Genomic DNA, 104,910 nt, shown 5'->3' on the forward strand with positions numbered 1-104,910 from the left:
TGTGTTAGGCGCGCCGCCAGCGTTCGTCCTGAGCCAGGATCAAACTCTTTATAAATGATATTTATCACTTAAAAGTGTTAAATCTTGTTCGCTCAGCACGCAATCGCTTGCGTCCTGTGTGAATTACTTTTGGAATTGTTTTTAGTGTTTTTCCAAACACTTAAAGGTTCCTTACAAGTTTTTCGATATTGTTCAATTTTCAAGGTCCTGTAGCGCCTCAGCCTTGCGGCTGAAAGCTCATTTATTTTATCACTTTCGTGATAAGCTGTCAAGCACTTTTTTGAATTATTTTTGAGTTTCATGTCGAAGCTCATCGATTCTTCACGTTAGGACGTTCCTTCTGGAGTGTTTCATTCTGTCGGATGTCCGCCTGACAGTAATGTATTTTAGCACAGCCTTTTACAAAAAGCAAGCATTTTCTTCATATTTTTCGCAAAAATCCGGCTTTTGGCTTTTTGCCCAGTTTTTTCCTTTTAATCTGGAAAGTATGACATCTAATCTTCTAAAAGTCGGCGGCGCAGCTGTACCAGTATCTTGCGTTCCCGCCGGGAGATCTGCACCTGTGTGGTATGCAGCACCTTTGCAGTTTCACTCTGGGTCTTGTTTCCATAAAACCGCAGGCGGATCAATTGCCTGTCCTGTTCCGGCAAAGCGTGAAGCACCTCTTCCAGACTGATACGTTCTGCCAATGCTTCTTCCGGGGATTCTACTGGAATATCCATCTGCCGGTCCTCTTCTTCATTTTCCGGGGTCAGGCTCATGGCAGGCTGTGCCGCCTGAATGGCAAGTGTGATGTTCTCTGTAGGTTCATTCAATTCTTCCGCCAGCTGAGAAAGGGTCGGCTCCGTACCGCACACTTTCATGTGATGCTCCCGTGCCGCCTGTACGCGCATCCCCAATTCTTTTAAGGAGCGGCTCACCTTGACTGTGCCGCTGTCCCGGAACAGCTTTTTGATCTCGCCTAAAATTACCGGCACTGCATAGGTAGAAAAGCATACGCCGCGGCTCTCATCAAAATTATCGCAGGCTTTTACAAGTCCCATGCATCCGGCACTGTACAGGTCATCGTACTCTATGCCTCGCCCGCGGAAGCGCCCGGCGCAGGCGTGCACCAGCCCCAGATTCTGCTCAATGAATGCGTCCCGCCGGGTCTTATCCGATACCATGCTCCTGCCTGCCTTTCCTGTTATGTATCATTCTCTCTGGGTCAGACGCTTGATGAGCAGCACCTTTGTACCCTTGCCGGGCTTTGAGATGACCTTGACCTTATCCATAAAGCTCTGCATCACCGCAAAGCCCAGCCCGGAGCGTTCCTCCGGGTTTCCGGTGGTGAACAGCGGTTCCATGGCCTGCGGGATATCCGGGATGCCGATGCCCTTATCTGCCACCGTGATGTGCACCTCCCGCCCGGGATAGACTGCAATGCTCATGGCCACCGGCCCGATGTGGTCCGGGTAGGCATGGACGATGCAGTTGGTCACCGCCTCAGACACTGCCGTTTTGATATCGGCCAGCTGCGGCACGGTGGGGTCGTACCGGGCAAGAAAGGCCGCCGCTGCGCCCCGGGCATAGCTTTCGTTCACACTGAGGGAATCGAACTGGATCTTTGTTGTGTTTTCCGCTTTCATGGTTTATTCCTCCTTCTGTCCTGCATCCGTGCAGGGGATGCGCGCCAGCTGCAGCACCTTTGCCAGCTGGGACGGTGTGTGCTGCACCCGCAGTGCCGTGCCCAGTGTGCGGGCAATGCGCTGCCGCCCCAGGATCAGCCCTACACCGGATGAATCCATAAATCCGACCCCGCCAAAATCCAGGATCATGGTCTGCGGGGCACGGCTGACCAGTGCATCATCCAGCTGGATGCGCAGGCTTTGCGCCGCATCGTGATCGATCTCGCCCGCAAGGTAGGCATAAAGCACATCGCCCGCCGGGCTGAAGCTTACCGTTGCCATGGTTTGTCCATCTCCTTTGCCAAAAATAAAAAGATCCCGTACACATGGTTTCAGTGTACGGGATCTTTCGTTTATTTTTTAGGGAAGCGTGTCGGCTCAGCTGTTCACCAGCAGTTCGGCCGCTTCCAGCGCGGCAGCTTCACCGCCGCAGACCAGCAGGCCGCGGCGGGTGTTGGCATGAGCCAACTCCACTGCTTCGGCAATGCTGGTGCACATCTCGGCATCAAAATGATACTTTGCCTTTTCGGTCAAACGGGCCGTCATCTCGTCATCGCCGCCTGCCGGGGTGACAAGATACACCTTATCAAAGGGGTTCTCACTCATGCCGGGCATGGTGGACTTATCCTTTTTCTGCTCTTCAGGGGTCAGGCCGGTCTCCAGTGCGGAGAAGAACGCTTCGGCTCCCTCCTCCTCTGCCAGACCGATGATGGCGCTCATATGGCGCACCTTGGCCATGTTGAGCACACGCAGCAAGGCTGCTGCCTGCTGCGGGGTGCGGCAGGCATCCAGAATGATGAGTGGGCGCTGCGAGATGACCCGGATGCTGCTGCGGTTTTCCACCGCAGCCAGACCTTCCAGAATGGCATCGTCGGTAACATCAAAGCCCTTGCGGCACAGCGCCAGCGAAAGCTCCACAGCCATGGCAGCGCTGCCCGCCGCATGACGGCCCAGAAAAGCCAGCGGCACGGTATATCCGCCGTAGTCCACCTTGCTGGCAAACTTTTCTGCCTCCAGAAAGGTGATATCCTCCGGGTCCGGCACCACCAGCTCGCAGCCGCACTTGCCTGCGGCCACGATCAGCTCGCTGAGTACAGACTTGGGCTGCTCCGGCGCGGTGACGCAGATGCTTTCCTTGCGCATGACACCTGCTGCCAGAGCCGCAAGGCGCTCCACCGAGCGGCTCACACCGTCCGGGCCGACCGAGGTGACGGCGCACACCGGCATGCCGGGCAGCGCTTCCGCAAGGCCCGCATCCGGCAGTTCCACCACGGCCAGCGTGCAGCCCGCTGCGCCAAAGCAGTTGGCCGCAGCAGCCAGCTCCGCTGCATCCTGCGGCAGGGCTTCGGCTGCGGAAAGGGCATCCGCAGTCAGAGCCAGCAGGCCCTCGTCCACCGGGGCATCATCGATGCAGATGCGCTCCGACAGCGGGCGGCACCCGGCATGGTACAGGCCGGCATGGATCCCCTGTGCGTGCAGGATGGCCGCAAGCAGACGGGCCGTCACGGTCTTGCCTGCCGTGCCTGCCACGCCCACGAACTGCACCTTCTGCACCGGCGCGGTGAACGCGGCGCGCAGCTGTTCGGTGGAGGCAAAACCGTCCGGCAGGGCGGCAAAATACTGATTTGCCTGTTCGATGGTCATTGGTTACTCCTTATTACGATGGTTGAACAACAATCTGCACAGCGCCATGAGCACCAGCGCCGTAAGGATGCCCGCCAGAACACCGGCTGAATCCAGCCACACATCGGTGACCTGACTACTGCGTCCGGGCGAAAAGATCTGGATAGTCTCATCGGTCAGCGCAGTGAGCACGCCGCCCAGCATGGGCACGCTGATGTGCCAGATATACTGCCGGGTATACACCCGCATACACAGCATGAGCAGAAAGCCCTCCAGCATATACTCGCAGAAGTGTGCCAGCTTGCGCACGATGTGGTCGGTCAGGCGCTGGGCAAGGGCCGGATGGCCCAGACGGCGCAGAGCCGCCTGCAGCAGAGTGAGCACCCGGCTGCTGGACACAGTAGACACCGAGGCGATCTTCATGGAATTGGAAAAGATGAACGCGATGCAGCTGATGAGAGCAAGGGTAAAGATCACCCGCCCTGCGGTCACCCACGGCGAAGTGCGCTGTGCGCTGCTGTTATATTCCCCGCTCAAATCAGCCCAGAGCCTTGATGCTCTGCTCGATGTTGGCCAGCTTATCCTGGCTCTTGGCGTACTTATTGCGGATATCCTCCACCAGTGCCGCCGGGGCGCGCTCCACGAACTTGGGGTTGTTCAGCTGGTTCGCGAACATGGCCATTTCCTTTTCGGCCTTGGCCTTTTCCTTGTTCAGGCGGGCCAGTTCCTTGTCGCGGTCGATCAGCTCCATCATGGGGATGAAGCCGCGGGCGGCGTGGGTGGACACCTGCACCATGCCGTCGGTGCTGCCCTCGTACTTCTCGGTAAAGGTCACGTCGGTGGCAAAGGCGAACTTTGCCAGATAGACCTGTGCCTTCTGGAAGGGTGCAGCGTCGGCGGTCTCGATGATCATGCTGGTCTTTTTGGCGGGGTGGACATTCATCTCGGTGCGCATGGTACGCACGGCCTTGATGTAGTCCATGACCTTTTCAAAAGCTTCCTCTTCGTCGGCCCAGTTGTGAGCTTCGTCAAAGGTGGGCCAGCTCTGAGTCATGATGGTCTCGGCAGAGCCGGGCAGAGCCTGATACAGCTCCTCGGTGATGAAGGGCATGAAGGGATGCAGCAGCTTGAGGGCCTTGTCCAGCACATACACCAGCACACGGCGGGCGGTGTCGGCCTGCTCGGCATCACCGGAGTTCAGGCGGGGCTTTGCGATCTCGATGAACCAGTCACAGTAGACATCCCAGATAAAGCTGTTGATCTTGGCGGCGGCCAGACCCATCTCGTAGTGGTCGAGGTTGTCGGTCATGGCACCGGCCACCTGATTCAGCTTGGTGAGCACCCACTTGTCGCTCATGTCCAGCTTGTCCTCACTGGGCAGGCCCGGGGTAAAGTCCTCGGGCAGGTTCATCAGCACAAAGCGGGTAGCATTCCACAGCTTATTGGCAAAGTTGCGGGCAGCCTCCACCTTCTTTTCGATATAGCGCATGTCGTTGCCCGGGGTGGAGCCATCCACCAGCATAAAGCGCAGGGCATCTGCGCCGTACTGGGCAATGACTTCCAGCGGGTCGATGCCGTTGCCCAGACTCTTGGACATCTTGCGGCCCTGACTGTCGCGCACGATACCGTGGATGCAGACCGTGCTGAAGGGTGCCTTGCCGGTGTAGGCCAGACCGGAGAAGATCATGCGGCTGACCCAGAAGCCGATGATGTCGTAGCCGGTAACGAGGGTGTTAGTGGGGTAGAAATACTTGAGGTCTTCGCTCTCTTCATTGGGCCAGCCCAGCGTGCTGAAGGGCCACAGAGCGGAGGAGAACCAGGTATCCAGCGTATCGGGGTCCTGCGTGAGCTTTGCGCTGCCGCACTTGGGGCAGGCACAGGGAGCAGACTTTGCCACCACGGTCTCGCCGCAGTCGTCGCAGTACCATGCCGGGATCTGATGGCCCCACCACAGCTGACGGCTGATGCACCAGTCGCGGGTGTTCTTCATCCAGTTCATATAGTTCTTGGTGAAGCGCTCGGGCACGAACTTGATCTCGCCCTTTTCCACGCTCTCGATGGCGGGCTTTGCCAGCGGCTCCATCTTGACGAACCACTGCTTGGACACCATGGGCTCGATGGTGGAGTGGCAGCGGTAGCAGGTGCCCACCTCGTGCTTGAGGGGCTCGATCTCCTTCAGGAAGCCGCCTGCTTCCAGATCGGCCAGAATGGCCTTGCGGGCCTCGAGGGTAGTCATGCCGGCGTACTTGCCGCAGTCCAGCACCTCCGGCTCATTGATGGCGTTCTTGCCGGCGGCGAACAGGGCATCGGCAGCAGCCTTGTCGGCAGCACCGGTCATGTGGCCGTCGTAGGTGAACACACGCACGATGGGCAGGTCGTGGCGCAGACCCACTTCAAAGTCGTTAGGGTCGTGAGCGGGGGTGATCTTGACCACACCGGTGCCCTTGGTCATGTCGGCGTGCTCGTCGCACACAATGGGGATCTCCTTGTTCAGCAGGGGCAGCACCACATGGCAGCCGTGCAGATGGGCATAGCGGGGGTCATCGCCGTTGATGGCAACAGCGGTATCGCCCAGCATGGTCTCGGGACGGGTAGTAGCCAGCTCCAGCATCTCGCCGGTCTCCTTGACCGGGTACAGCAGGTGCCAGAAGCTGCCGTCCTTCTCCTCGTACTCCACCTCGGCATCAGAAATGGAGGTGTTGCAGTGGGGGCACCAGTTGACCATGCGGTTGCCGCGGTAGATCAGGCCCTTGTCGTACAGGCGCACGAACACTTCCTTGACAGCCTCGGAGCAGCCCTCGTCCATAGTAAAGCGCTCACGATCCCAGTCGCAGCTGCTGCCCAGCTTCTTCAGCTGGCTGACGATGCGGTTGCCGTACTTGGTCTTCCATGCCCATGCACGGTCCAGAAAACCATCGCGGCCCACCATCTCCTTGGTCAGGCCCTCGGCACGCATGGCCTCCACCACCTTGGCTTCGGTAGCGATGGATGCATGGTCGGTACCGGGCACCCACAGGGCGGCATAGCCCTGCATCCGCTTGGTGCGGATGAGGATGTCCTGCATGGTGTTATCCACCGCGTGGCCCATGTGCAGCTGACCGGTGACGTTCGGGGGCGGCATGACGATGGTGTAGGGTTTCTTGTCGGGGTCTGCCTTCGTGTGGAAGTAGCCGCCGTCCAGCCAGAACTGGTAGATGCGGTCTTCCACCTGGCTGGGATCATACTGTTTTGCAAGTTCTTTCATAGGGTCCTCCCAGTAAAAAATGATGAAGTGGGACGAAAAAAGCCGTCCCACGGAACGTTCCATGGGACGGCTGTAATAACCGCGGTACCACCCAAATTGCGCAGAGCATCCTGCGCCCCTTGATGCCCCGGTAACGTGGGACAGCTCCGAAAGCGGCTTGCTCTTCAGCTCACCGCTCCTGCTCCAAAGTGACAGCACACCGCCCGACCGTACCGGTTTCGCAGCATTCTCCGGCTCTCTGAACGGCAAATGCAGTGCACACTCTTCTTCAACGCATTTATAAAAAGAATATAGCGTTTTTTGTGCGATTTGTCAATTACTTTTTCTTCAAAAGAATTTATCCCGATGCATCTTACGGTTTGGGCCTTATTCGTGAAAGCGCGTTCGGAGTGGCCCGCAGGCCACGACAAACGCAAATATAAAAAATTTTTTTCCGCTATCAATGGCCAGAGCAAACGCATCGGCCATTTTCAATCCGCGATTCCTTCATCCTTCAGCCTTGCAATGAGCCGCTCCATCAGGGCGATGCGGTTGAAGGGGGTCATCAGGTAAAAGCCGTCTGCATAGGGCGCTGCAGCCTGCGCGGCCTTCACCGAGACTTCCAACCCCAGCTCTTCGCCCTGCGCACGGTCCAGCCCGGCAAAGCGCTCGATGATCTCAGCGTCCACATGGATGCCGTTGACCTCGTTCTCCATAAAGATGGCGTTGCGCTGGCTCACCACCGGCATGATGCCGGCCAGAATTTTCGCCTTTTCGCCCAGCGTTTCGCGGGTCTTTTTCAGGTTCACCACCGCCTGTGCGGAGAGCACCGGCTGGGTAAGGAAGCCGCTCATGCCATTTTGCAGCTTTTCCTGTGCGCGGCGCAGCTCCACATCAAAGTTGCGGGCGTTCAGGTTCAGCGCACCGAACACGGTGAGGGGCGAGGGCATCTCCCGGCCCTCCCCTGCCAGCGAGACGATGTACTGCGCCAGCTTGCGGGAGTTGAACTGGTACACGTTTTTCACCTCGTCCCGCTCCGCGGTGGGGATGGGGTCGCCGGTGATGGCCAGCACCTCCCGCACGCCCTCGGCGTACAGGCCCAGCAGCAGGGCCTTTGTGGCGTTCAGATTGCGGTCGCGGCAGGTCATGTGGGGCAGCACGTTCAGCCCCAGCTCCCGGTGCACCCGGCAGGCCACCAGCGAAGAATCCATCCGTGCCCGGGCAATGGGACAGTCCGCAATGGTCAAAAGGTCTGCACCAGCAGCCTGCAGGCGGCGTGCACCGTCCAGATAGCCGGTCAGGTCGGCATCCTTGGGGCTGTCCAGCTCAATGGCGATCACCTTTTTGCCCGTGTTCAGCTTGCGCAGAAAGGCATCGTCTTTTTCCACCTCCGGCTTTGCGGCAGTGGAGACTGCTGCTGCCGGGGCTGCAGGCAGTGTTTCCGGCAAGGCATCCAGTGCCGCACGCAGGGCCGCAATATGGGCAGGCGTAGTGCCGCAGCAGCCGCCCAGAATGCGCACACCCTCGGCAGCAAGGCGGGCCAGCTCCCGTGCAAAATATTCCGGCCTGCCCTGATACTGCACCCGGGTGCGTGTGACCACCGGGTAGCCCGCGTTGGGCATCACTGCAAGCGGCAGCTTTGTCTCGCCAAGCTGCTGCACCAGCGCACGCATGGCACCGGGAGCAGAAACGCAGTTCAGGCCCACAGCATCCACTGCACCGCAAGCAGTCATGCTGCGCACAAGCTCTGCGCAGTGACGGCCCTCGCGGGTGTAGCCGTCCGGCAGCACTGCAAAGGACACCAGCACAAAGGCATCCGGCACTGCTTCTTTGATCTGCCGCGCGGCTTCGGCCACACCGGCATCGCTGCTCAGCGTCTCAAACAAAAAGTTCTTTGCACCCAATGCGGCAAACCGCTCGGCAAGGGCCGTATAGATCTGTGCCGCCGGGAGTGCCTCGGTGTCCGGGGCCGGGCCAAGATCGGCAAACACGGCAGCGCTGGTCTTTGCAGCGGCCTGTGTAGCCAGTTTCCAGCCTTCGTCCGCCATGGCCTCCCACATGGGGTTCTGCGCTGCTGCCATGCGCGGCAGGCCGAAGGTGTTGGTCTTGATAGCATCGGCACCCGCTTCCAGATACGCGCGGTGCACGGTCAAAATGCCATCCGGGTCCAGCAGGTTTGCCTGCTCACATTCCTGCCCGGGCTTTGCCTTATAATATGTACCCATGCCGCCATCGAACAGCAGCGGGCGCTTTTTTAAAATTTCACGCACATCCTTCATGAGGGAGTTCTCCTTTTTCCTACAAAAACGCTTGGCTTTCAGTTTAATGCACAAATGCCGTCCGGTCAAGCGTTTTTTCACGGCGGCGCTTGCAGGAACGCAAAATTTGTGCTATCCTATGCATACTTTATAAAGTGGGGAGGTGTGTGCCATGCGCCATGCCGGAACGCAAACGCTTGAGACCGACCGGCTTTTCCTGCGCCAGCTTCTGCCCGAGGATGCCGAGCAGATGTATACGAACTGGGCATCCGACCCGGAAGTGACCCGCTTTCTGCGGTGGGAGCCGCACAAAAACGCGCTGGAGACCGTAGGTCTGCTGGCGGCATGGGCCACCCTTTACCCGAACCCGGACTACTACCAGTGGGCCATTGTGGAAAAGGCTTCCGGGCAGGTGTTTGGCAGCATCAGCATCTTCAATGCTCTGCTCGGTGACCCGGCACAGAAAGCGCTCTGGCCGCAGCAGGACTGCACAGACGGCATCTGGGAAGCAGGCTACTGCATCGGGAAGCACTGGTGGAACCATGGTTTTGCAACCGAAGCTTTAAAAGCAGCAGTAAACTACTGGTTTGAGAATACAGACGGCGGCTGGCTCACCTGCTGCCACGCAAAAGAGAACCCTGCCAGCGGCCGGGTGATGGAAAAAGCAGGCTTTCTCTACCACCACGATGCCATTGATCATAAATTTGACGGCACACCGGTGGAGTGCAGAAGCTATCTGCTGACAAGAGAACGATATAACAGAAAGGACTTACCTTGAGCGAACTTTACGATATTTTGGTAGAAACACCCCCGACGAAGGTCATTCTGCTGGCGCTGGATCAGGGCCTGTGGGACTGCGAGCGCAGCCTTGCAGAGCTTTCCGCCCTGTGCGAAGCAAACCACATGGAAGCCGTGGCACAGGTGACCCAGAAGCGCCAGACCCCGGAGACCGGCATCGTGCTGGGCAGCGGCAAGCTGGAGGAAGCATCCCTTGCCGCCGAAACGCTGGGCGCGGAATGCGCCGTATTTGACGGTGAACTGACCGGCAGCCAGATCCGCAACATCTCCAATGCGCTGGGCGGACTGGAAGTGATCGACCGCACCATGCTGATCCTTGAAATTTTCCGCAGCCGCGCCGTCACCAACGAGGGCAAGCTGCAGACCGAACTGGCCCTTCTGCGCTACCGCCTGCCCCGTCTGCAGGGCATGGGCGAAGCGCTCAGTCGTCAGGGCGGCGGTGGCGGCGGCGGCGGTGGTGCCCGCCGCGGTGCCGGTGAGACCAAGCTGGAACTGGACCGCCGCCATGTGCATGCCCGCATCGATGCGCTGGCTGAAAAGCTGGCCGAAATGGAAAAGCGCCGGGGCGAGAGCCGCAAGGCCCGTGCCAAGACCGGGATGCCGGTGGTCAGCCTTGTAGGCTATACCAACGTGGGCAAATCCAGCCTGATGAATGCTCTGTGCGGCCCCAGCGTAGCGGAAGCGGACATGCTGTTCGCCACACTGGACCCCACCAGCCGCAAGCTGATACTGCCCAGCGGCATGGCGGTGCTGCTGGTGGACACGGTGGGCTTTGTGTCCCGCCTGCCCCACAATCTGGTGGAAGCCTTCAAGTCCACGCTGGAAGAAGCGGCATGGTCGGACGTGATCATCCGTGTGGCAGACGCAGGCGATGAGCAACGGGAAGAGCAGCTGGCCGTCACGGACGAGGTTCTGGACGGGCTGGACTGTGCGGACATCCCCCGCCTGACCGTCTACAACAAGTGCGATAAGCCGGGTGCCATGAGCTTTGACCCGGACATCCTGCTCACCAGTGCCAAGACCGGCTACGGTCTGGACACCCTGCTGGCAAAGCTGGACGAGGTGCTCAGCGACCGGGTGCACACCTTAAAGGTGCTGCTGCCCTACGATAAACTGGGCCTTGCCGCCCCCATGCGGGAGCGCGGCAGCGTGCAGGTGGAGGAATACCGGGAGGACGGGCTGTATCTGGAGGGCATCGTCAAGACGGAAGACCTGCACTGCTTTGAAGGGTATCTGGTCTGATAGGCGTACACGATCTAAATCGCCTCCGCTGTGCTCCGGCTATCATCAGCGGAATAATATTTTGAGATAGAACAAGCCCGGAAAGTCTGCGGACTTTCCGGGCTTGCATTTTCACGGGCGGGGTCGCAGCCGAAAGCAGCTGCTCTATGGGTCGAGTACATTGTCTGCCACTGCTTTTTTCAAAAAGAAAAAATCCCCAACAAACACAAAAACCCGCCTGGCAGCGGGCTTTTGTGTATAGAGGGGTGGGAAAGTATATAAAGTGGTGAATCTCAAATTCAAAGCGGCAGGCGCTTTCTGTTCTGCGCTGCCTTGCATGATGTATTATACCCCTTTTTGTTTTCTTGTCAAACAAAATTTTCCGGTTTTGCTTTAAATTAAGTCTTTACTTTTTCGATAAAACTTTATATAATTAACGCAAAGCAAAGCAAAAGCAAAATTTTTTGGCTTTTGTATGTTTGTACCAACAATAAAACTTTACTTTCAAAAAATTTTATACAATCCAACATATTTTCAAAAAGGAGTATTCCCCATGGATGATCTGGATCGTAAGATTCTCTCCCTGCTGGCAAAGAACGCACGGATGCCGGTCAAGGAGATCGCCGAGCAGGTATCGCTGACCAGTCCTGCTGTTTCCAGCCGCATTCACAAGCTTGAAACGGATGGCATCATCAGCGGCTACACCGTCACCCTGAACCGTCCCGCTGACCGGATGTATGTGGATGCCCTCATCAGCCTTTCGGTAGCACCTTCCAAGCAGGATGCCTTTCTGGAGCTGCTGCAAAGCAGCAAGGAAGTGCTGCAGTGCTACCACGTCACGGGTGCATACACCTTCCTTGTCAAGGTGAGCTGCGGCAGCATGCCCCAGCTGGAACACCTGATCCTGCAGTTCCAGAAGCTGGGCACCACCAGCACCCAGATCATCCTTTCCACGCCGGTGAACCACGGCGAGCTGGATGCCCTTATGCTGTAACGCTGTTCATAAAATGGTTACGTTTGCGGTGCAATTCCGCCGGGGTGTTCTTTCGTATTATGGATAGCAGGCACAAAACAGCACACAATAGCTTCAAAACCGCTGCGCCCGCTTTCACACGAAGATTTTCACACACGAAAGGATTTCACTTATGAAACGTATCATTGCTTCCCTGCTTGCCGGTCTGTGCCTGCTTGCTCTGGTGGGCTGCTCTGCCGGCAGCAAGGCCGACTCTGCCACCCCGAAGGACTACTCCCAGATCATCCACGATGCCCGCACCGACGAGGACAACGAATACGATATGATCTTTACCAAAGGTGAGGACGGCAAATTCACCGCCATCGACGGCTACAGCGCCGAGTATGAGGCCGACCAGCTGAATGACGAGCTGAAAGACATCGTGTTCCCCCTGCTGGGCCTTGAGGACGGCAGCTACGAGAGCTTTGCCGCCTCTGTTTCCTCCATGATGGTGCGTAGCTACGCCGTTGCCATCGTAAAGCCAGCCGAGGGCAAGACCGATGCCGTGAAAGCCGCACTGGAAGCCTATGTGCAGAGTGAGCAGCAGTCCATGGAGCACTACCTTGAGGATCAATATCTGGTCGCCAAGGCGGCCACCGTCACCGTAGCTCCCACCGGTGAGGTGGTTCTGGTGTGCGCCGAGGATCACGACACCATTCTTTCCAACATCGAGAAAGCCCTTGCCGCATAATTTTTGCCCTGCCGAAGCCGCATCCTGCCGGGATGCGGTTTCTTTTTGTGTGCAGATATGCTATACTGTTCCCGTGAACTTGCACTGAAATACAGGAGTATTTATGTATAAAGCGACTATCGTGATCCCGAATATCAACGGCAAGGGCTGGCTGAAGGATTCTATCGAGTCGGTCTATGCCCAGACCGAACAGAACTTCCGGCTCATTGTGGTGGACAACGGTTCCACCGACGAAAGCCTTGAGCAGGCCCGCAGCTATTGCAGCCGCGAAAATTTCACCCTCATCGAAAACGGCACCAATACCGGCTTTTCCCATGCAGTGAATCAGGGCATTGCGCTGGCGGACAGTGAATATGTGGTGCTGTTCAACAACGATGCCTTTGCCGAACCCCAGTGGCTGGAAGAGCTGATCCGCACCGCTGAGACCGACCCGAAAATCTTTGCAGTGCAGAGCCTGATGATCCGACACTTCGACCGGGAGCTGGCCGACGATGCCGGCGATTACGTCACCTGGATGGGCTTTGCCTGCAAGACCGGCGATGGCCGCCGCGCCAGCCGCTATACCCGGCAAAAGCGCATCTTCTCGGCCTGCGGCGGTGCGGCGCTCTACCGCAAGAGCATTCTGGACGAGATCGGCAATTTTGACGAGAACTTCTTTGCCTACTTTGAGGATGTGGACCTGAGCTGGCGCGCCAACAATGCAGGCTATAAAAACCTGCTCTGCCCCACCGCCAAGTGCTATCACATCTGCGGTGCCAGCACCGGCGCGGTGAAGTACAACGCCTTCAAAAGCCAGCAGAGCGGCCGCAACAGCATCCTGCTGCCCCTCAAGAACGAACCGCTGCTGATGCTGATTTTAAACTTCATCCCGCTGGCCGTGGGCTACCTGCTCAAGTGCTACAAGTTCCACAAACAGGGCTTTGGCGAGGCATGGGACAAGGGGATGCACGAAGCCTTTGCCCTGCTGAAAAGCGGCAGGCTGGGCAAGCGGCCTTTCCGCCTGAAGGATCTGCCCAACTACATCCTGATGGAGCTGTGGATGATCTGGAACATGGTGCCGTACCTGTGGTACCGGCTGGTGATCGTAAAATTTGACCTCAAATAAAAAATACCGGATACGAAGCATCTGCCTTGTATCCGGTATTTTTGTTTTGTATTATGCCGCCGGGCTGGCTGTGCTTTCGTCCGCCTGTGCCTCGGTGCTGTCGGCGGGCTGTTCCTCCGCCTGTGTATCCACGCCCTCGTCTGCAGCGGTGCTGTCTGCCTCAGCCGAAGCAGAATCCGAACCGGCTGCTGCAAGAATGGCATCCTGCACATCGCTTTCTGCCATGGGTTCCGGCACATTCGCGGCCGGTGTGCTTTCCGTGCTCTCGGCCTTGGTCTCGCTCTCGGTCAGGCCGGTGAGATACCAGCTGCCGCTCTGGCGCTCGAACAGATAATCCATGTACTTGGTGGGCGTATCCGAAGAAACATTGATGATGCTGTCGTCCGTGCTGGTGGTGGGGATATAGCCCACGGTCACATGCAGCTTGCCGCTGCGCTTGAACAGCTTGGTGACAACAGCGCGGTAGTAGCCCACCGTGCCGGTGACCGGAATCTTATAGCACTGGGTGGCATCGTCAAACTCGATGGTCATATCCTCCATCTCAAAGCTGCGGTGGGTCAGCTTGAAGCCGGGGCCAAGCAGCTTTGCAAGGTAGGCATCCACATCCAGCGAGGGCAGCAGCAGCTGTTCGGTGTCGGGGTCGGTATTGTAGTTGTCAAAGCCGCCCTGCGTTTCCTGAATGCTGTAGATGCACCCCCACACCGCAGCTTCGCGCAGAGTCAGGTCGTCGATGTTCTCAATGCCGTCAAATGGCATGGGGTCAAACAGCACAAGCCCTTCCAGCTTATCTTCATATTCCTGCTTTTGGGCGGTATCATCGAACAGGTTCGCCACCGCGCCCACACCGGCCCGCAGCACGGTAACAAAGCCCACGATCACCAGAATGGCAACCAGAAGGCCCAGTGCCTGCCGCCCGCGGCGGCGCTGCATCCGGGCATGTTCTTCAGGGGTAATATAATGTTTCATAGTTGTTTTATCTCCCAGGGTTCTCAAATGCTACAGTGTCCAGTATACCACATACCGGCCCATTGTGCAAAACTATGCCCGTGGTTTTTTTGTGAAAAGCGCATTCCTTATTCCCATGTCTTCCACACATCGGGCTGGTAGCCCACGGTGGCCTTGCGGCCATTGCGTACAATGGGCGTTAAAAACAGCTGCTGGTTCTCAAACAGCTTGTCCTCCTTCTGCCAGTCCACCAGTGCGTCCAGAAGTGCAAGGGTCTGCTTGTCCTTCGCATTGGGGTCCACCAGCTTTTCCCAGCCGCCAAGAGCGCGGGCCACGTTCTCGAACTCGCCGCGGCTCATCTCTTTTTCCTTGAGGTCGATCATCTGGAACTTGATGCCGCGCTCCTTGAAATAGCGCTGGGCCTTTTTGGTATCAAAGCACTTGCTTGTGCCAAAGATCTGAATATTCATGGTCTGTACCCTCCTGAATTTTTATTGTACCACATCCTGTGCCCTCTGCATAGGCATAATTCGCAGCCGGATGGGCCATACTGCCCGCAGGGCATTATCAGAAGGAGGTTTTTCTATGAACGCATACGTTGACCCTGATCTGTGCATTGGCTGCACCCAGTGCGCCGGGCTTTGCCCCGCCGTATTCCAGATGGAAGGCACGCTGGCCGTGGCCCAGCCCGGGCCGATCCCACCGGAGGAGGTGCCGCAGGCTGTGGACGCAGCCAACGCCTGCCCGGTAAGCGCGATCCGCATCGAGGAGTAAGAGGGAAGGCCGTCAACCATGTTGGCGGCTTTCTCTCTTTTTTACGCAAAAATCCCCCGCTGGGCACGGTTTTGTGGTATAATGCAGAATGTGTAATAATGCAATGGAGGAACACGACTATGCGTTTACTGGTCATTGACGGCAACAGCATTGCCAACCGTGCTTTTTTTGGCATCAAGCTGCTGACCACCAAGGACGGACGATACACCAACGCCATCTATGGCTTTCTGAATATCCTGCTCTCCCTGCTTAAGGAGTGCGAACCCGACGAGGTGGCGGTTGCCTTTGACCTGAAGGCTCCCACCTTCCGCCACAAAATGTACGATGGCTACAAGGCCACCCGCCATGGCATGCCCGAAGAGCTGGCCCAGCAGATGCCGGTGCTCAAGGAACTTCTGGCAGACCTCGGCTACCGCACCGTCACCGCCGAAGGCTGGGAAGCGGATGATATCCTTGGCACGCTGGCCGCTGCCTGCGCCGCCCGGAAGGACGACTGCTTCCTTGCTACGGGAGACCGGGACAGCCTGCAGCTGGTCAGTGACACCACCACTGTGCTGCTTGCCGCCACTGTCATGGGACGCAGCAAGACGGTGACGATGGACGTGGACGCCATTCAGGAAAAATACGGCATCCAGCCCAAACAGCTCATTGAGGTGAAGAGCCTGATGGGCGATGCTTCGGATAATATTCCGGGCGTGAAAGGCATTGGTGAAAAGACCGCCCTGACCCTTGTGCAGAACTTTGGCACGCTGGAAGGCGTATACGAGCACATCGACGATAAGCTCATCAAGCCCAAACAGCGGGAACATTTGCTGGAATGCCGCGAGATGGCCCAGCTGAGCCACACCCTTGGCACCATCCGCACCGATGCACCCATCGACACGGCCGAGGGTACCTATGCCGTGGGCGAGGGCAACAAAGCCGAGGCCGTGCGCCTTTTGCAGGAATTGGAGATCCACTCTCTGATCCCTCGCTTTGGGCTGGACGGCATTGCACCTGCCGCCCCGGAAGAAGAGGACGGCATCGAGCTGGCTGAAGCAGAGCTGGATGCTCTGCCGCTGACCCCTTCCGGCACCTATCTGGTGGCATCGCGCCCGGCCGTGATGGGCAAGCAGGGCACCCGCAACGTGGTGCTGCAGCCGGAGAGCTGGTACGCCGTGCAGGACTGCACCGTTTACCCGCTGGAGGATGCAGACCTTGTGCGCCTGCTGGACAACGCAGACGTAACGCTGGAAGTGTTCAATGCAGCACCCCTCTATGCCAAAGCCATGGCCGCAGGCGGCTGGGGCAGCAGCATCGTGTGGGATGGCAAGCTTGCCGCCTACCTGCTGGACGCTTCTGCTTCCAAGTATCAAATCAGCGAGCTGACCGCCAGCTACCGCGCCGCTGCTGCCTTTACCTGTGCCGATTACCCGGATGCAGGCCGCCTTGCAGACCTGTTCTGCAAGATGAAGGCCGAGATCACCGCCTGCGGTGAGGACAGCCTTTACAACGAGATCGAGTTTCCGCTGGCACAGGTGCTGGCCGATATGACCCGCACCGGTGTGCTGGTGGACAAAGACGGCATCGAGCAGTTCGGCGTAAAGCTGCGCACCGAGCTGGAGCAGGTGCTCACCCGCATCCACATGGAGACCGGCAGCGCCAGCTTCAACCCCAACAGCCCCAAGCAGTTGGGCGAAATGCTGTTTGACACCATGGGCCTGCCCCACGGCAAAAAGACCCAGCGCGGCTGGTCCACGGATGCCGAAACACTGGAAAGCCTGCGGGATTACCCGCTGGTGGAGGACATTCTGCAGTACCGCGCCTACCAGAAGCTGAACTCCACCTACGTGGAGGGCCTTTTGAAGGTGATCGGCGAGGATGGCCGCATCCACTCCACCTTCAACCAGACCGAGGCCCGCACCGGACGGCTCTCGTCCGATAACCCCAACCTGCAGAACATCCCCATCCGCACCGAGCTGGGCAGCCAGCTGCGCGCCTACTTTATTGCAAAGCCGGGCTGTGTGCTGGTGGATGCCGACTACAGCCAGATCGAGCTGCGCATTCTGGCCCACATTACCGGCGATGAGCACATGCAGCAGGCGTTTTTGAACGGCGAGGACATCCACCGCAGCACCGCCGCAAAAATTTACGGCATCCCGCAGGAAGAAGTCACCTCCCGGCTGCGCTCTTCTGCCAAGGCCATCAACTTTGGCATCATGTACGGCAAGGGCGCTTACAGCCTTGCCAAGGACATCGGCGTGAGTGTGAAGGAGGCAGATGCCTTCCTCAAGAACTATCTGGCCGCGTTCCCCAAGGTGAGCGGCTACATGGATAAGACCATTGCCGATGCCAAGGCCGTGGGCTATGTATCCACCCTGTTCGGCCGCCGCCGTGCTCTGCCGGAGCTGGCAAGCAGCAACTTCAATGTGCGTTCCAGCGGCGAACGCATGGCCCGCAACACCCCCATTCAGGGCACTGCGGCCGACGTGATCAAGCTGGCCATGGTGCGGGTATGGAAGCGGCTGCGGGACGAAAAGATGGAAAGCCGCCTGATCCTGACCGTCCACGATGAACTGATCGTGGAAGCACCGCAGGCTGAAGCCGAAAAGGCTGCGCAGATCCTGCGGGAGGAAATGGAAGGCTGCGTGCAGTATGCCGTGCCCCTGAGCACCGATGTGCACGCAGGCAAAAACTGGCTGGAGGCCCACTAAAACATGATTATTTTGGGAATTGAATCCACCTGCGACGAGACCGCCGCAGCTCTGGTGGAGGACGGCCGGCACCTGCTGAGCAACATCATTTCCACCAGCGTAAAAGAACAGGCTCTTTACGGCGGCGTTGTGCCGGAGATCGCCAGCCGCCGCCACTGCGAATTTATCAGTGCTACGGTCAAAAAAGCCCTGCTGGATGCAGGCAAGACCATCGACGATGTGGATGCCGTGGCCGTCACCTTTGCGCCGGGCCTGATCGGTGCAGTGCTGGTGGGCGTGAATTTTGCCAAGGGTCTGGCCTACTCGGCCAATAAGCCTTTGGTGCCGGTGCACCACCTGCGCGGACACATTGCCGCACTGTACCTCACCCACCCGGAGCTGAAGCCGCCCTTCCTCTGCCTTGTGGCCTCCGGCGGCCACAGCCACATTGTGGAGGTGCAGGACTACACCCATTACCACATCCTTGGTCACACGGTGGACGATGCCGCCGGTGAAGCCTTTGACAAAGTGGCCCGCACGCTTGGTCTGCCCTATCCCGGCGGCCCCAGCGTGGCCAATGCCGCCAAGACCGGCAACCCCAAGGCCTACCGCCTGCCGGTGCCCCATGTGGACGGCAAGTACAACGTGAGCTTTTCCGGCCTGAAAACCGCCGTGCTCAATGAGGTGAACAAGGCCCAGATGAAGGGCGAAGAAGTGAATGTGCCCGACCTTGCCGCCAGCTTTCAGGACCGCATTGCGGGCATTCTGGCCGAAAAGCTGCTGCTGGCCGCAGCGGACACCGGCGCAAAGCAGGTGTGTCTGGCAGGCGGCGTTGCCGCCAACGGACGGCTGCGTCAGCTGGTGAACGACGGTGCCCAGAAGCTGGGTGCAAAAGTTTATCTGCCGGAGCTGAAATTCTGCGGTGACAACGGCGCTATGATCGCGGCGCAGGGGTATTACCAGTACATTGCAGGCCACACAGCGGGCCTTGAACTGAACGGTCTGCCCACTTTACCCATCGACTACGAATAAGCAGTAAAAAAAGACCTGCCTTTCCGGGATCTCCGGAAGGACAGGTCTTTTTCTTATGCAAAATATTCCTGTGCACGCTTTGCAGCGTTGTTGATGCAGGCCCGCAGCTCGTCCAGCGTATCAAACTTTTTGCTGGGGCTGAGGTAGGCGTGGAACTCCACCACCGGGTCGGTGCCGTAGAGGTCGCCGGAAAAGCCCGGGATAAAGGTCTCGCAGGTCACCTTGGTGGCATCATCATTGACGGTAGGGCGGCTGCCAAGGCCGGTGGCCGAAGGATACCACACCCCGCCAATGTGGGTGCAGGTGATATAAATGCCGCTGCGGGGCAGCTGAAAGCCCTCGGGATACAGCTGGTTGATGGTGGGCACCCCCAGCGTGTGGCCCAGACCTGCACCGTGCTGCACCTCGAACCGGATGGCGTAGGGCATCCCCAGCATGGCGTTTGCTGCCGGGATGTCGCCGCCTTCCAGCGCGGTGCGGATGCGGGTGGAAGACACCGGCTTTTCCTCAAACTGCGCCATGGGCACCACGATCACCTCCACACCCAACGGAGCGCAGAGGGTGCGCAGCAGCTCCGGGTTGCCGGCCGCTTTGGCACCAAAGGTAAAGTTTTCGCCGCAGACCAGCGCACGGGCATTGCAGTCCCGCACGATGCCCAGCACGAACTGCTCCGGGGTCAGGCCCTTGATCTCCTCAAAGTCCGGCGTGAGGTAATACTCCACGCCAAGGCTTGCGATCAGAGCATGCTTATCCGCTGTGGAAAGCAGGCGCTTGCCCTTCATCTTATTCACCACCGGCAGCTTGAAGGTAAACACCGCCGGGGCGGCATCGTGTTCTTTGGCCCACTGCACGGCGCTTTCGATCACCGCACGGTGGCCGATGTGGATGCCGTCAAAAAAGCCCATTGCCACTGCGGTGCCTTTTTCCGGCTGCGCCAGCGGCAGCGGTGCAAATTGTGAAATGATCTGCATGGGTTTTGTTTCCTTTTTCAATTACGTTCTACGAACAGTTTTTCCACCCGCAGCACACCCTGTACGATATTGGCAAGGCCCAAAAACTGTCCGGCGGCATTGCGCACCCGGTAGCGGCCATCTGCTGCCGGATACCGGCTGGTGGGGCAGCCGTTGTACAAATGCTGTTCCACCCAAGGCTCCACCACCAGCAGCGGCAGGCTTTCAAACACGCTTTCCACCGGCAGCATCAGCGCTTCCAGTGCGTCCATGCCCTGCTCTTTTGCGGCAAGAATTTCCTCCAGCGTGTGAGCATCGGCTTCGGTGTACACGCCCGCCGAGGTGCGGCGCAGTGCGCTCATGGTGCCCTTCTGGCCCATGGCGGCGGCAATGTCTTCCAGCAATGTGCGGATATAGGTGCCCTTGGAGCACGTTACATCCAGCACATACTCATTTTCGGCAGGGCTGCCGCCGTAGGTGATGCTGTAAATTTCAATGGGGCGCGCCTTGCGCTCCACGGTCACGCCCTCACGGGCCAGCTTATACAGCGGCTGACCGTTCAGCTTGATGGCCGAGTACATGGGCGGCACCTGCATCTGCGGGCCGATGAATTGTGGCAGCACGGCCAGCAGTTCCCCTTCGCCCGCCGTGACCGGAGCCGTTTCCAGCACAGTGCCGGTCACATCGCCGGTGTCGGTGCGCGCGCCCAGTTTTAAAACTGCACGGTAGCTTTTATTGTGGTTCAGCTGCAGGTCCACTGCCTTGCTGGCACCGCCGCAGAACACCGGCAGCACGCCGGTGGCCATGGGGTCCAGCGTGCCGCTGTGGCCCAGCTTGCGGGTGCCCAGCACGCCGCGCAGCTTTGCCACCACATCAAAGCTGGTCCAGTCCATGGGCTTGTCAACGATCAGGATGCCCTGCATTTATGCTTCCTCCTGCGGTGCGTCCAGCTCGGCTTCCACCTCTGCCAGAATTGCATTTTTTGCGTTTTCCAGATTGCCCAGCAGCTCACAGCCTGCAGCGCGGCTGTGACCGCCTCCACCCAGACGCCGGGCGATGGCGCAGGCGTCCACGCCCTTTGCGGTGCGCACACTGATACGGTAGCTGCCGCCGGGCTGCTGCCGCAGAGTCAGGCCCACCTTTACGCCCTCAATGCTCACAGGCAGGCTGGTCAGTTCTTCCAGATCGGCCGGGTCCACCCCGCTCTGCTCGATCTCGTCCCGGGTGAGGTAGATGAGCGCGCACCGGCCATCCAGATAGTATTCCAGATGGTTGCGGGCAATGCGCTCGGCCTCCATGCGCTCACGGGGCTTGGTATCGAACAGCAGGGTGTTCAGCTCCTCCACATGGCAACCCGCCTCAATGAGCTTTGCCGCCACGATGTGGGTGTTTGCCGTGGTGGAAGAGAACCGGAAGCAGCCGGTGTCGGTTGCAAGGCCGGTGTAAAGGCAGTCTGCAATGTGCGGCGTAATGGCAACGTCCATGGCGTTGATCACCTCGTACAGCAGCTCTGCCGCCGCTGCGGCGCTGCCATTGAGCAGGGTGAAGTCGGCATAGCCGCTGTTGCCTGCATGGTGGTCGATGCACAGGTCCACATGGCGTGAGAACTGCGTCATACCGTTGTTTTCTCCAAACAGCTGCACGCTGGCGACATCCACCGCTACCACCGTCTGCGGCTCAAACTCACCTTTGAACATATGTGCGTTGGTAAACGCATACCGGTTGGGAATGGCATCGGAGCAGAGCACTGCCACGTTTTTATCCAGTGCTTTCAGTGCACAATACAGCGCGCTGCCGCAGCCAATGGTATCGCCATCCGGGTTTTTGTGACACAGAATCAAAATGTTGTCCGCCGTCATCAGGCGCTGGGCCATCTGCTGCACATTCAACTGTTCTGTCATTCCATGATCCATCCTTTCCGCAGGCGGAATTATTCTTCGGTCTCCTCCGGTGCGCTGGCTTCGGTGTCAGCATCGCCGTTCACGTTCAGCGTGCGGAGCAGCTCGTTGATGTGGGCTGCATAGGCGGCACCGTCATCCTCTACGAAGATGAAGCGGGGAGCCTTGCGGATGTGCATTTTCTTGCTCACTTCAGTGCGCACATGGCCTGCCGCGCGGTTCAGTGCCTCGATGGCGGGCTTTGGGCCGTCCTCGCGGCCCATCACGCTCACATACACCTTGGCCACATCCAGATCAGGGGTCACATCCAAACGGGTGACGGTGAGCAGGCCGCCCTCCAGACGCGGGTCCTTCAGCCTGCCGATGATGGCAATGATCTCGCGCTTCATATCCTGCGCCAGACGGCCCATATTCTTCTGAGACATAGTATTTCTCCCTATAAAAGAAAACCCTCTCAGCCTCGCTTCGCTCGGCAGCTCTCCCGAGGGGCGAGCTTTTTGCGTGGATACGGCAAACGTTCCGTTTCTCTGCAAACCTCCCACCTCGGGGGAGGTGGCATTGCGCCAGCAATGACGGAGAGGGTTATTTCAGATCTTAATCGCGGTACTCTTCCATCTTGAAGGCTTCGTACACGTCGCCTTCCTTAACGTCGGCAAACTTTGCCAGAGTAACGCCGCACTCGTAGCCCTCGGCCACTTCCTTGGCATCATCCTTGAAGCGCTTCAGGGATGCGATCTCGTCCTCGGCAATGACGATGCCGTCACGGACCACACGGACCTGGCTGTCGCGGGTGATCTTGCCGCTGGTCACGCGGCAGCCTGCAACGGTGCCCACATTGGAGATCTTGTACACCTGACGGACCTGCAGCTCGCCCAGAGACACCTCGCGGAACTTGGGAGCCAGCATGCCCTTCATAGCGTCGGTGACATCGTTGATGGCATCATAGATGACGCGGTACATACGCATTTCCACCTTGGTGGCAGCAGCTTCTTCCTTGGCCACATTGTCCGGGCGGACGTTGAAGCCGATGATGATGGCGTTGGAGGCATCGGCCAGATCCACGTCGGACTTGCTGATGGCACCGACACCGGCATGGATGACGCGCACGCGCACCTCTTCGTTGGAGATCTTCTCCAGACTCTGCTTCACAGCCTCGGCAGAGCCCTGCACATCGGCCTTGACCACGATGGCCAGTTCCTTCATGTCGTTCTGTGCCATCTGGCTGAACAGGTTATCCAGAGTGACCTTCTGGAAGGAGGAGAACTGCTTTTCCTTGGCGGCAGCAACGCGCTGTTCGGCCAGCTCACGGGCCAGACGTTCGTCCTCAACAGCCTCGAACAGATCGCCTGCTTCGGGCACAGCGGTCAGGCCGGTGATCTCCACAGGGGTAGAGGGGCCGGCATCGCTCAGCAGCTGGCCCTTGTCGCTGCGCATAGTGCGCACGCGGCCCACAGCGGTACCGGCAATGATCACATCGCCGGAGTGCAGGGTGCCGTTCTGCACCAGAATGGTGGCAATGGGGCCCTGGCCCTTGTCCAGACGGGCCTCGACGACCGCACCCTTGGCGCGGCGGTTGGGGTTTGCCTTCAGCTCCATGACCTCAGCTTCCAGAGCAATGCGCTCCAGCAGGTCGTTGATGCCCATGCCGGTCAGGGCAGACACCGGGATGCAGGCCACATCGCCGCCCCAGTCCTCGGTGATGATGCCGTACTTGGTCAGGCCTTCCATCACGCGCTCGGGGTTTGCGGTGGGCTTATCCATCTTGTTCATTGCCACGATAATCTTGACATTTGCAGCCTTGGCGTGGTTGATGGACTCGATGGTCTGGGGCATGATGCCGTCGTCGGCAGCAACCACCAGAACGGCGATATCGGTCATGTTGGCACCGCGGGCACGCATGGAGGTGAATGCCTCATGGCCCGGGGTATCCAGGAAGGTGATGAGGCTGTCGTTGACCTTGACCTGATATGCACCGATGGCCTGCGTGATGCCGCCGGCCTCGCCTGCGGTAACGTTGGTCTTGCGGATGGCATCCAGAATACTGGTCTTGCCGTGGTCAACGTGGCCCATAACGCAGACCACCGGGGGACGCTCCACCAGATCCTCCTGCGAATCCTCTTCCTGCGTGAACAGGCGCTCCTCGATGGTCACATGCACCTCGTGCTCGACCTTTGCGTGGAACTCCTCTGCCAGCAGAGAAGCGGTATCAAAATCGATCACATCGTTGATGGCGTGCATCTCGCCCATCTGCATGAACTTGGCAATGACCTTGCCGGCCTGCTGCTTCAGGCGGGCAGCCAGCTCGCCCACGGTGATCTCGTCGGGGATCATCACCTTCAGCTGTGCGCTGCGGGCCTTTTCCAGCTGGATGCGCTGCAGACGCTCGAACTCGGTCTCGCGCTTGCCCTTCTGGAACTGCTGGCGCTGGCGCTGGCCGCGCTGGGTGAACTTTTGCTTGTTGCCCTGCGGGGTGGGCTTGCGGCGATTCTCGGTGTTCTTGGTGGAAGCCAGATCATCGTAACGGGCATCGAAGCGGTCCACGTTCATATCCACAGTGCGGGTATCCACGGTGACCTGATTGTCCTCGCGGCGCACGGACACAGCCTGTGCCGGAGCAGCGGATGCCTTGGCACCGGTCTCACGAGCCAGTTCGCTGAGAGAAACGGTCTTTTCCTCGCGCTTCTTGTGCTGCTCGTTCTTCTTTTCGTTATGCTTATTGCCGTTCTTATCCTGCTGGGCAGGCTCTGCCTTTTTGGCGGCAGGCTGCTCCGGCTTCTTTTCCGCCTTGGGAGCTTCGGGCTTTTTCTCGGCCTTCTTCTCGGCCTTCTTCTCGGCCTTCTTCTCAGTGGGCTTCGGCTCTTCCTTTGCGGCCTTGGCGCTGTTCAGGAATTCGTCCAGATTTGCCACGCTGTTATCCTTGCTGAACTTTTCCAGCAGGTAGTTCAGCTCGTTCTCTTCCAGATTGGAGCTGTTCTTCTTGCCGGTGCTGCCCATGGCGTTCAGCTCATCCAGGACCTTCTTGGCGGAAAGGTTCAGGTCCTTTGCAAAATCACTCACTTTATATTTTACGATCATTCGGTCATATCCTCCTCATTTTTGATTGCTCCGCAGTCCGACAGGCGGTCAAAGCAGAGCTTTGCGAGGTTGCGGTCAGTCACCGCGTAAACAGCCACAGGCTTGCGGCTGATATCGGCCAGTTTATCCTGCGTAAGCGGCATGGTGATCACATCCACCAGATCGCCCACAGAATAGTCGAGGCGCTGCACGGTCTTGGCGCTGGCATCGCTTGCCACCATCACCAGCCATGCCTTGCTCTTGACGCAGGCATCTTCCACGGCATCAAAGCCCATGGTCAGTGCGCCCGCCTTGCGGCACAGGCTCAGCGCCTGAAACAGCGCTTCCTCCGGCGGCAGCTTGGGCTTTGCGGGGGTGTTATTCTTCTTTGCCATTTGCTGCTGCCTCCTTTGCGGCTTCGGCCAGCTGTGCGGCCAGAGCCTCGTAAACTTCGGCGGGAACCGGCTGCTCAAAGCAGCGCTCCAGCGCCTTTTTCTTTTTTGCCTTGGTCAGGCAGTCGGGGTTCGGGCAGAGATACGCGCCGCGGCCCGGCTTTTTGCCGACCAGATCAATGCTGATCTCTCCGCTGGGTGCACGCACCACACGCACCAGCTCCTTTTTGGGGCGGCTGGTCATGCAGCCGATGCACTGGCGGGAAGGGATCTTTTTCTGTGCCATCCGGTTTCCCTCCTTTGGCCATCTGCGCCGGAATTACTCGGCGTCGGTCTCGGCTTCCTTCTTGGGCTCTTCCTCACCATAATAGCCGCTCTCGGGGCGGATATCAATGTTGTAGCCGGTCAGGCGTGCGCACAGGCGTGCGTTCTGGCCCTTGTTGCCAATGGCAAGGCTCAGCTGCTGGTCGGGCACGGTCACACGGCAGGAACGGGTCTCGCCGGGCAGCAGTTCCACCTTGACCACCTTGGCCGGGCTGAGTGCTGCGGAGATGAACTCGGAGATATCCTCGCTCCACTTCACAATGTCGATCTTTTCGCCGCCCAGCTTTTCCACAACAGCAGCTACACGGGCACCGTGCTCGCCGATGCAGGCGGAAACAGGGTTCACGTTGGGGTCCTTGCTCCAAACAGCCATCTTGGTGCGTGCACCGGCCTCGCGGCTGATGGCCTTGACCTCCACAGTACCGTCAAAAATTTCGGGCACTTCCAGCTCAAACAGGCGCTTGACAAGGCCGGGATGGGTGCGGCTGATCATAACGCGGGGGCCGCGCTCAGTGCTGACCACGTCCACAACGTAGACCTGCAGGGTCTGGCCCTCGGTGTACACCTCGCCGGGCACCTGCTCGTTGTGGGGCAGGATAGCCTCGCCGCCCTTGCCCAGATCCAGAGCAACGATGCCCTTCTCCGGGTCCACGCGGGTAACGGTGGCCTGCACGATGTCGTGTGCACGGGACTGGATCTCGCTCAGCTGCTGGCTGCGCTCAGCCTCGCGGATGCCCTGACGGATCACGTGCTTTGCGGTCTGGGCTGCAATGCGGCCGAAGTCCTTGGTCTTGAGGGGGGTCACGATGCGGTCGCCCACTTCGTAGCTCTTGCGGATCTTCTGTGCCTCGGTAATGCCGATCTCAGAGTGCTCGTCGTACCAGTCCTCGTCGGCCACAACGTCCTGGATCAGGGCCACATCAAAGCGGCCTGCGGCGGGGTCGATATCCACCTTCACGTGGTCCTCTTCCACCTCATAGTTCTTCTTGACGGCAATGATGATCGCAGCCTTGATCTTTTCGATCAGGTATTCTGCGGTGATGCCGCGCTCGTGCTCCAGCATGGAGAGAGCTTCAAAAAATTCATTGTTCGCTGCTGCCATTTTTCGGGTTCCTCCTGTAATTTACTCTCTATCTATGTTAGTCAAACAGGTCTTCATCGTCGCACAGGTTCACGCTGGATGCGGCGTTCACCTCAAAGGTGACAGCGCCCGCATCGGTGTTCACCGTAACGGTGCTGCCCTCGCGGCCTGTCAGAATACCGGAAAACTCACGCACGCCGTCTGCATTCGGGCGGATGAGCTTTACCCGGATCTTCTGGCCCTTGAGGGCTTCATAGTGCTCCGGGCGGGTCAGCTTACGGCCAAGGCCGGGGCTGCCCACTTCCAGATAATAGCTCTGGTCGATGGGGTCTGCCTCGTCAAGGATGGGATCCAGCGCATGGGAAACATCCGCGCAGGTGTCGGTATCCATGGTGCCGTCCTTGTCGATGAGCACGCGAAGATACCAGTCTGGACCTTCCTTTTCAAAAACCACATCCCACAGGCGCAGGCCCATGCCCTCCACGGTGGGGCGGACAAGCGCTTCGACTCTCTGGGCGGTGTTGCCGCCAGACTGCTTCGCCATAAAAAACCTCCAAACAAACAAGAAACGCGGACCTTGCGGCCCACGTTTCAGGTTAAACTATATCGTACTACTAGAATATACCATACATCCCGCGATTATGCAAGCATTTTCGCAGATTTTTTTCGCCGCAGGGTCTTTTACAGCACCCACACGCCGTCCCGGAACAGCTCCACGGTGCGGCCATCGCGGCATTTGCCGGTGATATGGCTGTCCTCTGCACCGATCATCACATCCTCATGCAGGCGGGACTGGTTCATGCCGCGGGCCAGCAGCTCTTCCTTCGTCAGCGCCGTGCCGCCCTTCGTGGTGCCGGGGTAGCTGGCACCAAAAGCGATGTGGCAGGCGGCATTTTCGTCAAACAACGTGCTGTAGAACAGCTTGCCGCTGCGGTTGATGGGGCTGCTTGCCGGCACCAGTGCCACTTCGCCAATGCTGCGGGAGCCTTCGTCGCCGTCCAGCAGACGGCCCAGCAGCACCTGCCCCTGCTCGGCGTGGTAGTCCACAACCTGGCCCTTCTCAAAGGTGACACGGAAGTTCTTGATGAGCTGGCCGTTGAACACATAGGGCTTTGTGCCGTAGACGATGCCCTCTACCCTGTCCTTGTGGGGCGCAGTGAACACTTCCTCCGTGGGGATGTTGGGCAGGAACACCACGCCCTTTTCGCTCTTGCTGGCGGCGCTTTCCCACACAGCCTGATCCGCAAGACCCACGGTCAGGTCCGTGCCATTGCTGCTCTCAAAATGCACGCTTTCCAAGTCCAGCGCGTTCATTTTATCCCGCAGAGTGCTGAGCCGCTCCATATGGGCCTGCCACTCGTTCACCGGGTCGCCACCAGTGACCCGGCACACGTCAAAGATCAGCTTCCACAAAGCCTCCATTGCGGCATCCGCGTCCAGCTCCGGGAAGACCTTCTTTGCCCACGGCACACTGGGCAGGGCCGCAATGGACCACTGCACCCGGTCGTTCATGGTGTACTCCTGCCACTCCTCCATAAAGGCGCGGCGGGCGGCATTCACCCGGCTGATCTTATTGCCGTCAATGCCCGCATACAGCTCCGGGTCGTCCGCAATGAGATGCAGTACACACACGCCGCCCTCGCTTTCAGCATAGTCAAGATAGCGGCGCAGCTGCCATGGCTTGAGGTCGGTCAGGGCCTCCTCGCTGCCCAGCTCCATGCGGGCACGGGCCACAGCGTCATCGCTCCAGTTCACCTGCACATCCCGGGCACCGGCTTCGTAGGCACTGCGCACGCACAGCCGCGCCAGCGGCGCGCCCTCCAGCGGGCAGTTGATGATGAGGGTCTGTCCGGGCTGTGGGTTCACCCCCACCCGGACGATGAAATCGGCATATTTTTTCAGCAGTTCGTCAAAGTTTTCCACGGTAGAACCTCCTGCGGTGTAAAAATCATGTTTTTCTGTTTTTCAGTATACCCGGTACAAGCCGTTCTGTCCAGTAAAAAGAAAACAGACACCTCCCGCTGTTGAAAAAGCAGGAAACGTCTGTTATACTGTCTTTTGAAAGTGCTGTCTACATACGGCAGGCGGTCTATGCCTTTTCGGCCCTGCGTCGGGAAGACGAACATTTTTGTCGTACCCCAGACGCTTTGCAGCGAAGGGGGTGATGCTTCATGACGCTTTTAGAAACTCTGGCTCTGCTCACATTGCTTGCAACCGTGAGCTTTGGCATTTTCGATATCGCGTGGAAGATCTTCAACAACAAAAAATGACCGCCCTCAGCGTCCAAACCTGAGCGGTCATCTTTTGATTATCGCGCCGGAAAGGTACTGACCGTTTGCCAGACAGCACTTTCTTTATTTGTATTATAGCACAGCCCCGCCGAAATTGCAACGGCGGGGCTGTTTTTATCGCCTGAAAGCGAAATTTTCTCAGAACTCGATCTTGCTCTCGATATAAGCTTTCAGCTCGGAGATGGGCATACGAACCTGCTCCATGGTATCGCGGTCACGGACGGTGACGCAGTTGTCGGCGGCAATGCCCTTGGCCTCGTCGCCCACGGTGTCAAAGTCCACGGTGATGCAGTACGGGGTGCCGATCTCGTCCTCGCGGCGGTAACGCTTGCCGATGGAACCGGTATCGTCGTAATCCACCATGAAGTACTTGCTCAGCTCGTTGCGGATCTCCATGGCCTTCTCGCCCAGCTTCTTGCTCAAGGGCAGCACAGCGCACTTGTAGGGAGCCAGAGCCGGATGCAGATGCAGCACGGTGCGGATATCCTCCTTGCCCTTGCTGTCGGTCAGGTGCTCCTCGTCGTATGCTTCGCACAGGAAAGCCAGAGCCACACGGTCACAGCCCAGAGACGGCTCAATGACGTAGGGGATGTAGTGCTCGTTGGTCTCGCTGTCGAAGTACTCCAGGCTCTTGCCGGAAGCTTCCTGATGGCGGGTCAGGTCGTAGTTGGTACGATCCGCAATGCCCCACAGCTCACCCCAGTCGGTGAACGGGAAGGCGTACTCGATATCGGTGGTAGCGCGGCTGTAGAAGGCCAGCTCTGCAGGCTCGTGGTCACGCAGGCGCAGGTGCTCCTTCTTGATGCCAAGGCTCAGCAGCCAGTTCTCGCAATAGTCCTTCCAGTAAGCGAACCATTTCAGATCGGTGCCGGGCTTGCAGAAGAACTCGCACTCCATCTGCTCGAACTCACGGGTGCGGAAGGTGAAGTTGCCCGGGGTGATCTCGTTGCGGAAAGCCTTGCCCACCTGGCACACGCCGAAGGGCAGCTTGCGGCGGGTGGTGCGCTGGATGTTGGCAAAGTTGACAAAGATGCCCTGTGCGGTCTCAGGACGCAGATAGCAGGTGGAAGAGCTATCCTCAGTAACGCCGATGGCAGTCTTGAACATCAGGTTGAACTTGCGGATGGGGGTGAAGTCATGCTTGCCGCACACCGGGCACACGATGTCCTCATGCTCTGCGATGAAAGCATCCATCTCGTCAAAGCTCATGGCATCCACATTCACCTCGGGGTGCTCCTCACCGATCAGCTTGTCGGCGCGGTGGCGTGCCTTGCAGGCGCGGCAGTCCAGCAGGGGGTCCGAGAAGCTGGAGACATGGCCGGTGGTCACCCAGGTCTGAGGGTTCATGATGATGGCTGCATCCAGACCCACATTATAGGGGCTCTCCTGCACGAATTTCTTCAGCCATGCCTTTTTGACATTGTTCTTGAACTCGACGCCCAGCGGGCCGTAGTCCCAGCTGTTGGCCAGACCGCCGTAGATCTCGGAACCGGGGAACACATAACCACGGTTCTTGCAGAGATTGACGATCATATCAAGGGTCTTTTCGCTCTGTTCCATTGTAGTACATCCTTTCCGTCCGCGGCTGGTTTGCCGTGTCGTTGTTGTATCGTTCCGGCAGCTTTCCCCACTGCCGGGCGTGCTTTTCAAAGGGAAAGCACAGTATCTTTACTGTACCATGTTTTGCGCCGCTTGTAAAGCCGAAAACCGGCCTGCTTTGGGGAACAGACCGGTTTTTGCACTTATTTATGGTATTTCATTCCTGCATTGATGGTGCAGGCACGGTAGATCTGTTCCGTGAGCACAAGGCGGGCCAGCTGGTGGGGCATGGTGATGCGTCCCATGCTGAACTTGAGGGCGGCGGCCTTTTTCACCTCATCGGACAGGCCGTGGGACGAGCCGATCACAAAGGCCACATCCCCTGCCCCGCTGTTTGCGCGGTCGGCAAGGAACTGCGCCAGCTCGTCGGAGGAGATCTGCCTGCCTTCAATGCACATGGCCACGATGGCAGCACCCTTGCGTACATTGGACAGGATGGCCTTGCCCTCCTTGTCCAGTGCCTTTTTTACCACGGCATCCGAGGCGTTCTTCTCCTCGATCTTTTCCTCCGGCAGCTCGATGATGCGGAAGGACGCGAAGGCGGCAAGGCGCTTCTGGTACTCGGCCACGCCCTCGGCGAAATATTTTGCATTCAGCTTGCCCACACAGATCAGGTCGATGTTTTGCATTGCAGTTTCCTCTTTTATATAGAAACGATTTAAAATTGTCTCCGCTTCGCTCTGACAATAATAGCGGAAATTCCATTTTTATTTTCGTGTTTGTCGCGGCCTGCGGGCCGCTCCAAACACATTTTCACGGGTGGGGTCGCTGCCGGAAAATGCATTTTTCCGCTGCGCGACGGCTGCAAGCCGACAGCAGCAAGATGCCGTTTGCCGTTGCGGCCTTTCTTGTGAAAAGGCAAATTGGAAAAATCCGCAGATTTTTCCAATTTGCAATCCTTAAAATCAACTTCCGCTAAGGATGGCAGAGCGAAGCGGAGCCATTTCTCAATAAAAAGCGTTTTACAGCAGACTCATCTGCTCGCCCTCGTCCTCGGCGCGGAGCAGCGCACCGGTAGCGGGCAGGCTGCGCACACGGTAGCGGTGGGGGTTCGCCAGCTCCAGCGTGTCCGCAGGTACCACCGAAGCGATGGTCTGGTTCTTTTTCAGGGTGACCACCGCCACGCCCTGACTGTCGCGGGTGGCCTTGGCCGCGATCTGCGCCGTGCCCACCAGCAGCATCCGGCTGGCGCTGGTGCGGATAGCAAGCTCCGTTTCCTCCGGCAGGAAGAAGAGCTTCGCCAGCGGTTCCTTGTCACAGTAGGCCTTGAGCAGCTTACGGCGGTTCTGCTTGGTGGCATAGGAGCTGAGCGGAATTTTCGCGCACTTGCCGCTGGCAAAGAAGAACAGCATATAGCCGCTGTAGTCGCTGGTGATCACCATGGAGAGCACGGTCTCGCCCTCGTCCATGCCCAGACGGCCCGGGATGAAAATGCCCATCTGGGCCACCTTGCCGTCCTCCAGCTCTGCCAGACGCACCTTGTACACCTGCTGCTTGTCGGTAAAGAACAGCGCTTCCACGTTGTTGCGGGTCTCGATCTGCTGCACGATCTCGTCGCCTTCTTTCAGCTTATGGGCACCGGCGGTGCGCAGACCCTGCGGCGGGATCTTTTTGAAGTAGCCCTCGCGGGTAAAGAACACCGTCACGGGGTAATCCGGCGCTTCTTCCTCCTCGGAGCCGTTCTCTTCCTCAGGCAGATCGTACAGGATCTCGCTGCGGCGGGGCTGACCGTACTTCTTGGCAACATCGTTCAGCTCATTGATGATGATGCGGCGGATGCGGGCGGACTTTGCAAGGATATCGTTCAGGTCGGCAATGTCCTTCTCCAGCTGTTCGATCTCGCTGGTGCGCTTGAGGATATATTCCCGGTTCAAATGACGCAGCTTGATCTCGGCCACATAGTCGGCCTGCACTTCATCGATGCCAAAACCGATCATCAGGTTGGGCACCACTTCGGTCTCTTCCTCGGTGGTGCGGATAATTTTGATTGCCTTGTCAATGTCCAGCAGGATAGCAGCAAGACCCTTGAGCAGGTGCAGGCGCTTTTCCTTGCCGTGCAGGTCGTAGTAGGTGCGGCGGCGCACGCACTCCACGCGGAAGGCCGTCCACTCCTTGAGAATTTCGCGCACGCCCATCACGCGGGGCTGGCCGGACACCAGAATATTGAAGTTAGCGCTGAAGCTGTCTTCCAGAGGGGTAGCCTTAAACAGCTTTGCCATCAGCTTGTCGGCATCCACGCCGCGCTTGAGGTCCAGTGTCAGCTTCAGGCCGTTCAGGTCGGTCTCGTCACGCATGTCGCTGATCTCCTTGACCTTGCCGGCCTTGACCAGCTCCGCGATCTTATCCATGATGGCCTCCACCGTGGTGGTGGGCGGGATCTGGGTGACCTCGATCATGTTTTCGCCCGGCACCACATTGTAGCGGGCGCGTACCTTCACGCTGCCGCGGCCGTTCTCGTAAATTTCACGCATCTGCGCTTCATCGTACAAAATCTGACCGCCGCCCACAAAGTCCGGGGCGGGCATAGTGGTGGAGATGTCGTGGTGCTCGTCCTTCATCAGGGCCACGGTGGTGGCACACAGCTCTGCCAGATTGAACGAGCAGATGTTGCAGGCCATGCCCACAGCGATGCCCAGCGTGTTGTTGGCCAGAATGGTGGGGAAGGTGACCGGCAGCAGGGTAGGCTCGGTGGTGGTGCTGTCGTAGTTGGGCACAAAGTCCACGGTCTCCTTGTCGATATCCCGGAACAGCTCCTCGCACACACCCTCGAGCTTCGCCTCCGTGTAACGGGCAGCAGCGCAGGACATATCCCGGCTGTAGGCCTTGCCGAAGTTGCCCTTGCTGTCCACAAAGGGCACCAGCAGGCTCTCGTTGCCGCGGCCCATGCGCACCATGGTGTCGTAGATGGCGGCATCACCGTGGGGGTTCAGGTGCATGGTGCTGCCCACGATGTTGGCAGACTTGGTGCGTGCGCCCTTGAGCAGGCCCATCTCGTACATGGTGTACAGCAGCTTGCGGTGCGCCGGTTTGAAACCGTCGATCTCTGGCAGCGCGCGGCTGACGATGACGCTCATGGCGTAGGGCATATAGTTGGTTTCCAGCGTGCGGGTGATGGGGTCCTCCAGCACACTGCCGGCATTTAAAATTTCAACGCCGTCGCCCAGCTGCGGGCGCACCGGCTTGATTGTTTTCTTGGTCGATTTTCTAGGCATCTTCTAACCTCTTGACGATTTTAAATGGGCGCCGCTCTCGCTCTGCCCATATTCAGCGGAAAATATTTTTTATTTTTGCAGTTCAGGATGGCCTGCGGGCCATCCTGAGCTGCTCTTTCACAGATGGAGCCGTTCCGGTTTTCTGCATTTTTCCCTTAAAATGCCGTGACCCGTTGGGGCCTTCTTCGTGAAAACGTGATTTGGAGCAGCCCGCAGGCTGCGACAAATCACCAAATTAAAATAACGTTACCTCTGTCATTGCCAGAGCGCAAGCGGAGGCAATTTAAAATCATCAGCTCACATCCAGATCGTCCAGATATTCTGCGCCGTGCTGCGCAATGTGTTCCTTGCGGCCTGCAAGGTTATCACCCAGCAGGATATCGAACACCTGCGCGGTCTGCACCACATCGGTGGGCATCACTTTAATAAGACGGCGGCTCTCCGGGTTCATGGTGGTCAGCCACATCATCTCGGGGTCGTTCTCACCCAGACCTTTGGAGCGCTGGATGGTGTATTTTTTCTCGCCGATCTCTTCCAGAAACGCTGTCTTTTCCGGCTCGGTGTATGCAAAATAAGTGCGGTCTTTCGTTGTAATTTCATACAACGGCGACTCTGCGATATACACATAGCCCTTTTCGATCAGGGTCGGGGTCAGGCGGTAGAGCATGGTGAGCACCAGCGTGCGGATCTGGTAGCCGTCCACATCGGCATCGGTACAAATGACGATTTTATTGAACCGCAGATTATCGAGATTGAAGGTGGCCAGCTCCTTGTTGTGTTTGCCGCCCAGTTCCACGCCGCAGCCCATCACCTTGATGAGATCCACGATGACATCCGATTTAAAGATGCGGGCATAGTCGGCCTTCAGGCAGTTCAAAATTTTGCCGCGGATGGGCATGATGGCCTGATATTCACTGTCGCGGCTGGACTTGACCGCACCCATAGCGGAATCGCCCTCCACGATATACAGCTCGCGGCGAGATGCATCCTTGGTGCGGCAGTCCACGAATTTCTGCACCCGGTTGGCAAGGTCGATCTGGGTGGACAGCGTTTTTTTGATGCTCTGGCGCGTTTTTTCCGCATGCTCACGGCTCTGCTTGTTCACCAGCACCTGCTGGCAGATCTTCTGGGCCTCGTCCGGCTTTTCCAGAAAATACACTTCCAGATAATGCTTGAGGAAGTCGGTCATAGCCTGCGAGACGAATTTGTTGGTGATGGCCTTTTTGGTCTGGTTCTCGTAGCTGGTGCGGGTGGAAAAACTGGACGAGACATACACCAAGCAGTCCTGCACATCCTGAAAGCTAATGGCGCTCTCACCTTTTTTATAGAGGTTCTTTTCCTTCAGGTACTTGTTGATCTGATAGACAAAGGCGGTGCGCACCGCGTGCTCCGGGCTGCCGCCGTGCTCCAGCCAGGAAGAGTTGTGGTAATATTCCAGCATCTGCACCTTATTGGAGAAGCAGAACGCCGCGCTCATGCGCACCTTGTAATCCGGCTGGTCCTCGCGGTCCCGGCCGGATGCCTCACTCTCACAGCTGAACACCGGGGTCAGGGTATCCTCCCCTGCCACCTCGGCCACATAGTCCGCGATGCCGTGCTCATAGCACCAGCTCTCGTACCACGCCTTGCCAGTGGCAGGGTCTTTCTCCTTTTCATCGGTAAAGTTCAGGGTCAGGCCTGCGTTGACCACCGCTTGACGGCGCAGGGTATCCTTATAGTAGCTGCCGGGCACATCGATGTCGGTGAACACCTCGTCGTCCGGCTTCCAGTGAATGATGCTGCCGGTGCGGCGGCCCTTGTAGGCTTCCTTCTGCAGGCCGCCCACATTCTCGCCCTTTTTAAAATCAAGGTGATAGTGGTATCCGTCACGGTAGATATCGGCGGTCATCCATGCAGAAGCATACTGGGTAGCACACAGGCCCAGACCGTTCAAGCCAAGGCTGAACTCATAGTTATCCTCACCCTCGCCATACTTGCCGCCTGCATACATCTCGCAGAACAACAGCTCCCAATTGTAGCGCCCCTCGCCGTTGTTCCAGTCCACGGGCATACCGCGGCCAAAGTCCTCAACGATAACGCTGCCATCCTTACAGCGGGTCACGTTGATGGTATCGCCGTGGCCGTCGCGGGCTTCGTCGATGGAGTTGGAGACGATCTCAAAGATGGAGTGGGCGCAGCCCTCCACGCCGTCTGAGCCAAAGATAACTGCCGGGCGCTTACGCACACGGTCGGCACCCTTCAAAGAAGTAATGCTCTCGTTGCCATATTCCTGTTTTTTTGCCATGCTGCTCCTCCCGGCCCGGCCTTTCTTGCAAAAAGCGGGCCGTCTGTAGTCAAATCATAAAACGCCTCTGCCCTTTTCTTACTATAATATAGGTATACACAGAGAAAAAGGGCAAAAGCGCCTGAATCATTTCATTTTCATTAAACCATAGGTTGTTGAATTTGTCAATTTCTGTTTGGCACGCCCGCACACAGCACGTCCTGTGCCGGATGTGCCGAAAGCAGGTTGAAAAAAGTCATTCTTATTTTACGCGCTGGAGCGACCAAAATCAAGAAAGTTTCAATTTTCTGAAAAAAATTTGGATTTACCCCTTTACAAAATCGAAATTTCAGGTATAATAATCATCGTCCGGTGCGCCTCTGTAGCTCAGTCGGTAGAGCAGGGGACTGAAAATCCCCGTGTCATTGGTTCGATTCCGATCGGAGGCACCAGTCAAGGAAACCCAGCAGGGTTTCCAATATGCGGCCGTAGCTCATCTGGTAGAGCGCCACCTTGCCAAGGTGGAGGTAGCGAGTTCGAGCCTCGTCGGCCGCTCCATAACGGAGCAGCAACGGTTGCTCCAATATGGCCCGGTAGCTCAGTTGGTTAGAGCACCAGCCTGTCACGCTGGGGGTCGTCGGTTCGAGCCCGATCCGGGTCGCCACCAAGAAAGCGCAAGCTTTCACCTACTTTGAAACTTGTTTTCAGGGCATCAGAAATGATGGGTGCAAGGTAAAATGCACCGAATATGCGGCCGTAGCTCATCTGGTAGAGCGCCACCTTGCCAAGGTGGAGGTAGCGAGTTCGAGCCTCGTCGGCCGCTCCAACAGGAGTGGAAATTCACTCCTAAATATGGTGACGTGGCCAAGTGGTAAGGCAAGGGTCTGCAAAACCCTCATCCACCAGTTCAAATCTGGTCGTCACCTCCAAAAGATTCCCGGAAGCTGAAGCTTCCGGGATTTTTTTGTTTTGTGTTGTTCCCTATCAGCCTCCTCGCCCTCTCCGTCACCTACGGTGACAGACTCCCCCTTTTGTCACCTGCGGTGACATCTTCCCCCGGAACGGGGGAAGTCTTTCCTCAAAGGGAGAGCCTCTAGCGAAACCGGTCACTTTGCAGTTAAGCCGAAAAGTCTGCCGCAGTGCCGCACTTTCGCAGAAAGCGGCACTGCAAATGCCGTCTACCTTTACGCCCCCTCCAGTGAAAATGCAATGCCGGAGCTTCCGCGGACGCTCCGGCATTGCTCTCTTAAAAATTATTCTTCCGCTGAATACGGCCGGAGCAAGGCGTAGGCCATTCCAGATCGTCCCCCTCAGAACTTCAGCCGCATCTGGTACCACACCACGCCCCCGTGGGTGGAGCCGGAAACGCCCTCGTTCACAAAGCCGAACTTTGCATAGTAGTGCACCAGGGCCTCCTTGCAGGTCAGTACCAGCCCCTTCCGGCCTTGGGCCCGGGCGTCGGCAATGGCCTGCTGCAGCAGCTGCCCGGCGTACCCCTGTCTGCGGCAGGCCGGGATGGTGTTTACCCCAAAGATCATCTGCCAGGCACCATTCTCCCGGTGGAGGGAGGCGTCGGCGTACATCTCATCGGTCAGGTCCGGCCAGTCGGTGCAAAAGCCGTCCACAAAGGCCAGCAGCCTTTCCCCCTCCCACAGCAGCCAAAAATGATCGCCGTACTGCTGCAGCCGCTCGGCAAACTCCTCTGCCGTAGCCGCCTCTGCCGCCGGGAAGCAGGCCGCCTCCACCGCTGCAATGGCCTCCAAGTCCTTTAAGGTCCCCTTACGGATCTCCATAAATATTCTCCCCTCTTTTTCTTCCGAGTGTACCACAGTTCCTGCCCAAAGGCAAAGGTCCTGCCGGTTTTTCCTTTTTGGGCCATTTGCATCCGCTGCCGCTCCGTGTTACAATGGCTATATTGCATCCAGGAAAGGAGCTGACACGCCATGCCCGCCGAAAACCATACCACCCTCACCCCGGATACGCCGGTGCGCTATCTGAAGGGCGTTGGCCCCAAGACCGCTGAGCGGTTCGAGAAGCTGGGCATCGTGACGCTGGCCGACCTGCTGTGCCACTACCCGCGCAGATATATCGACTTCACCAAACCCTATTCCATCGCCGAAGCGCCCACCGATGTGGAGTGCGTCGTCAGGGCCGAGGTGTTCGCCAAACCCGGCGGGCGTATCCTGCCGGGCGGGCGGCGGATGGAGCGCATCACTGCCGGGGACGATGTGTCCAGTCTGGAAATCACATGGTTCAATAATCCGTATGCCGCCCAGAAGCTGCAGCTTGGGCAGGAATATTATTTTCAGGGCATCGTTACCGGCGGGATGCTGCGCCGCCAGATGGTCAACCCGCAGGTGCGCACCGCCGAGCAGATCAAGGCTTCTCCCTTTGAAGCGGTCTACCCCCAGACCGAGGGCCTGACCAGCAATGCCATCGCTAAGTGCGTGCGGCAGCTGCTGCCCCATGCAGAGCTTCTGCCCGACCCTCTTCCGCCGGAAATGCTGGCAAAATACCGTCTGCTCTCCAAGGCAGATGCCGTGCGGGCCATCCATTGCCCTGCCACCGAAGAGCAGGCCTATGCAGCCCGGCGGCGGCTGATCTATGAAGAACTTCTGGTTTTGCAGCTGGGCATTGGCCGGATGAAAAACCGGGGTGCCGCTGCCACCGGTGCGCCCATGCAGCTTGCCGACCCGTCCCTGTTCTGGGCCAGCCTGCCCTTCTCCCCCACCGGAGCCCAGCGCCGGGCCGTGAGCGAGATTCTGGCCGACATGGCGGGCGAGACTTCCATGAACCGCCTTTTGCAGGGCGATGTGGGCAGCGGAAAAACGCTGGTGGCGGCTGCCGCCATCTGGGCCTGCATCCGGGCGGGGTATCAGGCCGCGCTGCTGGCCCCGACAGAAATTCTGGCCACCCAGCACGCCGAAGGCCTGAACCGGATGCTTGCCCCCTTCGGGATGCGGGTGGCCCTGCTGACCGGCGGCATGAAGGCCGCTGCACGCCGCACCACCCTTTCCGCCATCCGGAACGACGAAGCCGACCTTGTGGTGGGCACCCACGCCATCCTCAGCGAAGGCGTAGAATTTGCCCGGCTTGGTCTTGCCGTGATCGACGAGCAGCACCGCTTTGGGGTACGGCAGCGCGGGATGCTGGCTGAAAAGGCCGCGAATCCGCACCTGCTGGTGATGAGCGCAACGCCCATTCCCCGCACGCTGGGCCTGCTCATCTACGGCGATTTGGACATCTCCATTCTGGACGAGCTGCCGCCGGGCCGCACACCGGTCAAGACCCGCTGCATCACCGGCAAAAAGCGGCGCGACCTCTACCATTTTCTCGATCAGGAGATCGGGCGCGGGCGGCAGGTGTATCTGGTCTGCCCCGCCATCGAAGACACACCGGATGGCGGGCTGAACGCCGTTAAGAGCTACTACGAGGACATTGCCAAAGCCCTGCTGCCGGAGCGCCGGGTAGGCCTGATGCACGGCAAGCTCAAACCCAAGGAGAAAGCTGCCGTGATGGAGGACTTCAAAGCCGGACGGCTGGACGCACTGGTGTCCACCACCGTCATTGAGGTGGGTGTGGATGTGCCCAATGCCAGCGTAATGGTGATTGAAAACGCAGAGCGCTACGGTCTGAGCGCCCTGCACCAGCTGCGCGGCCGCGTGGGACGCGGTGCTGCGGAGAGCTGGTGCTTCCTTGTCAGCGACAACCAAAGCGAAAACGTACAAAAGCGGCTGAAATTTTTGTGCAGCACCACGGACGGCTTTGCGGTGGCGCAGTACGATCTGGAGACCCGCGGCCCCGGCGACTTTTTCGGCAGCCGCCAGCACGGCCTGCCCACCCTGCAGATCGCCGACCTGATGAACGACACCCGCACCCTGCACGCTGCGCAGGCGGAAGCCGTTGCCATGCTGGCCGACGACCCGCTGCTGGAAGCGCCGGAGCACGCACTGCTGGAACAGCAGGTGCAGCAGATGTTCGAGAAAGCCGGAGCCATGAACTGATCCGGAGGTTTTTTGCGCACAAGCAACAGCAAATGCAAAAGCCGCTGCACGGCTGGTGCAGCGGCCCCTGTTACCGAACGGAACGCTTTGCGTGCCGTTCGCCCATGCTTATCACATCGCAGAACACGCAGCGGCTTTTGGTGGAAAGCTGGGTATCCTTATGGTAGCAGCCAAAAAACCACTTGTCGTAGGTCAGCTTCAACAAAATTTTATCCAGAAAGCTGTGCAGCTGGTTAGTCTCGCCGCTGGCAAGGGCGGTAAAATCCAAAAATCTGCTTGGCGCATCGTGGGTCAGCACATAATCCACTTTGTAATCGCACGCTGCAAGGTTCTCCTCACAAAAGGCGTATTCCTCCTCCGAAGGCATTTCTTCCCTCCACCAGTTCACGCCGGGTTCCCGATCCTCCACATCCTGGCTTTCCGCACCGCCAAAGCACAGGTATTTTTTATTCTCCAATTCCAGCACACTGCCGCGGCACACATGGTACACATTGCCACCCAGTGCCTGCACCTTCCCGCCAAAGCGTTCCTCGGTGGGATACTGCTTCAAAAGGTCGTAGTTTTCGTGGCTGCCGTCCAGAAACAGCAGGGTATACGGGCGCTTGCGCAGCCAATCCAGCTTTTTCTGTTCCTCCTTGCTGCCGTCCCACACAAAGCCAAAGTCGCCCAGTACCACCACGGTATCCCGTTTGCCCAGCCAGCGCAGCTTGCCGTGCTTGAAGCGGTCGATGTCGCCGTGGGTGTCCCCTGTCAGATATACCATTCCTGTCCTCCCTGACCGGATGTGAAATCGGCACAATAAGCCTTGTCACACCCCGCCAAACCTGTTATTATAAAGAATACAGCCTTCCGCTGTGATCTCGTTCTTACCCGGCGCACTGCACCTGTGCCGTGCTGCCTGTTGTTTTATATTATCGCTTTTTAAAGGAATTGTCCACATGAAACGTATTTTTGCGCTGGTTTTGTCGTTCGCTGTCCTGTTCAGCTGCCTCGTACTGCCCGCCGGGGCTATGTTCGACCCCACCCCGGTCTATCAGGTGCAGGCACAGAGTGCCTATATCGTCAACACCGATACCAATATCATCGTCTATGATAAGGACAGCACAAAGCAGGTATCCGCCGGTGGTCTGACAAAGTACATGACCATTGCCCTGCTGCTGACCAACTATGCCGACCATCTGGACGACACCTTCCAGATGCCCTTTGCCATCTCGGATTACGTTTATAACACCAACAACGCCGATATGCGCTCCAACGAGACCTTTACCTACCGCGAAGCCATGTACGCCATGCTGACCCGCAACGCCAACGAAGCCGCCATGGGCCTTGCCTACGCCCTTTCCGGCGGCGACCTCGCGGGCTGGGTGAGCCAGATGAACATCCTGTCCCAGCGCATCGGCACCACCGGCAGCACCTGGACGGATGCCTGCGGCATCGACAGCGGCAACGTGACCTGTGCCGTGGATATGTACCTGATCCTGCGCTATCTGATGAGCTTTGATGCCTTTGTGGAGGTTTCCGGTGCGCCCAGCTTTACCATGCCCGCCAAAGAAAAACACCGTTCTTCGTCTGTTCTGGTCAGCCAGAACGCCGCGCTGAGCAAATCCAGCGGCGGCAAATACTACCGCAGCGCCATGCAGGGCGGCATGTGCGATGTGACCGCATTCAAAAGCGACAGTGGCAATCAGAGCTATGTTTCATGGGCCAATAAGGATGGTGCCACCTATATTTTCTGCGTGATGCAAAGCCCGGACACCTGCGACGATTTCGGCTACGCCAACCGTCGCCCGGCCCTGTGCGAGACCGTGAAGCTGATGGACTGGGTGTTCGACAGCTTTTCCATTCAGGCCGCGCTGGACACCGACCTTACGCTGGCCGAGATCCCGGTGAAGTATTCCTCCGATACCAGCTCCCTGCAGCTGTATCCCGCCGACAGCATGATGACCCTGCTGCCCTCCACCGGCGACGGCAGCGTGACCCAGAAATATTTCCACCTGCCGGATGCGGTCAGTGCGCCCATCCAGCAGGGCGATGTGGTGGGTACCGTGGAGCTGAAGCTTGCCGGTGAGACCATTGGCGTGGTGGACCTGATCGCCGGGCAGGACGTCAGCCTGAACCCGCTGCTGTTCACGGTGGCGCGTTTTCAGGAATTCTTAGGCAGTCTGTACCTCAAAGTTGTAATAACATTGAGTATTATTTCCATCATCATCTACTTTGCGTGGGTCCTTTTGAACAACTGGAACCGCCGCAAGCCCACCAGAAAGATCCGCCGCCGCTGAGCTTTGCACCGTTCAGCCGCATTTTGTGGAAAAGTGATGCAAAAAGCCCCGTCAGCCTTTTCAGGATGACGGGGCTTTTGGTTGCGCCAGCAGGAGTCGAACCTACGATGGGGGAGTCAAAGTCCCCTGCCTTACCGCTTGGCGATGGCGCATCGTGCAAGATATTATACCATATTCTTTGTTTTTCCACAAGGGGAAGGTTCCACTTTTCCGCTTTTGCGGCGGCTCTGTGCCGCCTTTTGCAGCCTGCAATTTGTGAAAAACCAATTTTTTTCATCATAACAACAGAATACGCCCATTTTGTTGCACTTTTGTTACACTATATGTGGTAAATATAGGATTGAATAAACCTCCTCTTCCCGGCTTTTTCGTCTACTGCCTCATGGCGGGGACATCGAGGTCTGTTCTGGTGTTTCCGTTCCCGGCAGGCACCACATCCCAATTCGTCAGGAAAGCGAGGAGTCATATGAAAAAGATCTTGAAAATGCTGGTCCTCGGTCTGCTCAGCGCTGCACTGCTCTGCTGTGCACTGCCCTCTGCCTTTGCCGCAGAAGACAAGGATTCGCAGGTCTACACCATTGGTTTGGATGCCATGGGCGGCAGCAGCTCCACTGTGGCAGTCACCACCAATCTGAGCGGCAAACTCAGTGCCCTGCCCGCGCAGCCTACGCTGGAAGGCTACACCTTTGACGGCTGGTATACCGAGCCGGTGGGCGGCACAAAAATCAGCACCTCTACGGTGTTTACCGGTGATACCACTGTGTACGCACACTGGACCGTGAAAAATGCCACCACTTCCACCAGCACATCCACGCCCGCTCAGCCGGAACAGACCGCGCAGGAATACGATGACGGCCCGATTCTGAGCGTTCTGACGGTAGCCGGTGCTCTGATCACCACGCTGGCCGTGGCTGCCTTTATTTAAGTCTTTTCACACACTGTATCAATTTTATCAATAGAAAGGAAAATCTCCATGTCTACTATGAAACTGCCCGCAAACTATGCCTCCATCAGCGAAGAGGAAATGGTCTATCTGGACGGTGGTGCCCGCGACGCTTACAACAGCTTCCTGAATGTCGGTAAGGTGTTCAACGCCATTGCCCGCATCTTCTCCGGTGCAAGCTCCATCATCAACAATGTCAACGTGATCTACCAGTCCTTCCTGACTCTGGGCGATCTGCTGAAGAGCTTCTGATCCGGCTTCTATTTTCATCTGTTTTTCAAGAACTGTCTCCGTTGTGAGGACAGTTCTTTTTGTTTTTAACGCATTTTCAGTCCGGTGTAATCGTTTACATCAAAAGAAACAATTTTTCTTTGGCTTTGGGAAAAAAATGCACGGAAAAGGCATTTTTGTTACGCTTTTGTTACGCATACTGTGCTAACATATAAGGTGGAAGGTCATTCATCAAACTGGCGCTTTCACGCCGAAAACTGATATATCAAATGTGGTTTTGTGGTGCGAAAATTTTCGTATTTGTCGAAAGTTTTCGTTCGCCCAATCCGACCACTTTTTGCGGGAGAAATCGATCATTATGCCAGACCGTGAACTGCGGCACATGCGCCGCACCGAATTAGTCGAGATCATTCTGGCGCTCAAGCAGAGCGAGGACCGGCTCCGGGCAGAAAACGCTGCCCTGTCTGCCCAGCTGCAGGAACGGCAGATCCATATTGAAAACGCAGGTTCCATTGCGCAGGCTGCACTGGAGCTGAACAAGGTGTTTGAAGCGGCGCAGGCTGCGGCTGATGAATACGTTGCATCGGTGCTCGCAGCAAACAAAAACACCGATGCCGCTGCCAGCGCTCTGCGCGCTCAGGCGGAAGCCGAAGCCCAGCAGATCCTTGCACAGGCACAGACCGAGGCTGCGAACCTGAAGGCCCGCACCCAGCAGCAGTGCGACGCGGAAACGGAAGCCGCTGCACGCAAGCGCGCCCAGACCGAAGCGGACTGCAAGGCAATGCTTGCCCGGACGCAGCAGGAGATCCAGCAGCGCCGGGCCGCTTTTGACCGCCGGGCCAGCGAACTGCTGGACGGCTATCACAGCACGGAATTCCTGCCGGAGGAGCGTGCCAAATGAAAGAGCAAAAGATCAGGTTCACGCCCATTCCATCCACAGCAGAGGTGGAAGCAGAGCGCGAACGTCTGGCCTACCGCAGCCGTTATATGCGGGTGCTGCGCAGCACGGTCTACACGCTGCTGGTGGTCGCGGCCGTTGCCGTGCTGCTGGCCACCCTGTTTCTGCCGGTGCTGCAGGTCTCCGGTGACAGCATGAACCCCACTCTGCAGGACCGGGACATCATTCTGCTGGTCAAGGGCAGCGACATGAAGACCGGCGACCTTTGCGGATTTTACTGGCAGAACAAGCTTCTGCTCAAGCGCATCATCGGCCTGCCCGGTGATGTGATCGAACTGGACGAGGACGGTGTGGTCACTGTGAACGGCCAGACGCTGGATGAGCCATATGTAGATGAACTGGCTCTGGGCGAATGCGACATCAAATTTCCCTATCAGGTGCCGGAAAACCGGTATTTCGTACTGGGTGACCATCGGGCCACCTCCATTGACAGCCGCAGCAGTGTGATCGGCTGTGTGGAAAGAAGTCAGATCGTAGGCAAGGTTTTTTTGCGGGTATGGCCCTTGTCCAACTTCTCGTTGATCCACTAAGGAGGTTTAGGAATCATGCGGGATATTGTGAAAGAATATCAGAAAAAGTTCCGTCGGAACCACCAGCGCGCCAGACGCTATACTGCGCTGCTGCTGGCACTGGCGCTTACCACCAGCCTGTTCGTGAACTGGCAGCTGCACGGCGTGGGCATTGCCAAAACGGCCGAATATCTGTGCGGTGAGTTGGAGCACGAGCACACCGCTGCCTGCTATGAAAAGCAGCTGGTGTGCGGCTATGAGGAAGGCGAACCGGAGGACTGGAACGCCACCATGACGGACGACGGCATGTCTTTTGATGATACATTCGACATGGATGATGATGCGTCCGGCGTGGATGCGGATGATCCCGACATTGCAGCCTATTCCGCAGAGCCGGAGTACATCTTTGTGCCCCATGAGCACACCGACGACTGCTACCAGGAAGTGCAGGAGCTGACCTGCCGGGAAGAAGAGCACGAGCACACCGACGACTGCTTTGACCCCGAGGACGGCAGCCTGATCTGTGATCTGTTCGAGCACACCCACGACGACAGCTGCTACACCACCACCTATGAGCTGGTGTGCGGTCTGGAAGAGGGCGAGCTTGTAGAAGAAGTGAACCCTGATTATGACCCGGTGGCCCTGTTTGAGGAGCCGGTGGCCGCAAAGCCCGTGGTGGTCGATCCTGTAACCGAGACCCCGGTGCACCACCACACCGATGCCTGCTACGAGGAAGTGCTGGTCTGCGGCCTGCCGGAGCATCACCACACGGTGAACTGCCTGTCCGACCCGCTGGACGGCACGCAGGACGAGGACGACTGGCTGGACAAGACTGGCACTGCCCTGACCGGCATGTGGAACGAAGACCTGCTCACCGTGGCACAGGGTCAACTGGGCTATGAGCAGAGCGAGAAAAACTTTAAGCTGGACGATGCCGACGGCACCACCGTACATTATTATACCCGCTACGGTGCATGGTACGGCAATTCCTACGGTTCGTGGGATGTAATGTTCCTCTCCTACTGCCTGAACTATGCCGGCATCCCCCAGAGCGCGATCCCGCAGGTTTCCAGCGTACTGTCTTTGCACAGCCAGCTGCGCAGCGTGCTGTACAACGAAGAGACCGGCAGCGGCTATGCCATGGATTTTGACGGTGATCTGCCGTCTGATGCCGCAATGCCCGGTGATATCGTCATTTACAATGGCACCGTGACCAAGGCTGTGGCCGTGGAAAGCCAGCCGTTGCAGGTGCAGGATGATTCCGCCGATGCCGACATTGCCCTGCTCTCCATGGATGCTGCGGCCACCACCGACACCGCGCCCCACATTGAGGAATACACCGTGGATACCAGCACCGTTGGCATCGTGAGCGATGTGGACGAAGATTTCGGCACCCTGACCGTGATCTCCGGCGATGTGGATGGCAAGGTGGCTGAAGTCACGCTGAATGCTTCGCAGGTGACAACGCTGGTGTCTGTGGCAAATGCGCAGCAGGCCGATTACGGCGTTGCTACGCCGGATTTCAAAGTCGAAGATGACGCAGGTGCCATTACCACCATCAAAGGTCTGGATGCACTGGATTACCTCACTGCTCTGACGGTGCAGCGCAAGAATGGCACTGAATACGAGGATACCAACGTCACCACCATTTCGGAGCTTCTGCACAGCAGCCTGACCGTCACAGATATCCCGGCCCAAGCGATCCAGAAAAACGGCTACTGTGTCCATGTTAAGCTGCCCAAGAGCTTTGATGTGCTGAACGATGAGCTTATCTCCGGCAAACTGGAAGATACCGGCAATTATGGCACCTGCGGCAGCTACCAGCTGCTCAAGGGGAATGACGGCTGCTGGTACGCCGTGCTGCGGTACGACCAAAACTATATCCAGCAGAAAGAGGAGGCAGCCGCAGGCGCGGATACTTCCGATGCCAAGGTCACCAGCAACGTTGCCTTCAATTTCCAGTGGAACCAGAGCGAGGTCACCAGCAGCGGCTTTAATCAGATCGAGGTCAACAAAGATTACGCCCTTGATATCACCATCAACCCGGATAAAACCCCCGATGAGGATAAAAAAGACGATAAGAACTATGACCTTAACCAGAGCGTGAAGGACCCGCGCTACAATGGCAGCGATGCCTACCTGGATTACACTGTTACGCTTGTGGTCAAGAACGAACAGGCCGGCCCGCTGACGCTTGCGGACAGCATGACCCTGCCCACCGGCGTAACCGCCGAATATGTCGAAGACTCGCTCCAGCTCAGCATGAAAGAAGACGATACAGCGCTCCGCATCACTTGGGAAGATGATAATGGTGAGCGCAAGATCACCTTGGGTTCTGCCGGTTCCCCCATTGCCGCAGGCACCTATTCTATCTGCTACACCGTCAAGCTGAAGGACGTTGGCGAAACGGCTGTTGACGGTGAAGTAATCAATAACATCAAGATTCTGGACACGACCATCAGCGATGATGCCGAAGAGTCGGTAAAAACCGACAGCCTTGTGATCACCAGTCAGGCCGATCCGTCCGACTACGAACTTCCCTCTACCGGCGGGGCCGGTACCAAACTGTATACAGCAGGCGGCGGTGCGCTGATGCTTGCCGCTCTGGTGTGCGGGGTTTGCAGAAAGCGCAGACGCGAAAGGGGGGCACGTTAAAAAGCCTGCATCCTTCCTGACACGGCGGCAAAATTGATTCTGCGCCGGAAGCAGACCCTGAAAATAGGAATCAGAAAAACTTGAAAGGAGACTTTCGCAAATCATGATGAAGAAAGTAATCAAAAAGCTGCTGGCCGCACTGCTGGCAGTTGCCATGGTGTGCGCCATGGCGATCCCGGCGTTTGCAGAAAACAGTGAGGGGGACGTCGACTCACATCACACTTACAGCGCTTTCCAGATCTTCAAGGGTGATGTTGAGGGTAATAATATTAAAGACTTTAAGATTTCCAACGTTGATTGGGGCAGCAACATCATCAATAATTCTGATGATTTTCTGAACAAATTGAGGGAAGCTGATCATATCGGCCCTCTGTTTACCAATGCCAAATCTGCTCAGGAAGTTCTTGCGGTTATCAGCCAATGGCATGATTCCGATGATTACAGCATCGCTTTCGCGCGTTTTGTATGCCACTATCTCTACTCGAATGATGCAAACCCGACATACGTCGTTCGAGCTGGTAGCAATGCCCTCACCATTCCCGAGGCCAAGGCAGGTTATTATCTGTTCGTTGATACTACCGACTTTTCCAAAGACGATTCCTATCATTCCTACAATTCCTTCCTGCTGATGGTTACCAAAGGAAACTGGAACGTTCCAATTACGCCTAAGGCCGAAAAGCCCACTGTTGAGAAGAAAGTTTATGACAATCCGGATGGCACCAGCACAGGAGGTTTTGGTTCCAGCGCTGACCATGCGATCAACGAAAAGTTCCAGTTCCAGCTGACCGCTACCTTGCCCGACAGCACTAACCGTGCTTACGATTACTATGATAAGTACTCGGTTATCTTTCATGATACCCTGTCCGATGGCATTACTTATGACAAAGATGACGAACTCGATAGTGTAGTCATTAAATCCAATGGCAACACCTATAATATCACCGATTCTTCGAAGTATACCATTGATACTACCGATCTTGAAAGTCAAAACTCTTTTGTGGTAAACATTGATGTTAAGGCCTGTGCCAAAGACGCAGGGTTTGATTTGAATGACGGCGCTACGATTACGGTTACCTACACTGCACACCTGAACGACAAAGCCTATGTCAATACTGCAGGTGGTTCTACTAGTAACATAAATAAAGTTTATCTTACCTATTCCAACAATCCCAAAGACGAGTCATCCATTGGTAAAACTCCCGAAAGCACTCCAGTCTATGTGTACACCTACCAGCTGAACAACACCAAGCATCAGGACACTGAGAAAGGTCCCGCACTGGAGGGTGCATGCTTCCGTCTGTACAGCGATGAAGCTTGCACTGATCAAAGTGAAGTACAACTCTACCAGAAAGACGGCTTCTACTACCCCATCAAGGACGTACTCGGTAAAGAAGCTGTTGAAATGAAATCTGCCGCTAATGGCACGTTCAACGTTAAGGGTCTGGACGCAGGTACTTACTACCTGAAGGAGATCACCCCTCCTGACGGTTACAGTGCCTGCAAAGTAATCCCAGTGACCATCAAAGCAGACCACTCCAGAAATGATCAGGTTAATCTTGAAGGCTCCAACCTGACGAATGATATCGTCAACATAAAAGCCGGCGGCATTACCCTGCCCTCCACCGGCGGCATCGGCACTACCATCTTCTATGTGGTCGGCGGCGGCCTGATGGTTGCGGCCATCGTTCTGCTGGTCACCAAGAAGCGCATGGAGAACAAGTAAGCTCCATTTCCCCCAAGAACCCGGAGCAAAGGGGCCGCAAGGCCCCCGCTCCTATCCTTATAACATTAGGGAGTAGCCCATGAAAAAGAACAAAAGCACTATCATCCTGATCCTCGTCTTTTTCGTGGGTCTATCCGTGATGTTATACCCCACCCTCAGCGATTACGTCAACCAGCTGCATCAGTCCCGTGCTGTGGCCACCTATGCCGAGGATGTGGACAATCTGACCGATGCCGACTACAGCGCCTATTTCGAGGCGGCAGATGCGTTCAATGCGCAGATCGCCGCCGACCCGGACGCTTTGTATTTCCCGCAGCGCTTTCCCACCTACGAAAGCACGCTGGATGTCACCGGCACCGGCATCATGGGCTACATCACCATTGAAAAGATCGGTGTGGAGCTGCCCATCTACCACGGCACCAGCGATGGCGTGCTGCAGATCGCCGCAGGCCACTTGGAGGGCACCAGCCTGCCGGTGGGCGGCGGCAGCACCCACGCGGTCATTTCGGCCCACCGCGGCCTGCCCAGCGCCAAGCTGTTCACCAATCTGGACCAGCTGGAAGTGGGCGACACCTTCACCATCACGGTGCTGGACCGGGTGCTGACCTATGAGGTGGACAACATCTCCATCGTTCTGCCCACCGAGACGGACAACCTCAAGGTGGTGGACGGTAAGGATTACGTCACCCTGATGACCTGCACCCCCTACGGCATCAACTCCCACCGCCTTCTGGTGCGCGGACGCCGCATCGAAACGCCGGACAAGCTCAAGCACATCCGTGTAACAGCCGATGCCATCAAGATCGAACCGATCATCACAGCTCCCATCATGGCACTGCCCCTGCTGCTGGTGCTGCTGCTCTGGCTGCTGTTCTCCAACCGCAAACGCAAATCTACAAGAGGTGAAAAACATGAAACGCACTGATCTCAAAAAGCACGCTGCGGCCCTGCTTTTGGTGCTGTGCCTTCTGGTAACAAGTGCGCTGCCTGCCCTTGCCACCAGCGCAAACATCAAGCTGGTGGACAGCAGCGGCAATCCCACTACCGGCACCATCCGCGTTACGCTGTACGACAGCGCCAACGATAAGGCGCTGAGCGGCGGCAAGCTCACTTTGTACCGTGTGGCCGAGGTAAAGCGCCAAAACGGCAACCTGAGCTATGAATACTGCGGCGATTTCTACGGCTGCGGCATTGCGCTGGGTGATTTGACCGACAGCACCCTTGCGGCCCAGCTGCAGGAGTATCTGCCCCAAAGCGCCGAGGGCACCACAAAGACCATTGATGCGGACGGCAGCGTAACCTTCCGTGGTCTGGAGCTGGGCCTGTATCTGATCGTGCAGACCGAGGCTTCCAAGGGCTATGAGCCGATCAATCCGTTCCTTGTCTCTCTGCCCATGGCGGAGGATGGCAAGTGGAATTATACGGTGGATGCCAGCCCCAAGGTGGGTGCTTACACCCCCACCAAGCCGGACACGCCGCCTACGCCCCCTACCCCGCCTACGCCCGATTATCCTGATACGCCTACCCCGCCGGACAACCCGGATAACCCGGTCTCTCCCGGTAATCCGGACAATCCCGTGGCTCCGGGCCACCCGGACAATCCCGTGGCTCCGGGCCATCCGGATCATCCGGTAGCACCCGGTAATCCAGACAGCCCCGTTCTGCCGGGCCACCCGGATAACCCGGCAATGAGCGGTCTGCCGCAGACCGGTCAGCTGAACTGGCCCGTGCCGGTGCTGGCTGTCAGTGGTGTGGTGCTGTTTGCATTCGGCTGGGCGCTGGATCGCAAATACCGCACAGTATAATTTTCTTCTGATACAACAAAAAGGACCCGATGCATCTGCATCGGGTCCTCTTTTTCGGTTTCTTTTATGCAGTCAGGGTTTACTGCTGCTGTGCCTGCTGCTCGGCGCGCTTGGCTTCCAGCGCCAGAATGGCATCGCGGCGGCTCAGGTTGATACGGCCCTGCTGGTCGATGTCGGTCACCTTGACCACGATGGCATCGCCCACAGCCACCACATCCTCCACGCGCTCCACACGCTTGGTGTCCAGCTTGGAGATGTGAACCAGACCTTCCTTGCCCGGTGCGATCTCAACGAAGGCACCAAAGTTCATCAGGCGGGTCACTTTACCCTTGTAGATGGCACCGATCTCGGGGTCCTCCACAATGGTCTTGATGGTAAAGATGGCGCGCTTTGCGTCCTCCTGATCCACAGCAGAGACGAACACATGGCCGTCCTCCTGCACGTCGATCTTGCAGTTGCAGGTAGCGCAGATGTCCTGAATGACCTTGCCGCCCTTACCGATCACGTCCTTGATCTTATCGGTGGGGATCATCATGCTGAACATCTTGGGTGCGTAGCGGCTCAGTTCATGGCGAGGTTCTGCGATCACCGGCTTGATGATCTCGTCCAGAATATACAGGCGGCCCTTGCGGCACTTCTCAAAGGCCTCGGCAATGATGTCGTAGGTCAGGCCATCGATCTTGATGTCCATCTGGATGGCAGTGATGCCCTTGCGGGTGCCGCCCACCTTGAAGTCCATATCGCCGTGGAAGTCCTCCACGCCCTGAATGTCCAGCATGGTCATCCAGCGGTCACCCTCGGTGATCAGACCACAGGAAATGCCGGCAACGGGTGCTTTGATGGGCACGCCTGCATCCATCAGGGCCAGCGTAGAGCCGCAGATGGATGCCTGAGAGGTGGAGCCATTGGAAGAGAGCACCTCAGACACGCAGCGGATGGTATAGGGGAACTCTTCCAGAGAGGGCAGCACGGGCACCAGAGCACGCTCTGCCAGTGCGCCATGGCCGATCTCGCGGCGGCCGGGGCTGCGCGGTGCGCGGGCCTCGCCCACAGAGTACGGCGGGAAATTGTAGTGATGGATATAGCGCTTGGTCTGCTCGTCGGTCAGGTCGTCCATGAGCTGGTTGTCCTTGGTGCCGCCCAGAGTGCAGGTGGTGAGCACCTGCGTCTGGCCGCGGGTGAACATGCCGGAGCCGTGCACGCGGGGCAGGATACCCACTTCGGCAGCCAGCGGGCGGATCTCGTTGATGCCGCGGCCGTCCACGCGCTTGCCCTCGTCCAGCAGCCAGCGGCGCACCACGAACTTCTGCATCTTGTAGCTGACCAGATCAAGGTCTGCAGCGGTCAGATCGGGGTACTCCTCGGCGATCTTGTCCATGATGGGCAGCAGAGCGGCATCGCGCACATTCTTGTCGTCGGTGTCCATAGCGGCCTTGAAGTCGTCCAGATACTTGTTCTGGATGGCGTGGAACACGTCCATATCCAGACCCACCACCTGAAAATCGATCTTCGGCTTACCGCGCTCGGCCACGATGCGGTTGATGAACTCGATGATCTTTTTGATCTCCACGTGAGCGGCCTTGATGGCGTTCAGCATGGTGTCCTCGTCCACCTCGTTGGCACCGGCCTCGATCATGACGATCTTATCCATGGTGGCGGCAACGGTCAGGGCAAGGTCGCTCACCTTGCGCTGTTCCTGCGTGGGGTTCAGCACGATCTCGCCGTCCACCAGACCCACCTGCACGCCGCCGATGGGGCCGTTCCACGGGATGTCGGACACGGCAGTGACCAGAGAAGCACCGATCATACCGGCGATCTCAGGGCTGCAGTCGGGGTCCAGACTCATGACGGTCATGGTGATGCACACGTCGTTGCGCATTTCCTTGGGGAACAGCGGGCGCATGGGGCGGTCCACCACGCGGCTGGTCAGGATGGCGCGCTCACCGGGGCGGCCCTCACGGCGCATAAAGCTGCCGGGGATGCGGCCTGCGGCGTAGAGCTTTTCCTCATACTCCACGTTCAGCGGGAAGAAATCCACGCCTTCGCGGGGCTTGGGGCTCATGACCACATTGCACAGAACGCAGGTCTCGCCGTAGCGGATCAGCGCACTGGCGTTGGACAGACCGCACATTTTGCCCATTTCTACCTTGAACGGGCGGCCTGCCAGCATGGTCTCGTAGACCTTGTAGTTCTCAAAGGTCTCTCTGCGGGAACCAAATTCAATTGCCATTGTTTTTGCCTCCTTGTTTTTTCGGATTTTTTCTATCCAAAAGGCGGTGGCACGCGCATCATAGCAATAAATCCAGCGTCCGTGCCGTTCACATCCGGTTTTGTTTGAGATATTTCCCCCACCGGGGGAATGTCTCTGCCGTTGATGTGAGCCGTCCGCGCCATGAAAAAGCATTCGGGGCACAGGCGTTCGATTTACTGCTGCAATACGCAGCCGCTGCCATTTGTATACAAAAGCAAAAGGCAGGCACCTTTGCGGTACCTGCCCTCTGTTTAAATTACTTACGCAGACCCAGAGTTGCGATCAGAGCACGGTAACGCTCGATGTCCTTCTTCTGGAGATAAGCCAGCAGATTGCGGCGGCGGCCAACCATCTTCATCAGGCCGCGGCGGCTGTGGTGATCGTTCGGGTTCTTCTTCAGGTGCTCGTTCAGCTCGTTGATGTGAGCGGTCAGCAGAGCGACCTGCACTTCGGGAGAGCCAGTGTCCTTCTCGGTCAGAGCGACTTTGGCCATAACTTCCTGCTTGTTCATAGTTACATACCTCTTTATAAAATTTTATGTGCCAATGGAACAGCGGCGGGAAACGGCATTCCCAAAAAGCGGGCATACTCCCAACCCCGTACCACGGTAACAGATACAGTATACCAGAACCCTGTGCAAAATGCAAGGATATTTTTTGCATCCTGCCTTTATTTTTTTACGTACTGGTGCCAGTACAGCTGTACCTCCGGCAGCTTCTTTTTGCGCAGCAGAACTGCGGTGGGGATCAGATACAGCAGCACCGAAAGCAGCATGGATGCATCGTAGCCGCTCACCGCATCGGCCACGGTAGTGGTGCCGTACAGCCCACCGATGAGCATGGACGAAATATCCATGGCACCATGCAGGAATACCGTCACCCACAAATTGCCGGTGCGGAAGTAGATTGCCGCAAAAAGAGTGCCCAGCGATGCTGCAAACACGCACTGCATCAGCACACCGAAGGGTGCCGAACTGAGGATATTGGTCAGGTGCGCCGCACCAAACAGCACACCGGACAAAAGGCAGGCCTTCCACACACCGGCGCGGCTGGTGCCAAAGTGCTCCAGCAGGGTCTGGGCAATGACACCGCGGAAGATGAATTCCTCGGCCACACCCACCATGGCCATGCTGACAAGGAAGGTGCCGATGCGTGCCGCAGGCTGCAACACGCCGTTCTCCGGCCGGCCCAGCACCAGCGACCCAAAGGCATTGTAGCCAATGAACACCAGCGGGTACATGCCCACCAGCAGGCCATTGAAAAAGCCGCTGCCGCGGCGGCGCAGCAGCCCAGCACGGTCTGTCCGTACCAGAAACAGCACTGCCACCATGGCCCCCACCAGCTCCTGCAGAGTGCTGTAGAGGTATGTATCAATGGACGCAAAATCCGCCCGAAAAAGAACCAATGCAATGGTAAAGACAAGATCTGTTACGAACAGGCTTGCCAGAAAGACCACTTCTGCCAGAACGCAGAATAAGATCGGGTGCGCTTTGCGCAGTCGTTTGAGCATGGGATACCCTCCTGAATCGTTGATGGTACTATTCTAGCACACTTTACCTTAAAACGATATAGCACGCGCAAAAAAGGCAGTTTTCCCTTCTGCTGTGCCGCAAAGCGTTCACTTTTTCAAAACAAAGATCTGTTCAAACTCCTGCGTTGCCAGCAGCGAAACATCCTCATAGCCGCCCTGTCGGGCAACGTTCCACGCAGTTTCCATGTTCTGGGCCGTGATCTGCTCCACCTGTTCTGCCGTCACGAACTGCCACAGCCCCCGGCCTCCAATGAACAGCACCAGCGTATCATTTTCGCCGGTGTTATACTGCACCAGCAGCTCACTGGAATCGTCCGGCACCACACAGACCTCCTGAAATTTGAGAAGCTCCTGCACGCCGGAAGTGAAACTGCCAAGGTCCCCGGTAATATCCACGCAGGCGGCCTGACTGTATTGTTCCAGTTCTTTGTCTATCTTATAAGTACCGCTGTACATGCGCTCCGGCTCGATCACAAATGCAAGCACGACCATTGCAAGGCACACGATCTGCAGAATGCGCTTTCTGGTGCCTGCACGCAGCGTATCCAGAATGGAGAAAAGGCCGCAGCCACAAAACAACGCTTCCAGCGGCTGCAGATGGTACACATACCGCAGCGACTTATACGGCGAGATCACCGCGATAACCAGAAATGCAGCAAGCGCCGGGACCGTGATCAGCTTGACATCCCCGGGGATCAGCGTAGTGCCGCGCAACTTGCCCGGCAGCCAGCGCTGTCCCAGCTTCGTCAGGACCAGCACGGCCATAATGCCTGCGCCTACAGCAAAGCCGACGATGCTCCAGCCGATCAGCTCCAGCGGGCCTTTGGGGTACTGCGCCAGATCCAGCAGATTGTTTGCTGTTGACTCCAGCGAAACCGTATCCTGCGAGTGCAGCTGTGCATACCAGCACGGAAAGGTGAGCAGCATTCCGCCAACGCCCGCAAGCGCCGAAAGCGAAAATGCAGCAGCATTTTTCCATTCGCGCCGGAACATCAGGTAAAGGTCATATGCTGCGCACAGCAGGAAGGCATAGACCACAAAGAAATACTGGGTCATCATGCCAAGATAGATGGTTACACCGATCAGAAGATATTTGGGCACAGACGGCCTGCGAAGAGACTTTGCCACCAGCAGCGCAAGCAGGATCGTCAGCAAGGTCATGAGCATATACATGCGCACCATCGTCACATTCGAGATCATTTCACGGTTGAACGCATACAATGCACAGACGAACAATGCTTTTTTCCAGTCTGCAAACAGCTCCATGCCCAGCGCATACAGCGCTGCCAGCGTGCCGCCCAGCAGCACAAAATTCATCCCCAGACCCGTCCATTTTGTAAAGCTGCCCGGAAATAATGAGCACACCGTGTGCAACAAAAAGTAGAACAGCGGCGGATGAACGTCCTGCGTCTGGTTATAGTAGACCGACGCATAGTCGAACCGTGTGCTTCCCTGCGGGGCAACATAATTCAGAAACTCGCTCTGCGTGAACACTGCCTCCGGCAGCTTGCCGTTTGCCACCTGTTCTCCACCATGGAGCCAGCTTAAAAACGGAACATAACTGCTGTTTGCAAGGCCGTAGGAGTAGATCTCATCCAGAAAGAACCCCTCTTTCCGCACAGCCCACCAGCCGCAAAGGCAGATCAGAACGATCACAAAAAGCGCGACCGCCCGTTTTTTCTTTTTTATTTCCTGCATAGTTTCTGTTTTTCCTCGCTTTTTTTGTCCGTTCTGCAGCCAAATATGGCTTTGCTTTTCCAGTATATCATATTTAGAACACAAGTCAAAACTTTTCGGGTTGCAGATCCCGCTGCTCCTAGCAGCATGCACCCTGTTAGACATTCCTAGCCGGTGGAACCCGCGGGCTAAACAAAGCCATACTATGGCTTTGTTTGCGGTGCTTCGCACCGCCGCCCTGTTCAAATCCCGCGCGGAGACAAAAAAGAACCAGTACACGAATGTGTACTGGTTCTTTTTGGTCGGAGCAGCGGGATTTGAACCCACGGCCTCCTCGTCCCGAACGAGGCGCGCTACCAACTGCGCTATGCCCCGAAAATACCGCAGCCAGTTGAGACTGCGGTTTTCTTGGTTGGGGATGAGAGAATCGAACTCCCACAAGTAGAGTCAGAGTCTACCGCACTACCACTATGCAAATCCCCATTATTCAGTTTGTCTGCCGCGCCGTGCGCTGCTGACAAGGGATATTATACTCAAAAGGCCCGCGCTTGTCAACCATTTTTTTATTTTTTCTGCAAAAGTTTTCCCGCTGTTCTCCTGCCCGCAGAAATGCACCGTGGAAGCGTGTAAATTTTCTGCGCTTCTCTTGACAGCAGCCCCCATCCGGAATAATCTTATACTATAAACAGGTAGGTCTCCGGGCAGACTGACTTTGAAAGGCAGAACGCGCGGCGCTGAATACCAAATGAAAGAGGGCTTTTGAATGAAAAAACGTGTTGGAATCCTGACCTCTGGCGGCGACTGTCCGGGTCTGAACGCCACCATCCGCGGCGTAGCAAAAGCACTGTATGCCCGCATGGGCGATAACGTGGAGATCATTGGCATCCTGAACGGATACAGCGGCCTGATCAACGGCGACTACAAGGAGATGTGCGAGGACGATTTCCGCGGCATCCTGACGCTGGGCGGCACCATTCTGGGCACCAAGCGCACCCCCTTTAAAATGATGCGTGTGGTGGAGGACGACAACATTGATAAAGTTGCCGCCATGAAAAAGACCTACAAGGAAGCCAAGCTGGACTGCCTGCTGTGCCTGGGCGGCAATGGCACCCACAAAACCGCAAACCTGCTCTCGCAGGAGGGTCTGAACATCATCGGCCTGCCCAAGACCATTGATAACGATATCTATGGTACCGACGTGACCTTCGGCTTCCACACCGCCGTGGACATTGCCACCGATGTGATCGACCGCATTCACACCACCGCAGGCAGCCACAGCCGCGTGATGTGCATTGAGATCATGGGCAACAAGGCCGGCTGGCTGACGCTGTATTCCGGCATTGCAGGTGGTGCAGATATTATTCTGCTGCCGGAACAGCCCTATGATATCGACCGTGTGTGCTCTGCCGTGGAACGCCGCGCAAAGAAGGGTTCCAACTTTTCCATCATCGCTGTGGCCGAGGGTGCCATCAACTGCGAGGAAGCCGGCATGAAGCGCAAGGAATGGATGGCAAAGCGCGCCGAGGCAGGCTTTGGCACCACCGCCACCAACCGCATTGCACAGGCCGTGCAGAAAAAAACCGGCATGGAGACCCGTGTGTGCATCCCGGGCCACATGCAGCGCGGCGGCAGCCCCAGCGCCTACGACCGTGTGCTGGCCACCCAGTTCGGCAGCTATGCGGCAAAGCTGGTGGAGATCGAGCGCTACGGCGTGACCGTTGCCATGGTGAACCGCCATGTCACCGAGAACCGTCTGGCCGACATTGCAGGCAAGACCCGCAACGTGCCGGAGAACTGCGACCTGCTCACCGTCGCCCGCCGCATGGGCATCAGTCTGGGTTGATTACCATTTGAATGCTCTCCGCTTTGCTCTGAGCATTTTTAGCGGAATAATTATTTTTTATTGGGGATTCCTGAAAATCTGCGGATTTTCAGGAATCCCTTTTTCACCGGAAGGGTCCCAACCGGCAGATGCTTCAAGCAAACGGAATGCCGTTTTCCGCTGCACCCCCTCCCGTGAAAATGCAGATCCCGGCAGACCGCAGTCTGCCGGGATCTGCTCTATTCAGAAATACTGTTTCCGTTGAAGATGGCCAGAGTGCAACGGCGGCCATTCAAAATCGTCTGCCGGACAAATCAAAGGTCCGTCACATCATGCCGGGTGGGCTGGCCTTTTTCAAAGGCAACTGCGCTTTCCAGCACACCGCGCACCATGCTCTCCACATCCTCGTGGGTGTAGAAAGCCGTGTGGTCGGTCAGGATCACATTGGGCATGCTGCGCAAAACCGCCAGCTCCGGGTTTGGGATCACATCGCCCATGCGATTATAATAGTACAGGCCGTTCTCATTTTCCAGCACGTCCAGGCCCGCCGCGCCAATCTTGCCACTTTCCAGCCCGGCGATCAGTGCATCGCTGTCGATCAGCTTGCCGCGGGCGGTGTTGATGATGGTCACGCCCGGCTTCATGCGCTCAATTGCTTTGGTGTCGATGAGATGGTGATTCTCCTCCGTAGCGTTGGTGTGCAGAGTGATGACATCGCTTTCCGCCAGCAGAGTCTCCAGCGGCACATACTCGGCGATCTTCTTTACCTCGTCGTTGGGGTACAGGTCGTAGGCCAGCAGGCGGCAGCCAAAGCCGGACAGATGCTGCAGCACCGTGCGGCCAATGCGGCCTGTACCGATCACACCCACAGTGCAGGTGGAAATATCGCGGCCGATTTTTCCCTGCAGGGAGTAGTCCTGCGCTTCGCCGCGCTTGAGGATGTGCCCTGCCTTGCGCAGGCTCATCAGCATGAGCATAATGGCAAAGTTTGCAACGCCGTTTGGCGGGTAGTCCACATTTGCCACCTTCATGCCCAGTTCCCGGGCCGTCTCGCGGTCTACGTGGTCATAGCCGATGGAACGGCAGCAGATGGACTTTACTCCTAGCTCGTGAAACCGCTTGACCATGGGCGCGCTCATATCACAGGGCGTTACCGACACGGCATCATAGCCCTTTGCCAGTTCAGCGTTTTCCAGCGCGGGATACTCCTGCGTAGAGCCAAACTCAACGTCCAACTGCGGTGCCAGCCGCTGCGCGATGCCCAGCTCATCGTAGGGGCGCAGGGTGTAAAAAAAGACTTTTGTTGCCATAAAACTTCCCTCCCGGCTTATTTTGTACCTATTGTAGCACGTTCTGCACAGATGGATGCATTTTGCTGCATGAATTTTGTTCACCTTAAAAATGAGGATTCATCTTTTCATATGAATACGCGCAAAACAGTTGTAAATTGTCGGAAAAGAGGGTATGATAAAGGAACTGAGAAGTATACATCACTGAAATATAAAAGGAGTGTGCCTTATGCGCGCTTATGAACGGCTTTTGAATTATGTCCGGGTGCATACCACCTCGGACGAAAACTCCGGTACGCACCCTTCCGCTGAACGGGAGTTTGACCTTGCCCGCCAGCTGGTGGATGAGATGAAGGCCCTTGGCATGGAGGATGCCCATGTGGACGAGCACTGCTACGTCTATGGCACCCTGCCTGCCACGCCCGGCTGTGAGGATCAACACGCTCTGGGCCTGATCGCCCACATGGACACTGCCGACGATGCCAGCGGTGAGAATGTGCAGCCCGTTGTGTGGGAAAACTACAACGGCGGCGACGTAACTCTGCCCGCCACCGGCATGGTGATGAAGCCCTCTGTGTTCCCCTTCCTTACTTCCATGAAGGGCGAGACCCTCATCACCTCAGACGGTACCACCCTGCTGGGTGCCGACGATAAGGCCGGTATTGCCGAAATTTTGACCGCTGTTGAGACCATTCAGGAAAAAGGCCTGCCCCACGGCAAGCTGTGTATCGCCTTTACTCCGGATGAAGAGATCGGCGAGGGTGCAGAGCTGTTCGATATTCCGGGCTTCGGTGCCGACTTTGCCTATACGGTGGACGGCGGCGATGCCGGCTCCATTGAGTACGAGAACTTCAACGCCGCTTCCGCCACCGTGACCATCCGCGGCTTCTCGGTGCACCCGGGCACCGCCAAGGACACCATGATCAACGCTTCCAATGTGGCCATGGAGTTTCATCAGGCGCTGCCCATCACCGCCCGCCCCGAAACGACCGAGGGCCGGCAGGGCTTCTACCACCTGTGCCAGATGTACGGCGATGTGACCACCGCAAAGCTGGGCTACATCCTGCGCGACCACGATGCCGCAAAGCTACAGTTCAAGAAGGACAACATGCTGGATATTGCCGAATTTTTGAACGGAAAGTACGGCGAAGGCACTGTGACCGTGGAGATCAAGGACAGCTACCGCAACATGCTGGAAAAAATCAAGCCGCATTTCCACTTAGTAGAGACCGCCCGCAAGGCCACCCGCATGGCCGGGCTGGAACCGGAAGAAATTCCGGTGCGCGGCGGCACCGACGGTGCTATGCTGAGCTGGAAAGGCCTGCCCTGCCCCAATCTGGGCACCGGCGGCTTCAATTTCCACGGCGTATGCGAGTGCATCACCGCTGAGCGCATGGACCGCTGCACTGAGATCTTGCTGAACATCATAAAGCTGTACGCAGAGTAAATTTTATTTTTCAATATACAAAAAAGTGGGTGCTATTTTCGGATAGCACCCACTTTTGTTATACTCTGACGCTTATCTCTACGACTCCACTCGTGAAAATGCATTTGGAGCAGCCCTGCGGTTGCGTAGCAATGAAAGCCCCAGTGGGGCTTTCAAGCAGGCGAGCGGTCTGCGTTAGCAGATGGAAGGGATTCGCCCTGACAAGCGTCAGGGCTGCGACAAATGCGAAAAATAAAAATCAAATTCCACTGAACATGCCCAGAGTACAACAACGACGACCGCTGCCTGCGGCAGAAGCAGGGAGGAGTTGTTGGGGCCGCGGCCAGCAAGACACGAATGCCGCTCAAGGCATGAAGTGGATGCTGGGAGCCGCAACTCTAGGAGGGCATTCAAAATCGTTTAACCAACGTTGATATGCCCCACCGGCATGATCTTCCGTTTGTTGTCGTCCGGCTTTGCTGTCAGGCTCATGGCCAGCGACACCGGGCCGACACGGCCCATGAACATGACCAGCATATACAGGATTTTTGCGCCCCGGTTCAGCTGAGCGGTAACGCCCACCGAAAGGCCAACTGTGCCAAAGGCAGAGCAGGACTCGAAAATAGCGTCAATGACCGACACAGCGTCCGAGGTGTTATAGAACACCACCACAGCCGAGCCAACCGCCGCCAGCCCGCCGAGCACGATAATGGTCAAAGCACGATAAACCGTCTTGGACTCGATGTGGTGCTCTGCGATCACACAGTCGTCGCGACCCTGAGCCACACTGCGGATCGTCAGGATGATCACAGCGAACGTAGTCACCTTCACGCCGCCGCCGGTAGAGCCGGGTGCCGCACCAATGAACTGCAGCGCGCTCATCAGCAGTTTGGTGATGGGGCCGCAGGCCGCAAGGTCGATGGTATTCATGCCCGCAGTACGAGTGGACACCGACTGGAACAGTGCCGCCATCAGCTTGCCGGGCACAGAGAGCCCGCCCATGCTGGCAGGATTGTTCCACTCCATCAGCGCGATGAGCGCCGCGCCGCCGAGCCACAGGATCACCGAGAAGCTCAGCACCACCTTGGCCTGCAGGGAAAGCCGGTGCTTTTTGCGGTATTGACCGATCTCCACCCATACCATGAAGCCCAGACCGCCGGAAATGATCATGAACATCACAACGGCCTGAACATAGTAATTGTTCACATAGGGTGCCAGTGAGGAATACTGGCCGAACCGGCCAAACAGATCAAAGCCCGCGTTACAGAAAGCCGAGATGGCCGTGAACACGCTCACCCAGATGCCTTCCAGCCCGAACTGCGGCACAAAGGCGAACAGCAGCAGCACAATGCCAATGCCTTCAAACAGGCCAGCCAGTCCCACCACGATCTTCAGCACGTCCTTGGCCTGCGCATATCCGTCCGCTGAGACGCTTTCTCCCAGCAGCCGCAGATCGCGGAAGCCCATGCGCCGCCGCATAGCCAGCGCGAAGAAGCTGGTGAGGGTGACCAACCCCAGACCACCCACCTGAATGAGCAGCAGGATCACCGCCTGCCCAAAGTAGGTGAACTGGGTCCAGGTATCCCGCACGATCAGACCAGTAACGCAGGTAGCGCTTGTAGCGGTGAACATGGCATCCAGTACATCCAGCCGCCCGTGCTTGCTGGCAACAGGCAGGCTGAGCAGAAAGGTGCCCAGCGCGATCACGATGACAAAGCTCGCACAGATGATCTGCGTAGGCGTATACATCCCCTTGCGCTTGCCCGCCGGGCGGTAAAACAGCTTTTTCCCTTTTGCCTTTTCCATAAGTTCCTCCGCACGCGGCAAAGCCTGCCGCGGCTATTTTCATTTCCTCTATAGCATACACCATTTTGCCCTCCGGTTCAACTTGATTTTATCCGCAAAATGCTGTATTATAATAGGGCATTCGTCTCCGTAGCTCAGATGGATAGAGCGCAAGCCTCCTAAGAATTCGGTCAACCTGATACCTTGGGTGCAGAAGTGATTGCTCTAATCAAAAGCAAGACCGGGAATCAAAGTTTTCTCAACAATTTTTGATGCAACAAGTTTAACACCGTTCCAGTTGCAACGCAGTCGGTCACTTCGGTGTGAAAAGCATTCTGCATATTCGTTTCCAAGTGCGTTGAATTTCAAAAAATCAACGATAATACATAATATGCCTCAGTAGCTTAGCTGGATAAAGCGCCTCCCTCCTAAGGAGGAGACCGCAGGTTCGAATCCTGTCTGGGGTATCCCTTTATGAAAATGCGAAGGTCATTTTTCCATGTGAAAGACGATCTTCGCATTTTTCATTTTGAACCTATCACCAAAATTAGCCAGCTAATGCCATTAGCAGAATTTTCGGTTTCAGCTAATAAAATCAGCTTCCCAGCTAATGAAGCCCCATAAAGCACCTTTTGAACTCTGTTTTCCGGCTCTCTGCTAAAATTGGTAGCCGCTTTCCTGTAAATCCATGTAAATACAAGATAATTTGTGTAAATCTATTTTCCACATTCCTACCAGAAACCGTGCAAAACACTTTTCTCCATACATAGCGCGTTCACTCGCTGTTCTCTCGGAACAGAAAGAGGAACGCGCTTTTTTGTTTTTGGGCTGAACTTCCCGAATCCACCAAAGGAGGGTTTACCGATGAAAAAAGTTCTGACCGTCACGATGGACGGTATCCGCTACCACGCTTCCCGCCCGGCAGATTGCCGGCACTGCTTCTTCTGGAAGAACCGAAAGAAGGGCTGCGTTCTCGGCAAAGAGAACTGCTACTATCTGATTGAGCCGCCCAAAGGCCCCAGCAAGTGCGAAGGATGCCCCTACAAGCGGGCAAAGCCCTGTGTGCTGGTTCCCTGCTACAAAGACCTGATGGCACCGCTGGAGAAACGAGGTGATGCCAAGTGAGCCACAAGCGAAACGAAGCTCTGCGCCATGTTCAGCACTCCATGCACCATGTGATCGCCGCTGGCGAAGGTTCCGATCGTGCCCCGGACAGCTGCAAGCTGTGCCCGTACTATCGACCCGATTTCAAGTTCCGCACCTGCCTGTATGCCCACTGCCCTTATAAGAAGCAGGTCAATGTATTCCGTTCCACACCTGAAAAATGGGATATTCTCTATGCCCGAAAAAAAGCCGACAAGAACCGCAGACCTTGATTACTTCTATGGGCAGTCCAGCGAGCTGTTCTCCTTCTACCGGATTCCCAAGCTGTTGTTTCAGGATAGCCGCTTCCAACCGCTTTCCACAGATGCCAAAACACTGTACGGTATCCTGCTGGACCGCATGAGCCTGTCAGCCCGGAATGGTTGGTTGGACAAGGCTGGGCGGGTGTTCATCATCTATACTGTGCAGGAGGTGCAGGATTCACTGGGCTGTGCCGATAAAAAGGCCACCAAGCTGCTGCGAGAACTGGAAGAGTATGGCCTGATCGAACGCAAACGGAGGGGGCTGGGCAAGCCCGACCTCATCTATGTAAAGAATTTTTCGTCAGAATCGTCAAAAACGCCCTACTTGAATCGTGATAATGACGATTCTGGAACCGTCCAGAATACGCTTCAAGATCCAGCCAAACTACGATGTAATAAGACTGAGAGAAATAATACAGAGGTAGGCGATACTGATCCTATCTCTTCCGATGAAAACGACTGGATGAGCGAACGTGAACAACTGGAAGAATATTTTTCTCAGGCTTTGGAGGTAGACCTTCTGCTCCGGCTTTGCCCGGATGATGAGGACACCATCTATCAAATCGTGAATTTGCTGGTGGATACCTGCGCTACCAACCGTAAGCTACTGCACATTGCCGGGGACGATAAACCTGCCGAGGTGGTACGCAGCCGGTTTATGAAGCTGAACGCCGACCATATCCGTTTTGTGCTGAAGTGCCTTGCAGAGAACAGCAGCCCAATCCGAAACATGAAACAATATCTGCTCGCTTCTCTGTACAACGCACCCACCACGATGCAGCTTTCCTACCAGAACCAAACCAACCACGACTTAGCGATGCGGGGGTGATGAAAATTTCAAAGAAAGCAACCACGATTGCCATCGTCAACCAGAAAGGCGGCACTGGCAAGACCACTACTTGCGAAAATCTGGGCATTGGGCTGGCGATGGAGGGCAAGAAAGTCCTGTTGGTAGACGCTGACCCGCAGGGCAGCTTGACCATCAGCATGGGCTGGCAGCAGCCCGATGAACTGCCCACAACCCTTTCCACCTTGATGGCAAAAGCCATGAACGATCAGCCCATCCAGCCCGGCGAGGGCGTTCTGCACCATGCGGAGGGCGTTGACCTGATTCCGGCGAACATCGAACTAGCAGGGCTGGAAGTGTCTCTCGTCAACTGCATGAACCGGGAAAAGATGCTCAAGCAGGTGCTGGAAGGAGCAAAGCACGAATACGATTTCATTCTGCTGGACTGCACTCCTTCCCTTGGGATGTTGACCGTCAATGCACTGGCAGCAGCAGACACCACCTTGATTCCCGTGCAGGCGCAGTATCTGTCTGCAAAAGGCTTGGAACAGCTTTTGCAGACCGTCCAAAAGGTCCGGCGGCAGATCAACCCGAAACTGAAAATCGAGGGTATTCTGCTGACCATGACCGACAGCCGCACCAACTACGGACAGCAGATCGACAATTTGATTCGGGGTGCTTACGGCAGCAAGATCAAAGTGTTTGACCAGACCATTCCCCGGTCTGTCCGCGCTGCGGAGATCAGTGCTGTGGGTAAGAGCATTTTCCAGCATGACCCCAAAGGCAAGGTGGCAGAAGCCTATAAATCTCTGACTAGGGAGGTGATGGCGAATGCCGAAAAACAGCTTAAACGTGTCGCTGAAAGGGGCAGATGACATCTTCTCCACAGAAGAATCCCGACAGGAGCAGCAGCGGGAACAGGTTCAGCAAATCCCCATCGGGGAGCTGTTCCCTTTCAAGAACCACCCCTTTAAGGTTTTGGATGATGAGTCCATGCAGCGCACGGTGGAGAGCGTGGAACAGTACGGCGTGTTGTCTCCGCTGATTGCCCGTCCCCGCCCGGAGGGTGGCTATGAGATCATCTCCGGGCACCGCCGTCAGCACGCCGCCCAGCTTGCCGGGCTGGATGCGCTGCCGGTCATTGTCCGCAACATGGACGATGATGCCGCTGTTTTGCTCATGGTGGATAGCAATCTCCAGCGTGAAAACATTCTGCCTAGTGAAAGGGCTTTCGCTTACAAAATGAAGCTGGAGGCTCTAAAAAATCAAGGTGCTAGGTCGGATTTAACTTCGACACAACTTGTGTCGAAGTTGCGAAGCAATGAACAGCTTGGAGCTGAAAACAATCAAAGCCGTGAAACCGTCCGGCGTTTCATCCGCCTGACCAACCTTGTCCCCGAACTTCTGGACATGGTGGACGAAAAGAAAATCGCCTTCAATCCCGCTGTGGAATTGTCCTATCTGGACGAAAGCCAACAGCGGGATTTTTTAGAAGCTATGAACGACACCCAGAATGCGCCGTCCCTTTCCCAAGCGCAGCGGCTCAAAAGGCTGGCGCAGGAAGGGCACTTCTCGTATGATGTTGCCTTTGCGGTCATGGGAGAAGAGAAAAAGGACGAGCTGGACAAGGTGGTCATCAAAAACGACACCCTGCGGAAGTATTTCCCGCGCAGCTTCACCCCGAAACAGATGGAGGACACTATCATCAAGCTGCTGGATCAGTGGCAACGCAAACAGCAGCGGCAGAATGAGCGCTAACACACATTTTGAATGTAAGACCCAACCGGGTCTTTCTTTTTTGCAAAAATTAGGAGAAAAAGCACTATGAACACTACCATTGATCTCAAGACCGCAAAGACCATCGAAGCCATGAACCAGAAAATCAACCACATGGACAATGCTGTGACCGACTTCTTCAACAAGATGAGCGATGTGCTGGAGCGGCAGCTCGGCGATGATGAAGTTTACGCCGCCGTGATTGCCCCGGAGATCGAACTGACCATCACCCCGCTGGCGAACGTTCGCAGTTACCTGCCTTGCTTCGATGAAACTGATTCCTGCTACAGCATCAGCGAAGATGTGCCGCTGGCACTCTGCTACGATCCTCGTCAGGTCATTACGCTGGCTGGCAAGCGTTACCTGTCCGGCGCAGTCATCTTTGTACGCTACGACACCGATGGCAATTTTGTTGCACTTACCACCGCCGACCTGTACCTGATCCAGTGTTATCTGGGCGAGAACAGTGTTCCTCTGATGGCTGGCCGCAAGAAGATGGTCTGCATCTGCATTGACTGAGAGGTGCAGTATGGATACTGAAATGACCTGCTATGCGAGTTTCGCAGAAGTCACGGAGGACTTTTACTGTTCCGCCGTTGATGTTTTGAAGATTCTGGTTCTCCGTCTGCACGACTACCATGCTTGTTGCTTCCATTCTCTGCGGGATGCTCTGTACGACTATTTTTCTACCGATGCCGCACCGCATACTCATGCCAATGTTTCCACTAAGCATACCGTTATCGCATCTTGCGTTCCTCGTCCTCCCTGAGAGATTTTTTCTCACAGTTCAGTCAATGTAGGAGGGTTGTTATGAATTTTATTTATTCGTTTATCATTTTTGAAGCTGGTGCCCTTTGTGGTTTTTTCATCGCCGCACTGATGAATGCCGCTCGTGCCGGGCAGGAGATCACCATCAAATTCGAGGAGGAAGATAATGGAGCAGAACGAGAACACTCTGTCGGTGCTGAAAATTGCACCGGGACAGTATCCGCAGCAGGTCGAGATCGATAACGACCTGAAAGCCTTGCAGCAGGCGGTGGGCGGCTCTATCGGCGCAAGCTACCCCTTTGCTGATGACCCGATTGCCATCGTTTATAACGATGACGGCAAGCTTATGGGTCTGCCGCTGAACCGGGCCTTATGGGACGAGGACGGGCTGATGTACGATGTTATTGCCGGAACCTTTCTGGTGGTAGGTCTGGGCGAGGAAGATTTTGTATCGCTCTCCCCGGAGCTGGCGCAGAAGTATGAAGAAGAATTCCATCAACCCGAAGCCTTTCTCCCTCTGGGGCGTCGCCTGATGGTCATTCCGGTTCCGGATGAATCAGTTCAGAGTGATGCAGAAAAGGCTGTGAGTAAGCCCCCGGTGGAACATGACCGTTAAGGCGATTTTCTGCACAGGAGGTGGTAACGATGCAGGAAGAAATCGAGCATAAGACGGTCAACCTTGCCATCTCGACCACAAAACTGTCTGCCCGCACCCTGCTGCGTGGGATGCAGTTTCTGCTGCGGCAGTACGACAAGCACGCTTCGCAGGGCAAGCAGTCCATGAAGCGGCTGGTACGGCAGAACCGTGGCGTGACCAATGTGGAGATCCAGAAAACTGGCATCAAGGATTTTGACCGCTATGCTAAGCGGTATCACATCGACTACTCCATCCAGAAAGACCTGTCCTGCACGCCGCCCCGGTATCTGATCTACTTCAAGGCACAGGACACGGACGCTTTGAGCGCAGCATTCAAGGAATATTCGGCATCGGTGCTGGATAAAACCAAGCGTCCTTCCGTGCTGGCAAAGCTGCACGATCTGGCGCAGTCCGTTGCAAATCTGCCGGACAAAGTGCGGCACAAGCAGGAGGAGCGTGGCCTATGAGCAAAAAGAAGCTTTCCAAGCTGTTGGTGCTCTATCTGCCCTATGTGGTAATTGGCTTGCTGGCCACCAATCTGGGCGAGGCGTGGCGGCTGGCCGTGGGCAAGGAACTGGGCGACAAAATCGTATCACTGATGGATACGCTCCCGGCTGCATTTTCAAATCCGCTGCCCAGCCTGCACCCTCTGGATTTGCTGGTGGGCTTGTGCTGCGGCGCAGGGTTACGGCTGGCGGTCTATCTGCGTGGTAAAAACGCCAAGAAGTACCGCCACGGCATGGAGTACGGCTCTGCCCGGTGGGGCGGACCCAAAGATATCGAGCCGTTTATGGCTCCGAAGTTTGAGGACAATATCATCCTCACCAAAACAGAACGCCTGATGATGTCCAACCGCCCACCGGACCCCAAGAACGCCCGGAACAAAAATGTGCTGGTAGTCGGCGGCTCCGGCAGCGGTAAGACAAGGTTCTTTATCAAGCCGAATCTGCTGCAATGTGATTCCAAGAATTTTCCGGTATCATTCGTGGTTACAGATCCGAAAGGTAGTATCGGCGTGGAATGTGGAGAAGCCCTGTTAAAGCACGGCTACAAGCTAAAATTCTTCAACACCATCAACTTTTCCAAGAGTATGCGCTATAACCCCATGGCGTACATCCACAGTGAAAAGGATGTTCTGAAACTCGTGACCGCACTGATGACCAACACCAAAGGTGAAGGTCAGGGCGGCGACCCTTTCTGGGACAAGGCTGAACGGCTTTTGCTGGTTTCACTGATCGCGTACCTCCACTACGAAGCCCCTGTCGAGGAGCAAAACTTCGCAACGCTGTTGGAAATGCTCAACACCATGCAGGTCTCGGAAGATGATGAAACTTACCAGAATCCGGTAGACCTGTTGTTTGAGGATCTGGGCAAGAAAAAGCCCAATTCCTTCGCTGTGCGCCAGTACAAGCTCTATAAATTAGCTGCCGGCAAGACGGCCCGTTCGATACTGATCTCCTGCGGTGCCCGGATGGCACCTTTCGACATTCAGGAAGTCCGGGATGCCACCATGTACGATGAGCTGGAGCTGGACAAGCTGGGCGACCGGAAAACGGCATTGTTCCTGATTATGAGTGATACCGACAGTACCTTCAACTTCTTGATCTCCATGATCTACACGCAGCTTTTCAATCTGCTCTGCGATAAGGCAGATGACCAATACGGCGGCAAACTGCCCGTCCATGTGCGGTGCTTGATTGACGAATGTGCCAACATCGGTCAAATTCCGCAGCTGGAAAAACTGGTGGCTACCATCCGCAGCCGTGAGATCTCGGCGTGTCTGGTCTTACAGACCCGCAGCCAGTTGAAAGCCATCTACAAGGACAACGCCGACACCATTGTCGGCAATATGGATTCGCAGATCTTTCTCGGCGGCAGCGAGCCTACCACCCTGAAAGATCTTGCCGAAGCACTCGGCAAGGAAACCATCGACAGCTACAACAATTCTGATACCCGTGGCAATAGCCCAAGCTATGGCACCAACTATCAAAAACTCGGCCACGAACTTATGAGCCGGGATGAACTGGCGGTGCTGGATGGCGGCAAGTGCATCCTGCAGCTTCGTGGTGTGCGCCCATTTTTGAGCGACAAGTACGACCTGACCCAGCACCCGAACTACAAGTACACCTCCGATTATGACCCCAAGAACGCACTCGATATCGAGAAGTTCTTGAAACGAAAAGAAAAAATCCACCCGGATGATACCTTCATCATGGTGGATGCCGATTCACTCCCGCCCGCCTGATAAGACGAGCGGTTATTTTTTACCCATTGACCCAACAGGTACACCGGAAAATCGGCCTTCGCCGTGGCTTTCGGCTTTTTGCAAACGGATTTCAGGTGTGTGCAGGGTCACTTTTTCAAAACAAAGGAGATTTTTCTATGGAATTCTTTAACAGCGCAGTGGACGTTCTGAAGACTCTGGTTGTGGCATTGGGTGCCGGTCTGGGCGTGTGGGGTGCCGTCAACCTGATGGAGGGTTACGGCGGCGATAACCCCTCCGCAAAAAGTCAGGGTATGAAGCAGTTCATGGCTAATTAAAGGGAACAAAAAGAAAGGAAAAGCACAATCCAGACGGTATCAGCGGCAGTCTACAAGAATAAATTGTGATTACACAAGATTGGTGCTATAATAAGAGAAAAGTTCCTGCCGGGGCAGCCGCCCCGGTGGTATGGATAGAAAGGCAGGAAAGCAATATGCACATCAGCTATAAACCACTCTGGCATACACTGTTAGAGCGTGATATGAGAAAAGAAGATTTAAGGCTTGCCGCCGGTATGACAACGAATATGATTGCCAACATGAGCAAAGAGGGAAAGCACATCAGCATGGACACATTAGCCCGTATCTGCGAAACGCTGAATTGTGAGATTACCGATGTTATTGAGTTAGTACCAGACGAGCCTGCTTCCACAGGGGGTAAGGAACATGAGCGAATTGAAACCAAGAATAACGGAAAACGGAATTGATTATATCCTTGTCGGAGATTACTACATCCCGGACTTGAAACTGCCGGAGGAACACCGCCCTATCGGAAAGTACGGACGGATGCACCGGGAATATTTAAGAGAAGTCCACCCAGTCAGATTGAATACATTGATACTGACCGGAGAATTGTGGACATATCTTGCAGACCTGAACGAACAGGCACAGGAACGGTTAGACACTATTATGGAGCAGATGAAAGCTACCGAGGGCGTGACAGAGGAATTAAAGCGTACCTGTCAAATAGAATGGGTACAACGATGTAATAACATCCATAACCGGGCAGAAGAAATTGTTTTGCATGAGATGATTTATTCATAAACAGGAGCAATTAAATCGGAGGTATATCAGATGGTTGAAATTGTATTTAGTGAGAGTGCCTGTGGAAGTTTGAAAATTGCCCAAACTTACGGCAGGGGAAAATATAGAGGAAGTGCAATTTCGGTATTTATAAGGCACGAAAACGGGAGTGTTCCATCTTCAAATGAAATGAAAGAAGCACAACTTCAAGCACAAGAACAAGAATGTATTGCTTGGGAAAATGCTATTCCATTGGGAGGCAAGAGCAGTGATGTTTATTGTTTTGATATGGCTCTTAGTGTGGGAGATATTTCTGATAATGAAATTGGCGAACAGAGGAAAAATGTTCTCAAGAAAATGCTGTCTGTCTGGTTTGTAGAGGATTTAGATTATCAGGTTGAAGAAAAAATACAGAAAATTAAAACTACATTGTCCTCAGTTATTGAACGATATGTAGCTGGGGAAGAAGTTCGCATTTGGTATAGCTATAATCCGGATGAACTTTGCGGTATGTACTGGCTTATGAAACAACTTCGACCATTAAACTGTCAGACAACAATTTATTTGGTTAAATTACCTACATGGGAATATGGAAAAGAAAATGCTATGACATCTAAAATATCATGGGGTGAGGTGTCTCCTGGCGAATGGGGAAATTATATAACTCTACAAGAGAAAGCTGAGCCTGTATTTCTTTCAGCTTGCGCTATGAAATGGAATCAACTTCAAAATGAAAATGCACCTTTGCGTGCAATGTTAAATGGTAAATTGCAAAGCGTTTCAGAAGATATATATGATAGTTTCATTCTTCGTGAAATTGCGGAACAGCCAGAACAATTCAAAATGGCTATTGTCATAGGTAATGTTTTAGGAAAATATCAACTTGGAATTAGTGATGTATGGATTTCCAATCGCATTGATAAAATGCTTGAAGATGGTGTGTTGGAAATTATACAGGACGCACCAAAGGGAGAAACAAATTATCGCCGGATATTAAGAAAACGAATGAAATAATAACCACAGTAAGAACCGCTGCTACATGGAAGGCATCCCAACCATGCAACAGCGGTTTTTCTTTATCGTTTTTTCCTCTGGCTGATAGGCGTTCCCATTTTCTTTGATTTTTTGAGAATCCGAATCAGCCAGCGAAATTCTTCGTCTGACAGATTTTTATAGTTGATACCGAGCTGCTTGCAGTAAAGTACAACGAGCTTTTCATCCCGGCTGCCCTTGAAATTTTCGACCGCTTCCAGATTTTCTTTCAGTTCATCAGCAACGGTGGTCTGGGGTGCACTCTCGCTGTCCTTTTTGTGAGCTTCCCGAATATCCCGGATAATGAGATTGAGGTCATCCCGTACCATCTGACTGAAATACTCATCATCACTGATATGGGCGGCTTGCAACACTTTCAAATGGGGGTCGTCTTCGCCAGGGCGATACCGTTCAATGATTTCATGCCGGACGGTATCGACAAGGGCATTGAGGTTCTGAATCTGCATGGTGGCAATCCCATCCACATAAATCTCAATATCCGCAAGAAACTTGATAAAATCCTTATGTGTGGCAAGTTCGCACAGCAGACGGTTGTTAATCCGACCACTTTTCAGAAGTGCTACCATTTCATCGCTCAAATGCAGCTCCCTTAATGGCGTGTTGATCTCCGCCCGGTTCTCTGTCCGGCAAAAGAGATAATCGAGGGACACCCCATAAAAATCTGCCAGCAGGATAAGGTTGCCATGATTGATTTCCTTATAGTCGTCTTTTTCATAACTGCCAAGAGCCGATTTTGAAATACCCGTTTGCTCAGCCAGTTCTTCCAGTTTTAATCCTTTGTTTAATCGTAAATCTTTTAGCCGTTCCTGTATTGTAGTAGCTCCGTTCATTGAAGCAGTTCCCCCTTTTTGACAACATATATAACCGTTGAATTGATTATACCATATCAATTCCGCAATCGTGGAAATTTTTGATTTTTGCCCTTAATTCCTACTTTGTGGACATACCGCACGAGGCACAAAAATGTTCTATGATACAGGTAGTTCATCGATGGATTATTCCAATCGAATGACCAGCCTGTGTGGGATATGCTTCCCCGGCGATGTAGTGCCATGACTTTTGGCAGGGATGTGGAGGAACCCTGACCGAAACGAGCATACCAAAGGGAGCGATACGCCGCTGTGAGATTCAGGGGAGGAACGACACCGGGGAGAACTGGCGAACTGACACCGAAATGATACCGAAACACGACAATCTGATAGGGGGATAGTCTACCCTATCGCTGATACTTCGGGAGATTTTAGGCGGCTCTATGGCTGTAATTTTGCCGAAAATCGCCCCGAAACCATACACGAAAACGGGAGGAAGCGCAATATGCCGAGAATGAGCAAAAAGAGGAAGCATGAGCTTTCTTTTTACCTCAATGACCGGGGGCGTGTCACTTACAACGAATTATGCCGGAAATGCCAGCATGGGTGCAAGCAGAGTTTCCGGGCGGTTGTGATTGACTGCCCCCGTTATTTATCCAAACGAGCAAAGAAAAAGGAGGAACACACCGAATGAATTTTGAATTTATGACGATAGACACACCATTGCCGCCCTGTATGGCTTTTCCAAGAGCGTTGACAGGGTTTCCAGTCAGCAGCACCGCAAAGGTCATGTACTGCCGGATGTTGGACGCTATGCTCTCCAATGGGCAGGAGGACGAGAACGGAATCCTGTTTGTCTGCTTCCCTGTCACAGCCATTGCCGCAGTCCTGTCCCGCAGCTCTATGACGGTCAAGCGTTCTTTGAATGAACTGGAAAACGCCGGACTTATCATGCGGGTGCGTCAGGGCGTTGGAGAACCAAACAGGATTTATGTGCTGATACCGGGAAAGGAGGACGCTGCCCTTGCCTGATACTTCAAAGCTGGAAAAACTCAATCGGGAGTTGGAGAAAAGCGAAAAGAAACTGCGGAAAGCCATCAATGATGAAAAGGCATTGCAGCACCAGTTAAAGCAGCTTACCCGAAAGGAACGGACGCACCGGCTCTGTACTCGTGGCGGTATGCTGGAAAGTTTTCTGCAAGAGCCGGAACGCCTGACAGATGATGATGTCATGCTGTTGTTGAAACTCATTTTTCACAGGCAGGACACGCAGGAACTATTGAAAAAACTGCTGGAACGGGAGAAGCCGGAAACCCCTTAGTTTACTAAGGGCGCAATTATACACCACCCAGAGGTTGGCGCATTGCGTTCTCCGAAGGCTCCTCGCCGGAGGGCTGTGATTTTCCGCAGTCATGGTCTGCTCCAAATCATACAGGGGACGCTACACTTCCCCTGCGCTGGCTGCCGCCAGCTACCCTTTTGTGGACTTGCCTGTTGGGGACACCTTGCGGTGCAAGCTGTTCCCAGCCGACAAGTTTCATAAAATATGCTATCTTTTCGATAGGCAATGAAGTATAATGAAGTCAGCAATAAATCAGGAATTTGAGGTCAAGGCTTAAACGGGAGGTTTATATGAAAAAATACCAATGTCCTTGCTGCGGATATTTTACCTATAATGTTCCGGCAAATGAAGATTGTGGGTATATCTGTCCCGTTTGTTTTTGGGAGAATGACCCGTTCATTGCTTCTGATAACGAACCAAGCGACTCTAATCATGGAATAACACTAAAAGAAGCGAAATCCAATTTCTCAAAATTTGGTGCTTGTGAAAAAGAAATGTTATGTTATGTCCGACCACCGAGAGATGATGAAAAGAAAATTTCATAGCAACAATGTCGAAGTTATGGAGGGAATAAAAGTGAAGGACACTGCTAAGAGAGCAATAGTTACAGTTATTGTGTTTGTTATAATTTATGTTTTATCTGGTCCAATTATCGGATATACAAACTACGATATGTATTTGAAAGGAATTGAATTTTTATCAGCGGTAATCGGAGCAGGATGTTACTGGATAGGAAGCAATAAAAAATAGTTCTTGAATTTGACAAAGGAGTTGGAAGTATGAAAAGAATAGGTACAGCATTGACTATCGTGTTCATCATCGCTGGATTTGCAATTTCCTTTTTTATTGGACACTATGTGAGCGACAAGTCACATACAGAAAGTCGAGCAGCACAATTTGATAAATATATTTCTCGTGCGATTGATACAATCAAAGATAAAGGTCTGTCCATTGATGGCGCCCCAGAAGCGATAGCCAGCAATATTTGGGTGGCACACGAATTTTGTGATAGCCCTGAAATTTCCGCAGAACTCAGCAATCTGTGGAATACCATTGTATATGAAAAAGATGTGCTTCTCGGTCAAGAAGATGTGTTGACTGCTCAACTGAAAGATATTTTGGAAAAATGTCAATAGTCTTTGCAAATTTTCTATTTATCATTCACTCATCGGGTCAACTTGTCCCGAACTTTTACAACTAAATACCCGCCGCCCACACAGCGGCACATCGAGCAGGAAATCTGAAAAAAGGTCTCCTGCTTTTTTTCTGCCCAAAATGAGGTGGTAAAACGCCACCCCATCCACCAATTACCGAAAGGAGGGACACGAAATGCCCTGCCCACACAACGAAATCACGATTGTTCAGCGCAGCCAGCGGCAGTCTGCGGTTGCCGCCGCTGCTTACCAAAGCGGCGAAAAGCTGTTCTGTGAATACGACCAGCAAGTGAAGCACTACCCGGAAAAGCGTGGTATCGTCCACAATGAAATTCTGCTCCCGGCAAACGCCCCACGGTCGTATGCAGACCGCAATACCTTATGGAACGCCGCCGAAGCGGTGGAAAAGCAATGGAACTCCCAGCTTGCAAGGCGGTGGGTGCTTACCATCCCAAGAGAGATACCACCCGACCAGTATGCTGTCCTTGTCCGGGAGTTTTGTGAGCAGCAGTTTGTTTCCAAAGGCATGATTGCTGATTTTGCAATCCATGACCCCCATCCGCCGGGACACAATCCCCACGCCCATGTCATGCTCACTATGAGGGCAATGGACGAACATGGAAAATGGCTTCCCAAGAGCCGCAAGGTTTATGACCTTGACGAAAACGGGGAACGGATAAAACTTCCGTCCGGCAGATGGAAAAGCCACAAGGAGGATACGGTGGATTGGAACGACCAGAAGTATTGCGAAATCTGGCGGCATGAATGGGAGGTCATCCAGAACCGCTATCTGGAAGCCAATGACCGTCCGGAGCGTGTGGACTTGCGTTCCTATGCCAGACAGGGGCTTGATATTGTCCCCACTGTCCATGAGGGGGCTGCTGTCCGGCAGATGGAAAAGCGTGGTATCCAGACGAATATCGGAAACCTGAACCGGGAAATCAGAGCCGCCAACAGTCTGATGAAGTCCATCCGGCAGCTTATCCAAAATCTCAAAGGCTGGATTACCGAGCTGGGAGAAAAACGGAAAGAGCTGCTTGCAAAAAAAGCGGCGGAGGAAGCGACACTTCTTCCCAATCTGCTGATGAAGTACATGGAGATACGAAAGGAAGAACGGAAGGACTGGACGAGGGCTGGACAGAACCGGGGGACTTCACAGGACTTAAAGGCAGTCAGCGAAGCCCTGTCCTATCTCCGGCAAAAGGGGCTTTCCACTGTGGAGGACTTAGAAGCGTTTCTGGAATCTTCCGGGAAATCAGCCGCAGATTACCGCAATCAGATGAAGCCAAAGGAAGCCCGCAGCAAAGTGATTGACGGGATTCTTGCCAGCCGGACAGACTGCAAGGAATGTAAGCCTGTCTATGAGAAGTACCAGAAGATATTTTTCAAGAAAACAAAGGAGAAATTCAAACAGGAACACCCGGAGGTTGCCCGGTATGTGAAAGCCGCCGCCTACCTTGCCAAGCACCCGGACGATAAGGACAGTACCCAAAAGGAGCTGCAAGAGGAGCAGGAAACGCTTCTGGAAGAAATTGCAGCCCTGAAAACACCGCTGACCGAGGTACAGGAGGATTTGAAGAAGCTGCGGGACATTCGCTACTGGGTACGGAAAGCCACCCCCGGCACAGAAGAAAGCAAAGAGCCGCCCAAGAAACAGCCTATCAAAGAAGTCTTGCAGGATAAGGCTGACGAGAAAAAAGCACAAAGAACTGTCCCGGCACAGACGAAACACAAACAACAGGATATGGAACTTTAACAGGCACTTGCCATTTTCAATCAGAGAATGTCAGGTGCTTTTCTTATTTTCAAGGAGGGATAGATTTGAATGTATTTGAAGCTGTGAAGCAGTCCGTCACAACAAGACAGGCTGCGGAGCATTATGGAATCCATGTAGGTCGGAACGGGATGGCTTGCTGCCCGTTCCATAACGATAAAACCCCAAGCATGAAGCTGGATCGGCGTTACCACTGCTTCGGCTGCGGTGCGGATGGGGATGTGATTGATTTTGCCGCCGCCCTGTATGGGCTGGGAAAGAAAGAAGCCGCCGCACAGCTGGCACAGGACTTCGGGCTTTCCTATGAGGACTGGAAACCGCCGGGAAAGGCAAAAAAGCCCAAGCCCCGGCAGAAATCCCCGGAGGAACAGTTTCAGGAAGCAAAGAACCGCTGTTTCCGTATTCTTGCCGATTATCTCCACTTGCTTATGGCATGGAGAACGGACTACGCCCCGCACTCCCTGGAGGAAGCCTTTCATCCCCGGTTTGTGGAAGCCTTACAGAAGCAAGCACAAGTGGAATATCTGCTGGATGTGCTGCTGTTCGGGGAGACAGAGGAAAAAGCGGCTTTGATTACGGACTACGGAAAGGATGTGATACAGCTTGAACAGCGAATGGCAGAGCTTGCAGCCGCAGACGCAGCAAGAACTAAAAAACACCATGAACGCCATGCAGCCGCCCCAGAGCATTGAGGAAATCAAGGCGGGGCTGGAAACCACCGAGAAAGGCGGTGTCCGTCAGAGCATCCGGAACTGCCTGACCGTATTCCAGCGTGACCCTCTGCTTTCCGGGGCTATCGCATACAACATCCTAACTGACCGCAAGGACATCATAAAGCCCATCGGCTTTCACAGGGAAAGCACCGCCCTGAACGATACGGACATGAAGTATCTGCTTCTCTATCTGGAAGAAACCTACGGGCTTACCAATGAGAAAAAGATTGATAACGCCATCGGGATTGTGGCGAATGAAAACAAGTACCATCCCATCCGGGACTACCTAAGTGCCCTTGTGTGGGACGGGACAGAACGAATCCGTTTCTGTCTGCGGCACTTTCTGGGGGCTGACGCAGACGATTACACCTATGAAGCGTTGAAGCTGTTCCTGCTGGGTGCAATCTCACGAGCCTTTCAGCCGGGGTGTAAGTTTGAAATCATGCTCTGTCTGGTAGGCGGTCAGGGGGCTGGCAAGTCCACCTTCTTCCGTCTGCTGGCAGTCCGGGACGAGTGGTTCTCCGATGATTTGCGGAAGCTGGACGATGACAATGTGTACCGCAAGCTGCAAGGTCACTGGATTATCGAAATGTCGGAAATGATGGCAACCGCCAACGCCAAGAGCATTGAGGAAATCAAGTCATTTTTAAGCCGGCAGAAAGAAGTTTACAAGATACCCTATGAAACCCACCCGGCAGACCGCCCCCGTCAGTGCGTGTTTGGCGGCACTTCCAATGCCCTTGACTTCCTGCCCCTTGACCGTTCCGGCAACCGCCGCTTTATCCCCGTCATGGTGTACCCGGAGCAAGCCGAGGTTCACATTTTGGAGGACGAAGCTGCTTCCAGAGCCTATATCGAGCAGATGTGGGCAGAAGCTATGGAGATTTACCGAAGCGGCAGGTTCAAGCTGGCTTTCAGCCCCACCATGCAACGGTATCTCAAAGAACACCAGCGGGATTTTATGCCGGAGGACACCAAAGCCGGAATGATACAGGCGTATCTTGATAAGTACACCGGGAGCATGGTCTGTTCCAAGCAGCTTTACAAGGAAGCCTTGAACCATACCTTTGACGAGCCGAAGCAATGGGAAATCCGGGAAATCAACGAGATTATGAACCAGTGCATTACCGGCTGGCGGTACTTCCCGAACCCAAGAATGTTTTCCGAATATGGCAGACAAAAGGGCTGGGAGCGTGAAAACCCAGCAACGGACTCCGGCAACCCGTCTGAAAAAACGATGGATGGTTTTGTGGAGGTCACAGAACAGATGGAGCTTCCATTCTGAAAATGACCGCCCGTTGCACCCCCTGTTGCTATCCCGTTGCCGAGCCGGTTGCCGGGGAAAACCCCTTATTTCCGGGCTTTTCTCCCTTATAACAACCAAAACAACAGAAAAATAAAAGAAAAGTATAAATAGTAACCATCGCCAGATTGAGATTGTTTGCAAGGTCTTTTGAAGCCCGTTGCCGGACTTCGTTGCCGACACCCTCTGTCTGGCTATTTTCATGTATGGAGGATAACTGCCTATGGCAAAAAACAAAACAGAGATTCATGTTACAACGGTGTTTGACGGGGAACTGGACGCAACCGATGTGTTCGTCAGCCTGATTTCCCAGAAATATGGGAAGACAAATACAAAAGAATATCTTGCTAAAAAGAAAGATTTGAAGTATAATGAAGATGAGGTTCAAAAGAGCCAGATACCGTCTGGATTGTGTGGGTAAATGGCTATGATGAACGAAATGGAATATAGAACAATCGGAAAGGCACTTGCCGGGGGCTATCGTGCAGCGGTCTATTGCAGGCTGTCAAAGGACGATGACCTGCAAGGCGAAAGTGCCAGTATCGCAAACCAAGATGTAATATGTAGAGGGTGGTTTCTACCGCCTAATACTATTACATGACTGGCGGCTCATTTGTGGTGAATTGGTCTGGCAGTTGTGGGAAAGGAAAAAAATCCGCATAACTGCTGACATTTTAGCACGAAGGGAGCATGAAAATGAAGTCTATTTTTGAAGAAATGGGCGGCACATATACGAAGGTTGGCGATTACTATATCCCCGACCTTGCGCTGCCGGAGACCGAGGAATATCAGATCGGTAAGTATGGCCGTATGCGCCGCCGCTACTTGAAAGAGCATCGTCCCGTCCTTTATGCACACTACCTAACAAGCTGCACCCTGCATGAACATCTTGCAGAGATAGACAAATCCTGCAATCAGCGTATGGAGATCATGTGCGAAGCTATGGCACGACTGGAAGGTGTGACCGAGGCACTTAAAGCTACCGATCAAATGGAATGGGTACGGCGCATGAACAACATTCATAACCGTGCAGAGGAAATTGTTCTGACGGAGCTTGTATATTGCTAAACACATGTTAGCCCCGCATCAGCATGAATGAACGCTGGTGTGGGGCTAATTCTGTATCACTTAGCTCTTTATATTCCAGTAGCCTTTTCGGTCAGACCCGATGCGCTCGATGATTCCTTTTTCCTTCAGCTCCTTCAGACGCTGAGAAACTGTTTTTCTGCTGATAGATAGCTTATCTGCTATGGTGGTAGATGTGTATGCAGGATCTTCGGAAATCAGGGCCAGAATTTGCATGGATTTTTCATCCAAGGTTTCTGTTACCTTTTCTGTTACCTTTTCTGTTACCTTTTCTGTCACCTTGTAGGTGGCAGATCGAATAACCCGATCCTCTGACGCTGTAAACTGAATCATAATATCGCCGGGATGCACGGTGTACGCAGGAAGCGGGCTTCCATCTTCCTTGCAAGCCTGACAGATTTTCTCAATACCACGTCCCCAGCTCTCGATGAAGCCGGCCAAATAATACACATTCGCAATCGCCGTGTTGTAAGGGCGGGATGCGTGTTTGGACATCAGGCTGTCTGCCGTCCAGTTGTCTGGAAGCCTACCACAGTTAGCGATATACAGCTTATCCTCATACACGCTGATCTGAATCGGAACGCCGCTTTCATATTGCTTGTGGCATAGAGCGTTAAGAAGGGCTTCACGCAGGGCAGCGTCGGGAACAAAATAACGCTCAATGCGCTGCATCCCTTCGTAAGTGATTTTCGCTTTCATATATTTCAGATGGATGACTTCAATGATCTTGTCAATCTGTTCCAACAAGGAGCCGTGAATTTCATCCTGATAACGGAGATCGGCATCATTCTCGAAAAAGCCGATTTTTGTGTATGCGCCCAGCTGCCAGCGGTCAGGGTCTTTGCAGAACAGCAGCATCGCTGCGTTGGTATAATACCCGGCATTGGTCAGACGCAGCTTTTCCATTAAATCCGCTTTGTCCTCGTCTAAAACGCTTTGGTCGATCCGGCCCTTCTTGGCGGCAAGGGTCTTGAATCTCTTGACCAACTCATCATCAATATCATCCAACGTAAATCCCGGCAAGGGCATATTATCCCACGAAGCACCACGTTTGCGTAGAATGAAGCTCTCCAGTTCTGGGCCAGAAAGGGTCTGCATGGTGCTGCCGCTTCTATAATAATAGACACCTTTGCAGTTTATGGCAACGGGATATGGTGGAACAACGATTTCCAGATATTCTTTCCCGTCACGCTCCAGCTGATTGACATCCACCACGATGCTCATGGCATTTCGGATTTTGTTTGGAACATCCTCCAGCAGCTTGCGGATATTGGGCAGGCCGATAACTTTTCCATCATCGTCACAGCCAATATAAATCTTGCCGCCCTGTGCATTGGCGAAGCCGCAAATCCATTCCAGATAGTCATCCTTCCACTTAGCTTTCCATTCTATGTTCTGATTTTCAGGCATTATTATCACCATCCTCTGATTTATTCTTTCCCCGGCTCTTATAAACATTATACTGATTTTTACACCTTGCACTGCAAAAAGCGGAGTTAGCCCGGTTACTCAGGAACACTTTCTGACACTGCTTGCACATCCGCAACGGCTTTGTGCTGTCCACCAGCATGAAGCTGAACATCATCTGAATCCCCAACAGCAGGGAATGGAAATCCCAATAGATCGTTGGCCTATCCAACAGCTCTATATGATAGGTGGGTGCAATGCCGCCAAATGCAGCCATAGACTTACGCAGCATATTCCGGCTTTCTTCCTCCATGGAATCATAGTCATTATAATAGAAGAAAGAGGTCAGCATATTAAATGCCCAATCCTTGAGTTGCTGTGCCACCCAATCGTAAGGCTCTGCATACGCCCGCTGGAAGCTCATGGTCTTTGCCATCGGCTCGTCCATAAAGGTCATGGTCAGTGCAATCATTGCCCGGTCGCTGGACACATTCCAACTGGATTCCACACCGTTCTTGACCACATCCAGCTTATCAAAGGGGTAAAACAGGGACAGATACTTCTCCGTCTCCATCGTTTCTTCCTTGATAAAATGGTTCTTTGGCAGATATACCGCCTCATAATCCATAAAGGACGGCGTGGTGGGCAGGGCCGTCATCAGGCCCAGCAGCCCATAGTGGGTAATAAATTCCAAGATTGCCTTTTCTACCTCTGGCTCAGAGCTTTTCTTGCCGTTCATCATCAGCATCCCCACATTCAGAGCATCCAGCACAATGTCCGGGGCTTCCTTGAGTGGGTTATAGACATCCGGCCTGGCATCCTTTGCCGGGGTGATGTATTTCTTCCCGTCCTTGCCTGTTTTGATTTCATAGCGTTCATACCGCACCCAATGGGAACGGGATTGCTCAAAAAATGTATTCATAACGCAAATCCTTCCTTTCGGTCATCTGCTTATCAAATTCAATCAGATCATTCGCTGTCCTTGCTGCTGCCAAGGGCAGCTTTCTTTTTCCTCGGCTTTGATTTGTTCTCCCGGAGGATAACGGCGTCCTTGCCATAGGCTTTCAGCAAAAGCCCATATTCCTCTAAGAACTGCCGTTCCCGCAGCGTTAGGCTTCCACAGTCGTTCTGTTTTTCCAAAAGGTAATCATAAACCGCTCTTTGCAGCTTCTTGTGGATATTCTTTCGGAGCTTTCTAATGTTTCGGTCTGTCTGTCCCCGTATCATACCCACCTGTATGGTGCTGTACTGCCGGATGGACAGGTAATACAGCACTTCCTTCTGATCAATGGTAAGGCTGCGTATCAGCTCAGAAATAAATGAGCTTGCAACCAACTCATGCAGTTCATAGGGGCAAGAAAAAATGATATCCAGAAAATTGCCGCTGGCAAGCTGGCGGTATCGTGGCAGATTCAAATACAGCGGAATCATCTTCGGATTGGGAACTGCCATGTATTCTAACGGAACATCTCCCCGGAGATTTTCATGGTCACGCTCCCGTCGTTCCCGATTCCGATCCAACCTGTCCCATTCGCTGACAACGTATCGAAAGTCGTCCTCTGTTCTTGCAGCATCCTCCAGCCGTGCCAACGCCTCTGCCCGTATCTGGCGCTTTAAGCGTTTTTCGCTGACAGGAGCAGCTTCTTCCTCTTCGTCCTCCAGTTCTACGGTGTAGTCCCTTGGGTTTTCGTCCTGCTCCAGCTCTCTTTCCAGCTCTAAGGCTCGTTCTTCGGAGAGGATTTCCTCTAACTGCTCGTTTTGTATCGTCAGATCGGAGGCTTCATCCCATTCGGTTAGGTCATCACCGTCATCCGGGAACAGGAGAAATGTTCTATTTTCATCTGTCATGACCTCACCTCCGAAAATTTTTTGAATTTCTTTCAAAAACAGTTCCGATTTACACCCCGGATTTCTCCTATTAGTGAGAGGGTAATCTGATAAGCGGTTATTTAGGTTACTTTTTCAACCCGTATCAAGAGAAAGGAGGACGCAAGTTGCGGTAGCTTTATGAAACATGACACAAGATGCCACCGACTTACATCAGTCGGAACCACCATTAGTATATCAAACGAACATGAATTTTTCAAGGAGGAACGCTATGGATAAAAACAAACAGGCACAGTATATGATAAGACGTATTGGCGGCACCACCTACAAGGTGAGAGTCGCTTTCAGTGAAAGTGGGAAAGAGACAATGGAGGATAAAATTTTACGAATGATACGCAACGAAGTAGTTACAAACGACGGAACTTGTGATATAATTGGTGTACCACAAATGAGCCGTCAGTCTGAAAGGAGCGCATCATGAGCATCATTCAGACTGAGGACAAGATCACCGCCTTATACGAACGACTTTCCCGTGACGATGACCAGATTGGGGATAGCAACTCCATTGTGAATCAAAAGAAATACTTGGAGGGCTATTGCGCACAGCAGGGGTACACAAACTTTGCCCATTACACGGACGACGGATTCTCAGGCGGCACATTTGAAAGACCGGCATGGAAAAAGCTGGTGGCAGACATTGAAGCTGGCAAGGTGGCTCGTGTGATCGTAAAGGATATGTCCCGAATCGGACGTGACTACTTGCAGACCGGCTTTTACACGGAGGTTATGTTCCGTCAGCATGGCATTCATTTTATTGCCATCGCCAACAGCGTGGACAGCAACGACCAGAACAGCAATGAATTTGCTCCGTTCCTCAACATCATGAACGAGTGGTACTTGCGTGATCTGAGCCGCAAGCAGAAAACCGCTATCCGTGTGAAGGGGGAATCAGGCAAGCCTACCACCAACAGTGCCATCTACGGCTATAAGAAAGACCCGAACGACAAGCACCATTGGTTGATTGACGAGGAGGCCGCCGCCGTTGTGCGGCGCATCTTCCGTCTGACCATCGAGGGAAAAGGCCCCTATGACATTGCCAGAATCCTTTTTGAAGATAAGGTAGAAGCTCCGGCGGTCTATTTTGCAAGGAAAGGCATTGGCGTTTGGAAAAGTAAGACCGAGTTCGCATATCCTTATAACTGGAGCGGCTATATTGTGGGGCAGATATTGTCTAAGCCTGAGTATATGGGGCATACGGTCAATTTCCGTTCCCACAAGCTGTCATATAAGGACAAGACCTCTATTCCTAATCCCAAGGAGGACTGGCTGATCTTCGAGAACACCCATGAGGCCATTATCGAGCCGGAAACATGGGAGCTTGCTCAGCAACTGCGGAAAACGCCACGGCGTATTGATACCATAGGCGAAGCCAATCCCCTGACCGGGCTTTTATACTGTGCGGACTGCGGCGCAAAGATGTATAATCATCGTTCCAGAGGCGGTACAGAAGGCACTCCGTATCCGTCGGATTTCTTTGACTGCTCCTCTTATACACTGGCACATCAGAAGCATGGAAAGGACTGCTGCGGGCACTATATTACCACTAAGTCGCTGCGTATCCTTATTTTAGAGACAATCCGCACTGTCAGCCAGCTTGCCATAGCAGATCGGGAAAAATTCACCGAGAAGATACGAGCCGCTTCACAGGTCAGGCAGGTGGAGGCGGCCAAAGATGCCAAACGAAAGCTGAACAAAGACCGTAAGCGCCACAGTGAGCTGGATACGATCATTAAAAAGCTCTATGAATCCTTTGCCGTAGGCCGAATTTCTGAGGAACGCTTTGACAGCCTGCTTGCTGAGTACGAAGTCGAACAGAAAAACCTTTCCGCACAGATTGCAGAAACGGAGGAAAGCCTGACGAGCTATGAGGAAGATACTGCCCGTGTAGAGCAGTTCCTTGCTTTGGCAGAAAAGTACACCGATTTCTCCGAGCTGACTACACCGATGATCAATGAATTTATTGATAAAATCATCGTTCATGCCCCGGAGCGCATCGACGGGGACAGAACGCAGGAGGTAGAAATCTTCCTGAAATTCATCGGAAAGTTTGAACTTCCTGCCCCGGAGCTGACAGCAGAGGAAATCAAGCGGCAGGAGCAGCTACGCCAGCATCGCATCAAAAGCCGGGAGCGCTATCAGTTGATTAAGGCCGGGAAGCACACCGTTGGGCAGCCTTTTCAGCTAACCTGTAAGTGCTGCGGTCAGGGATTTGAATCCAAAAGCTCGGCTGCTATGTTCTGCGGACCGAATTGCCGGGCGAAGTTCTACCGGCAGGAAGCGGCAGAAAACAGGCGGCGTGACTGCACTTGTGAAAACTGCGGTAAGACCTTTTCCACCACAAGAAGCAATGTCAAGTATTGCAGTGATGAGTGCCGATATGAGGGGCATATCAAAGGCCAGCGGGTTCGCAATGCAGCGAACAGGAAGGAAAAACTGGCAGCGGAGACAGTTACCTCTCCGGCTTAATATTTCCAATAAAACAATAAATTTTGAGGAAGCGGTTTGCCTTATATCAGGGCAAGCCGCTTTTTCTACGCAAAGGAGGACACATGAATTTATTCGAAACCGTAAAAAACAACGTCAGCCTGCGGGAAGCGGCACAGGCGTATGGCCTTGAGGTCAACCGGCACGGCAAGGCGCTCTGCCCCTTTCACAATGACAGACACCCCAGCTTGTATGTGGCAAACGACCATTATTATTGCTTTACCTGCGGAGAGCATGGAGATGTCATTGACTTCACTGCAAGGTTGTTTGATCTCAAGCCCTACGACGCAGCCATGAAGCTGGTGATAGACTTTCATCTTGACCCGGACAAGCCGCCCAGCGCAGCGGCACTCAATGCAAAGCGTATCCGAACAGAAGCACAGAAGCTCAAAGAAAACGAGCGTCTGTGCTTTTCTGTTTTATCGGACTATTACCGTTGCTTGGAGGAATGGAAAGCATACTATGCGCCGCAAACGCCGGATGAGCCAGTCCATGATTTATTCGTGGAAGCCTGCCACAAGCTCAGTCAGATTGAATATGAACTGAACATTCTCACCTTTGGTGACAGCTATGAGCGTCGGGAAATTGTACAGGACTGGATGACGGATGGTGAAATCATAGCACTAAAGGAGCGTCTGGAACAACTGCGAAAGGAGGAAACCTATGGACGAATTGAATACCCCAATGGTTATGCCGCCTGAAGAAAGCATTCCCGATTGGTATGATGGAAAACGCATCAACGAAGTGCTGTTTTGTCAGCAGTTCTTAAAAAAGCATCCCATGAAATGTGTCAGAGGAAGGCTGTTCACAGTGGATGGACTGATTGAGGACGAGGCGCAAATCGGCAATCTCATTCTGGAGGAGATCTCCGGCTGTCTGACCTCCGGGCTTTCCAAGGTGGTGGCAAATCTGCTGGCCAGTATCAAGCTGCAAGCCTATTCGCCGCCCCTGCCCATCGAGACTGACCGTATCCATGTGGCAAACGGGACACTCTTTCTGGATGGGCGTTTCACCGAGGACAAAAGCTATTGCAACAACCGTCTGAGTGTGGCCTATCTCCCCGATGCACCGCCGCCTGTGCGCTGGCTGCAATTTTTATCCGAGCTGCTTGTCCCGGAGGACATTCCCACCTTGCAGGAGTATATGGGCTACTGCCTATTGCCTACCACAAAGGGGCAGAAAATGCTCCTGATGATTGGTAAGGGCGGCGAAGGAAAGAGTCGAATCGGACTTGTAATGCGCTCCATGCTGGGAGATAACATGAATACCACCAGCATCCAGAAGGTAGAGAACAACCGTTTCAGCCGTGCAGACCTGGAAAACAAGCTGCTGATGGTGGATGACGATATGGATATGAGTGCCCTGCCCAAGACCAACTATATCAAATCCATCGTGACCTCAGAGTGCAAGATGGATATGGAACGCAAGGGTGTTCAAAGCTATCAGAGCCAGCTTTATGTCCGCTTTCTTTGCTTCGGCAACGGCGCTTTAACCGCTTTGCACGACAAGTCAGACGGCTTCTTCCGCAGGCAGATCGTGTTGACCACCAAGGACAGGCCAGCAGGACGAGCCGATGATCCATTTCTGGTGGATAAGCTGACACAGGAGCGTGAGGGCATCTTTTTGTGGTGTCTGGAGGGTCTGCGGCGGTTGATTGGGAACGAGTATCAGTTCACCATCAGCGATAGAGCCAAAGAAAATATGGAGACAGTAAAGCGCAGCAGCAACAATGTGATCGAGTTTTTGCAATCCGAGGGCTATATCCGCTTTAAGGCCGACAGCGAAGCCAGCTCCAAGGCTATCTATGAAGCCTATCTCCGCTGGTGCGAGGACAACGCACAAAAGCCTATGTCAGCAAATCGTATCAGCTCAGAGCTGGCCCAGAATGAACGGCTTTATAATGTGGAGGCTACCAACAATGTGTACGCAGCCGGAAAGCGGGTGCGTGGATTTATCGGAGTGGAGGCGATGAACTTGCTTCCTTATTAAATATGAGAACTGGACTTCAAAACTGCCGTACATGCCGTACACGATGTACGGCAGTTCTCAACTCCGTTTTCAAAAAGCTATTTTACCGCAAAATCAGCGTTCTTTATGTGCAATGTGCTGCGATTACCGCATTTTCTTGCGGTATAAACAGCGATTTGACAAAGCAAACGCAAAATCCAAAGACCAATCGGTGTACAGCGGCGTACAGCACTGGCGTTTACCGTACAGAGCCGTACACAAACAATCTATTTTCAAGGCCGCACAGCGGCAGAAAGGACAAACTATGAACTATATGAACAATAACCCTATAATCATCGGCATCGACCACGGCTATGGGAATATCAAGACTGCACATTGCTGCTTTCCTACGGGCGTGATCATCTCTGACAAGGAGCCGACCTTCAAAAGCAATCTGCTTGTCTACAACGGCAGCTATTACACCGTGGGCGAAGGTCACAAGGAGTTTATCTCTGACAAAATGACAGACGGTGACTACTATATTCTGACCCTTGCTGCCATTGCAAGAGAGCTGAATATCCGCAAGCAGACCTCTGCCCGTGTGCATTTGGCGGCGGGGCTCCCTCTTACTTGGGTCAGCGAACAGAAGGATAGCTTCAAGGCGTACCTGTTGCAGAATGAAATGGCGGATTTCATTTTCCGTGGTGTCAGCTATCATGTGGAGTTTGCCGGAGCGGACATCTTCCCGCAGGGCTTCTCCGCTGTGGCGGACAGACTGCGGGGATTCAAGGGCATCAATATGCTTTGCGACATTGGCAACGGAACGATGAATGTCATGTATATCAACGAGCGCCGTCCGCTATCTCAGAAGTGCTTCACGGAGAAGTACGGGACAAACCAGTGCATGATTGCTGTCCGGGAAAATCTCATGCGGCAGTTTGGCGCATCGGTAGATGATACGATTCTGGAGCGTGTGATTCGCTTTGGGACGGCAGACATCAGCGAACGCTACCTAACTGCTATCCAGAACACAGCGAGGGATTACACCGCAGGCATCTTCCGCAGACTGCGTGAGCATGAGTATGACCCGGAACTGATGAGGCTCTATGTTGTCGGCGGTGGAAGCTGCATGGTGAAGAATTTCGGAGAATATGATGCCAGCCGGGTGATGATCAATGATGACATCTGCGCCACAGCCAAGGGCTATGAGCTGCTGTCTGCACAGAAAATGCAAAAGAAAGGCGATCTTGTATGAAGCAAATCTACACAACAACACTTCGGCTGAATCTGGAGAACGAAGCAGACCGCAGGGCGTGGGAGCATTTGCAGAGCCTTGACAGGCGAGAATATCGTTCAGTCAGCAAGGCAGTCGTTTCGGCGGTCAACGCTTACTTTGACCGTAGCAAGCAGCTTGCCGATGATCCCTATCTGGAAACACGGGAGAAGGAGGACGCTTTCCTCAGCCGGATCGAGGATACCATCTCACGCAGCTTGCAGAGCTGTACGCCGGTAAGCCTTGGCGGTATCCTACAGCTTATGCAGAGCGCACAGCCTGCCGCTGCTCTTGTTTCGGAGGAAACCGAGGAGGACATTTCAGCTGCGCTGGATTTTGCAGACGGCTTTTGAAATTACTTTTCTTGATTTTACTACTATGTTGGTGGCAATACAATCCGTCTTTGCTACCAAATTGGCAATTCTCAGAATGAGGAAAACAATTTACCATCAGTTCTGCAGGGAGTTGGTATCTGTGTGATACCAGTTCCCTGCTTTTTACTATCACGAAGCCGCCCAGCGGCAGAAAGGAGCCAGATATGGCAAATAAAAAGATCATGACCAAGGAAGAATTGCAGGCCAAGCACCGATTGGAGGAGGCACAAATGCGGGATCGGGCGAAAGAGCGAAAGGCCCGTACCAGACGCTTGATTCAGGAGGGCGCTGTTTTGGAGAAAGTATTTCCAGAGGCTCAGCAAATGGAGCTTGAAAAATTAGAGGACTTGTTATATGAGAAGCTACACTAATCTGCGAGGGGCGTTCCGGGCAACCGGGGCGTCCCTTCCTTTTTTATCCCGAAGGGCGCACTTACTCACCACCTGCGAAGCAGGCGGTGGTATCCCTTCCGTTGGTCGGGCTCGTGCGCTCTTCACGAACTGTCCATCGGACACTTCTCCAGAGAGGGCAGGAAATGCCGCAAGTCAGCATTCCCTGTGCAGTCGGCGCTTCTGCTGATGCAGAGATTGCTGCTTGTCGCACCAATCCGGCAGATACTCTGCCCGCCTCCTGCCTGCGAAAACCTGCCACCGGCAGCTTTATCGCAGATATGGGCAGCAATGCAGCCCATTTTCTCTTTGCAAAGAGAAACAGAAACCAAGGGGTGGCGTTTTACCACCCCCTCACAAAATACGAATCGAGGTGAACGCAAATGGCAATTTACCACTTGGAGGCAAAGGTGGTCAGCCGGGGAGCCGGACGCTCCGCCTGTGCAGCCTCCGCTTATCTCAGCTGCTCCCACATCCTCAATGACTATGACGGAGTACAGCACGATTACACCCGAAAGCAGGGGCTTGTGTGGCAGGAGGTATTCCTGCCGGACATGGCCCCACCCGCATGGCAAGACCGAGAGGTTCTCTGGAACGCCGTGGAGGAAAACGAGAAAACCAAGGACAGCCGCTTAGCCCGTGAGTTTGTGGTAGCCCTGCCCATAGAGTTGTCCCTAGAGCAATGGCAGACGCTGTTGACGGACTTCGTACAAAACCAATTTGTCGCAGACGGGATGTGCGCCGATCTGGCAATCCACGATCCTGATCCACCGGGTCATAATCCACATGCCCACATTCTCTTGACGGTGCGCCCGCTTGATGAAAGCGGCAAATGGCAATACAAAACGGAGAAGGAATATCTCTGCAGCCGTGACGGTGAGGAACGGGGCTTTACCGCTGCCGAGTTTAAGGCTGCACAGGCTGACGGATGGGAGAAACAGTACCAGTACAAGGTAGGCAGGAAGAAAGTGTATATGACACCATCCGCAGCTGAGGAACATGGATATGAGCGTGCCAGCAAGTATCCCAAAAGCACCAAATACGGGAGACAGAATCCCATTTCTGAACGCTGGAACAGCGAGGAACAGCTCCTTATCTGGCGCAAAGCATGGGCAGATGTGACAAACAAATATTTGGAGCGATACGGTCATGAGGAGCGCATCGACCACCGCAGCTTTGTCGAGCGAGGCATTGACGAGCAGCCCACCATCCACGAGGGCGTGATTGCCCGTGCTTTGGAACAGAAAGGTATCGTGTCCGACAGGTGCGAACTCAACCGTCAGATCAAGGCGGACAACAGGCTCCTGCGGGAACTGAAGGCGCAGTTCAAGAAAATTACGGAGGCGGTGAAGAACACGCTGCCCGCTATTGCAGAAGCGTTGGAAAAGCTGCGGGAAAATATGCTGATCTTCTGCTATCAGTTAGGGCATATCCGCAGCAGCAAGAAACAGATGACCGGTGCCTTGAATATTCTGAAGCCAAATCTGGCACAGTACCGCTCCCTTGTGCAGCAGATAAAGGAAACAACCAAAGAACGGAAGTCCCTACTGGCTGAAAAGAAATCCCTTCCTGCGATCCACTTTGTCAGGCACCGTGAGCTTGCCTCCAAAATAGCCGAGTTGACGGAAAAGTTAGAGGAGCTAAAAAGCGAAAAGGCTATGCTGCTTCATTCTCTGGAATACCCAGAGGACGCCACAAGCGATATCTTCCAGCGCCAGATTGACCGCTATGAAGATAATCTCAAACGGCTTGAGGCGCAGGAGAATAAGTATGCCGGAGAGCTGGAGGCTGCATTGTCTGAGTATGCCGAGCTGAAAGAGCAAGCTTCCGGCTTTGATTCCTTGCAGCTTTATCTGGAGCGGAAGGCACTTCGACCTGACAGAGAGAAAGCAGCAGCCCAACGCATTGAAGCGGCTTATGGCGACAAGTTCAGTTGGTGGTTGATGGAGAGTGGCCTACGGGATGTGTCTGGCTATCTTGACGAATATGCACAGGAAAAGACAATGGATCGAGAACTGCGGCAAAGGCGGCGATCGGAGCGGCTTGAGCGTAAGATGAAAAACAGAGATATGGAACGTTAAAAGTGCTGGAGGTTGAAACTTCAGGTGAAGTCTGTGACATAGGGGGATGGAGATAATCCCTATACGTCAAGCGTAAAATAAGCACCGGTATGGGTTTTCCATACCGGTGCTTGCAATATTTAATCGAATTCTATCACTTAAAATCAAAAGAGTTTTCCAACAACTTATCAAGTGCTGCCATCAGTTCCGCTCGAACAGCCTCTCTTTCACTTTCTCCGCCTGCATTTTCGATATAGATGGAATAGTTATCAAATGTGATATAGGCGTAATAGATCACAGTCTTAATTCCTTCGCTGTTTGCATTTGTAACGAAGTAGCCAGCTTTAACTGGCGTATCTCCAACCATAGATACATTTCCCTTGCCAATTACGGTAGTATCCATAAGATTGTTCCCAGACAGCGAAACAACAAATTTCATATCGCTGTAATGACCATCAAAGCCAACAAATGCTACATCGTCCAAGGTAAAGAGGGCATCTCCGGAAATCGGAAGATCACCGAAAATAGTCTGAACCTCATCTTTGGTCAATGCTCGTGCTTGCAAGTTCAAACTCAGAGCAGAGGCTACCGTATCTGCTTTAGTGAAAGATATGGTAGTTCCATCACCTAATGTAGCTGTTTCTGTACTTTTGCCGAATAATCCCATACTAAACACTCCCACCACGATTAGACAGAGACACGCAGCAATTGCCCCAAATTTCAGCCAAATGCTTTTTTGTTTCTTTGCCTGATAACTCGCCGTTTCTTCGATATGACGGCTACCAATGCCACCAACGGCGTCAGAGATGTTCTTTCGTGTCATAAATCATACCCCGCTTTCTGTAAATGATTTTTAAGTTTGCTTCTGATTCGGGAAAGGCGAACAGACACATTGTTATTTGTTGTACGAAGCCTCTTTGCAATTTCTGTAATGCTATCTGAGTACCAATACCTTGCTACAAACATAACCCTGCTTTCCTGATCCAAGCTGTCAAGGAAACGATCAATTTCCTGTGACAGCTCCTTTGCATCCACTTCCTGTTCAATAGTAGATGCAGAAGTTAGGCACTCTTCCAACTCATCAAGTGCAACATCATAGTAACTGTTTCGCTTTAGTGCAGTATTTGCGTGGTATTTTGCGGTAGCGATATTGCGGGTAATACGAAAAATATAGGTTCTGAGTGGGTCAGGTCTTTCTGGAGGAATTGCATTCCACGCAGCAAGGTATGTATCATTTACACATTCTTCTGCGTCGGGTTCGCATTTCAAAATGTTGTTTGCAATTCTTTTGCAAGTTGAACCGTATTTTGCAGCAAGTTCAGCTATTGCCTGCTCAGTACGAGCAAAGAACAGTTCAATGATCTTCACATCCTCTAACAAGGTATCCACCTCCTCACCTATGTACTATGGATCTGGCGGACAATCTTACAGAAGCGAGGGAAAATTTCACACCTTTATTATAGTACATTGCAATTCTATTTTCTATCGCCTCAGCAAAATCGTTTGGCACCAGTCGAGGTCGCTCGGCAGTCTGAAAATATGGTCCTTCGGTTTTGGTAGAGTTGCTCGCAGCAGAGGAGGCGTAACAAAAAATTAAAGGTAGCTGCCCGGACAGAATGGGTTGGGTGGAAAAATAAATAATATCCGAAACAGGATGACGGAAATTGTTAGCGCCGAGTTAATTCGTACACAGTTAGTGTTTAAGTGTTTACAAACAGCCCATTGATATTGTTCGTTTGTGCGTATATAATATATATAACTATTTGATGCGGAGGTAAACTATGTTTGAATACATGACAGTACAGGATGCGGCTAAACTTTGGGGAATATCGGTGCGTCGTGTTCAAAAGCTGTGTGAGGAGAATCGCATTGATGGAATTGTTCGGCTACCTCGTGCATGGCTAATTCCCCAAGATGCCCAAAAGCCGGCTGATGGAAGATATAAACAAAATAAAAATGAATTTATAGCTGACAACAAGGAGAACACACGATGAGTAAATTGTTATTAGTGGAGGATGACCAAAGTATCGTATCCTCATTATCAGACTATTTAGGAAATGAAGGGTTCAAAATCGAAAATGCTCCCGGTCAAAAAGAAGCAATAGAAAAATTGGATAGCGACCAATACGATATAGCCTTGGTGGACATTCAATTATCAAACGGAAATGGTTTTTCTGTTTGTTCTGCAATTAAAGAAAGAGGAACTATGCCAGTTATTTTCTTAACGGCTTCTGATGATGAATATAGTGTTGTGGCTGGGTTAGATATGGGGGCTGACGATTATATCAGCAAACCGTTCAGACCAAGAGAACTGCTTTCAAGGATCAACAGCGTATTAAGGAGAACTAAGAACACACAAAACATTATCAGTTACCTCGACTTAGTTGTGGACACAAATCAAGCAACCGTATCAAAGAATGGGAAAGAGATTTTGTTGTCTGCTATGGAATATAAGTTGCTGTTAGTCTTTTTGCGTAACAAAGGTATTGTCCTTTCTCGCAGAAGATTGTTGGAGCTTTTATGGGACACTACTGGGGAGTTTATCAATGATAATACATTGACTGTCTATATGAAAAGGCTACGTGACAAAATTGAAACCAATCCGCAGGAGCCGGAAATCATAATTACCGTTCGTGGGCTTGGCTATAAGGTGGGTTGATATGGACTTTATCAGAAATAAAGAAGTTAAAAGGCAAATTGTTGTCAGCAGTATTCTTATTCTATTTTGGGGCGGCATTGGCATTATCGTTGATAGCAAAGCTGTGTGGATTGTTCTGTCGGCTATCATTTCATCCAGTGCAGTTTCCCTCTTTTTCACATATCAGAGATACAAGAAAATTGCTGATTTTAGTTTGCATATTGATAGGCTGTTACATGGAGATGAAAAAATTTCTTTTGGGCAGTTTCAAGAAGGTGAGTTATCTGTTTTACATGATGAAATATCCAAGATGACAAGACGGCTTATTGAACAGGCAGAAGCTCTGAAAATGGAGAAAGGTAATTTGGCAAATGCTTTAGCCGATATTTCACATCAATTAAAAACACCTTTGACATCGCTGAATATCTTAAATGCTTCTCTGTGTAATGAGGAACTGACTGACGAAGAAAGGTATGAGCTGATCCGCGAACAGACTATGCTCTTATCAAGAATGGAGTGGCTGATAGCCACACTTCTGAAAATATCCAAGCTGGATGCAGGAACGATTACTCTAAAGCCACAGGCGGTATACTTAAAAGATGTGGTAGAAAAAGCAATTCGTCCTCTGGAGATTGCGGCAGAATTAAAAATGCAGACAATCACGCAAGTGATTCCGGCAGAATTAAAACTATCTCTTGATACTGATTGGACTGCTGAAGCCTTGGGGAATGTAATCAAAAACTGTATCGAACATTCACCAGAGGGCAGCACTATCGAAATCAAGGCAATAGAAAGACCTCTTTTGACACAGATCATTATAGAGGATAGCGGAACAGGTTTTCAGGAAAAAGACATCCCCCATTTATTTGACCGATTTTATCAAGGAAGTGGCTCTACAATCGGTAATGCCGGTTTGGGGTTGGCTCTGGCAAAGACGATCATTGTCAATCAGGGTGGTGTCATCCAAGCGAAAAATCGGGAGTCAGGCGGTGCAAAATTTGAAATCTGCTTTTATCGGGGGACTGCTTAATGCAGCCCCTTTTTAAGTGACATTTTTGTAATGAAAAAGTAATGAAGCAGTCACTTGGCTTTGCTATACTGAATTGCAAAAATATATGGAGGAACTTTTTATGGAGATATTAAGAGTAGAGAATATCTGCAAAACCTATGAAATGGACAATGCTCCTGTCCATGCTTTGTCAGATGTTTCTTTTTCCGTCGATAAAGGAGAGTTTGTTGCAATCATTGGAGCATCTGGGTCTGGCAAGTCTACCCTGTTGCACATTTTAGGTGGTGTTGACAGACCGACTTCGGGAAAAGTATTTGTGGATGGACAGGATGTTTATGAGCAAAATGAAGATGAATTGGCTGTATTCAGAAGAAGGCAGGTTGGGCTTGTCTATCAGTTTTATAATCTGATCCCGGTTTTGACTGTCGAGGAAAATATCACGCTGCCGATTCGATTGGATGGGCGTAAAATCAATCAGGAGCGTTTGAAAGAACTGCTATCCACACTCAAACTGGTAAAGCGTAGAAAGCACCTGCCAAGTCAGTTATCCGGCGGTCAACAACAAAGAGTGGCAATCGGACGAGCGTTGATTAACGCACCTGCGATTATCCTTGCGGATGAGCCAACGGGAAATCTGGACACGGAGAACACAAGGGATATTATGAAACTTCTGCGTGAATCCAATGAAGTCTATCGCCAGACAATGATCCTGATTACCCATGACCGTGAAATCGCAATGCAGGCAGACCGTATTCTGGAAATTCAGGATGGCAGACTTGTGAGGGATGAGGTGATACGCTGATGAATATGATTTTCATGCTTACACTCAGGAATCTGTTGTCGAATAAAAAGCGTACCCTACTCACACTTTTAACCATTCTTTTGTCAATCAGTATGATAACCGCTATTCTCTGTGGGGGATGGTCGTTGGTTGATTTTTTGAAAGAGAAAGAAAAAGTGTATGGTGGCGATTATGACTACTACATGGAGGATTTGACTTGGGAGCAGGTTCAAGAGCTATATAGTCAAAACAATGTAGGCGAAGTTTCGCTTCTCCGCTTTGCCGGAAACAGTTTTTACGGGGAGAAATCCAACAGTACAATGCTCTCCGTTGGCGAGATTGACGAGAACTTTACCCAAAGATTTTCGTTAAATCAGTATTTGCTTGCAGGGCGTTTCCCGCAAGATGAAAATGAGATTGTTATTTCAGAATCTTTTTTGAAGAAAAACAACATGAATACAGAGATTGGAGATACGATTTCTTTAACTCTTGGTTCAAGAATTTGGGATGAATATAATGCCCAGCTTTCCGGGCTGACAAATTATAGGGGCGAAGAAGAAAGCTTCGTTCCAACAAAAGAGAAAGCGTATGTAGTTGTTGGTATTCTGTCAGATGTGAATGACTCAAAAATCGCAGCAAACTATAATGCCTTTGCAGGTGTTGACAAAACGGCATCCGATTTTGCTGCGTATGTCAAGGCAAAGAATTTATCCAATTCGATCTATACAGAAGCCGAAGAAGTGGCTGCGGCAGTAGACAGTCATGTAGCAAAGTTTCATTCGGAATTGTTAGTCTATCATGGAATTACCGGGGGTAAAGGAGCTGCAAAACTGATTGCTTTGGTGGTCATGGTCGTTTGTCTTTTGATGGCTGCATCTGCTTCAATGATCAGCAACGCCCTCTCCATTTCCTTACAGGAACGAATTAAGCAGATGGGAATGCTATCCAGTATTGGAGCCACAAAAGGGCAAAAACGCCTTAGCGTATATTTAGAAGCCTTCCTTTTGGGAGTGGTGAGCATACCCTTTGGATTGGTTGTTGGTATCCTGCTATCTGCTCTGTTATTAAGTGTGGTCAGGGCAGCTTTTGGAGAAACATTCACTTTTGGCATCGTAGAACTGTCCTTGAAGGTAAACGGATTGATCCTGCTCGTCAGCGGATTATCCGGCATTGCTTCTTTGTACTTCGGAAGTAGAAAGCCTGTGAAGCAAGCAGCTAAAATTACAGTTATTGAAGCGATCCGCCAGTCTAACAATGCGGTATCAAGAAAGAAATTCCGTGACGGAAAAATCGTTTCTTTGGTTTTTGGCATTTATGGTTCGTTAGCAGCAAAAAATATTAAGCGTAATCCAAAACGCTTCCGAGCGATTACCGGCTCTATTTTCTTGTCGGTGGTAATTGCCCTTTCCTTATATAGTTTCTCTGATTTTATGCTTTATCAGACATCCTTGGATATGAAGGAGGACGGTTCCTGTTATACTGATGTGATTTCGATGATTCAATACAAAGATATTCCTGTCGCAATCGGGGCATTATCGGATGAAAATATCACTGCGGATGTTTCCTATTCTTTTCAGCGATATATGACCGCTGAATTTTCGCAGGAACAAATCAATCCTGATATGCAAGGATATTTTATCAATGGTACGAAAGCAGAGGTATATGTCGTAGGATTGGACGAAGAACATTTTGTCTCTTTTTGCGATGAAAATGGATTCAGTCTGGATGTGACAAATTTCAATCATGGAATTTTGCTCAATCAGACTATGGGATACTATAATTCGGCACAAAATCGGGTAATTGCAGGCTCACCGTTTCTTATTGAACCGGGAACAGAAATCATTCCGCTGGGGGCATCCGAGGATGCCTTGCCGATTATCGTGGAAGAAATCGTTTCAGAAGAAAATGCAAATATCCAATCCATGTTTGTGAGAGATCGAGCTGTCCTCATCGTGCCTTTAAGTTATTTTAACTTGCTGATAGATGATAACGCCTATGTGGAAATGAGAATACAGACAGCACAGCATAAAGAAGCAATGGAATGTCTGGCTGACAGAGGATTTCCGCAAACTGTGGACATTGCAGCCGCAACGAATAATTCCAGACAGGTATATACGATTGCAAAACTGGTAATCTGCCTGTTCTCGATCCTGATGACGGTTATTATCAGCTTGAATGTTTGTAACACTATCTCGAATACGATTCATTTGAGAAGAAGCGAATTTGCTGTTCTGCGTTCTGTTGGTATGACTGCCAAAGGATTAAAATGTACGCTATTGCTCGAAGCTGTTTTGTACGGCGGAAAAGCATTGGTTCTTGCGTTGCCTGTGAGCTTTTTGATTCATTGTGCTATCTACTACTTCATATCGTCGGGTATGACACCATTTGCTTTTTATATGAACGGCGGTATTTATGCTCTTGCAGTTATGGCTGTCGGCGCTATGGTATGTATCGCTATGCTGTTTGCTGTTAGAAGCGTATCAAAGGTGGAAATTGTAGAGGAACTGAAATTGAGCAATATGTAATCATTCAATCTAACAAAGCAACTGAAACAGAGGTAATAGAAATTGCGTAAAAAGAAACTGGTAAAGAGAGTTGCAGGCATTGCTTTGACTGTTGGTGCAGTTATACTTGCCATTGTATGTGTTGGTAAAGTAAATCGCATTCAGAACGAAAAAGATATTATTGGCACATGGAAGGATGCAAATGCTGAGGAGATATTTACCTTTCAAGAAAACGGGGAACTTGCTGTGAGTAAAGATATGCCCGATTCGGGTCTATCCTGCGGTGACGCATATTATAGTTTTTCTTACTCGGATATAATCTGTGTTACACAGGGAAATAGTAGTGTAGAATTTGAGATAGAAGTAGATCAAAACGAATTGAAAATCTTCTTCATGGGACAAGAATATCTGGAATTGGAAAAGTAATGATTACAAATAAAAGAAAACCATTGAGCCGATAATTCGCATCCTTTGCGGACTAACGGCTCTGCATATATTTTGAACGCTATTTTCAGAAACATTGTGTTTTGCAGAAAAGCCCCTTGACAAATTCCATCTCAGCGTGATATGCTGGAAAAATACTGCGAAAAGCAGGGATGGGAGGTTGTGGCAGTCTATCAGGACGATGGTTTCACAGGTCTTAATATGGAGCGTCCTGATTTACAGAGAATGTTGAGAGCCATTGAGCGCAGGCAGATCAACCTTGTCATCACGAAAGACCTCAGCCGTCTGGGGCGTAACTATCTGCAAACCGGGCATTTGATTGAGGACTTTTTCCCAAGAAACGGTGTCCGCTATATCGCCATGAATGACGGTATCGACACCCTGCGGGATAACAACGATATTGCCCCGTTCAAGAATATCCTGAACGAGATGTACAGCAAGGATATTTCCAAGAAAGTCCATTCCTCTTATCTTCTGAAAGCGCAGAAAGGACAGTTTACCGGGTGTCTTGCCCCGTTTGGGTATCGGAAAGACCCGGAGGACAAAAACCATCTGCTCATTGACGAGGAAACCGCCCCGATTGTGCGGCTGATTTTCGGATATGCCCTAAACGGTCATGGTCCGAACTATATCCGCAGACGGCTGGAGGAAGAAAAAATCCCCTGCCCCACATGGTGGAACCGGGAACGGGGGCTTCGCAATACCCGCACCAAATGGGAAAAGAAAGACCCGGAAAACGGGCGGTATATGTGGGACTTCTCAGTTATCAAAGACCTTTTGATGAATCCCGTCTACACCGGGGCGATTGCTTCCCAGAAAAAGGACTACCGTTTCAAAATCGGCACGATTGGGGAAAAGAAGCCGGAGGACTGGATTGTAGTGGAGGAACAGCATGAACCGCTGATTGACCGCATGAGCTTTGACATTGTGCAGAACAAGCTGAAATCCCGCCAGCGTCCGGGGCAGACCAATGAAATCAGCCTGTTTGCCGGACTGATAAAATGCGGCGAGTGTGGGAAGTCGCTGACGGTACGCTACACAAACGCAAAATATCCCCAGCGGATTTACTCCTGCAAGACCTACAACGCCTTTGGAAAGAACCACTGCACCCAGCACCGGATTGATTATGACACCCTTTACAGCCATGTGCTGCGGAAAATCCGGGAATGTGCCAGAGCTGCCCTGATGGACGGGGAAGCGGTTGCCGACCGCCTGACCAATACCTGTGAAGCAGAGCAGCGGGAACAGCGGGAAGCAATGGAACGCTCCCTTACAAGGGACGAGGAACGGATTGAGGTTCTGGACAAAATGGTAATGCGGCTTTATGAGGATATGATTGCAGGGCGTATCAGTGAGCAGAATTTCAACACCATGCTGGAAAAGACACAGACCGAGCAGACGGAGCTTAAAACAAAAGTGTCAGAGGGCAGAAAGCGGCTGTCCGATGAAGTCCAGCTTGCCAATGACGCAAAACAATGGGTGGAAGCCATTCAGGAATACGCCAACATCACAGAGCTGGACGCAGCCACCCTCAACCGCTTAATCAAAGAAATCGTCGTGCATGAGCGCATTGACGAAAATAAAACAAGACACATTTCTATCGAAATTCATTTTAATCTCAAACCCATCCCGGAGGTGGAACATGTCACTGCCTGACCTGTCCCGCCGGGACGGTTCTCTTAACAACACCATATAGATTTTTTGTACGCCGCCGCCCGCCATCGAGCAGAGTTTTTACACCTAATTGGGGATAAAACAGCTGATGGCTGGCGGCGGTGTTGCCCTGATTGGCATCACTCTGATCCCCCTGCTGAGTGGTCTGTTCGGCTGATCTTTTCCGGGCGGCGTTTGCCGCCCCGTACATATTTACTTGCAAGCATTTCCAGCCCCTCCGTGGCAAACGGATTCTTATTATAAAGAGGAAACGCATTGCAAATCGAATATTCACCTTTATTTTGAAAGGATGGTGCTATTATGCAGATTCTGACTCACCTTATTTTTCTGCTCAACCTGCTCAAGACCCTTATCAACCATTTTTCTTGATGGGTGGTGGCGCTGAGTGGAAACTGTTCTCAAAGCAATCTCCGATTGGATCAAGTCACTGCTGACAGCGGCGATCATGTCCAATCTCTCCGGCTTGTTTGATGACGTCAACACCCAAGTGGGCAACATCGCACAGCAGGTCGGCACCAAACCATCCAATTTTGAACCGCGCGTTTTCGCTATGATCGAGGCGTTGTCCCGGAACGTAGTGCTTCCCATTGCAGGCGTGATTCTGACCTTCATCGCCTGTTATGAGTTGATCGAGATGATCACACAGCACAACAACATGGCACAATTTGAGCCTGCGCTGCTGATGAAATGGATCTTCAAAACTTCCATTTCGGTCTGGATGATCTCCAACACTTTCGATATCATCATGGCGGTGTTCGACGTGACGCAGCAGGTGGTGGCAAATTCCAGCGGCATTATTTCCGGCAACACAAGGGTCAACGACATCGGGCTTTCCATGCTGCAATCCAGCATGATGCAGATGGACGTAGGCCCACTGTTCGGGCTGTTCTTGCAGTCCTTCTTCATCGGCATCACTATGCGCATCCTGTCCATCGTGATTTTCGTCATCGTCTACGGAAGAATGATTGAGATCTACATGATGGTCAGCCTTGCCCCGGTGCCCATGGCAACATGGGGCAACCACGAGCAATCCCATGTGGGACAGAACTATCTTCGTTCTCTGTTCGCGCTGGGATTTCAGGGTTTCCTGATTCTGATCTGCGTGGCGATCTACGCTGTTCTGCTCCAGAATGTTGCAATATCCGGGGATGCCATCAACTCGATCTGGAGCATCGTGGGGTACACGGTGCTGCTCTGCTTCTCGCTGTTCAAGACCAGCTCTGTCGCCAAAACTCTGCTGGGTGCCCATTGATTCGGAGGTGAAATTTTGGCAGCTTATATTTCCGTGCCGCGCGATTTCAGCAAGGTGAAGTCCAAAGTAGCCTTCAACCTGACCGCCCGGCAGCTTATCTGTTTTGGTGCAGCGGCAGTCGTAGGCGTGCCGCTGTTCTTTGTTCTGCGGGACACCGCTGGCAATTCCGGTGCTACCCTCGGCATGATGGCGGTCATGCTGCCCATGTTCTTTCTGGCCATGTACCAGAAAAACGGTCAGCCGGCTGAAAAGATCCTGCGGTACTACTTTCAGGCGCGCTTTGTTCGCCCGAAGGTGCGTCCGTACCAGACCCGCAATTACTATGCACTGCTTGTGAAGGGAGATGACGCCCATGATTCCGTTTCTGAAAAAGAATAAAGACGGAAAAAAGCCGCCCAAGCCCACAGTGCCCCACACGGCACAGGAAAGCATCCCGTTCCAGCGGATGTTTGAGGACGGTACCTGCCGTGTCCGTCCCGGCTACTACACCCGCACCATCCAGTATCAGGATATCAACTATCAGTTGGCGCAGCAGGAGGACAAGACCGCCATCTTTGAGGAATGGTGCAGTTTTCTCAACTTTTTCGACAGCTCTATCCACTTCGAGTTGTCCTTCGTGAATACCGCCACCGATTCGGCGGACTTCGAGAAGTCCATCCGCATCCCGTACCAGCAGGATGGCTTTGATGATGTGCGAGCCGAGTACAGCCAGATGTTGCGGCAGCAGCTTTCCAAGGGCAACAACGGCCTGACCAAGACCAAATTCCTGACCTATGGCATCGAGGGCGACAGCATGGCGCAGGTCAAACCTCGGTTAGAGCACATCCAGAACGACCTGATGAACAACTTTCACAGGTTGGGCGTTCTGGCAAAGCCGCTGGACGGTACGGAGCGTCTGCGGCTGATGCACGGGATGCTGAACATGGATGGAGCCAACAAGTTCCACTTCAACTGGAAAGACCTTGTGCCCAGTGGTCTGTCCGTAAAGGATGCCATTGCACCCACCGCCTTTGCCTTCAAAAACTCCCGGACGTTCCAGATGGGCGGCATCTTTTGCGCTGCCAGCTTTCTGAGCATCACGGCTTCCGACATCAGCGACCAGCTTTTGAAGGACTTTCTGGACATGGATTCGTCCCAGATTGTCACCATGCACATTCAGAGTGTCGATCAGAACCGTGCCATCAAGACGGTCAAGCGCACCATCACCGAACTGGATCGCAGCAAGATCGAGGAACAGAAGAAGGCAATCCGTGCCGGATATGATATTGACATCATTCCGTCCGATTTGGCGACCTACGGCAGAGATGCAAAAGCCCTGCTGAAGGAATTGCAGAGCCAGAACGAGCGGATGTTCCTTGTCACATTTCTGGTGCTGAACACCGGGCGCACGGAACAGGAGCTGGAAAACAATGTTTTTCAGGCATCCAGTATTGCCCAGAAGCACAACTGCAACCTGTGCCGACTGGACTACCAACAGGAACAGGGGCTGATGAGCAGCCTGCCGCTGGCAGACTGTCAGATTGAGATTCAGCGAGGGCTGACCACCAGCAGCACTGCCATCTTTATCCCCTTTACCACACAGGAACTGTATCAGTCCGGCAAAGAAAGCCTGTATTACGGTCTGAACGCCTTGTCCAACAACCTTATCATGGTGGACCGGAAGAAGCTGAAGAACCCCAACGGCCTGATCCTCGGCACCCCCGGCTCTGGCAAGTCGTTCAGCGCAAAGCGTGAGATCTGCAACGCATTCCTCGTGACGGACGATGATATCATCATCTGCGACCCAGAATGTGAGGTGCGACACGAAGTCGCGTAATGTATTGCGTGTAAACGCTACTCTATCCATTTGGAGTAACCCTACTGTGACCTGCACTGGTCAAAAGCCGGCGTTGGGAAGCTCACAGGACAATATGGGAAATCTG

101 protein-coding genes, 9 tRNA genes and 3 pseudogenes are annotated in these 104,910 nt (G+C 53.7%); 71 read left to right on the top strand and 42 right to left on the bottom strand.

All coding sequences use genetic code 11. The features are described 5' to 3' along the window. Nucleotides 1–494: 494 nt before the first annotated feature. From J3348_RS11425 to J3348_RS11455, 7 genes are all read right to left on the bottom strand, one after another. On the bottom strand, nucleotides 495–1,166 hold the full coding sequence (locus J3348_RS11425; protein WP_097776626.1) for a sigma-70 family RNA polymerase sigma factor: 672 nt from the start codon (nucleotides 1,164–1,166) through the stop codon (nucleotides 495–497). Between the two features lie 27 nt (nucleotides 1,167–1,193). Continuing rightward, nucleotides 1,194–1,628: an anti-sigma F factor gene (spoIIAB, locus tag J3348_RS11430; RefSeq protein WP_207699027.1), complete on the bottom strand. Its 435-nt coding sequence runs from the start codon at nucleotides 1,626–1,628 to the stop codon at nucleotides 1,194–1,196. Nucleotides 1,629–1,631: 3 nt separating this feature from the next. Then, the gene (locus J3348_RS11435; protein ID WP_097773870.1) at nucleotides 1,632–1,949 is read right to left on the bottom strand and encodes an STAS domain-containing protein; all 318 of its coding nucleotides are present in this window, start codon (nucleotides 1,947–1,949) and stop codon (nucleotides 1,632–1,634) included. A 96-nt stretch (nucleotides 1,950–2,045) separates the two neighbouring features. Then, entirely contained in the window at nucleotides 2,046–3,311 is a 1,266-nt protein-coding gene (locus J3348_RS11440) for a folylpolyglutamate synthase (protein WP_207699028.1), read from the bottom strand. A gap of 3 nt (nucleotides 3,312–3,314) precedes the next feature. Next, the gene (locus tag J3348_RS11445) at nucleotides 3,315–3,827 is read right to left on the bottom strand and encodes a VanZ family protein (RefSeq protein WP_242702975.1); all 513 of its coding nucleotides are present in this window, start codon (nucleotides 3,825–3,827) and stop codon (nucleotides 3,315–3,317) included. A 1-nt stretch (nucleotide 3,828) separates the two neighbouring features. After that, on the bottom strand, nucleotides 3,829–6,534 hold the full coding sequence (locus J3348_RS11450; RefSeq protein ID WP_097780825.1) for a valine--tRNA ligase: 2,706 nt from the start codon (nucleotides 6,532–6,534) through the stop codon (nucleotides 3,829–3,831). Between the two features lie 470 nt (nucleotides 6,535–7,004). Further along, nucleotides 7,005–8,792: a bifunctional homocysteine S-methyltransferase/methylenetetrahydrofolate reductase gene (locus tag J3348_RS11455; protein ID WP_207699029.1), complete on the bottom strand. Its 1,788-nt coding sequence runs from the start codon at nucleotides 8,790–8,792 to the stop codon at nucleotides 7,005–7,007. Between the two features lie 151 nt (nucleotides 8,793–8,943). On the opposite strand from J3348_RS11455, the gene J3348_RS11460 reads away from it, so the two are divergent. The 5 genes from J3348_RS11460 (at nucleotide 8,944) to J3348_RS11480 (ending at nucleotide 13,598) form a co-directional block, all read left to right on the top strand. Then, nucleotides 8,944–9,549, top strand: a complete 606-nt coding sequence (locus J3348_RS11460) for a GNAT family N-acetyltransferase (protein WP_097776630.1) — start codon at nucleotides 8,944–8,946, stop codon at nucleotides 9,547–9,549. Then, nucleotides 9,546–10,811: a GTPase HflX gene (gene hflX, locus J3348_RS11465; protein WP_005945458.1), complete on the top strand. Its 1,266-nt coding sequence runs from the start codon at nucleotides 9,546–9,548 to the stop codon at nucleotides 10,809–10,811. The genes J3348_RS11460 and hflX overlap by 4 nt, the downstream gene beginning before the upstream one ends. Before the next feature lie 532 nt (nucleotides 10,812–11,343). Beyond that, nucleotides 11,344–11,784, top strand: coding sequence for an Lrp/AsnC family transcriptional regulator (locus tag J3348_RS11470; RefSeq protein ID WP_005945452.1), 441 nt, complete (start codon nucleotides 11,344–11,346; stop codon nucleotides 11,782–11,784). A gap of 151 nt (nucleotides 11,785–11,935) precedes the next feature. After that, on the top strand, nucleotides 11,936–12,493 hold the full coding sequence (locus tag J3348_RS11475) for a DUF4358 domain-containing protein (protein ID WP_207699030.1): 558 nt from the start codon (nucleotides 11,936–11,938) through the stop codon (nucleotides 12,491–12,493). Nucleotides 12,494–12,596: 103 nt separating this feature from the next. Beyond that, a complete protein-coding gene (locus J3348_RS11480; protein ID WP_005945443.1) occupies nucleotides 12,597–13,598 on the top strand; it encodes a glycosyltransferase family 2 protein in 1,002 nt (333 codons plus the stop codon). Nucleotides 13,599–13,649: 51 nt separating this feature from the next. On the opposite strand, the gene J3348_RS11485 is transcribed toward J3348_RS11480, so the two are convergent. Next, entirely contained in the window at nucleotides 13,650–14,564 is a 915-nt protein-coding gene (locus J3348_RS11485; protein ID WP_154261155.1) for an Ice-structuring protein, read from the bottom strand. 107 nt (nucleotides 14,565–14,671) lie between these two features. Next, nucleotides 14,672–15,013, bottom strand: coding sequence for an ArsC/Spx/MgsR family protein (locus tag J3348_RS11490; RefSeq protein ID WP_005945436.1), 342 nt, complete (start codon nucleotides 15,011–15,013; stop codon nucleotides 14,672–14,674). A 115-nt stretch (nucleotides 15,014–15,128) separates the two neighbouring features. Between J3348_RS11490 and J3348_RS11495 the strand changes: the two genes are divergently transcribed. The 3 genes from J3348_RS11495 to tsaD all read left to right on the top strand — a co-directional run bounded on the left by J3348_RS11495 (nucleotide 15,129) and on the right by tsaD (nucleotide 19,021). Further along, nucleotides 15,129–15,317: a ferredoxin gene (locus J3348_RS11495; protein WP_005945433.1), complete on the top strand. Its 189-nt coding sequence runs from the start codon at nucleotides 15,129–15,131 to the stop codon at nucleotides 15,315–15,317. 119 nt (nucleotides 15,318–15,436) lie between these two features. After that, nucleotides 15,437–18,010 (top strand): DNA polymerase I, encoded by a 2,574-nt coding sequence (polA, locus tag J3348_RS11500; protein WP_207699031.1) that lies wholly within the window; start codon nucleotides 15,437–15,439, stop codon nucleotides 18,008–18,010. Between the two features lie 3 nt (nucleotides 18,011–18,013). Further along, nucleotides 18,014–19,021 (top strand): tRNA (adenosine(37)-N6)-threonylcarbamoyltransferase complex transferase subunit TsaD, encoded by a 1,008-nt coding sequence (gene tsaD / locus J3348_RS11505; RefSeq protein WP_207699032.1) that lies wholly within the window; start codon nucleotides 18,014–18,016, stop codon nucleotides 19,019–19,021. Between the two features lie 53 nt (nucleotides 19,022–19,074). Here tsaD and J3348_RS11510 read toward each other — a convergent pair whose 3' ends face one another. The 15 genes from J3348_RS11510 to J3348_RS11580 all read right to left on the bottom strand — a co-directional run bounded on the left by J3348_RS11510 (nucleotide 19,075) and on the right by J3348_RS11580 (nucleotide 36,106). Then, the gene (locus tag J3348_RS11510) at nucleotides 19,075–19,992 is read right to left on the bottom strand and encodes a bifunctional riboflavin kinase/FMN adenylyltransferase (RefSeq protein WP_207699033.1); all 918 of its coding nucleotides are present in this window, start codon (nucleotides 19,990–19,992) and stop codon (nucleotides 19,075–19,077) included. 17 nt (nucleotides 19,993–20,009) lie between these two features. Then, entirely contained in the window at nucleotides 20,010–20,894 is an 885-nt protein-coding gene (gene truB, locus J3348_RS11515; protein ID WP_097780832.1) for a tRNA pseudouridine(55) synthase TruB, read from the bottom strand. Further along, nucleotides 20,895–21,884, bottom strand: a complete 990-nt coding sequence (locus J3348_RS11520; protein WP_207699034.1) for a bifunctional oligoribonuclease/PAP phosphatase NrnA — start codon at nucleotides 21,882–21,884, stop codon at nucleotides 20,895–20,897. It abuts the gene before it with no gap. A 17-nt stretch (nucleotides 21,885–21,901) separates the two neighbouring features. Then, entirely contained in the window at nucleotides 21,902–22,294 is a 393-nt protein-coding gene (gene rbfA, locus J3348_RS11525) for a 30S ribosome-binding factor RbfA (RefSeq protein ID WP_005945412.1), read from the bottom strand. A 169-nt stretch (nucleotides 22,295–22,463) separates the two neighbouring features. Further along, a complete protein-coding gene (infB, locus tag J3348_RS11530; protein ID WP_207699035.1) occupies nucleotides 22,464–24,944 on the bottom strand; it encodes a translation initiation factor IF-2 in 2,481 nt (826 codons plus the stop codon). Further along, nucleotides 24,941–25,318 (bottom strand): hypothetical protein, encoded by a 378-nt coding sequence (locus tag J3348_RS11535; protein ID WP_005945406.1) that lies wholly within the window; start codon nucleotides 25,316–25,318, stop codon nucleotides 24,941–24,943. Before J3348_RS11535 ends, infB begins: the two co-directional genes overlap by 4 nt. After that, nucleotides 25,302–25,601, bottom strand: coding sequence for a YlxR family protein (locus tag J3348_RS11540; RefSeq protein ID WP_005945403.1), 300 nt, complete (start codon nucleotides 25,599–25,601; stop codon nucleotides 25,302–25,304). The genes J3348_RS11535 and J3348_RS11540 overlap by 17 nt, the downstream gene beginning before the upstream one ends. A gap of 33 nt (nucleotides 25,602–25,634) precedes the next feature. Further along, nucleotides 25,635–26,741, bottom strand: a complete 1,107-nt coding sequence (nusA, locus tag J3348_RS11545; RefSeq protein WP_005945400.1) for a transcription termination factor NusA — start codon at nucleotides 26,739–26,741, stop codon at nucleotides 25,635–25,637. Between the two features lie 37 nt (nucleotides 26,742–26,778). Further along, nucleotides 26,779–27,264: a ribosome maturation factor RimP gene (gene rimP, locus J3348_RS11550; protein WP_005945397.1), complete on the bottom strand. Its 486-nt coding sequence runs from the start codon at nucleotides 27,262–27,264 to the stop codon at nucleotides 26,779–26,781. 137 nt (nucleotides 27,265–27,401) lie between these two features. Continuing rightward, nucleotides 27,402–28,643 (bottom strand): aminopeptidase, encoded by a 1,242-nt coding sequence (locus tag J3348_RS11555; protein WP_207699036.1) that lies wholly within the window; start codon nucleotides 28,641–28,643, stop codon nucleotides 27,402–27,404. 506 nt (nucleotides 28,644–29,149) lie between these two features. Continuing rightward, complete coding sequence (locus tag J3348_RS11560) at nucleotides 29,150–30,571, bottom strand: glycine--tRNA ligase (protein WP_154256666.1); 1,422 nt, start codon at nucleotides 30,569–30,571, stop codon at nucleotides 29,150–29,152. Between the two features lie 182 nt (nucleotides 30,572–30,753). Then, nucleotides 30,754–31,239, bottom strand: coding sequence for a 23S rRNA (pseudouridine(1915)-N(3))-methyltransferase RlmH (rlmH, locus tag J3348_RS11565; protein ID WP_044954166.1), 486 nt, complete (start codon nucleotides 31,237–31,239; stop codon nucleotides 30,754–30,756). Nucleotides 31,240–31,268: 29 nt separating this feature from the next. Then, the gene (locus J3348_RS11570) at nucleotides 31,269–31,499 is read right to left on the bottom strand and encodes a hypothetical protein (protein ID WP_207699037.1); all 231 of its coding nucleotides are present in this window, start codon (nucleotides 31,497–31,499) and stop codon (nucleotides 31,269–31,271) included. A gap of 73 nt (nucleotides 31,500–31,572) precedes the next feature. Beyond that, nucleotides 31,573–33,822, bottom strand: coding sequence for a DNA gyrase subunit A (locus tag J3348_RS11575; RefSeq protein ID WP_207699038.1), 2,250 nt, complete (start codon nucleotides 33,820–33,822; stop codon nucleotides 31,573–31,575). A gap of 292 nt (nucleotides 33,823–34,114) precedes the next feature. Next, on the bottom strand, nucleotides 34,115–36,106 hold the full coding sequence (locus J3348_RS11580) for a toprim domain-containing protein (protein WP_120020158.1): 1,992 nt from the start codon (nucleotides 36,104–36,106) through the stop codon (nucleotides 34,115–34,117). 355 nt (nucleotides 36,107–36,461) lie between these two features. Here J3348_RS11580 and J3348_RS11585 point away from each other — a divergent pair. The 5 genes from J3348_RS11585 (at nucleotide 36,462) to J3348_RS11605 (ending at nucleotide 37,014) form a co-directional block, all read left to right on the top strand. Then, nucleotides 36,462–36,537, top strand: a tRNA-Phe gene (locus J3348_RS11585). 30 nt (nucleotides 36,538–36,567) lie between these two features. Beyond that, nucleotides 36,568–36,643, top strand: a tRNA-Gly gene (locus J3348_RS11590). Nucleotides 36,644–36,672: 29 nt separating this feature from the next. Continuing rightward, a tRNA-Asp gene (locus J3348_RS11595) sits at nucleotides 36,673–36,749 on the top strand. Between the two features lie 86 nt (nucleotides 36,750–36,835). Then, nucleotides 36,836–36,911: transfer RNA gene (locus J3348_RS11600), tRNA-Gly, on the top strand. A gap of 28 nt (nucleotides 36,912–36,939) precedes the next feature. Then, nucleotides 36,940–37,014 (top strand) — tRNA-Cys (locus tag J3348_RS11605). A gap of 381 nt (nucleotides 37,015–37,395) precedes the next feature. Here J3348_RS11605 and J3348_RS11610 read toward each other — a convergent pair. Beyond that, nucleotides 37,396–37,878 carry a GNAT family N-acetyltransferase gene (locus tag J3348_RS11610; protein WP_097773887.1) on the bottom strand — a complete coding sequence of 161 codons (483 nt, stop codon included), beginning with the start codon at nucleotides 37,876–37,878 and terminating at the stop codon, nucleotides 37,396–37,398. A gap of 150 nt (nucleotides 37,879–38,028) precedes the next feature. Between J3348_RS11610 and recG the strand changes: the two genes are divergently transcribed. Beyond that, nucleotides 38,029–40,089 (top strand): ATP-dependent DNA helicase RecG, encoded by a 2,061-nt coding sequence (gene recG, locus J3348_RS11615; RefSeq protein ID WP_207699039.1) that lies wholly within the window; start codon nucleotides 38,029–38,031, stop codon nucleotides 40,087–40,089. A 70-nt stretch (nucleotides 40,090–40,159) separates the two neighbouring features. On the opposite strand, the gene J3348_RS11620 is transcribed toward recG, so the two are convergent. Further along, complete coding sequence (locus J3348_RS11620; protein WP_097773889.1) at nucleotides 40,160–40,852, bottom strand: metallophosphoesterase; 693 nt, start codon at nucleotides 40,850–40,852, stop codon at nucleotides 40,160–40,162. 175 nt (nucleotides 40,853–41,027) lie between these two features. Here J3348_RS11620 and J3348_RS11625 point away from each other — a divergent pair, with 175 nt between their 5' ends. Beyond that, nucleotides 41,028–42,368 carry a D-alanyl-D-alanine carboxypeptidase gene (locus J3348_RS11625; RefSeq protein ID WP_154261169.1) on the top strand — a complete coding sequence of 447 codons (1,341 nt, stop codon included), beginning with the start codon at nucleotides 41,028–41,030 and terminating at the stop codon, nucleotides 42,366–42,368. Nucleotides 42,369–42,446: 78 nt separating this feature from the next. On the opposite strand, the gene J3348_RS11630 is transcribed toward J3348_RS11625, so the two are convergent. Continuing rightward, a tRNA-Gln gene (locus tag J3348_RS11630) sits at nucleotides 42,447–42,520 on the bottom strand. A 314-nt stretch (nucleotides 42,521–42,834) separates the two neighbouring features. On the opposite strand from J3348_RS11630, the gene J3348_RS11635 reads away from it, so the two are divergent. The 8 genes from J3348_RS11635 to J3348_RS11670 all read left to right on the top strand — a co-directional run bounded on the left by J3348_RS11635 (nucleotide 42,835) and on the right by J3348_RS11670 (nucleotide 51,192). After that, the gene (locus J3348_RS11635) at nucleotides 42,835–43,293 is read left to right on the top strand and encodes an InlB B-repeat-containing protein (protein WP_044954164.1); all 459 of its coding nucleotides are present in this window, start codon (nucleotides 42,835–42,837) and stop codon (nucleotides 43,291–43,293) included. Nucleotides 43,294–43,341: 48 nt separating this feature from the next. Next, complete coding sequence (locus J3348_RS11640; protein ID WP_223388047.1) at nucleotides 43,342–43,563, top strand: hypothetical protein; 222 nt, start codon at nucleotides 43,342–43,344, stop codon at nucleotides 43,561–43,563. Nucleotides 43,564–43,900: 337 nt separating this feature from the next. Next, a complete protein-coding gene (locus J3348_RS11645; protein WP_005945339.1) occupies nucleotides 43,901–44,443 on the top strand; it encodes a hypothetical protein in 543 nt (180 codons plus the stop codon). Then, complete coding sequence (gene lepB, locus J3348_RS11650) at nucleotides 44,440–45,030, top strand: signal peptidase I (protein ID WP_207699040.1); 591 nt, start codon at nucleotides 44,440–44,442, stop codon at nucleotides 45,028–45,030. The genes J3348_RS11645 and lepB overlap by 4 nt, the downstream gene beginning before the upstream one ends. Nucleotides 45,031–45,045: 15 nt before the next feature. Next, nucleotides 45,046–47,664: an LPXTG cell wall anchor domain-containing protein gene (locus J3348_RS11655; protein ID WP_207699041.1), complete on the top strand. Its 2,619-nt coding sequence runs from the start codon at nucleotides 45,046–45,048 to the stop codon at nucleotides 47,662–47,664. Nucleotides 47,665–47,767: 103 nt separating this feature from the next. Further along, nucleotides 47,768–49,387, top strand: a complete 1,620-nt coding sequence (locus J3348_RS11660; RefSeq protein ID WP_242702976.1) for a SpaH/EbpB family LPXTG-anchored major pilin — start codon at nucleotides 47,768–47,770, stop codon at nucleotides 49,385–49,387. 79 nt (nucleotides 49,388–49,466) lie between these two features. After that, a complete protein-coding gene (locus J3348_RS11665) occupies nucleotides 49,467–50,312 on the top strand; it encodes a class C sortase (RefSeq protein WP_207699042.1) in 846 nt (281 codons plus the stop codon). Beyond that, nucleotides 50,299–51,192: a SpaA isopeptide-forming pilin-related protein gene (locus tag J3348_RS11670; RefSeq protein ID WP_207699043.1), complete on the top strand. Its 894-nt coding sequence runs from the start codon at nucleotides 50,299–50,301 to the stop codon at nucleotides 51,190–51,192. The genes J3348_RS11665 and J3348_RS11670 overlap by 14 nt, the downstream gene beginning before the upstream one ends. Before the next feature lie 79 nt (nucleotides 51,193–51,271). Here the strand turns inward: J3348_RS11670 and J3348_RS11675 are convergent, their stop codons facing one another. The 6 genes from J3348_RS11675 to J3348_RS11700 form a co-directional block, all read right to left on the bottom strand. After that, nucleotides 51,272–53,422, bottom strand: coding sequence for a polyribonucleotide nucleotidyltransferase (locus tag J3348_RS11675; RefSeq protein ID WP_207699044.1), 2,151 nt, complete (start codon nucleotides 53,420–53,422; stop codon nucleotides 51,272–51,274). Nucleotides 53,423–53,699: 277 nt separating this feature from the next. Continuing rightward, entirely contained in the window at nucleotides 53,700–53,954 is a 255-nt protein-coding gene (gene rpsO, locus J3348_RS11680; protein ID WP_005933138.1) for a 30S ribosomal protein S15, read from the bottom strand. 158 nt (nucleotides 53,955–54,112) lie between these two features. Then, complete coding sequence (locus tag J3348_RS11685) at nucleotides 54,113–54,952, bottom strand: CPBP family intramembrane glutamic endopeptidase (protein ID WP_097773897.1); 840 nt, start codon at nucleotides 54,950–54,952, stop codon at nucleotides 54,113–54,115. Nucleotides 54,953–55,060: 108 nt separating this feature from the next. Continuing rightward, nucleotides 55,061–56,671: a glycosyltransferase family 39 protein gene (locus J3348_RS11690; protein ID WP_044954163.1), complete on the bottom strand. Its 1,611-nt coding sequence runs from the start codon at nucleotides 56,669–56,671 to the stop codon at nucleotides 55,061–55,063. Nucleotides 56,672–56,949: 278 nt separating this feature from the next. Continuing rightward, nucleotides 56,950–57,025, bottom strand: a tRNA-Pro gene (locus J3348_RS11695). A gap of 34 nt (nucleotides 57,026–57,059) precedes the next feature. Then, nucleotides 57,060–57,133 (bottom strand) — tRNA-Gln (locus J3348_RS11700). A 280-nt stretch (nucleotides 57,134–57,413) separates the two neighbouring features. On the opposite strand from J3348_RS11700, the gene J3348_RS11705 reads away from it, so the two are divergent. Next, entirely contained in the window at nucleotides 57,414–58,493 is a 1,080-nt protein-coding gene (locus J3348_RS11705) for an ATP-dependent 6-phosphofructokinase (RefSeq protein WP_097776657.1), read from the top strand. Between the two features lie 293 nt (nucleotides 58,494–58,786). Here J3348_RS11705 and J3348_RS11710 read toward each other — a convergent pair whose 3' ends face one another. Beyond that, nucleotides 58,787–59,782, bottom strand: a complete 996-nt coding sequence (locus J3348_RS11710) for a D-isomer specific 2-hydroxyacid dehydrogenase family protein (protein ID WP_207699045.1) — start codon at nucleotides 59,780–59,782, stop codon at nucleotides 58,787–58,789. A gap of 208 nt (nucleotides 59,783–59,990) precedes the next feature. Between J3348_RS11710 and pepT the strand changes: the two genes are divergently transcribed. After that, nucleotides 59,991–61,208 (top strand): peptidase T, encoded by a 1,218-nt coding sequence (pepT, locus tag J3348_RS11715; RefSeq protein WP_005945298.1) that lies wholly within the window; start codon nucleotides 59,991–59,993, stop codon nucleotides 61,206–61,208. 399 nt (nucleotides 61,209–61,607) lie between these two features. Here pepT and J3348_RS11720 read toward each other — a convergent pair whose 3' ends face one another. Further along, complete coding sequence (locus tag J3348_RS11720; protein WP_207699046.1) at nucleotides 61,608–62,993, bottom strand: potassium transporter TrkG; 1,386 nt, start codon at nucleotides 62,991–62,993, stop codon at nucleotides 61,608–61,610. A 372-nt stretch (nucleotides 62,994–63,365) separates the two neighbouring features. On the opposite strand from J3348_RS11720, the gene J3348_RS11725 reads away from it, so the two are divergent. From J3348_RS11725 to J3348_RS11795, 15 genes are all read left to right on the top strand, one after another. Beyond that, nucleotides 63,366–63,439: transfer RNA gene (locus J3348_RS11725), tRNA-Arg, on the top strand. Nucleotides 63,440–63,836: 397 nt separating this feature from the next. After that, nucleotides 63,837–64,097: a hypothetical protein gene (locus J3348_RS11730; protein ID WP_005945283.1), complete on the top strand. Its 261-nt coding sequence runs from the start codon at nucleotides 63,837–63,839 to the stop codon at nucleotides 64,095–64,097. After that, the gene (locus J3348_RS11735) at nucleotides 64,094–64,348 is read left to right on the top strand and encodes a hypothetical protein (RefSeq protein ID WP_005924919.1); all 255 of its coding nucleotides are present in this window, start codon (nucleotides 64,094–64,096) and stop codon (nucleotides 64,346–64,348) included. Before J3348_RS11730 ends, J3348_RS11735 begins: the two co-directional genes overlap by 4 nt. Then, the gene (locus J3348_RS11740; RefSeq protein ID WP_207699047.1) at nucleotides 64,311–65,207 is read left to right on the top strand and encodes a DUF6017 domain-containing protein; all 897 of its coding nucleotides are present in this window, start codon (nucleotides 64,311–64,313) and stop codon (nucleotides 65,205–65,207) included. The genes J3348_RS11735 and J3348_RS11740 overlap by 38 nt, the downstream gene beginning before the upstream one ends. Continuing rightward, complete coding sequence (locus tag J3348_RS11745; protein WP_207699048.1) at nucleotides 65,207–66,040, top strand: ParA family protein; 834 nt, start codon at nucleotides 65,207–65,209, stop codon at nucleotides 66,038–66,040. Before J3348_RS11740 ends, J3348_RS11745 begins: the two co-directional genes overlap by 1 nt. Next, nucleotides 65,997–66,923 (top strand): ParB/RepB/Spo0J family partition protein, encoded by a 927-nt coding sequence (locus tag J3348_RS11750; protein ID WP_112091998.1) that lies wholly within the window; start codon nucleotides 65,997–65,999, stop codon nucleotides 66,921–66,923. The genes J3348_RS11745 and J3348_RS11750 overlap by 44 nt, the downstream gene beginning before the upstream one ends. A 66-nt stretch (nucleotides 66,924–66,989) precedes the next feature. Next, nucleotides 66,990–67,460: a hypothetical protein gene (locus J3348_RS11755; protein WP_207699049.1), complete on the top strand. Its 471-nt coding sequence runs from the start codon at nucleotides 66,990–66,992 to the stop codon at nucleotides 67,458–67,460. A 291-nt stretch (nucleotides 67,461–67,751) separates the two neighbouring features. Further along, nucleotides 67,752–67,952, top strand: a complete 201-nt coding sequence (locus J3348_RS11760) for a hypothetical protein (protein ID WP_117553876.1) — start codon at nucleotides 67,752–67,754, stop codon at nucleotides 67,950–67,952. Next, the gene (locus tag J3348_RS11765; RefSeq protein WP_097779484.1) at nucleotides 67,876–68,325 is read left to right on the top strand and encodes a DUF3846 domain-containing protein; all 450 of its coding nucleotides are present in this window, start codon (nucleotides 67,876–67,878) and stop codon (nucleotides 68,323–68,325) included. Before J3348_RS11760 ends, J3348_RS11765 begins: the two co-directional genes overlap by 77 nt. A gap of 29 nt (nucleotides 68,326–68,354) precedes the next feature. Then, entirely contained in the window at nucleotides 68,355–68,813 is a 459-nt protein-coding gene (locus J3348_RS11770; protein ID WP_207699050.1) for a PcfB family protein, read from the top strand. Beyond that, nucleotides 68,810–70,591, top strand: coding sequence for a VirD4-like conjugal transfer protein, CD1115 family (locus J3348_RS11775; protein WP_207699051.1), 1,782 nt, complete (start codon nucleotides 68,810–68,812; stop codon nucleotides 70,589–70,591). Before J3348_RS11770 ends, J3348_RS11775 begins: the two co-directional genes overlap by 4 nt. A gap of 137 nt (nucleotides 70,592–70,728) precedes the next feature. Next, nucleotides 70,729–70,887, top strand: a complete 159-nt coding sequence (locus J3348_RS11780; protein ID WP_112121893.1) for a Maff2 family mobile element protein — start codon at nucleotides 70,729–70,731, stop codon at nucleotides 70,885–70,887. Between the two features lie 155 nt (nucleotides 70,888–71,042). Next, complete coding sequence (locus tag J3348_RS11785) at nucleotides 71,043–71,315, top strand: helix-turn-helix domain-containing protein (RefSeq protein WP_002593556.1); 273 nt, start codon at nucleotides 71,043–71,045, stop codon at nucleotides 71,313–71,315. Next, on the top strand, nucleotides 71,275–71,652 hold the full coding sequence (locus J3348_RS11790; RefSeq protein ID WP_055079944.1) for a TnpV protein: 378 nt from the start codon (nucleotides 71,275–71,277) through the stop codon (nucleotides 71,650–71,652). The genes J3348_RS11785 and J3348_RS11790 overlap by 41 nt, the downstream gene beginning before the upstream one ends. Before the next feature lie 30 nt (nucleotides 71,653–71,682). Next, on the top strand, nucleotides 71,683–72,645 hold the full coding sequence (locus J3348_RS11795) for a DUF3658 domain-containing protein (RefSeq protein WP_035393624.1): 963 nt from the start codon (nucleotides 71,683–71,685) through the stop codon (nucleotides 72,643–72,645). A gap of 62 nt (nucleotides 72,646–72,707) precedes the next feature. Here J3348_RS11795 and J3348_RS11800 read toward each other — a convergent pair whose 3' ends face one another. Further along, nucleotides 72,708–73,514, bottom strand: coding sequence for a helix-turn-helix transcriptional regulator (locus tag J3348_RS11800; protein WP_005930715.1), 807 nt, complete (start codon nucleotides 73,512–73,514; stop codon nucleotides 72,708–72,710). A gap of 484 nt (nucleotides 73,515–73,998) precedes the next feature. Between J3348_RS11800 and J3348_RS11805 the strand changes: the two genes are divergently transcribed. From J3348_RS11805 to J3348_RS11845, 9 genes are all read left to right on the top strand, one after another. Further along, nucleotides 73,999–74,187: a hypothetical protein gene (locus J3348_RS11805; RefSeq protein WP_002304353.1), complete on the top strand. Its 189-nt coding sequence runs from the start codon at nucleotides 73,999–74,001 to the stop codon at nucleotides 74,185–74,187. Next, a complete protein-coding gene (locus J3348_RS11810) occupies nucleotides 74,184–74,525 on the top strand; it encodes a DeoR family transcriptional regulator (RefSeq protein WP_005930726.1) in 342 nt (113 codons plus the stop codon). The genes J3348_RS11805 and J3348_RS11810 overlap by 4 nt, the downstream gene beginning before the upstream one ends. Then, nucleotides 74,518–74,814 carry a DUF3847 domain-containing protein gene (locus J3348_RS11815; RefSeq protein ID WP_002594808.1) on the top strand — a complete coding sequence of 99 codons (297 nt, stop codon included), beginning with the start codon at nucleotides 74,518–74,520 and terminating at the stop codon, nucleotides 74,812–74,814. The genes J3348_RS11810 and J3348_RS11815 overlap by 8 nt, the downstream gene beginning before the upstream one ends. Nucleotides 74,815–75,125: 311 nt before the next feature. Next, nucleotides 75,126–75,380, top strand: coding sequence for a CPCC family cysteine-rich protein (locus J3348_RS11820; protein ID WP_117541237.1), 255 nt, complete (start codon nucleotides 75,126–75,128; stop codon nucleotides 75,378–75,380). Nucleotides 75,381–75,411: 31 nt separating this feature from the next. Then, a complete protein-coding gene (locus tag J3348_RS11825) occupies nucleotides 75,412–75,585 on the top strand; it encodes a hypothetical protein (protein ID WP_227093999.1) in 174 nt (57 codons plus the stop codon). Between the two features lie 29 nt (nucleotides 75,586–75,614). Beyond that, complete coding sequence (locus J3348_RS11830; protein WP_117541235.1) at nucleotides 75,615–75,971, top strand: hypothetical protein; 357 nt, start codon at nucleotides 75,615–75,617, stop codon at nucleotides 75,969–75,971. A gap of 193 nt (nucleotides 75,972–76,164) precedes the next feature. After that, a complete protein-coding gene (mobQ, locus tag J3348_RS11835) occupies nucleotides 76,165–77,745 on the top strand; it encodes a MobQ family relaxase (protein ID WP_207699052.1) in 1,581 nt (526 codons plus the stop codon). A 65-nt stretch (nucleotides 77,746–77,810) separates the two neighbouring features. Further along, a complete protein-coding gene (locus tag J3348_RS11840) occupies nucleotides 77,811–78,455 on the top strand; it encodes a CHC2 zinc finger domain-containing protein (RefSeq protein WP_207699053.1) in 645 nt (214 codons plus the stop codon). Next, nucleotides 78,424–79,761, top strand: a complete 1,338-nt coding sequence (locus J3348_RS11845) for a virulence-associated E family protein (protein ID WP_055262336.1) — start codon at nucleotides 78,424–78,426, stop codon at nucleotides 79,759–79,761. Before J3348_RS11840 ends, J3348_RS11845 begins: the two co-directional genes overlap by 32 nt. 28 nt (nucleotides 79,762–79,789) lie before the next feature. On the opposite strand, the gene J3348_RS14480 is transcribed toward J3348_RS11845, so the two are convergent. Then, the gene (locus tag J3348_RS14480; RefSeq protein ID WP_021682886.1) at nucleotides 79,790–80,029 is read right to left on the bottom strand and encodes a hypothetical protein; all 240 of its coding nucleotides are present in this window, start codon (nucleotides 80,027–80,029) and stop codon (nucleotides 79,790–79,792) included. On the opposite strand from J3348_RS14480, the gene J3348_RS11850 reads away from it, so the two are divergent. Further along, nucleotides 80,003–80,200: a hypothetical protein gene (locus J3348_RS11850; RefSeq protein WP_004612761.1), complete on the top strand. Its 198-nt coding sequence runs from the start codon at nucleotides 80,003–80,005 to the stop codon at nucleotides 80,198–80,200. The two genes, J3348_RS14480 and J3348_RS11850, sit on opposite strands and share 27 nt — an antisense overlap. 275 nt (nucleotides 80,201–80,475) lie before the next feature. Continuing rightward, a complete protein-coding gene (locus J3348_RS11855) occupies nucleotides 80,476–80,847 on the top strand; it encodes a TnpV protein (protein ID WP_055145291.1) in 372 nt (123 codons plus the stop codon). Nucleotides 80,848–80,907: 60 nt separating this feature from the next. Here J3348_RS11855 and J3348_RS11860 read toward each other — a convergent pair whose 3' ends face one another. The 3 genes from J3348_RS11860 to J3348_RS11870 are packed head-to-tail and all read right to left on the bottom strand — an operon-like array spanning nucleotide 80,908 to nucleotide 84,120. Beyond that, nucleotides 80,908–82,275, bottom strand: a complete 1,368-nt coding sequence (locus J3348_RS11860; RefSeq protein ID WP_055145294.1) for an ATP-binding protein — start codon at nucleotides 82,273–82,275, stop codon at nucleotides 80,908–80,910. Next, complete coding sequence (locus tag J3348_RS11865; protein ID WP_055145297.1) at nucleotides 82,268–83,194, bottom strand: hypothetical protein; 927 nt, start codon at nucleotides 83,192–83,194, stop codon at nucleotides 82,268–82,270. The genes J3348_RS11860 and J3348_RS11865 overlap by 8 nt, the downstream gene beginning before the upstream one ends. A 47-nt stretch (nucleotides 83,195–83,241) precedes the next feature. Beyond that, nucleotides 83,242–84,120, bottom strand: a complete 879-nt coding sequence (locus tag J3348_RS11870; protein WP_055145300.1) for a hypothetical protein — start codon at nucleotides 84,118–84,120, stop codon at nucleotides 83,242–83,244. Between the two features lie 250 nt (nucleotides 84,121–84,370). On the opposite strand from J3348_RS11870, the gene J3348_RS11875 reads away from it, so the two are divergent. The 9 genes from J3348_RS11875 (at nucleotide 84,371) to mobQ (J3348_RS11915) (ending at nucleotide 92,707) form a co-directional block, all read left to right on the top strand. Continuing rightward, the gene (locus tag J3348_RS11875; RefSeq protein WP_055145303.1) at nucleotides 84,371–84,580 is read left to right on the top strand and encodes a transposon-encoded TnpW family protein; all 210 of its coding nucleotides are present in this window, start codon (nucleotides 84,371–84,373) and stop codon (nucleotides 84,578–84,580) included. Then, nucleotides 84,577–86,625 (top strand): recombinase family protein, encoded by a 2,049-nt coding sequence (locus tag J3348_RS11880; protein WP_055145306.1) that lies wholly within the window; start codon nucleotides 84,577–84,579, stop codon nucleotides 86,623–86,625. Before J3348_RS11875 ends, J3348_RS11880 begins: the two co-directional genes overlap by 4 nt. An 83-nt stretch (nucleotides 86,626–86,708) precedes the next feature. Further along, nucleotides 86,709–87,344 (top strand): CHC2 zinc finger domain-containing protein, encoded by a 636-nt coding sequence (locus J3348_RS11885; protein ID WP_055145308.1) that lies wholly within the window; start codon nucleotides 86,709–86,711, stop codon nucleotides 87,342–87,344. Then, nucleotides 87,328–88,632 (top strand): phage/plasmid primase, P4 family, encoded by a 1,305-nt coding sequence (locus J3348_RS11890; RefSeq protein WP_055145753.1) that lies wholly within the window; start codon nucleotides 87,328–87,330, stop codon nucleotides 88,630–88,632. Before J3348_RS11885 ends, J3348_RS11890 begins: the two co-directional genes overlap by 17 nt. Nucleotides 88,633–88,915: 283 nt before the next feature. Further along, the gene (locus J3348_RS11895; protein WP_055145311.1) at nucleotides 88,916–89,845 is read left to right on the top strand and encodes a ParM/StbA family protein; all 930 of its coding nucleotides are present in this window, start codon (nucleotides 88,916–88,918) and stop codon (nucleotides 89,843–89,845) included. Then, complete coding sequence (locus tag J3348_RS11900) at nucleotides 89,842–90,216, top strand: hypothetical protein (RefSeq protein ID WP_055145314.1); 375 nt, start codon at nucleotides 89,842–89,844, stop codon at nucleotides 90,214–90,216. Before J3348_RS11895 ends, J3348_RS11900 begins: the two co-directional genes overlap by 4 nt. 203 nt (nucleotides 90,217–90,419) lie before the next feature. Then, a complete protein-coding gene (locus J3348_RS11905; RefSeq protein WP_055145756.1) occupies nucleotides 90,420–90,608 on the top strand; it encodes a hypothetical protein in 189 nt (62 codons plus the stop codon). 164 nt (nucleotides 90,609–90,772) lie between these two features. Further along, the gene (locus J3348_RS11910; protein WP_055145317.1) at nucleotides 90,773–91,003 is read left to right on the top strand and encodes a hypothetical protein; all 231 of its coding nucleotides are present in this window, start codon (nucleotides 90,773–90,775) and stop codon (nucleotides 91,001–91,003) included. 6 nt (nucleotides 91,004–91,009) lie between these two features. Then, a complete protein-coding gene (gene mobQ / locus J3348_RS11915; protein WP_055145320.1) occupies nucleotides 91,010–92,707 on the top strand; it encodes a MobQ family relaxase in 1,698 nt (565 codons plus the stop codon). A 133-nt stretch (nucleotides 92,708–92,840) separates the two neighbouring features. On the opposite strand, the gene J3348_RS11920 is transcribed toward mobQ (J3348_RS11915), so the two are convergent. Together J3348_RS11920 and J3348_RS11925 are read right to left on the bottom strand one after the other, a co-directional pair. After that, the gene (locus J3348_RS11920; protein ID WP_055145323.1) at nucleotides 92,841–93,509 is read right to left on the bottom strand and encodes a hypothetical protein; all 669 of its coding nucleotides are present in this window, start codon (nucleotides 93,507–93,509) and stop codon (nucleotides 92,841–92,843) included. Further along, nucleotides 93,506–94,066, bottom strand: a complete 561-nt coding sequence (locus tag J3348_RS11925) for a sigma-70 family RNA polymerase sigma factor (protein ID WP_055145326.1) — start codon at nucleotides 94,064–94,066, stop codon at nucleotides 93,506–93,508. The genes J3348_RS11920 and J3348_RS11925 overlap by 4 nt, the downstream gene beginning before the upstream one ends. Nucleotides 94,067–94,467: 401 nt before the next feature. Between J3348_RS11925 and J3348_RS11930 the strand changes: the two genes are divergently transcribed. The 11 genes and pseudogenes from J3348_RS11930 to J3348_RS11980 all read left to right on the top strand — a co-directional run. Then, nucleotides 94,468–94,680, top strand: a complete 213-nt coding sequence (locus J3348_RS11930; RefSeq protein WP_055145329.1) for a helix-turn-helix domain-containing protein — start codon at nucleotides 94,468–94,470, stop codon at nucleotides 94,678–94,680. Continuing rightward, nucleotides 94,677–95,345: a response regulator transcription factor gene (locus J3348_RS11935; RefSeq protein ID WP_055145332.1), complete on the top strand. Its 669-nt coding sequence runs from the start codon at nucleotides 94,677–94,679 to the stop codon at nucleotides 95,343–95,345. Before J3348_RS11930 ends, J3348_RS11935 begins: the two co-directional genes overlap by 4 nt. A 1-nt stretch (nucleotide 95,346) precedes the next feature. Next, nucleotides 95,347–96,354 carry a HAMP domain-containing sensor histidine kinase gene (locus tag J3348_RS11940; protein WP_055145335.1) on the top strand — a complete coding sequence of 336 codons (1,008 nt, stop codon included), beginning with the start codon at nucleotides 95,347–95,349 and terminating at the stop codon, nucleotides 96,352–96,354. A 100-nt stretch (nucleotides 96,355–96,454) separates the two neighbouring features. Then, complete coding sequence (locus tag J3348_RS11945; protein ID WP_055145338.1) at nucleotides 96,455–97,135, top strand: ABC transporter ATP-binding protein; 681 nt, start codon at nucleotides 96,455–96,457, stop codon at nucleotides 97,133–97,135. Next, the gene (locus tag J3348_RS11950; protein ID WP_207699054.1) at nucleotides 97,135–99,639 is read left to right on the top strand and encodes an ABC transporter permease; all 2,505 of its coding nucleotides are present in this window, start codon (nucleotides 97,135–97,137) and stop codon (nucleotides 99,637–99,639) included. The genes J3348_RS11945 and J3348_RS11950 overlap by 1 nt, the downstream gene beginning before the upstream one ends. Before the next feature lie 42 nt (nucleotides 99,640–99,681). Further along, a complete protein-coding gene (locus tag J3348_RS11955) occupies nucleotides 99,682–100,044 on the top strand; it encodes a hypothetical protein (RefSeq protein ID WP_055145343.1) in 363 nt (120 codons plus the stop codon). Nucleotides 100,045–100,113: 69 nt separating this feature from the next. After that, nucleotides 100,114–101,718: pseudogene (locus J3348_RS11960) on the top strand (recombinase family protein). Between the two features lie 91 nt (nucleotides 101,719–101,809). Continuing rightward, a pseudogene (locus tag J3348_RS11965) lies at nucleotides 101,810–101,893 on the top strand (Maff2 family protein); the annotation flags it as partial. Between the two features lie 228 nt (nucleotides 101,894–102,121). Next, entirely contained in the window at nucleotides 102,122–102,988 is an 867-nt protein-coding gene (locus tag J3348_RS11970; RefSeq protein WP_112116535.1) for a VirB6/TrbL-like conjugal transfer protein, CD1112 family, read from the top strand. A 15-nt stretch (nucleotides 102,989–103,003) separates the two neighbouring features. Then, entirely contained in the window at nucleotides 103,004–103,366 is a 363-nt protein-coding gene (locus J3348_RS11975) for a PrgI family protein (RefSeq protein WP_044960449.1), read from the top strand. Continuing rightward, nucleotides 103,341–104,777, top strand: a pseudogene (locus J3348_RS11980) (conjugal transfer protein TraE); the annotation flags it as partial. The gene J3348_RS11975 and the pseudogene J3348_RS11980, both read left to right, overlap by 26 nt. Nucleotides 104,778–104,910: the final 133 nt, after the last annotated feature.

The sequence above is a fragment of the Faecalibacterium sp. Marseille-Q4896 genome (assembly GCF_017377615.1).
In the GTDB taxonomy this organism is placed as follows: domain Bacteria; phylum Bacillota; class Clostridia; order Oscillospirales; family Ruminococcaceae; genus Faecalibacterium; species Faecalibacterium taiwanense.

Excerpts from the sequence above, each read along its gene's own strand:
- J3348_RS11425 (WP_097776626.1), bottom strand. The coding sequence starts at position 1,166 with ATGGTATCGGATAAGACCCGGCGGGACGCATTCATTGAGCAGAATCTG.
- spoIIAB (WP_207699027.1), bottom strand. The coding sequence starts at position 1,628 with ATGAAAGCGGAAAACACAACAAAGATCCAGTTCGATTCCCTCAGTGTG.
- J3348_RS11435 (WP_097773870.1), bottom strand. The coding sequence starts at position 1,949 with ATGGCAACGGTAAGCTTCAGCCCGGCGGGCGATGTGCTTTATGCCTAC.
- J3348_RS11440 (WP_207699028.1), bottom strand. The coding sequence starts at position 3,311 with ATGACCATCGAACAGGCAAATCAGTATTTTGCCGCCCTGCCGGACGGT.
- J3348_RS11450 (WP_097780825.1), bottom strand. The coding sequence starts at position 6,534 with ATGAAAGAACTTGCAAAACAGTATGATCCCAGCCAGGTGGAAGACCGC.
- J3348_RS11455 (WP_207699029.1), bottom strand. The coding sequence starts at position 8,792 with ATGAAGGATGTGCGTGAAATTTTAAAAAAGCGCCCGCTGCTGTTCGAT.
- J3348_RS11460 (WP_097776630.1), top strand. The coding sequence starts at position 8,944 with ATGCGCCATGCCGGAACGCAAACGCTTGAGACCGACCGGCTTTTCCTG.
- J3348_RS11470 (WP_005945452.1), top strand. The coding sequence starts at position 11,344 with ATGGATGATCTGGATCGTAAGATTCTCTCCCTGCTGGCAAAGAACGCA.
- J3348_RS11475 (WP_207699030.1), top strand. The coding sequence starts at position 11,936 with ATGAAACGTATCATTGCTTCCCTGCTTGCCGGTCTGTGCCTGCTTGCT.
- J3348_RS11480 (WP_005945443.1), top strand. The coding sequence starts at position 12,597 with ATGTATAAAGCGACTATCGTGATCCCGAATATCAACGGCAAGGGCTGG.
- J3348_RS11485 (WP_154261155.1), bottom strand. The coding sequence starts at position 14,564 with ATGAAACATTATATTACCCCTGAAGAACATGCCCGGATGCAGCGCCGC.
- J3348_RS11490 (WP_005945436.1), bottom strand. The coding sequence starts at position 15,013 with ATGAATATTCAGATCTTTGGCACAAGCAAGTGCTTTGATACCAAAAAG.
- J3348_RS11495 (WP_005945433.1), top strand. The coding sequence starts at position 15,129 with ATGAACGCATACGTTGACCCTGATCTGTGCATTGGCTGCACCCAGTGC.
- polA (WP_207699031.1), top strand. The coding sequence starts at position 15,437 with ATGCGTTTACTGGTCATTGACGGCAACAGCATTGCCAACCGTGCTTTT.
- tsaD (WP_207699032.1), top strand. The coding sequence starts at position 18,014 with ATGATTATTTTGGGAATTGAATCCACCTGCGACGAGACCGCCGCAGCT.
- J3348_RS11510 (WP_207699033.1), bottom strand. The coding sequence starts at position 19,992 with ATGCAGATCATTTCACAATTTGCACCGCTGCCGCTGGCGCAGCCGGAA.
- truB (WP_097780832.1), bottom strand. The coding sequence starts at position 20,894 with ATGCAGGGCATCCTGATCGTTGACAAGCCCATGGACTGGACCAGCTTT.
- J3348_RS11520 (WP_207699034.1), bottom strand. The coding sequence starts at position 21,884 with ATGGATCATGGAATGACAGAACAGTTGAATGTGCAGCAGATGGCCCAG.
- rbfA (WP_005945412.1), bottom strand. The coding sequence starts at position 22,294 with ATGTCTCAGAAGAATATGGGCCGTCTGGCGCAGGATATGAAGCGCGAG.
- infB (WP_207699035.1), bottom strand. The coding sequence starts at position 24,944 with ATGATCGTAAAATATAAAGTGAGTGATTTTGCAAAGGACCTGAACCTT.
- J3348_RS11535 (WP_005945406.1), bottom strand. The coding sequence starts at position 25,318 with ATGGCAAAGAAGAATAACACCCCCGCAAAGCCCAAGCTGCCGCCGGAG.
- J3348_RS11540 (WP_005945403.1), bottom strand. The coding sequence starts at position 25,601 with ATGGCACAGAAAAAGATCCCTTCCCGCCAGTGCATCGGCTGCATGACC.
- nusA (WP_005945400.1), bottom strand. The coding sequence starts at position 26,741 with ATGGCAGCAGCGAACAATGAATTTTTTGAAGCTCTCTCCATGCTGGAG.
- rimP (WP_005945397.1), bottom strand. The coding sequence starts at position 27,264 with ATGGCGAAGCAGTCTGGCGGCAACACCGCCCAGAGAGTCGAAGCGCTT.
- J3348_RS11560 (WP_154256666.1), bottom strand. The coding sequence starts at position 30,571 with ATGGAACAGAGCGAAAAGACCCTTGATATGATCGTCAATCTCTGCAAG.
- rlmH (WP_044954166.1), bottom strand. The coding sequence starts at position 31,239 with ATGCAAAACATCGACCTGATCTGTGTGGGCAAGCTGAATGCAAAATAT.
- J3348_RS11575 (WP_207699038.1), bottom strand. The coding sequence starts at position 33,822 with ATGCCTAGAAAATCGACCAAGAAAACAATCAAGCCGGTGCGCCCGCAG.
- J3348_RS11580 (WP_120020158.1), bottom strand. The coding sequence starts at position 36,106 with ATGGCAAAAAAACAGGAATATGGCAACGAGAGCATTACTTCTTTGAAG.
- J3348_RS11610 (WP_097773887.1), bottom strand. The coding sequence starts at position 37,878 with ATGGAGATCCGTAAGGGGACCTTAAAGGACTTGGAGGCCATTGCAGCG.
- recG (WP_207699039.1), top strand. The coding sequence starts at position 38,029 with ATGCCCGCCGAAAACCATACCACCCTCACCCCGGATACGCCGGTGCGC.
- J3348_RS11620 (WP_097773889.1), bottom strand. The coding sequence starts at position 40,852 with ATGGTATATCTGACAGGGGACACCCACGGCGACATCGACCGCTTCAAG.
- J3348_RS11625 (WP_154261169.1), top strand. The coding sequence starts at position 41,028 with ATGAAACGTATTTTTGCGCTGGTTTTGTCGTTCGCTGTCCTGTTCAGC.
- J3348_RS11635 (WP_044954164.1), top strand. The coding sequence starts at position 42,835 with ATGAAAAAGATCTTGAAAATGCTGGTCCTCGGTCTGCTCAGCGCTGCA.
- J3348_RS11640 (WP_223388047.1), top strand. The coding sequence starts at position 43,342 with ATGTCTACTATGAAACTGCCCGCAAACTATGCCTCCATCAGCGAAGAG.
- J3348_RS11645 (WP_005945339.1), top strand. The coding sequence starts at position 43,901 with ATGCCAGACCGTGAACTGCGGCACATGCGCCGCACCGAATTAGTCGAG.
- lepB (WP_207699040.1), top strand. The coding sequence starts at position 44,440 with ATGAAAGAGCAAAAGATCAGGTTCACGCCCATTCCATCCACAGCAGAG.
- J3348_RS11655 (WP_207699041.1), top strand. The coding sequence starts at position 45,046 with ATGCGGGATATTGTGAAAGAATATCAGAAAAAGTTCCGTCGGAACCAC.
- J3348_RS11660 (WP_242702976.1), top strand. The coding sequence starts at position 47,768 with ATGATGAAGAAAGTAATCAAAAAGCTGCTGGCCGCACTGCTGGCAGTT.
- J3348_RS11665 (WP_207699042.1), top strand. The coding sequence starts at position 49,467 with ATGAAAAAGAACAAAAGCACTATCATCCTGATCCTCGTCTTTTTCGTG.
- J3348_RS11670 (WP_207699043.1), top strand. The coding sequence starts at position 50,299 with ATGAAACGCACTGATCTCAAAAAGCACGCTGCGGCCCTGCTTTTGGTG.
- J3348_RS11675 (WP_207699044.1), bottom strand. The coding sequence starts at position 53,422 with ATGGCAATTGAATTTGGTTCCCGCAGAGAGACCTTTGAGAACTACAAG.
- rpsO (WP_005933138.1), bottom strand. The coding sequence starts at position 53,954 with ATGAACAAGCAGGAAGTTATGGCCAAAGTCGCTCTGACCGAGAAGGAC.
- J3348_RS11685 (WP_097773897.1), bottom strand. The coding sequence starts at position 54,952 with ATGCTCAAACGACTGCGCAAAGCGCACCCGATCTTATTCTGCGTTCTG.
- J3348_RS11690 (WP_044954163.1), bottom strand. The coding sequence starts at position 56,671 with ATGCAGGAAATAAAAAAGAAAAAACGGGCGGTCGCGCTTTTTGTGATC.
- J3348_RS11705 (WP_097776657.1), top strand. The coding sequence starts at position 57,414 with ATGAAAAAACGTGTTGGAATCCTGACCTCTGGCGGCGACTGTCCGGGT.
- J3348_RS11710 (WP_207699045.1), bottom strand. The coding sequence starts at position 59,782 with ATGGCAACAAAAGTCTTTTTTTACACCCTGCGCCCCTACGATGAGCTG.
- pepT (WP_005945298.1), top strand. The coding sequence starts at position 59,991 with ATGCGCGCTTATGAACGGCTTTTGAATTATGTCCGGGTGCATACCACC.
- J3348_RS11720 (WP_207699046.1), bottom strand. The coding sequence starts at position 62,993 with ATGGAAAAGGCAAAAGGGAAAAAGCTGTTTTACCGCCCGGCGGGCAAG.
- J3348_RS11730 (WP_005945283.1), top strand. The coding sequence starts at position 63,837 with ATGAAAAAAGTTCTGACCGTCACGATGGACGGTATCCGCTACCACGCT.
- J3348_RS11740 (WP_207699047.1), top strand. The coding sequence starts at position 64,311 with ATGCCCGAAAAAAAGCCGACAAGAACCGCAGACCTTGATTACTTCTAT.
- J3348_RS11745 (WP_207699048.1), top strand. The coding sequence starts at position 65,207 with ATGAAAATTTCAAAGAAAGCAACCACGATTGCCATCGTCAACCAGAAA.
- J3348_RS11750 (WP_112091998.1), top strand. The coding sequence starts at position 65,997 with ATGCCGAAAAACAGCTTAAACGTGTCGCTGAAAGGGGCAGATGACATC.
- J3348_RS11755 (WP_207699049.1), top strand. The coding sequence starts at position 66,990 with ATGAACACTACCATTGATCTCAAGACCGCAAAGACCATCGAAGCCATG.
- J3348_RS11760 (WP_117553876.1), top strand. The coding sequence starts at position 67,752 with ATGAATTTTATTTATTCGTTTATCATTTTTGAAGCTGGTGCCCTTTGT.
- J3348_RS11765 (WP_097779484.1), top strand. The coding sequence starts at position 67,876 with ATGGAGCAGAACGAGAACACTCTGTCGGTGCTGAAAATTGCACCGGGA.
- J3348_RS11770 (WP_207699050.1), top strand. The coding sequence starts at position 68,355 with ATGCAGGAAGAAATCGAGCATAAGACGGTCAACCTTGCCATCTCGACC.
- J3348_RS11775 (WP_207699051.1), top strand. The coding sequence starts at position 68,810 with ATGAGCAAAAAGAAGCTTTCCAAGCTGTTGGTGCTCTATCTGCCCTAT.
- J3348_RS11780 (WP_112121893.1), top strand. The coding sequence starts at position 70,729 with ATGGAATTCTTTAACAGCGCAGTGGACGTTCTGAAGACTCTGGTTGTG.
- J3348_RS11785 (WP_002593556.1), top strand. The coding sequence starts at position 71,043 with ATGCACATCAGCTATAAACCACTCTGGCATACACTGTTAGAGCGTGAT.
- J3348_RS11790 (WP_055079944.1), top strand. The coding sequence starts at position 71,275 with ATGAGCGAATTGAAACCAAGAATAACGGAAAACGGAATTGATTATATC.
- J3348_RS11795 (WP_035393624.1), top strand. The coding sequence starts at position 71,683 with ATGGTTGAAATTGTATTTAGTGAGAGTGCCTGTGGAAGTTTGAAAATT.
- J3348_RS11800 (WP_005930715.1), bottom strand. The coding sequence starts at position 73,514 with ATGAACGGAGCTACTACAATACAGGAACGGCTAAAAGATTTACGATTA.
- J3348_RS11805 (WP_002304353.1), top strand. The coding sequence starts at position 73,999 with ATGCCGAGAATGAGCAAAAAGAGGAAGCATGAGCTTTCTTTTTACCTC.
- J3348_RS11810 (WP_005930726.1), top strand. The coding sequence starts at position 74,184 with ATGAATTTTGAATTTATGACGATAGACACACCATTGCCGCCCTGTATG.
- J3348_RS11820 (WP_117541237.1), top strand. The coding sequence starts at position 75,126 with ATGAAAAAATACCAATGTCCTTGCTGCGGATATTTTACCTATAATGTT.
- J3348_RS11830 (WP_117541235.1), top strand. The coding sequence starts at position 75,615 with ATGAAAAGAATAGGTACAGCATTGACTATCGTGTTCATCATCGCTGGA.
- mobQ (WP_207699052.1), top strand. The coding sequence starts at position 76,165 with ATGCCCTGCCCACACAACGAAATCACGATTGTTCAGCGCAGCCAGCGG.
- J3348_RS11845 (WP_055262336.1), top strand. The coding sequence starts at position 78,424 with ATGAACGCCATGCAGCCGCCCCAGAGCATTGAGGAAATCAAGGCGGGG.
- J3348_RS11850 (WP_004612761.1), top strand. The coding sequence starts at position 80,003 with ATGGCAAAAAACAAAACAGAGATTCATGTTACAACGGTGTTTGACGGG.
- J3348_RS14480 (WP_021682886.1), bottom strand. The coding sequence starts at position 80,029 with ATGAATCTCTGTTTTGTTTTTTGCCATAGGCAGTTATCCTCCATACAT.
- J3348_RS11855 (WP_055145291.1), top strand. The coding sequence starts at position 80,476 with ATGAAGTCTATTTTTGAAGAAATGGGCGGCACATATACGAAGGTTGGC.
- J3348_RS11860 (WP_055145294.1), bottom strand. The coding sequence starts at position 82,275 with ATGCCTGAAAATCAGAACATAGAATGGAAAGCTAAGTGGAAGGATGAC.
- J3348_RS11865 (WP_055145297.1), bottom strand. The coding sequence starts at position 83,194 with ATGAATACATTTTTTGAGCAATCCCGTTCCCATTGGGTGCGGTATGAA.
- J3348_RS11870 (WP_055145300.1), bottom strand. The coding sequence starts at position 84,120 with ATGACAGATGAAAATAGAACATTTCTCCTGTTCCCGGATGACGGTGAT.
- J3348_RS11875 (WP_055145303.1), top strand. The coding sequence starts at position 84,371 with ATGGATAAAAACAAACAGGCACAGTATATGATAAGACGTATTGGCGGC.
- J3348_RS11880 (WP_055145306.1), top strand. The coding sequence starts at position 84,577 with ATGAGCATCATTCAGACTGAGGACAAGATCACCGCCTTATACGAACGA.
- J3348_RS11885 (WP_055145308.1), top strand. The coding sequence starts at position 86,709 with ATGAATTTATTCGAAACCGTAAAAAACAACGTCAGCCTGCGGGAAGCG.
- J3348_RS11890 (WP_055145753.1), top strand. The coding sequence starts at position 87,328 with ATGGTTATGCCGCCTGAAGAAAGCATTCCCGATTGGTATGATGGAAAA.
- J3348_RS11895 (WP_055145311.1), top strand. The coding sequence starts at position 88,916 with ATGAACTATATGAACAATAACCCTATAATCATCGGCATCGACCACGGC.
- J3348_RS11900 (WP_055145314.1), top strand. The coding sequence starts at position 89,842 with ATGAAGCAAATCTACACAACAACACTTCGGCTGAATCTGGAGAACGAA.
- J3348_RS11905 (WP_055145756.1), top strand. The coding sequence starts at position 90,420 with ATGACCAAGGAAGAATTGCAGGCCAAGCACCGATTGGAGGAGGCACAA.
- J3348_RS11910 (WP_055145317.1), top strand. The coding sequence starts at position 90,773 with ATGCCGCAAGTCAGCATTCCCTGTGCAGTCGGCGCTTCTGCTGATGCA.
- mobQ (WP_055145320.1), top strand. The coding sequence starts at position 91,010 with ATGGCAATTTACCACTTGGAGGCAAAGGTGGTCAGCCGGGGAGCCGGA.
- J3348_RS11920 (WP_055145323.1), bottom strand. The coding sequence starts at position 93,509 with ATGACACGAAAGAACATCTCTGACGCCGTTGGTGGCATTGGTAGCCGT.
- J3348_RS11930 (WP_055145329.1), top strand. The coding sequence starts at position 94,468 with ATGTTTGAATACATGACAGTACAGGATGCGGCTAAACTTTGGGGAATA.
- J3348_RS11935 (WP_055145332.1), top strand. The coding sequence starts at position 94,677 with ATGAGTAAATTGTTATTAGTGGAGGATGACCAAAGTATCGTATCCTCA.
- J3348_RS11940 (WP_055145335.1), top strand. The coding sequence starts at position 95,347 with ATGGACTTTATCAGAAATAAAGAAGTTAAAAGGCAAATTGTTGTCAGC.
- J3348_RS11945 (WP_055145338.1), top strand. The coding sequence starts at position 96,455 with ATGGAGATATTAAGAGTAGAGAATATCTGCAAAACCTATGAAATGGAC.
- J3348_RS11950 (WP_207699054.1), top strand. The coding sequence starts at position 97,135 with ATGAATATGATTTTCATGCTTACACTCAGGAATCTGTTGTCGAATAAA.